Below are 115,343 nucleotides of genomic sequence, written 5' to 3'. Positions count from 1 at the left end.
CTTCGTGCTCTTCCAGGCGGGCGCGAAGAAGAAGGGGTACTCCGACGCGGCGATCCAGGCGCTGTGGGACGTGCTGGTCCCCTTCGCCGGATACGCGTTCAACAAGGCGCACTCCTCGGCGTACGGACTGGTCACCTACTGGACGGCGTACCTCAAGGCGAACTACCCCGCCGAGTACATGGCGGCGCTGCTGACCTCGGTCAAGGACGACAAGGACAAGTCGGCCGTCTACCTGAACGAGTGCCGGCGCATGGGCATCAAGGTGCTCCCGCCGAACGTGAACGAGTCCGAGTCGAACTTCGCCGCGCAGGGCGACGACGTGATCCTCTTCGGCCTGACCGCCATTCGCAACGTCGGCCAGAACGTCGTGGACTCGATCATCCGGTGCCGCAAGGCGAAGGGGAAGTACAGCTCCTTCCCCGACTTCCTGGACAAGGTCGAGGCGGTCGTCTGCAACAAGCGAACCGTCGAATCCCTCATCAAGGCCGGCGCCTTCGACGAGATGGGCCACACCCGCAAGGGCCTCGTCGCGCACCACGAGCCGATGATCGACAACGTGGTGCAGGTCAAGCGCAAGGAGGCCGAGGGGCAGTTCGACCTCTTCGGCGGCATGGGGGAGGCGGAGAGCGACGAGCCGGGCTTCGGACTCGACGTCGAGTTCTCCGACGTCGAGTGGGAGAAGTCGTACCTGCTCGCGCAGGAGCGCGAGATGCTCGGCCTGTACGTCTCCGACCACCCGCTCTTCGGTCTTGAGCACGTCCTGTCGGACAAGGCCGACGCCTCGATCTCGCAGCTCACCGGCGGCGAGCACTCCGACGGCGCGATCGTCACCGTCGGCGGCATCATCTCGGGCCTCCAGCGCAAGATGACCAAGCAGGGCAACGCGTGGGCGATCGCGACCGTCGAGGATCTGGCCGGCTCCATCGAGTGCATGTTCTTCCCGGCGACGTACCAGCTCGTGTCGACCCAGCTCGTCGAGGACACGGTGGTCTTCGTCAAGGGGCGGCTCGACAAGCGCGAGGACGTGCCGCGGCTCGTCGCGATGGAGCTGATGGTCCCGGACGTGTCGTCCGCCGGCACGAACGCGCCCGTGGTTCTGACGATCCCCACGGTGAAGGTGACGCCGCCGATGGTGACCAAGCTCGGCGAGATCCTCAAGCACCACCGGGGCAACACGGAGGTGCGGATCAGGCTCCAGGGGGCGCGCAAGACCACGGTGCTGCGGCTCGACCGGCACCGCGTGCAGCCGGACCCCGCGCTCTTCGGGGACCTGAAGGTGCTGCTCGGCCCGTCCTGCCTGGCGGGCTGAGCACCGGCGCGCGTGCGAGAAGGGGCGTACCCGTCGTCATGGGTGCGCCCCTTCTCGCTTGCTCAGCCATTTACTCAGTGTGATCAGTTGTGGCCGAAGCGCCGCTGGTGCTTGCGGGCCACGTCGGCGGGGCTGCCCTGGGCGTGCGTCTGCGGCTGGGCGTGGGACTCGAAGGCGCTGTCCTTGGCCTGCTCGGTTCCACGGGCTGCCGAGGACGCGCGGTCCTGAGTGGCGCCCTGCTTGCGATTCTTGTTCTTGGCCATGGTGCTGCCTCCTGTGCGGGTCTGGGGGCCAGGGCCGGGACCAGATTCACACAGGAGGGCATAGCTCGCATTTTGGATCATTACCGTGCGTAATTGGGGTCGTCGCGCGGCAACTTCGGCGTCCGCCACGCCGATGATCGAGTTCCGGCCGTTAACCCTCACGCAGTCGGGCAGACTCCAAGGAAGCCCGAAGCACTCCCGAATCCCCGAAGCACCTTTCGATCCCGAGGTTCCCGAAAGAGGGTGGAACGCGTGGACCGCTGCGTCGTCCTGGTGGACGCCGGCTACTTGCTGGGCGCCGCCGCGAGCCTGCTCGCCGGAGAACCGGCCCGCTCCCGCATCACCGTGGATCACGCGGCTCTCATCCAGGGCCTGCGCGAACGGGCCGAGGCGGACACGGAACAACCACTGCTCCGTATCTACTGGTTCGACGGCGCACCCGACCGCGTCCCGCAGCCCGAGCACCGGCGGCTGCGCGTCATGCCGCGCGTGACGGTCCGGCTCGGCGCCCTGACCCGCAGCGACGGGCGGTGGGCCCAGAAGGGCGTCGACGCGGCGATGCACGCCGAGCTGACCGAGCTGGCCAGAAATCGCGCCTGCTCGGACATCGTGCTGGTGACCGGGGACGGGGATCTGCTACCGGGGCTCATGTCCGCCAAGGAGCACGGAGTGGCGGTGCACCTGTGGGCGGTCCAGGCCGCCGACGGGGACTACAACCAGTCCGAGGACCTGGTCGCCGAGGCCGACGAGCGGCGCGTCCTCGACCGCGCGTGGATCACCCAGGCCGTACGGGCCAAGGACCTCACCGGGATCTGCGCGCCACCGCCGGTCCCGCGGCCGGAAATCGCCGCGATCCTGTCGGCCCCCCTGCCGGAGTCGGCGCTCGCCGCTTCGGCGGAGCGGGCCGAACGCGCGGAGCGGGCGGCCCGGGAGCAGGCGGGCGCCCCGGGCGCGACCGCGCCGAACGGCACCCCCGGGACAGCGGACACCGGGGCCCCCGCACCGGCTCCCGCCCCCACCGCCAACGGCTCCCAGGAGCCGCACCCGGCGCACGGCACGCGCGGCGTGCCGACCCCCAAGGACCTCGCCGGCCTGCGCGGCCCCGGCGCGCAGGCGGCGCAGCATCCGCACCCGAACGGGAACGCGCAGCCGGCGCCGGGAATCGCCGCCGGAGTGACGCTGCGCTGGTCGTCCGACAAGGGCTGGGCCGAACGCCCGGGCGGCGGACACCTCGGTGAGCCGCCCGAGACCGCCTCGCTGCCGACGCTGGCGCAACTGACCAGCGCCGAGCAGCGCTGGGCGGACCGCGAGGAGGACATCACCACGGTCGGCGGCGACCCCTTCGAGGTCGGCCAGGTCTTTGCCCGGCGGTGGATGGAACGGCTCCCCGACCCGGGCCACACGCAGAAACTGTCGACGATGTACCCGAGGATTCCGCACCGCATCGACGGTGAACTGCTCCGTTACGCCGCGAGATTCGGCCTGCTGGCACACAAGGACGACCAGATCGACGAGCACGACCGGTACGCGATCCGAGCGGGCTTCTGGCGCGAGATCGACGTGCGGGCGGCGGCCGAACACGCGACGGCGGGGGAGTAGGGGCTGGAGCGGCAGCGCCCCGGGGGTGTCAGGGGATGCCCCCGGTTTCGTGATCCGGCACCGCCCCGGGGAAGGCGACCGGCCCGGAACCCCGTAGGCTCGTCCCTCGTGAGTACGGGCACAGCGCAGGCGCGACGCGGCACGGGAGTCGTGTGTGCCGTGCGGGACCTGGTCAAGACATATCCCGCCGCACGCGGCCGCCGCGGGGTCCCCGCGACGCCGGCCGTGCGGGCCACCGACGGGATCTCCCTCGACGTCCACCGGGGCGAGATCTTCGGGCTGCTCGGCCCCAACGGCGCGGGAAAGTCGACGCTCGTACGGCAGCTCACCGGGCTCATGCGCCCGGACTCCGGCGGCGTCGCACTGCTCGGGCACGACCTCGTCCGGCATCCCGAGCGCGCCTCGCGGCTGGTGGCGTACCTCGGACAGGAATCGACCGCGCTGGACGAGCTGACCGTGTCGCTCGCCGCCGAGACGACCGGACGCCTGCGCGGGCTCACCGCGAAGGCCGCGCGGGCCGAGCGGGACGACGTACTGGAAGAGCTCGGCCTCGGCGACATCGCCGGGCGGCCGCTCAAGAGGCTGTCCGGCGGTCAGCGCCGGCTCGCCTGCTTCGCCGCCGTACTGGTGGGCGAGCGGCCCGTCCTGGTCCTGGACGAACCGACCACCGGCATGGACCCCGTCGCGCGCCGCGCGGTGTGGGCGGCCGTCGACCGCCGACGGGCGGAGAACGGCGCCACCGTGCTGCTCGTCACGCACAATGTCATCGAGGCCGAGACGGTCCTGGACCGCGTCGCGGTGCTGGAGAGCGGCCGGGTCATCGCGTGCGACAGCCCGGCCGGGCTCAAGTCGCGCGTCGCCGGCGAGGTGCGGCTCGACCTCGTCTGGCGGGAGCGCGCGCCGCTGGACGTGCCCGAGGTCGCCGCGCTGCGCGCCTCCGCGCAGGAGTCCGGGCGTCGCTGGGTGCTGCGGCTGTCCCCCGACGAGGCGCGCGCGGCCGTGGCCGCAGTCACCGGGGGCAAGGCGTTCGCGGCGCTCGACGACTTCACCCTCGCGACCCCGAGCCTGGAAGACGTCTACCTGGCACTCGGCGGAAGCACGAGCGGTACGAAGGGGCTGGTCAAAGCGTGAGTGTCGTGCCTGCGGAGGCCGAGACCGGCTCCATGCGGATCCGGGTGACGAAGGGCCGGGACGACGACGCCGGTGCGGCCGGCGACCTGCCCGCGCCGCTCGCCCCCCGCGCGCGCCTGCTGCCCTCGCTCACCGCCGTCTACCGGGCGCAGCTGTCCCGGGCGCGGGTGGCTCGTATCCCGTTGCTCTTCGTCGCCACGTTCCAGTCCGTCGGGATCATGGTCCTGATGCGCGGGGTCGTCGACGGGGGCGGCGAGGCGCGGGCCGTCGTCGCCGGGTCGAGCGTGCTGGTCGTCGCGTTCGTCGCGCTCAACCTGCTCGCCCAGTACTTCGGACAGCTGCGCGCCAGCGGCGGACTCGACCACTACGCCACGCTGCCGGTGCCGCCCGCCGCGGTGGTACTCGGCGCGGCAGCCGCCTACGCCTCCTTCACCGTGCCGGGCACCTTCGTCACGGCCGTCGTCGGGTGCGTCCTCTTCCAGCTGCCGCTCACCCACCTGTGGGTGCTGGCGGCCGTCGTGCCGCTGGCCGGGGCGGCGCTCGCCGGGCTCGGCGCGGCGCTCGGCCTGCTCGCGCCGCGCCAGGAACTGGCGACCCTGCTCGGACAGCTCGGCATGTCGGCGGCGCTGCTGCTCGGGGTGCTGCCCGCCGAGCGGCTGCCCGTGCCCCTCACGTACGCCCGGGACCTGCTGCCGTCGACGTACGGCGTCGAGGCCTTCGCCCGGACCTTCGACCCGCATCCGGACTGGCCCTCGGTGGTCCTGGACCTGGGGGTGTGCGCCGTCGTGGGCGTCGTCTCACTGGCGGTCGCCACCTGGGCGTACCGCAGGGCGGCGGTCCGCTAGCCGGTCCGCGCCGTCCGGCCGGCGGGCCCGCGCCGGTCCGGTGAGGCACCGGCCCCCGGGGCCTGGCACGATGGCAGGGTGACCGCTCCTCTGACGCCGCCTCACCACCAGCCGTCGAACGACCCCTGGCAGAAGTCCGAAGCCGGGGCCGCTCCCCAGCCCCCGAACGCGCCCCACGCCGAGCCCGCCGACGCGGCCGGCGCGAGTCCCGCGGCGGCCGGGGAGCAGGACGACGGCGCCGGTCTCTCCTCGGAGGTGGTCCGGGCCGCCGTGGTGGTCCTGGCCCTGACTGTCCTCGGCGTCGCGCTCGGTCTCCTGTGGCTGTGGCTGGCGCCCCGCGTGCCGCTGATCTCCACCGACAAGGCCGTCTTCCTCAAGGACTCGGAGGGCGAGGAGGCGATCGGCGCGGACGGCACGTTCGTGCTGCTGGCGCTCGCCTTCGGCGCGGTCGCCGCGGCCCTGGTCTTCTGGTTCGACCGCCGGGGCGGCATCCCGCTGGTGGTCGCCCTGGCGCTGGGCGGGCTGCTCGGCTCGCTGGTGGCCTGGGGCACCGGGGTGTGGCTCGGACCGACGGACGACGTGGTCGAGCGGGCGCGCGAGGTCGGGCAGGGCGTGCCGTTCGACGCGCCGCTCAAGCTCGGCGCCAAGGGGGCGCTGCTGGCGTGGCCGATGGCCGCGCTGCTGGTCCATCTGGGGCTGACGGCCCTGTTCGGGCCCCGCGATCCGGAGCCGGAGTGGCCGGCGCCGTACGGGGAGCCGTACCCGGAGCCGGGCGCGGGCGAGCGGGACGGCACGCGGGGCTGAACGCCGGGGACGCGCCCCGCCGGGGCGCCGGCCCGCGTACGGCGGGGTGCTACGTCCGCCCGATCGGGGCGATCACCGCGTCCGTCAGCGCCGCCAGGTCGGCGGGCGAGAGTTCGACCTCCAGGCCGCGCCGCCCCGCCGAGACGCACACCGTCTCGTGCGACGAGGCCGAGGCGTCCAGGACCGTCGGGAGCCTCTTGCGCTGGCCCAGGGGCGAGATCCCGCCCCGGACGTAGCCCGTGGTGCGTTCCGCCGCCACCGGGTCGGCCATCGCCGCCCGCTTCCCGCCGACCGCCGCCGCCAGCGCCTTGAGGTCGAGCGAACCCGCCACCGGCACGACCGCCACCGTCAGCGCGCCGTCGATGTCGGCGACCAGGGTCTTGAAGACGCGGTCCGGCGTCACCCCCAGCGCCTGCGCCGCCTCCTCGCCGGAGGAGGGGGACGCCGGGTCGTGCTCGTACGCGTGCAGGACGTACGCCGTTCCCGCCTCGGTCAGGGCGACCGTCGCGGGGGTCCCTCCGGCCGGGCGCTTCTTCTTGGCCACTGCGGCTCTGCCTCCGGGTCAGTTGGGGCTGGTGGGCGCCCGCGTCAGCTCGACGGCGGGCAGCGAGGGGAGATGGCGGATCACCGCGGTCTCGGAGCGCAGCAGCTTCAGTTCCTCGCGCAGCCGGGTCGCCGTGTCGGGCGCCTGGAGCAGGCGCTGCTTGGCCGGGATGTCGAGCACCGTCGCCGCCGCCACCAGGTACGACACCACGGACGGCTCGTCCGGCAGCTCCGCCCCGGTCGTCAGCGAGCGCTCCCGCGCTCCCGCCAGCCGCTTCTGGTAGCTGCGGAACGCCCGCAGCACCCCCTCGGCCAGTGCGCCCGCGTCGTCGCCCGGCTCCTCGGGCAGCTCCTCCACCTCGGCGGTGAGGTACGGGCCGCTCGCGTCGACGGAGAGGATCCTGACCCGGGTCGTCCCGGTGGCCAGTACCTCGAAACCCCCGTCCTCGCGCTCACGGATCGTCGCCGCGTCCGCGACGCAGCCGACCCGGTGGAAGGCCTGGACCGGGTCGGGCCCGAAGCCCGCCGCGGGCCCGCGCTCGGTCAGGGTGGTGGAGTCGGGCATGCCGGGCGCGGTCGGGGCGACCTCCCGCCCGTCGCGGATGGCGACGACCACGAAACGGCGCGGCTCGTCCTCGTCGGAGGAGGCGGCGGAGGGGTCGGCGGGCGGTGCGGAGTCGCCGGAGTCCGCGCCCTTCGACAGGTCGCGCATCATGGCGCGATAACGCTCCTCGAAGATGTTCAGCGGCAGCACCAGGCCGGGGAACAGCACCGAGTTCAGCGGAAAGAGGGGAAGGCGAGCGGTGGTCACAGCGCTCAAGCGTAATGGCCGCCGGAACCGGCCCGGCGGGCCGTCCCGCGCAAAGGCCGCAAAGGCATCGCCGTGGCCACCTGGATCTTCGCGGTGTCCCGGACTTCGAGGAACCGGCCCAGTACGTCGTCGCTCACCGACGCCCAGGGGAACGAGGTCGCGTACGGGCCGATCAGCCGGAACTGCTCCAGGGCCTCGGCCCACCGCCCCCGGCTGACCAGGACGTACGCCAGCAGGTTGCGCACTTCGGCCGGCCACGGGTCGCCCGCCGCGTACTCGGCGGACAGCGCGATCGCCAGGTCGGCCGCCGCGTCGAGGCGCTCGGGCCGGACGCCCGCGGTCGGACCGGGACCGGCACCGGACGCGCCGCCGTGGCGGCTCAGCAGGTGGGCGAAGGCCGCCCGTACGGGCAGGGCCTGCACCAGCGATCCGGGCAGGGCGTCCTCGGCCGCCTGTTCGGCGAAGTCGAAGCACTCGCGGTGCGAGCCGTACCACTGGGCGGAGAGGTAGAGGAGCGCCGAGACGTGGCAGCCGTAGTGGTGCGAGGAACGGCCCACCGCCTGGGCCCACAGCTCCTCGAACGCCGAGTGCGTCGCACGCGTGCCGCGCGCGTGGTCGAGGGCGATGCGCCACGGCACCGGATCGCGCGGGGCGGCGTCCGCCGCCGCCTCGACCAGCGGGCCGACGTCGCGCAGCCGCTCCGCGCGCGCCGGCGACTCCCACGCCCTGCGCACGGCCAGCTCGGCCTTCACGAGCAGGGCGTCCGGGTCGCGCGGGGAGGCGGCTAGCCAGTCGCAGAGCCAGTCCTCGCGGCTGTGGGCGAACGTCGCCAGGCGGGTGGCGTAGCGGTCACGGTTCTCCCACTCGGCGCCCTCGCGCGTGGTGGCGAGGAGCTTGGCCGCGGGCCCGTGGTCGCCGAGGGCCGCCGCGACGAGGGTCGGTCCCAGTCGCTCGTCGGGTACGTCGAGCAGCACCTCGTCGTCGTCGAGCAGTCCGGCTCCCAGGTTCGGGGTGTGGCGGATCATGCGCGCGGTGCTGATCAGAGCGCGAAGGAATGGCATCGTGCGTTCCATTGAAAACCGCAGGTCGGGGAGGCGCCAGGGAATGGCGGTGAAGCTTTCGTATCGGCTGGAAAGGTTGTGCCGCCGTCGGTCAAGGGACGGTAAAGGTAGCGGCGGCGACGGGGTCACCGTGCCGCAACGGTGACCCCGCGAGCCGTGACGCCCGCGCGCAGACCCCGAAAGGCTGTGACGCCCCCGCCGTCCGCCCGCACGCGATGCGACGCTCACCCGCGCCGCAGCAGCCGTGACGCCCCCGCCGCGACCGTCGTCGCCAGGATCCAGCCGAGCAGGATCAGCCCCGCCGCCGCCCATTGCCACGGCCGTTCGAGCCGCCAGTACCCGTCCTGCCCGAGATTGATCACCGGTAGCAGCAGGTCCAGGGCGAACAGCGAGGCGTTCCACTCCGGATGCTGGTCCGGGTTGATCGCGGGCGGATCGAGCAGCCCGAACCCCACCGCCCCCGCCGCCCACAGCACCGCCATCCACACCGCGGCCCGGCCCGGCCGGTAGCCGTACGCCACTGTCAGGTCCTGGAGGTAGCCCCACAGCTTTCCCGCGAGCGGCAGCGTCTCGCGCCGTCTTCGCTGCTTGGCCAGGAGCACCTCCCGGGCGTCCGCGTCCTCCCCGCTGCCGCGCAGGACGGCCGCCAGCCGCTCGTACGGCTCGGGCGCGTACTCCGGGGTCGCGGCCGTCACCCAGTCCAGCCGCCGCGCCAGCGGGAACAGCCCGCGCGGCACGAGGCAGTCGTACGTGAAGCCGTTCATCGTCAGCCCGCCGGGCAGGGGCCAGCTGTCCGCCTTGTCGACCAGGTTGCCGACCTTCGCGCCGGACAGCACGACCTTGCCCTCGTCGGGCCGCTCGCACAGGAACCGCAGCTCGGGCGTCTGGACCCGGCGCAGCGACAGCTCCTGCCCGAGCGTCATGACGAACCGCGCCCCGTCGAAGTCCACCGCGTCGCCGAACCGCCCGTCGTCGAGCCGCAGTCCGCCCTCGCACTCGAACCGCTGCACCCGCGTGCCGCGTACCGGCGTGTTCCCGATGCCGTACGGGGGAGTGGTCCCCGGCGCGGCGCCCCGGGGCCCGATGCCGGCCGGGGTCAGGTAGAGCGTGCGCTCCACGGTCAGCTGGGGCGCGTTCAGCGCACGCCGTCCCTCCACGCCGTACGGCCGCCGCAGCCGGCTGCCGCGCAGGCTCAGCGAGACCCCGACCTTCGCGCCGCGCAGGCTGAACTCGCCGTGCGACTCGATCATCTCGGCCTGGAGGTCCTGGGCGACGGACAGGCCGTCGGCGGCGATCGAACGGCCGTTGCGGTCCTGGCGCACGACGATCTGGTTGATCAGCAGGTCCGTGCCGATCTGCGCGTCGGTGAGCCGGATGCCGCCGGGGACGCTGCACCGCGGCAGATGCAGGTCGCCCTCGGTGTGCAGCCGGGCCGCCTCCAGCCGGGGGATGGAGCAGCCCACCATGCGCAGCGTGGTGAAGTGGCACTCGGGCAGCAGCACCTCCTTCTCGAAGCGGCAGCTGTTCAGCTCCACGTACGGCTCGACACGGCCGCCCGCGAGCTTGAGGGTGCCGGTGATCTGTACGCCGCTGAGTTTGAGGGCCGCGACCCGCCCGGGCAGCGCGGGCGGACCACTGAGCAGCAGCAGCGCCACGACACGCGCGCGGACGCTGCGTTCCGGAGGCCACGGCCGGGTCGACAGCGGGTCGTCCAGGACGGGATTGCGGGTGCGGAGGTCGTACGTACTGCCGTTGCGGAACGCCTGCCACATGCCGAGTTCCGAGGCACTGAGCCAGTCGGGCGCTTCGACGTCCTGCTGCGGCTCGGTCAAGGCCGCCCCCTTCGCCGATTCGTACAGCCGTTCTTCCCTCTGAGTGACGGACTGAACGCTATTGGTCAGGAATGACGCGTGGGGCGTGTATCAGCCAGTGATACGTGGGCTCGGTCGCCGGACGGGGTCTGAGAGAATTGGCAGCGTGATCTCTCGAATCGATCTGCGTGGCGATGCCCTCCCCGAGGGCGCCGACCTGCGCGACCTGCTGCCCCGTGCCGACTTCGACGTACAGGCCGCCCTCGAAAAGGTGCGGCCCATCTGCGAGGACGTGCACCATCGGGGCACGGCGGCGCTGATCGAGTACGCGCGGAAGTTCGACGGCGTGGAGCTGGAGCGCGTACGCGTCCCGGCGCAGGCGCTGAGCGACGCCCTGGAACAGCTCGACCCCAAGGTCAGAGCCGCGCTGGAGGAGTCGATCCGGCGGGCCCGCATCGTCCACCGCGAGCAGCGCCGGAACGAGCACACCACCCAGGTCGTGCCCGGCGGCACCGTGACCGAGAAGTGGGTGCCGGTCGAGCGCGTCGGCCTGTACGCGCCGGGCGGACGGTCCGTCTACCCGTCCTCCGTGATCATGAACGCCGTCCCGGCGCAGGAGGCGGGCGTCGAGTCGATCGCGCTCGCTTCCCCGCCGCAGACCGACTTCGGCGGTCTGCCGCACCCGACGATCCTGGCCGCGTGCGCGCTCCTCGGTGTCGACGAGGTGTACGCCGTGGGCGGCGCGCAGGCCGTGGCGATGTTCGCGTACGGCACCGACGAGTGCGCCCCCGCCAACATGGTCACCGGCCCCGGCAACATCTGGGTCGCCGCCGCCAAGCGCTACTTCACCGGCCGGATCGGCATCGACACCGAGGCCGGACCGACCGAGATCGCCGTCCTCGCGGACGACACCGCCGACCCGGTGCACGTCGCCGCCGACCTGATCAGCCAGGCCGAGCACGACCCGCTCGCCGCCGCCGTGCTGGTCACCGACTCCGAGGAGCTGGCGGCCGCCGTGGAGAAGGAGCTGGAGCCCCAGGTCGCCGCGACCAAGCACATCGAGGACCGGATCCTGCCCGCGCTGGCCGGCCGGCAGTCCGCGATCGTGCTCGTCTCCAGCCTGGAGGACGGCCTCAAGGTGGTCGACGCGTACGGCGCCGAGCACCTGGAGATCCAGACCGCCGACGCGTCCGCCGTGGCCGCGCGGGTGCGCAACGCCGGCGCGATCTTCGTCGGCCCGTACGCGCCCGTCTCCCTCGGCGACTACTGCGCCGGCTCCAACCACGTCCTGCCGACCGGCGGCTGCGCCTGCCACTCGTCGGGCCTGTCGGTCCAGTCGTTCCTGCGCGGCATCCACATCGTCGACTACACGCGCGAGGCGCTCGCCGAGGTCACCCACCACGTGGTGACGCTGGCCGAGGCGGAGGACCTGCCGGCGCACGGCGCGGCCCTCAAGGCGCGGTTCGGATGGAAGGTGCCGACGGAATGACCCGCAGCATCCGCATCGACGATCTGCCCGTCCGCGACGAGCTGCGCGGCAAGTCCCCGTACGGCGCCCCGCAGCTCGACGTGCCCGTGCGCCTCAACACCAACGAGAACCCGTACCCGCTGCCCGAGGCGCTCGTCGAGCGCATCGCGGAGCGGGTGCGCGACGCGGCCCGCGAGCTCAACCGCTACCCGGACCGGGACGCGGTCGAGCTGCGCACCGAGCTGGCCCGCTACCTCACCCGCACCGCCGGGTACGAGGTGACCATGGAGGGCGTCTGGGCGGCCAACGGCTCCAACGAGGTCATCCAGCAGCTGCTCCAGACCTTCGGCGGCCCGGGCCGCACCGCGATCGGCTTCGAGCCGTCGTACTCGATGCACGGCCTCATCTCGCGCGGCACCGGCACCGGCTGGATCTCCGGGCCGCGCCACGAGGACTTCACCATCGACGTCGACGCGGCCGTGCGGGCCGTAGCCGAGCACCGCCCCGACGTCGTCTTCATCACCTCGCCCAACAACCCCACCGGCACCGCCGTCGGAGCCGACACCGTCCTCGCGCTGTACGAAGCGGCCCAGGCGGCCAAGCCGTCCCTGGTGGTCGTCGACGAGGCGTACGGCGAGTTCAGCCACCACCCGTCCCTGCTGCCGCTCATCGAGGGCCGGCCCCACATGGTGCTCTCCCGCACCATGTCCAAGGCCTTCGGCGCCGCCGGACTGCGCCTGGGCTACCTCGCGGCCGACCCCGCCGTGGTCGACGCCGTACAGCTGGTGCGCCTGCCGTACCACCTGTCGTCCGTCACCCAGGCCACCGCGCTCGCCGCGCTCGAACACACCGATACGCTGCTGGGGTATGTCGAGCAGCTCAAGACCGAGCGGGACCGCCTGGTCACCGAGCTGCGTGCCATCGGCTTCGAGGTGACGGACTCGGACGCGAACTTCGTCCAGTTCGGCCGGTTCGACGGTGCGGCAGGCTCGCACGAGGCGTGGCAGCGGATCCTCGACCAGGGCGTCCTGGTCCGTGACAACGGCGTACCGGGCTGGCTGCGGGTCACCGCCGGCACCCCCGAAGAGAACGACGCGTTCCTCGATGCGGTACGCGCACTACTGAGTCATGTGGGGGACACCCCCACACCCCCGAAGGAGCACAGCTCATGAGCCGCGTAGGACGCGTCGAGCGCACCACCAAGGAGACCTCGGTCCTCGTCGAGATAGACCTCGACGGCACCGGCAAGGTCGATGTGTCGACAGGCGTCGGCTTCTACGACCACATGCTCGACCAGCTCGGCCGCCACGGCCTCTTCGACCTCACCGTGAAGACCGACGGCGACCTGCACATCGACTCGCACCACACGATCGAGGACACCGCCCTCGCGCTCGGCGCCGCCTTCAAGCAGGCCCTCGGCGACAAGGTCGGCATCTACCGCTTCGGCAACTGCACGGTGCCGCTGGACGAGTCGCTCGCCCAGGTCACCGTCGACCTCTCCGGCCGCCCGTACCTCGTGCACACCGAGCCCGAGAAGATGGCGCCGATGATCGGCGAGTACGACACGACGATGACCCGGCACATCCTGGAGTCCTTCGTCGCGCAGGCCCAGATCGCCCTGCACGTGCACGTCCCGTACGGGCGCAACGCGCACCACATCGTGGAGTGCCAGTTCAAGGCCCTGGCCCGTGCCCTGCGGTACGCGTCCGAGCACGACCCGCGCGCGGCCGGCATCCTCCCCTCGACCAAGGGCGCACTGTGACGGGCCTGTCCACCATCCTCATCGTCGTCGGGCTCTTCCTCCTCGGTGGTGTGTACTCCTTCTGGAAGCAGCAGCTGCCCAAGGGCGTCATCGTGCTGCTCGGCATCGGCGCCGTGATGTGCCTGGTCGCCGGTGTCATGCGAATTCAAGGACTCTGGGAATGAGTGACAAGAAGAAGGTCGTCGTCTTCGACTACGGCTTCGGCAACGTCCGGTCCGCCGAGCGGGCCCTGGCCCACGTCGGCGCGGACGTCGAGATCACCCGTGACTTCGACCGGGCCATGAACGCCGACGGACTGCTCGTCCCCGGCGTCGGCGCCTTCTCCGCCTGCATGCAGGGCCTGCGCGAGGCGCGCGGCGACTGGGTCGTCGGCCGCAGGCTCTCCGGCGGCCGCCCGGTCATGGGCATCTGCGTCGGCATGCAGATCCTCTTCGAGCGCGGCATCGAGCACGGCGTGGAGACCGAAGGTCTCGACGAGTGGCCCGGCACGGTCGGACCGCTCCAGGCGCCGGTCGTCCCGCACATGGGCTGGAACACCGTCCAGGCACCGCAGGACAGCGAGCTGTTCGCCGGTCTCGACGCCGACACCCGCTACTACTTCGTGCACTCGTACGCCGTGCACGACTGGAGCCTGGAAGTCACCAACGCCAAGATCCGCGCGCCGAAGGTCACGTGGAGCACGCACGGCGAGCCCTTCGTGGCGGCCGTCGAGAACGGCGCGCTGTGGGCCACCCAGTTCCACCCCGAGAAGTCCGGCGACGCCGGCGCCCAGCTGCTGACCAACTGGATCGGAACCCTCTGATGTCCTCCGCGAACACCGCGAAGCTCGAACTCCTCCCCGCCGTCGACGTCCGCGACGGCCAGGCCGTGCGCCTCGTCCATGGCGAGTCCGGCTCGGAGACGTCGTACGGCGACCCGCTCCAGGCCGCACTGGCCTGGCAGCAGGCGGGCGCCGAGTGGCTGCACCTCGTCGACCTCGACGCGGCGTTCGGCACCGGTGACAACCGGGAGCGCATCGCCGAGGTCGCCCGCTCCATGGACATCAAGGTCGAGCTGTCCGGCGGCATCCGCGACGACGCCTCGCTCGCGGCGGCGCTCGCCACCGGCTGCAGGCGCGTCAACCTCGGCACCGCCGCGCTGGAGACCCCCGAGTGGGTCGCCAAGGTCATCGCGGAGTACGGCGACAAGATCGCCGTCGGCCTGGACGTGCGCGGCACGACGCTGCGCGGCCGGGGCTGGACCCGCGACGGCGGCGACCTCTACGAGACGCTGGCGCGCCTCGACTCCGAGGGCTGCGCGCGGTACGTCGTCACCGACATCGCCAAGGACGGCACGCTCCAGGGCCCGAACCTGGAGCTCCTGAAGAACGTCTGCGCCGCCACCGACAAGCCCGTCGTCGCCTCCGGCGGCGTCTCCTCCCTGGACGACCTGCGGGCGATCGCCTCGCTCGTACCCCAGGGCGTCGAGGGCGCGATCGTCGGCAAGGCGCTGTACGCCAAGGCGTTCACCCTGGAAGAGGCGCTGGCGGCGGTGTCCGCATGACGGTGTCCTCCTCCGGTTCCGTACGCAAGGTCTCGACCGGCGCCCCCTGGGAGGAGCAGTTCGGCTACTCCCGCGCGGTGGAGCTGCCGAACGGGCTGGTCCTCGTGTCGGGGTGTACGTCGGTCGTCGACGGCGTCATCAGCGGCGGTGCGCCGTACGACCAGACCGTCACCGCCTTCAACGTCGCCTTCGGCGCGCTGGAGGAGCTCGGCCTCGGCCGGGAGGACGTCGTACGCACCCGCATGTACATCACGCACGCCCGGGACGTCGACGATGTCGGCCGCGCCCACAAGGAGCTGTTCGACGACGTCCGCCCGGCGGCGTCGATGATCATCGTCTCCGGATTCGTCGACCCGAGCCTGGTCGTCGAGATCGAGATCGAGGCCTACCGAGCAGACCGAGGAGGTCAGGCATCATGACCCTCGCGGTCCGAGTGATCCCCTGCCTGGACGTCGACAACGGCAGGGTCGTCAAGGGCGTCAACTTCCAGAACCTGCGCGACGCCGGCGACCCCGTCGAGATGGCGAAGCTGTACGACGCGGAGGGCGCCGACGAGCTGACGTTCCTCGACATCACCGCGTCGTCCGGCAACCGGGAGACGACGTACGACGTGGTGCGCCGTACCGCCGAGCAGGTCTTCATCCCGCTGACGGTCGGCGGCGGCGTACGCACCGCCGACGACGTCGACAAGCTGCTGCGGGCCGGCGCGGACAAGGTCGGCGTCAACACCGCCGCCATCGCCCGCCCCGACCTGATCCGCGAGATCGCGGAGCGCTTCGGCCGGCAGGTGCTGGTGCTGTCGGTCGACGCCCGCCGTACGGAGTCCGGCTCCTTCGAGGTCACCACGCACGGCGGCCGCAAGTCCGCCGGCATCGACGCGGTCGAGTGGGCGCACCGGGCGGCCGAGCTGGGGGCGGGCGAGATCCTGCTCAACTCCATGGACGCCGACGGCACCAAGGACGGCTACGACACGGAGATGATCGCGGCGGTGCGCAAGCACGTCACGGTGCCGGTCATCGCCTCCGGTGGCGCGGGCGGCCTCGCCCACTTCCCGCCGGCCGTCGCGGCGGGCGCGGACGCGGTGCTGGCCGCGTCGGTCTTCCACTTCGGCGACCTGCGCATCTCCCAGGTCAAGGACGCCCTGCGCGAGGCGGGCCACCCGGTCCGCTAGCGGCCGCCGGCCCGGCCGGGCACCCGCTCCTCCCCATGCCGCAGGGCCTGGACACCGCCCCTCGGGGTCGCGTCCGGGCCCTGCGGCGTGAGTGAGCTGCTTCGCTACATCGCGATGCCGAGCTTCGCGTCGCGCAGGCGCTCGATGGCGTCCTTGTCGCCCTCCATCTCGACCTGCGCCGCCTCCTGCCGGCCGAAGGCGAACAGCACCAGCTCGCCCGGCTCGCCCGTGACCGTCACCACCGGCGTCCCGCGATGGGCCACCGCCGTCTGACCGTCCGGCCGACGCAGCACCACCCCCACCGGCGCCTTGCGGCCGAGCACCCGCGCCGCCTTCTCGATCCGCGACCACAGGGCGTTCGCGAAGACCGCGTCGAGCTCGCGCGGCGTCCAGTCGGGCTGCGCCCGCCGGACGTCCTCGGCATGGACGTAGAACTCGACGGTGTTCGCCGCCTCGTCGAGCTGCTTGAGGGAGTACGGGGACATGCGCGGCGGGCCCGTACGGATGAGCTGGATCAACTCCTCGTACGGCTTCGCGGCGAACTCCGCCTGAACCCGCTCCAGCCGGCTCTTCAGGGCCGCCAGCACTATTCCGCCCGCCGCGTCCGCGCGGCGCTCGCGCACCACCAGATGTGCGGCGAGTTCCCGGGTGGTCCAGCCGTCGCACAGCGTCGGGGCGCCCGGTCCGGCCGCCTCCAGCAGGTCGGCGAGGAGGAGTCGTTCGCGCTTGGCATGGGTCGACATGACGGCCAGGGTACGGCCGTTGCTCCGTCAGGGCCACGGCGCCGCGCGTCCAATGACCGGACGGCGTGGATGTCACGGCCCGCGGGCGCGGCACAATGGCGGACATGACCAGTTCGCCCCGACCCAGCAGCCTCGATCCCGCCGTCGCCGCCCGCCTCAAGCGCAGCGCCGACGGCCTGGTCCCGGCCATCGCCCAGCAGTACGACACCGGCGAGGTGCTCATGCTCGGCTGGATGGACGACGAGGCGCTCCACCGGACCCTCACCACGGGCCGCTGCACGTACTGGTCGCGCAGCCGTCAGGAGTACTGGGTCAAGGGCGACACGTCCGGGCACTTCCAGCACGTCATGTCCGTCGCGCTGGACTGCGACGCCGACACCGTGCTCGTCAAGGTGGACCAGGTCGGCGCCGCCTGCCACACCGGCGACCGCACCTGCTTCGACTCCGACGTCCTCCTCCCGCTCGCGCAGTAAGGTCACCGGCCATGGACATCGAGACCTTCCGCAAGCTGGCCGTCGACCGGCGTGTCATCCCCGTCAGCCGCAGGCTCCTCGCGGACGGCGACACCCCGGTCGGCCTCTACCGCAAGCTGGCCGCGGAACGCCGGGGCACCTTCCTCCTGGAGTCCGCCGAGAACGGCCGCTCCTGGTCCCGCTACTCCTTCGTCGGCGTACGCAGCGCCGCCACCCTCACCGCCCGCGACGGGCAGGCGCACTGGCTCGGGACGCCGCCCGTCGGCGTACCCGTGGACGGCGACCCGCTCGACGCGCTGCGCGCCACCATCGAGGCCCTGCACACCCCGCGCGACCTCGCGGGCGGCCTGCCGCCGTTCACCGGCGGGATGGTCGGCTACCTCGGGTACGACGTCGTACGCCGCCTGGAGAAGATCGGCGAGCACGGGCGCGACGATCTGCGACTGCCCGAGCTGACCATGCTGCTCACCTCGGACCTCGCCGTCCTCGACCACTGGGACGGCTCGGTCCTGCTGATCGCCAACGCGATCAACCACAACGACCTGGACACCGGCGTCGACGAGGCGTACGCCGACGCCGTCGCCCGGCTCGACGCGATGGAGGCCGACCTCAGCCGGGCCGTGCCGACCGCGCCCGCCGCCCTGCCGCCGTCCGCCCTGCCGCCGTACACCGCCCTGTGGGGCGGCGAGGCGTACCAGGCGGCCGTCGACGACATCAAGGAGCGGATCCGCGCCGGCGAGGCGTTCCAGGTCGTGCCGTCCCAGCGCTTCGAGACGCCCTGCGCGGCGAGCGCGCTGGACGTCTACCGGGTCCTGCGCGCCACCAACCCCTCGCCGTACATGTACCTCTTCCGCTTCGAAGGCTTCGACGTCGTGGGCTCCAGCCCCGAGGCGCTGGTCAAGGTCGAGGACGGGCGCGCGATGGTGCACCCGATCGCCGGCACCCGCCACCGCGGCGCCACGCCGCAGGAGGACCAGGCCCTCGCCGACGAGCTGCTCGCCGACCCGAAGGAGCGCGCCGAGCACCTGATGCTCGTCGACCTCGGCCGCAATGACCTCGGCCGGGTCTGCGAGCCCGGCAGCGTCGAGGTCGTCGACTTCATGTCCGTCGAGCGGTACTCCCACGTCATGCACATCGTGTCGACCGTGACCGGCCGCGTCGCCCCGGGCCAAAGCGCCTTCGACGTGCTGACCGCCTGCTTCCCCGCCGGAACGCTGTCCGGGGCGCCCAAGCCGCGCGCCATGCAGATCATCGAGGAGCTGGAGCCGTCGCGGCGCGGCCTGTACGGCGGCTGCGTCGGCTACCTCGACTTCGCCGGCGACTCCGACACCGCCATCGCCATCCGGACCGCCCTGCTCCGCGACGGCACGGCGTACGTGCAGGCCGGGGCCGGCGTGGTGGCCGACTCCGACCCCGTCGCCGAGGACACGGAGTGCCGCAACAAGGCCGCCGCCGTGCTGCGCGCGGTGCACACGGCGAACCGCCTCTGAGCGGGAACAGGACGTAAGGGATAGTGGAGTACGTGACTGCCGCATCCCCCGCACCTGTACCGCTTCCGCGCAGCGAGAGCGCGCCGGCCGCCTCCACGGGCGGCCGCCGCAGTCTCGCCGCCGCGCTGCTGCTCGGCGCCCTGGGCGCCGCCGTCGTGCTCCTCGCCTCGGGCCGGACCTGGGCCGAGGGCGCGGCCGCGGTGCCCGGCGGCGCGTTCCCGCTGGCCGTCGAGGGGCAGGACGTCACCGGCGCGCCCGCGGCCCTGGCCGTCGTGGGCCTCGCCGCGCTCGTCGCCGTCTTCGCCGTCCGCCGGGCGGGCCGCCTGCTGGTCGCCGGGCTGCTCGCGCTGAGCGGCGCGGGCGCCGCCGTCACGGCCCTCCTCGGCGCGTCCGGCGGCACGGCGCTCGACGAGAAGGCCGCGAAGATGACCGGCGACGCCGCCGCGACGGCCGGCTCCCTCACGCACACCGCCTGGCCGTACGCGACCGCCGTCGGCGGACTGCTGATCCTGGTGGCGGGCCTGCTCGCGCTCTGGTGCGGCCGGAGGTGGCCCTCCATGTCGGGCCGTTACGAGCGCGACGGCAGCCCCCGGACGCGCAAGGCGCCCGCCGCGCCCGACCCGGACCGGCCCGAGGACCTCTGGAAGGCACTGGACCGGGGCGAGGACCCGACGCGCGACGTGTGACCCCCGAGATCACGCCGCCGGTCGTCGTGCGGGACAATGAGCGACGAGCACACGACTCACGGACTCATCACCTCACCACAGAGCAACAGCAACGAGGAGCAACTCATGGCGGGCAGCAGCCACGGACACACCCCGGCCGCCTGGACCGGTGTCACCATCGCCTTCATCGGTTTCTGCATTTCGGGTGCCTTCACGGTGCTCGCCAGCCCGCTCGGCTTCTGGGCGGGAATCGTCGTGATCCTGATCGGTGGCGTCGTCGGCATGGTCATGAAGGCCGCCGGCCTCGGCATGGCCAAGGAGTCGGACGAGATGCGCCGCGCCCGCGAAGAGGCCGGCCGCGCCCAGCCGCACAGCCAGGTCCAGGTCCGCTGACCGTTCTGCGGCTTCCGGCCCGGCTCCGGCCGGGTGCCGAGGTGGTCGCGACGCCGTGCGACGCGCCCGTGATGCGAGGCGCAGCCCCCGACGGGCTGCGCCTTTCCTCATGAGCGGCGACAATCGGCGGGTGGATACCGTGCCCTCGCCCGCCCCTGCCCCTTCGCCGCGCCCCTCACCGGACCCCGCGCCCGCGTCCCTGGCCCGGCGGCTCGCCGCGCCGGCCGCCACCATGGCAGGCGTCCTGGCGGCCTTCACGTACGTCGGCACGGTCGACCCCAACGAACCCGGCCACTACCCGGCCTGCCCGCTCCTCCAGCTCACCGGCATCTACTGCCCCGGCTGCGGCGGCCTGCGCAGCGCCCACGCGGTCGCCACCGGCGACCTCGCCGCCGCTCTCGGCGCGAACGCGATGGCGGTCGTCGGGTACGGCGTCTTCGCGGTGCTGTGGGCCGTCTGGGTGGTTCGCGCCACCCGCGCCGCCCCGATGCGGATCGCCCTCAGGCCTGCCTGGTGGTGGGGCATCGGCGCTGCGGCGGCGGTGTTCAGCGTCGTCCGGAACCTGCCGTTCGGCTCGGCGCTCGCTCCGTGAAGTCCCAGGTAGTGGGACTGATCGCCGCTCGATGCGAGTCCTGAGGCCCTCTGCGGATAGCATTGGTATGGCTGATCCTGGTCCACTATCACCCTCCCGGAAGGGGGCCGCTCGCGTGAGTGTGCTCGACGAGATCATCGAAGGCGTGCTCGCCGACCTCGCGGAGCGGCAGGCAAGCGTCAGTCTCGACGAGCTCAAGGACCGCGCGGCCAAGGCAGCCCCGGCCAAGGACGGAGTCGCCGCTCTGCGCGGCGAGGGCGTCCAGGTCATCTGCGAGGTCAAGCGCTCCAGCCCGTCGAAGGGCGCGCTCGCCGCGATCGCCGACCCCGCCGGACTCGCCGCCGACTACGAGGCGGGCGGCGCGGCCGTCATCTCCGTGCTCACCGAGCAGCGCCGCTTCGGCGGCTCGCTGGCCGACCTGGAGGCCGTACGCGCCAAGGTCGACATCCCGGTGCTGCGCAAGGACTTCATCGTCACCGCCTACCAGCTGTGGGAGGCGCGGGCGTACGGCGCCGACCTGGCCCTGCTGATCGTCGCCGCCCTGGAGCAGGAGGCCCTGGTCTCCCTGATCGAGCGGGCCGAGTCCATCGGGCTCACGCCGCTGGTCGAGGCGCACGACGAGGAAGAGGTCGAGCGCGCGGTCGAGGCCGGCGCGAAGATCATCGGCATCAACGCGCGCAACCTCAAGACCCTCAAGGTCGACCGCGGCACTTTCGAGCGCGTCGCCCCCGAGGTCCCGGCCGGCATCATCACGGTCGCCGAGTCCGGCGTCCGCGGCCCGCACGACCTCATCGCCTACGCCAACGCGGGTGCCGACGCGGTGCTCGTGGGCGAGTCGCTGGTCACCGGCCGCGACCCGAAGGGCGCCGTCGCCGACCTGGTCGCCGCGGGCGCCCACCCGGCCCTGCGCCACGGCCGGAGCTGAACCGACGCCGATGACCGCACTCCGCCGTACCGCCGCACGTACCCGGCCGGGCCCTCGCCCGCTCGCCGGGACGCGGGCGCGCGACCCGCACGCGCCGCTGGCGCGCGGGTGCCGACCGCGCGGGTGCCGGGCCCCGGCACGGCGGGTGCGCGGACGCCGGGTGCGCTACCACATCGGGTCCGAGCCCGGTCAGATCAACGGCATGCGATGGCGCCCCGAAGGCGCGCTGTAGCGATCCGCCCCGCCCGTACGCCCGGATGCCTCCGAGGCGTACGCGGGTGATCCCGCGCGCGGCGCATACGGTCACTTCCACCCGTTGATCTTTCATGGGGCGCCAGCCCCTTCTGAGGAGTACGTCGGATGTCTTCTGACTTCTTCATTCCGGACCCCGAGGGCACCGTCCCCAGCACCGAGGGCTACTTCGGCGCGTACGGCGGCAAGTTCATCCCCGAGGCGCTCGTCGCCGCGGTCGACGAGGTCGCCGTCGAGTACGACAAGGCCAAGTCCGACCCGGCCTTCGCGGCCGAGCTGAACGAGCTGATGGTCCACTACACGGGCCGGCCCAGCTCGCTCACCGAGGTGCCGCGCTTCGCCGAACAGGCGGGCGGGGCAAGGATCTTCCTCAAGCGCGAGGACCTGAACCACACCGGCTCGCACAAGATCAACAACGTGCTGGGCCAGGCGCTGCTCACCAAGCGCATGGGCAAGACGCGCGTGATCGCGGAGACCGGCGCCGGCCAGCACGGTGTCGCCACTGCCACCGCGTGCGCCCTCTTCGGCCTCGAATGCACCATCTACATGGGCGAGATCGACACCCAGCGCCAGGCGCTCAACGTCGCCCGCATGCGGATGCTCGGCGCCGAGGTCGTCGCGGTGAAGTCCGGCAGCCGCACCCTGAAGGACGCCATCAACGAGGCGTTCCGCGACTGGGTCGCCAACGTCGACCGTACGCACTACCTCTTCGGCACCGTCGCCGGACCGCACCCCTTCCCGGCCATGGTCCGCGACTTCCACCGGGTCATCGGCGTCGAGGCACGCCGCCAGATCCTGGAGCGCGCGGGACGGCTGCCCGACGCGGCCGTCGCCTGTGTCGGCGGCGGCTCCAACGCCATCGGTCTCTTCCACGCCTTCATCCCGGACGCGGACGTACGCCTCGTCGGCTGCGAGCCCGCCGGGCACGGCATCGAGACCGGCGAGCACGCGGCCACCCTGTCGGCGGGCGAGCCCGGCATCCTGCACGGCTCGCGGTCGTACGTCCTGCAGGACGAGGAGGGCCAGATCACCGAGCCCTACTCGATCTCGGCGGGCCTCGACTACCCGGGCATCGGCCCCGAGCACGCCTACCTCAAGGACAGCGGCCGGGGCGAGTACCGGGCCGTGACGGACGACGCGGCGATGCAGGCCCTGCTCCTGCTGTCGCGCACCGAGGGCATCATCCCGGCCATCGAGAGCGCCCACGCGCTCGCGGGCGCGCTGGAGCTCGGCAAGGAGCTGGGCAAGGACGGGCTGATCCTGGTCAACCTGTCCGGGCGCGGCGACAAGGACATGGACACGGCCGCCCGCTACTTCGGCCTGTACGACACCGACGCGGCGGTCGAGGCCGACGCCTCCTCCGACAACGGCGCCGCCGAGATCCAGAGGGACACCAAGTGAGCGGGAACATCCAACTGCTGAGCGACACCCTGGAGCGGGCCCGGTCGGAGAACCGGGCGGCCCTCATCGCGTACCTCCCGGCCGGCTTCCCGACCGTCGACGGCGGCATCGACGCGGTCAAGGCGGTCGTCGCGGGCGGCGCGGACGTCGTCGAGGTCGGGCTGCCGCACAGCGACCCGGTGCTCGACGGGCCGGTCATCCAGACCGCCGACGACATCGCGCTGCGGGGCGGGGTGAAGATCGCCGACGTGATGCGCACCGTCCGTGAGGCGCACGAGGCGACCGGGGCCCCGGTCCTCGTCATGACGTACTGGAACCCGATCGACCGGTACGGCGTCGAGCGCTTCACCGCCGAGCTGGCGGAGGCCGGCGGCGCCGGCTGCATCCTGCCTGACCTGCCGGTCCAGGAGTCGGCGCTGTGGCGCGAGCACGCCGAGAAGCACGGCCTGGCCACGGTCTTCGTCGTCGCGCCGAGCAGCAAGGACGAGCGACTCGCCACGATCACCGCGGCCGGGTCCGGGTTCGTCTACGCGGCCTCGCTGATGGGCGTCACCGGCACGCGCGAGTCGGTGGGCGCGCAGGCGCAGGACCTGGTGCGCAGGACGCGGGCCACGACCGCACTGCCGGTGTGCGTCGGGCTCGGTGTCTCCAACGCCGTACAGGCGAAGGAGGTCGCGGCCTTCGCGGACGGCGTGATCGTCGGTTCCGCTTTCGTCCAGCGGATGCTCGACGCGCCGGACGCCGCGGCGGGCCTGGAGGCCGTACGGGCGCTCGCGGGCGAGCTGGCGCGGGGCGTGCGCAGGGGCGGCGACGGGGCCGGCGCGGCCTGAGGCGGCACGACCTGAACAACTGAGCGGTGTAACCCGTACGGGTGGACCTGGACCGGGGAGGCGCGCCCGCGCCTCCCCGGTTCGTTGCTGCGGGTGTGAGTGACAAGAACCGTGACGGAAAACGAACCGCCCGCGAGCGCCTGATCCAGGAGCGCGAGGCGCAGAAGGCGCGCGACCGGCGCCGGCGGACACTGATCGTGGCCGGCGCCGTGGTCGGCGTGCTGGGCCTGGCCGCCGTGGTGGGCATCCTCGCCGCGAACTCGGGCTCGGACGGGAGCGGCGACGACAGCGCGAGCGCCGTGGTGGCCCCCCGGGGCGCGGGCGACAGGAACGGACCGATGATCCCGGTGGGGACGACGGACGCGCCGTCGACCCTCACGGTCTGGGAGGACTTCCGCTGCCCGGCGTGCGCCCAGTTCGAGAACGCGTTCCGGGACACGATCCATGAGCTGGAGGCGGCGGGCCAGATCAAGGTCGAGTACCACCTGGCCACCCTCATCGACGGCAACATGGGCGGCTCCGGGTCGCTGAAGTCGGCCAACGCGGCCGCCTGCGCGCAGGACGCGGGCAAGTTCGTGCCGTACCACGACGTGCTGTACCAGAACCAGCCGCCCGAGCCCGACGACGCCTTCAGCCGGGACAGCCGTCTGATCGAACTCGCGGGGAAGGTCGACGGACTCGTCACAGAACCGTTCAAGCAGTGTGTGGCCGACGGGACGCACGAGGGCTGGGTGCGCAAGTCCAACGACGCGTTCCAGAAGGGCAACTTCAGCGGGACGCCGACCGTGCAGCTCAACGGGGAGTCGGTCTTCCCGAAGAAGGGCGAGGAGCAGATCTCCCCGGAGAACCTCAAGAAGTGGGTCGCCGAGGCGAACAAGGGCAAGAAGGCCGGTACGGCCACCGCGACGCCGTCGGCGTCCGCCGCGTCGTCCGCGCCCGCCACCTCGTCACCGCCCGCCGCGCCCCAGGCGCCCGCGCCGCCGGCGTCCGTGCCTCCGGCGTCCATGCCCCAGGCGTCGGTGCCGCCCGCCACCGTGCCGCAGGGGTCGGTGCCCCAGGGGTACGTGCCGCCGGGCACGCCGTAGCGGCGGGGCGCCGGGCGGAGGCGCGTCGCTCGTTACCCAGACGTTGCCGGGTGGGTTGCCGTACCTCCCACCCGGCAGGGTAGCGTCGACCCTGCCATGGACCTTGCCTATATTCCCAGCCCGTCGACCGGTGTGATCGAGCTCGGACCGATCCCGCTCCGCGGCTACGCGTTCTGCATCATCGCCGGTGTCTTCCTGGCCGTCTGGTACGGCAACAAGCGCTGGGTCGCCCGGGGAGGCAAAGCCGGCACGGTGGCCGACATCGCCGTGTGGGCGGTGCCGTTCGGCCTCGTCGGCGGGCGGCTCTACCACGTCGTCACCGACTACCAGCTGTACTTCAGCGAGGGCCAGGACTGGGTCGACGCCTTCAAGATCTGGGAAGGCGGCCTCGGCATCTGGGGCGCCGTCGCCCTCGGCGCGGTCGGCGCCTGGATCGGCTGCCGCCGCCGCGGGATCCCGCTCCCCGCCTGGGCCGACGCGATGGCTCCGGGCCTCGCCTTCGCCCAGGCGATCGGCCGCTGGGGCAACTGGTTCAACCAGGAGCTGTACGGCCGCGCGACGGACCTGCCCTGGGGCCTCAAGATCTCCGAGGGCGTGAACCGCGAGGCCGGGATCTACCACCCGACCTTCCTGTACGAGTCGCTGTGGTGTGTCGGCGCCGCACTCGTCGTCATCTGGGCCGACCGCCGGTTCAAGCTCGGACACGGCCGGGTCTTCGCGCTGTACGTCGCGCTGTACTGCGCCGGTCGCGGCTGGATCGAGTACATGCGGGTCGACGAGGCCCACCACGTGCTGGGCCTGCGGCTGAACGTCTGGACCTCCATCGTCGTCTTCGCCTGCGCGGTGGCGTACTTCGTGATCTCGGCCAAGCTGCGGCCGGGGCGCGAGGAGACCGTCGAGCCGGTCTCCCCGGAGAAGCGCGACGCGAGCGGCGACGACGCCGACGACGCCGACCACGCCGACGACGCCGACCACGCCGACGACGCCGGCCGCGCGGATGGCACGGACGACGCGGGTGCTGACGCCGGGACCGGCCGCAAGGCCGACGCCGAGGCGACGGACTAGGCGTCCGGCGGCCCTCCCGAGGGCTCTGCACGACTACGGGCTGGAGTGCTCCTCGACGGGGGCGCTCCAGCCCGTACGTCGTTCCGGGGCCGCTGAGCCGGGGCGTACCCGGCTCAGGCGGGGGACCGGGACGCCAGAGCCAGGGTGCGCTGGGCCGCCGCCACCACCGCGGCGTCCACGAAGCGGCCGTCCGGGAGGGCCAGTGCGCCTCCCCGCGCGGCGGCCGCCTTGACGACCTCCTCCGCCTCCTCCACCTCCCGCGGGGTCGGCAGGAAGGCGCGCTCGATCACCGGCAGCTGGCGCGGGTGCAGCGCCGTACGGCCCAGGAAGCCCAGGGCCCGGCCCCGCGCGCACGACCGCGCGAGGCCCTCCAGGTCCCGGACGTCGGGATGCACCGACTGGACCGGCGGATCCAGGCCCGCCGCCCGTGCGGCGACCACCACCCGGCTGCGCGGCCAGGCGAGGCCGGTGTCGTCCCGTACGCCCAGATCGGCGCGCAGGTCCGCCTCGCCCAGGGCGACGCCGCGCAGCGCCGGGTGAGCCCCGGCGATCGCGTACGCGTGCTCGACGGCGAGGGCCGATTCGAGCAGGGCGTACAGCGGCACGTCCGGCATCCGGTGCGCGACCTGCCGCACCTCGGCCGGGCCGGTGACCTTCGGCAGGCGCAGGGCGGCCAGGCCGGGCAGGCCGGCCAGGGCGCGCAGGTCGTCGTCGGCGAAGGGGCCGGCGAGGGCGTTCACCCGTACGTGCACCGGGGTCGGCGGGGGCTCGGCGAGCAGCTCCGCGGTCGCCGAGCGGGCGTACTCCTTGCGGTCGGGCGCGACCGCGTCCTCCAGGTCGACGATCACGACGTCGGCGCCGGACCGCAGCGCCTTGGCGACCGTCTCGGGGCGGTCGCCCGGCACGTAGAGCCAGGTCAGGGAGGTGAGGGCAGTGGTCATCGGGTGCCGCCGGTCGCCCGGAGCGCGGCGATCTCGGACGGGGACAGGCCCGCCTCGGTGAGCACGTCCTCCGTATCGGCGTTGTGCGGGCGCCCTGCCCAGCGGATCGCTCCCGGGGTCTCGGAGAGGCGGAACAGGACGTTCTGCATGCGCAGGGGGCCCAGCTCGGGGTCCGGGACCTCGGTGATGGTGTCGAGGGCGCGGTACTGCGGGTCGGTCATGACGTCCCGCACGTCGTAGACGGGGGCGATCGCCGCCTCGGCCTTCTCGAACGCGGCGAGCGCCTCGTCGCGGGTGCGACGGCCGATCCAGTGGCCGACCGCCTCGTCGAGTTCGTCGGCGTGCTCGGCGCGGCCGCTGCCGGCGGCGAACCACGGCTCGTCGATGAGGTCGGGGCGGCCGACCAGGCGCATCACGCGCTCGGCCACGGACTGGGCCGACGTGGAGACGGCCACCCAGGCGCCGTCGGCGGTGCGGTAGGTGTTGCGGGGGGCGTTGTTGCGGCTGCGGTTGCCGGTGCGGGGCTGGACGTAGCCGAGCTGGTCGTACCAGAGCGGCTGGGGGCCGAGGACGGTCAGGATGGGCTCGATGATGGCCATGTCGACGACCTGGCCGCGCCCGGTCGTGGTGCGGGCCGCGAGGGCGGTCATCACCGCGTAGGCGGTGGCGAGCGCGGCGATCGAATCGGCCAGGCCGAACGGCGGGAGCGTGGGCGGGCCTTCGGGTTCACCGGTGATCGCCGCGAAGCCGCTCATCGCCTCGGCGAGCGTGCCGAAGCCCGGGCGGTGGGAGTACGGGCCCGACTGGCCGAAGCCGGTGACGCGGGCCAGCACCAGGCGGGGGTTGACCGCGCCCAGCTCCGCCGGGCCGAGGCCCCACTTCTCCAGGGTGCCGGGGCGGAAGTTCTCGATGATCACGTCGGTGGTGGCGGCGAGGCGCAGGAGGGCGTCGCGGCCGGTGGGGGCGGAGAGGTCGAGGGTGATGGTGCGCTTGTTGCGGCCGAGGAGCTTCCACCAGAGGCCGATGCCGTCCTTGGACGGGCCGTGGCCCCGGGACGGGTCGGGCCGGGTGGGGTGCTCGACCTTGATCACGTCCGCGCCGAAGTCTCCGAGCATGGTGGCGGCCAGGGGGCCGGCGAACAGGGTGGCCAGGTCGAGGACCCGCAGGTCGGTCAGGGGGCGGGTGGGCGCGGCGGTGGGTGTGGGTGCGGTGGTCATCGCCGGAGTGCCTCCGTGTGGGTGAGGTGGGCCAGGGTGTCGAAGCCGATGCCGTCCAGGCCGGCGACGGACGTGGCCAGGCGGTTGCGGAGGGGGTCGGTCCACCGCGTCGGCAGGGCTTCGGGGGAGCCCGCGAGGAGGCCGGCCACGCTGCCGGCCGTGGCGCCGTTGGAGTCCGTGTCCCAGCCGCCGGACACGGCGCGGCAGATGGAACCGGTGAAGTCGCCGTCGGCGTGGGTGAGGGCGGCCGCGATCAGGGCGGCGTTCGGCAGGACGTGTACCCAGTGGTGGTGCCCGTAGGCGGCGTGGAGGTCGTCGACGACGGTGTCGAACGAGGCTCCGGACGCCTTCGTGGCCGTGTTGATGCCGTAGCGGACCGCCTGGGACAGGCGGGACTTCGGGGGGACGACGGTCAGGCCGGTGCGCAGGCACTGGTGTACGTCGGTGGTGCCCGCGGCGGCCTCGGCGATGGTCGCGGCGATGAACATGGCGCCGTACACCCCGTTGGCGGTGTGGGTGAGGGTCGCGTCCCGGTGGGCCTGTTCGGCGGCTGCCGCCGGGTTCCCGGGGTGCGTCCAGCCGTGGATGTCGGCGCGGATCAGGGCGCCGATCCACTCGCGGAAAGGGTTGCGGTGGAGGGCGGTGTGAGGGGGCGTCAGGCCGAGGAGGAGGTTGCGGTAGGCGACGCGCTCGGCGGTGAAGGCGCGGCCCGCCGGGAGTTCGTCCAGCCAGAGGCCGGCCAGGTGGGTGGTGGTGAACGCCTTGGTGTGGCGCTGGAGGAGGAGCAGGCCGAGGAGGGGGTAGTTGAGGTCGTCGTCCTCCGGCATGCCGTCGATGTTCTCGGCCAGGGAGGTGGTGGCGGAGCGGCGGTTCCAGGGGTGGCGGGCGAGGAGGTGGCCGGGGACGCCCCGGGCGGTGAACCAGGTGCTCAGGGGCCAGTTGCCGGTGGCGGCGGCCAGTCTCCGGATCGCGGGGAGGGGGAGCTTCTCCACCGGCTTCCCGAGGAGGCAGCCGGCGGCCCGGCCGAGCCAGGCGGCGTGCAGGCGGTCGAGGAGGGGGGTGGCCGCGGTGGATTCCGTCAGGGTGCTGTGCGGTTTCCCGGGGGTGTCGGGGCCGGTGCCGCGCCCGGGGGTCTCCTCGGGCGCCGAACGTTCGAGCAGCACTGCGCCCGGTTCGGGGTGGTGGCGTTCGACGTCCTGCGGGGAGCGCCCCGGCACGGTGGGGTGCGGGGTGGTGGGGGGCGCCTGTCGTGTCGGCGCGGTGGGGGCGGCGGGCCAGTGGGGGCAGGCCGATCTGATCTGCCGGAGGTTCGTCGGCTCTGACTGCGCTGTGGGGGGCAGGAGTCGTGACAGGTCGTCCAGGAGCTCTTCCGCCAGGGTGCGCAGGTGAGGGGGTGCGGGGATGGGGGACGCGCCCGTGGGGGGTGGAGCCGGTGGGCCGCCCGCCTTCTGCCAGCGGGTACGGATCGCCGCGGCGTCGCGGCCGTCCTCCGCCGCCTGGCGCAGTTCATGGGTGAGCAGGTCCTCCGGCTGCACCCAGGTCAGTCGGACGCTCACGGTGCGCCCGTCAGCGCGGCGAACGTCGCCTCGTGGGCTCTGCGGCGGCGCGTGTCGCGGGCGTAGACCTCACGGGTCACGGCCGCCAGGGTGCGGGGCGGGGCGTGCAGGTCGGTGCGGCTGGCCTCCGCCACGGTCTTCGCCCAGTCGGAGGGGATCGCCGATTCGCCGTACAGCGCCCCGGAGATCGCACCGCCCATGGTGGCGATCGAGTCGCAGTCCCGGCCGTAGTTGACGGAGCCCAGGACGGTGTGGCGGTAGTCACCGCCGGCGACCAGGAGCATGCCGAGGGCGATGGGCAGTTCCTCGATGGAGTGCAGGCGGGAGGGGCGGCGGGCGGCGAGGGTGGGCTTGCGGTAGTCCGGGCCCACCGTGTCGAAGGGCGCCACGGCGGCGCGCAGAGGGGTGAGCGCCGACTCGAAGTCGTGGTGGCGTACGGCGGTCTCGGCCACGGCCTCGATCGCCGCCCGCGTCCCGTCCTTGGCGACGGAGAGGCAGGTGTCCACCACGGTGGCGGGTGTCGCGTCGGGGGCGCAGGCGGCCGCCACGGCGGCGGCGAAGACACCGGCCGCCTCGCGCCCGTAGGACGACTGGTGCGCGCCGGCCACGTCGATCGCCTCCGCGTACGCCGCGGCGGGGTTGCCCGCGTTCACCAGGCCGACCGGCGCCATGTACATCGCGGCGCCGCAGTTGACGATGTTGCCGGTGCCGGCCTCGCGCGGGTCCACGTGACCGTAGTGGAGGCGGGCGACGATCCACTTCTCGGCCAGGAAGACTCGCTGGAGGGGCAGGGCCTCCGCTTCCAACTCCGGGATCCAGGTGGGGGATTCCATCAGTTCGGGGACGAGGCGCTCGGCGACGGAGTAGGCGTCGAGGTGGTCGCGTACGGCGTCGTACACGCGCACCAGGGCGTGGGTCATGAGGGTGTCGTCCGTGATGTGGCCGTCACCCTTGTGGTACGGGGCGATCGGGCGCGCCGTACGCCAGTTCTCGTGGAACGGGCCGACGATGCCGTGGACGCGGCCGCCGTGGCGTTCGGCGATCTGCTCGGGCGACCAGCCCTCGACCGGGCCGCCCAGCGCGTCGCCCACGGCCGCGCCGACCAGGCTGCCGGTGGTCCGGTCTTCCAGGGTGAGTGGGGGGAATGTCGGCATGGAGTCATCCCTTCAGAAGGTGCGTGGTGAGGTGTGCGGCCAGCTCGACCAGGTCCGTGCCGGCCAGGCGGGGGAGGGCGCAGCCGACCAGGGTGCGGCAGGTGTCGCGCCAGCCCGCCGGGAGCGCGTCGCCGCAGAGCGCTCCGGTCAGGGCGCCGGCGAGGGCGGGGGCGGAGTCGGCGACGCGGGACAGGCAGGCCGCCGCGGGTACGGCCTCGGTGACGCGGCCACGGGCGGCGGTGGCCAGGGCGAGGGCCACGGGGACGGTCTCGGCGGCGGCGATGCCGTAGCTGTAGACGTGGTCGACGATCTGGTGCTCGAGGGTGGGGACCAGGGCGAAGGCGCCGACGGGCGGGTGCGGAGGGGCCTGCCGGGCCAGGCGGACGGCGTGGGCGGCGTTGCGGCCGATCTCGGTTCCGGCGGGGAGCTGCGCCAGGGCGGCGTCCACGGCCTCGTCGACTCCGGCGCCGCCGAGGGCCGCCGCGACCGCCGCGGCCATGGCGCGGGCGCCGTGGACGCCGTCACCGTCCTGGGTGTAGCGGGCGTCGAACTCGGCCAGTTCGGCGGCGGCGGCCGGGTCGCCGGGGTGGACGGTGGCGAGGACGGCGGCCCGGATGCAGGCGGCGTCGTCGAAGTAGTGCGGGTTGTCGTGGCCCGTCGCGGGCGGGCGCAGGCCGGTGGCGAGGTTGCCGAGGCCGGCGCGTACGGAGATCCGGGCGCGCAGCGGCAGTACGGCGGACTCGACCTCGGGGGCACGGTCGGCGGCGGCGGCGACTTCGGCGGCCAGCGCCGTCCAGGCGCGGTCGACCGCCGCGTGGATCTTGCCGGGGGCGGCGGCGAGGATCGTACCGGCGGTGAAGGCCGCCCACTCCGCGTCGTCCGAGGGGCCCAGGCGCAGGGGCTCGGGGGGCTGGTTGAGGGCGATGGGGACGGGCAGCGTGGTGGTGGCGTTCTGCTCGGCGAAGGTGTCCAGCTCGCGGGTGAGGCGGCGGGTCCAGTCGGGCATGCGGGCGGCGCGGTGGCGCGCGGCGGGCCACCCGGCGGCGTCCCCGGCGGCGAGACCGAGGAGCAGGCCCTCGATCCGGCGTGGACCGGCGGGTTCGTCCCGGTGGGCCGGGGGCGTCGCGACCGCCACCGCTGCCAGGGTGTCGACGTCGCCGGGCGCGGGTGCGGGACTCTGGGCGGCCGGGCCGGGGGCCGCGTCGGGGGTCATGGGGCGGTCCGGAGGGCGTCGGGAGAGGGGTACGCCGGGGGCCCGCTGTCCGGGGGTTCGTCGTCCGGAGGTGCGCCGTCCGGGGGTTCGCCGTCCGGGGGTTCGTCGTCCGGGGTCAGGAGGTCCGCCACGTCCAGGACGTGGTGGCCGCGCATGGACGGGAGGCAGCTGCCCCGCGCCGGGGCGATCACCGACGCCCAGGCCGGCGGGATCGCCCCCGCCCCGCACATCGCCCCGGCCAGGGCTCCCGCCACCGCCGCCGTGGTGTCGGCGTCGCGGCCCATGTTCACCGCGGTGAGGACCGAGCCCCTGAAGTCGCCCAGCGCCGCCGCGAACGCCCCGAACGCCAGCCCCACCGCCTCCGGGGCCAGATCCGTCCACGGGTAGCCGCCGATCACCACCGCCGAGCGCACCGCCCGTTCGCCGTCCGGGGCCGCGGCCACCGCACGGCGCAGCGAGCGGGCGGTCCAGGAGTCGGACGGGACGACGGACAGGGCGGCGGCGGTGACAGCGCCCGTGGCGGCGCCCGTCATGGCCGCCGCCACGCCCGCCGCCACCGCCTGGCCGCCGTAGATGCCCTCGCCCTCGTGGCTCACGCTGCCGTCGATCGCCACCAGCCGCGCCGCCTCCGCCGGGCGGCCCGCCGCGAACACGCCGAACGGCGCTGCCCGCATCGCCAGGCCGTCGCTCCAGGCGTGGCGGTGCTGGGCGGAGATCGGGGCGGCCAGGCCGCGACGGAGGTTCTCCAGCGTGCCGCGCTCGCTGAAGCCCGCGCCCCGGAACGGTCCTTCGTCCAGGTCGGCGATCCACAGGTGCCACGCGTTCTCGACGTGGGCCACGGTGAGGGCCGAGCCGTGGCGGGCCAGCAGCAGGCCGGAGAAGATGGCGTACTCCGTGTCGTCCGTACCGGCGGGGTCGGGGGACACGAAGCCTTCGATACGGCCCCAACGGCGGCGGATCTCGGAGGGTTTCATGTTCTCGGCCGGGGCCCCGAGCGCGTCGCCCACCGCCAGACCGAGCAGGGCGCCCCGCCCCCTGTCGCGGAGTGCGCGAACGGCGTGAAGCTCGCGCAGGGCCAGTAGCGCGCGGCCGTGATCGGTGCGGGATTGCATGCAATCAACTCCCTGGGCTCGTTCCTGGATCTGTGCCACGCGAGGGCCCGGCGAAGGCTCCGAAACGTCAGCGTCACCCGGTCGGCGTGGGGTCTGAGCTGCGGGTAAGTACGGCCTTCCTTGCTGGCGGGGCGCTCGAATCGTGCGTACTTTCGATGGTGTTGAGGGGGTGAGCGGGCCGCATTCGGCCCCGCCTCCGCGCGAGAGGGGAACGGGCGAAATGGCCATCATCGAGACCGAGGCGACGCTGCACGAGGCGCACCGCGACAACCACACGCACCGTGACGTGAATGGCGGTTGGCTGCGCCCGGCCGTTTTCGGCGCCATGGACGGTCTCGTCTCGAACCTGGCGCTGATGACCGGTGTGGCCGGCGGGTCCGTGGGTCAGCAGACGATCGTCATCACCGGTCTCGCGGGGCTGGCGGCCGGCGCCTTCTCCATGGCGGCGGGCGAGTACACCTCCGTCGCCTCGCAGCGCGAGCTCGTCGAGGCGGAACTCGACGTCGAGCGACGTGAGTTGCGCAAGCACCCGAAGGACGAGCTGGAGGAGCTCGCCGCGCTCTACGCGTCGCGGGGCGTCGACCCGGACCTGGCGCGCGAGGTCGCCACGCAGCTGTCCAGGGACCCCGAGCAGGCGCTGGAGATCCACGCCCGCGAGGAGCTGGGCATCGACCCGGGCGACCTTCCCTCCCCGCTGGTGGCCGCCGTATCGTCGTTCGGGGCGTTCGCGCTGGGCGCCCTGCTGCCCGTACTGCCGTACCTGCTGGGGGCCTCGACGCTGTGGCCCGCGGTGCTGCTCGCGCTCGTCGGGCTCTTCGCGTGCGGAGCGCTCGTGGCGAGGGTGACGGCTCGGACCTGGTGGTTCAGCGGGCTGAGGCAGTTGGCGCTGGGTGCCGCCGCCGCGGGTGTGACGTACGCCCTCGGCGCTCTGTTCGGAACCGCACTAGGGTGAGACACTATGCGGGGCTCCACATAAGTACTCTGTTACCCGGTGGTTTCGTCTTCGACACCACCGGGCAAGAGCCCACGACGCCGCAGGCAACGAAGCCTGCTCCGTGACGACCGGACGCATGTCGGTCTGTCCGCCGGTGACCTACCCGCACCGCTATGCGCGGTGTCCGCATGTTGGAATGCGCTATCCACTTCGCGAGAAGCCAGCCATCATGTAACCTGCACGAAATTTCGCGGAGGGCCAACGTCGTCCCTCGGTAGTTGCATATGCCACGACGACGACGGGAGTGCCGATGCGTTCCGACGCCTGGTCGCCCATGGACGGTCGCCCCGCCCAGCAGGGGATGTACGACCCCCGTAACGAGCACGACGCCTGCGGCGTCGGCTTTGTGGCCACCCTTACCGGTGTGGCCAGCCATGAGCTGGTCGAGCAGGCGCTGACCGTACTGCGCAATCTCGAACACCGCGGTGCCACCGGATCCGAGCCCGACTCCGGCGACGGCGCCGGCATCCTGCTCCAGGTCCCCGACGCCTTCCTGCGCGAGGTCACCGGCTTCGACCTCCCCGAGGCCGGGGCGTACGCCGTCGGCATCGCCTTCCTCCCCGCCGACGGCCCCGCACAGGCCGTCGAGCGGATCGAGGCGATCGCCGCCGAGGAAGGGCTCGACGTACTGGGCTGGCGTGAGGTTCCCGTCACTCCCGACCTGCTCGGCAACGGGGCCCGCGCCACGATGCCCTCGTTCTCCCAGATCTTCGTCGCGGACGGTACGTCGACGGGTCTTGAGCTGGACCGCAAGGCGTTCGTCCTGCGCAAGCGCGCCGAGCGCGAGGCCGGTGTCTACTTCCCGTCGCTCTCCGCGCGCACCATCGTCTACAAGGGCATGCTCACCACCGGGCAGCTCGAGCCGTTCTTCCCCGACCTGTCCGACCGGCGTTTCGCGACCACCGTCGCCCTGGTCCACTCGCGGTTCTCGACGAACACCTTCCCCAGCTGGCCGCTCGCCCACCCGTACCGCTTCGTCGCGCACAACGGCGAGATCAACACGGTCAAGGGCAACCGCAACTGGATGAAGGCCCGCGAGTCCCAGCTCGCCTCCGACCTCTTCGGAGCCGAGAAGCTGGAGCGGATCTTCCCCGTCTGTACGCCCGACGCCTCGGACTCCGCGTCCTTCGACGAGGTGCTGGAGCTGCTGCACCTCGGCGGGCGCTCGCTGCCGCACGCGGTGCTGATGATGGTCCCCGAGGCGTGGGAGAACCACGACTCCATGGACCCGGCCCGCCGCGCGTTCTACCAGTACCACGCCACGATGATGGAGCCCTGGGACGGCCCGGCGTGCGTCACCTTCACCGACGGCACCCAGGTCGGCGCCGTGCTCGACCGCAACGGTCTGCGCCCCGGCCGCTACTGGGTGACCGACGACGGGCTCGTCGTGCTGTCGTCCGAGGTGGGCGTGCTGGACATCGACCCGGCGAAGGTGGTCCGCAAGGGCCGCTTGCAGCCCGGCAAGATGTTCCTCGTCGACACCGCCGAGCACCGGATCATCGAGGACGACGAGATCAAGGCCGGCCTCGCCGCCGAGGCCCCGTACCAGGAGTGGCTGGAAGCCGGCGAGATCGAGCTGGAGGACCTGCCCGAGCGTGAGCACATCGTGCACACGCACGCCTCGGTCACCCGCCGCCAGCAGACCTTCGGCTACACCGAGGAAGAGCTGCGCGTCATCCTCGCCCCGATGGCCCGCACCGGCGGCGAGCCGCTCGGCTCCATGGGCACGGACTCGCCCATCGCGGCGCTGTCCGAGCGGCCCCGGCTGCTCTTCGACTACTTCACGCAGCTCTTCGCGCAGGTCACCAACCCGCCGCTGGACGCCATCCGCGAGGAGCTCGTCACCTCGCTGCGCTCCTCGCTCGGCCCGCAGGGCAACATCCTGGAGCCGACGGCCGCGACCTGCCGCAACGTGACGCTGCCGTTCCCGGTGATCGACAACGACGAGCTGGCCAAGCTCATACACATCAACGCCGACGGCGACATGCCGGGTCTGACGGCCGCCACGCTGTCCGGTCTCTACCGCGTCAGCGGCGGCGGCGACGCGCTGGCCGCCCGCATCGAGGAGATCTGCGCCGAGGCCGACGCGGCCATCGAGGCCGGCGCCCGCCTGATCGTGCTCTCCGACCGGCACTCGGACGCCGAGCACGCGCCGATCCCGTCGCTGCTGCTCACCTCAGCCGTGCACCACCACCTCATCCGTACGAAGCAGCGCACCCAGGTGGGGCTGCTCGTCGAGGCCGGTGACGTCCGCGAGGTGCACCACGTCGCGCTGCTCATCGGCTTCGGCGCCGCCGCCGTCAACCCGTACCTGGCCATGGAGTCCGTCGAGGACCTGGTCCGCGCGGGCACCTTCATCGAGGGCGCCGAGCCCGAGCAGGCCATCCGCAACCTGATCTACGCCCTCGGCAAGGGCGTCCTGAAGGTCATGTCCAAGATGGGCATCTCGACCGTCGCCTCCTACCGGGGCGCGCAGGTCTTCGAGGCCGTCGGTCTGGACGAGGCGTTCGTCGAGAAGTACTTCAACGGCACGGCGACCAAGATCGGCGGCGCCGGTCTCGACGTCGTCGCCAAGGAGGTCGCCGCCCGGCACGCCAAGGCGTACCCCACCTCCGGCATCTCCGCGTCGCACCGCGCGCTGGAGATCGGCGGCGAGTACCAGTGGCGGCGCGAGGGCGAGCCGCACCTGTTCGACCCGGAGACGGTCTTCCGCCTCCAGCACGCGACGCGCAACCGCCGGTACGACATCTTCAAGCAGTACACGGACCGCGTGAACGAGCAGTCCGAGCGGCTGATGACGCTGCGGGGGCTCTTCGGCTTCACGTCGGGCCGTGAGGCCATCCCGCTCGACGAGGTCGAGCCGGCCTCCGAGATCGTCAAGCGCTTCTCCACCGGCGCCATGTCGTACGGCTCCATCTCCCAGGAGGCGCACGAGACCCTCGCCATCGCCATGAACCAGCTGGGCGGCAAGTCCAACACCGGTGAGGGCGGCGAGGACGCCGAGCGGCTGTACGACCCGGCACGGCGCTCCAGCATCAAGCAGGTCGCCTCCGGCCGCTTCGGCGTGACGAGCGAGTACCTGGTCAACGCCGACGACATCCAGATCAAGATGGCGCAGGGCGCCAAGCCCGGCGAGGGCGGCCAGCTGCCCGGCCACAAGGTCTACCCGTGGGTCGCCAAGACCCGGCACTCGACGCCGGGCGTGGGTCTCATCTCGCCGCCGCCGCACCACGACATCTACTCCATCGAGGACCTGGCTCAGCTGATCCACGACCTCAAGAACGCCAACCCGGCCGCGCGCATCCACGTGAAGCTGGTGTCGGAGGTCGGCGTCGGCACGGTCGCCGCGGGTGTGTCCAAGGCGCACGCCGACGTGGTGCTGATCTCCGGCCACGACGGTGGTACGGGCGCCTCGCCGCTCACCTCGCTCAAGCACGCGGGCGGCCCCTGGGAGCTCGGCCTCGCCGAGACCCAGCAGACGCTGCTGCTCAACGGGCTGCGCGACCGCATCGTCGTCCAGACCGACGGCCAGCTGAAGACCGGCCGCGACGTCGTCATCGCCGCGCTGCTCGGCGCCGAGGAGTTCGGTTTCGCGACCGCGCCGCTCGTCGTCTCCGGCTGCGTCATGATGCGCGTCTGCCACCTGGACACCTGCCCGGTCGGCATCGCCACGCAGAACCCGGTCCTGCGCGACCGGTTCTCCGGCAAGGCCGAGTACATCGTCAACTTCTTCCAGTTCATCGCGGAGGAAGTGCGCGAGCTGCTGGCCGAGCTCGGCTTCCGTACGCTCGAAGAGGCCGTCGGCCACGCCGAACTCCTCAACACCGACGCCGCTGTGGAGCACTGGAAGGCGCAGGGTCTCGACCTGGAGCCGCTCTTCCACGTGCCCGCGCTGCCGGAGGGCGCGGTCCGCCACCAGATCACGACGCAGGACCACGCGCTGGAGAAGGCGCTCGACAACGAGCTGATCAAGCTCGCCGCCGACGCCCTGGCCGTGGACAGCGCCGAGGCCGCTCGACCGGTCCGCGCGCAGGTCGCGATCCGCAACATCAACCGGACCGTCGGCACGATGCTCGGTCACGAGGTGACGAAGAGGTTCGGCGGGGCGGGTCTGCCCGACGACACCATCGACATCACCTTCACCGGCTCGGCCGGTCAGTCCTTCGGCGCCTTCGTGCCGCGCGGTGTGACGCTGCGCCTGGAGGGCGACGCCAACGACTACGTGGGCAAGGGCCTTTCGGGCGGCCGGATCGTCGTCCGCCCCGACCGGGGCGCCGACCACCTCGCCGAGTACTCGACGATCGCGGGCAACACCATCGCGTACGGCGCCACGAGCGGCGAGCTCTTCCTGCGCGGCCGGACGGGCGAGCGCTTCTGCGTCCGCAACTCCGGCGCCACGGTGGTCTCGGAGGGCGTGGGCGACCACGGCTGCGAGTACATGACCGGCGGTCGCGCGGTGGTGCTGGGCGAGACCGGGCGCAACTTCGCGGCCGGCATGTCCGGCGGCGTCGCGTACGTCATCGACCTCGACCCGGACAACGTCAACTCCGGCAACGCCGGGGCGGTCGAGGCTCTCGACGACACCGACAAGCAGTGGCTGCACGATGTGGTGCGCCGCCATGAGGAGGAGACCGGGTCCACGGTCGCCTCGAAGCTGCTGGCCGAGTGGGACACCGCCGTGACCCGCTTCAGCAAGATCATCCCGTCCACGTACAAGGCAGTGCTCGCCGCCAAGGACGCCGCTGAGCTCGCCGGTCTCTCCGAGCAGGAGACCACCGAGAAGATGATGGAGGCGGCGACCCATGGCTGACCCCAAGGGCTTCCTGACCACCGGACGCGAGGTCGCCCAGACCCGTCCCGCCGGTGAGCGCGTCAAGGACTGGAACGAGGTCTACGTTCCCGGCTCCCTGCTGCCGATCATCAGCAAGCAGGCCGGACGCTGCATGGACTGCGGCATCCCCTTCTGCCACAACGGCTGTCCGCTCGGAAACCTCATCCCCGAGTGGAACGACTACGCCTACCGCGAGGACTGGGCGGCCGCTTCCGAGCGGCTGCACGCCACGAACAACTTCCCGGAGTTCACCGGGCGGCTGTGCCCGGCCCCGTGCGAGTCGGCGTGCGTGCTCGGCATCAACCAGCCGGCCGTCACCATCAAGAACGTCGAGGTCTCGATCATCGACAAGGCGTGGGGCAACGGCGACGTCACGCCGCAGCCGCCGGAGCGCCTGTCGGGCAAGACCGTCGCCGTCATCGGCTCGGGCCCGGCGGGACTCGCCGCCGCCCAGCAGCTGACCCGGGCCGGCCACACGGTCGCGGTGTACGAGCGCGCCGACCGCATCGGCGGCCTGCTGCGCTACGGCATCCCCGAGTTCAAGATGGAGAAGGTGCACATCAACCGCCGCATCGAGCAGATGCGCGCGGAGGGCACCAAGTTCCGCACCGAGGTCGAGATCGGCCGCGACATCGACGCCGCGAAGCTGCGGCGCCGGTACGACGCGGTGGTCATCGCCGCCGGCGCGACGGTCTCCCGCGACCTGCCCGTCCCGGGCCGCGAGCTGAACGGCGTCCACTTCGCGATGGAGTACCTGCCGCTCGCCAACAAGGTGCAGGAGGGCGACCTGACGGTCTCCCCGATCACCGCCGAGGGCAAGCACGTCGTGGTCATCGGCGGCGGCGACACCGGCGCGGACTGCGTGGGCACCGCCCACCGCCAGGGCGCGGCGTCCGTCACGCAGCTGGAGATCATGCCCAAGCCGGGCGAGGACCGTAACGCCAACCAGCCGTGGCCGACCTTCCCGATGCTCTACAAGGTCACCTCCGCGCACGAGGAGGGCGGCGAGCGGGTCTACTCCGTCTCGACGACCCACTTCGAGGGCGACGAGGACGGCAACGTCCAGTTCCTGCACCTCGTCGAGGTGGAGTTCAAGGACGGCAAGCTGGAGCAGAAGCCCGGCACGGAGCGGAAGATCCCCGCCCAGCTGGTCACCCTGGCGATGGGCTTCACCGGCACCGACCAGCAGAACGGTCTGGTGCAGCAGTTCGGCCTGGAGCTCGACGCCCGTGGCAACATCGCGCGCGACGGGCAGTACGCTACGAACGTGGACGGCGTCTTCGTCGCCGGTGACGCCGGCCGCGGTCAGTCGCTCATCGTCTGGGCGATCGCCGAGGGCCGCTCGGCGGCGCGTGGCGTGGACCGGTTCCTGACCGGGACGAGCGAGCTGCCCGCCCCGGTGAAGCCGACGGACCGTGCGCTGACCGTCTGACGTACGTCCCCCGAATCGTCCCGTACAACGGCGTGCGGAACTATGCGGCGCCTGCCCCGTCCCCGACCGGACACCGGGCAGGCGCCGCGCCATGTTCCGGGGCGGATACGCGCTGTCCGGTGGACCCGGATCGCGCCGGCGTGCCGGTCAGCCCGGGTAGGACGTCAGCGACGACGTCTTCATCAGTACGAGCACGATCAGCAGCACCAGCACACCGGCGGCCGCGATCACCTGGATCGCCGTGCGGTTCTTCCGTGGCGCGTACGCCAGGGCCAGGCTGACCAGTCCGCCGGTGAGCAGCCCGCCCAGGTGGGCCTGCCAGGAGGTGAACAGGGCCGACACGACCATCCAGATCAGGAGCCCGGCGAGGAAGCGGTTGACGGCCCGCATGTCGTGGCCCAGGCGGCGGCAGATCACGTAGTACGAGGCCGAGATGCCGAAGATCGCACCCGACGCGCCCACGACGATGCCGTGCGGCGCGATCAGGTACACCAGCACCGAACCGCCGAGCGCGGACAGCAGATAGAGCCCCGCGTAGCGCGCCCGGCCGAGCTGCTCCTCGACCGTCCTGCCGATGTTCCACAGGCAGAACATGTTCATCATGATGTGCATGATCCCGAAGGTGCCGCCGGTCGGGCTCAGGTGGAGGAAGGCCCCGGTGAACAGCCGGTACCACTCGCCCTCCGCGACCCCGGCGACGCTCGGCCCCGGGTGGACCCCGCTCTCCGGGCCCAGTACCCCCCAGCCGAGCATGCCGAACCGCGGGACGATGTCGGGGCGCGCCAGTTCGCCCAGGTAGGCGAGGACGTTCAACGCGATCAGCGTGTACGTCACCACGGGCGCGGCCGCGCCGGCCACCGAACCGCCGAAGACCGTGCGGGCCTGGCGGACCGACCTGTGGCCGTCCTTCACGCACTCGGGGCACTGGTGCCCGACGGCCGCCTCGCGCATGCAGTCGGGGCAGATGTACCGATCGCAGCGCGTGCAGCTCACGTACGTCTCGTACTTGGGGTGGCGGTAACACGTCGTGACAGCGGCTTCCACGGCCGGCTCCTTGGACTTCTGGGCTGATGGGGGGAGAGCCGGTGGGGTCGGCGCCGCTCAAGATAACGCACGGCCCGTGGCGGCCGACGGGCCGTCAGCCGGTCGTCGAGCCGCCGTCCACGGTCAGCTCGGCCCCGGTGATGTACGACGAGGCGCCCGACACCAGGAAGCGCACCACCTCGCCCACCTCCTCGGCCCGCCCCATCCGCCCGAGCGGCAGGTGCGACCAGTCCCGGTCCGCGACCGACGCCACCAGCGGGGTGTCTATGGCGCCCGGATGCACCGAGTTCACGCGGATCCGTACGGCGCGAGATCCAGCGCGGCGGAACGGGGCGGGCCGGCAGGCCGAACTTCGTCGCTCCGTACGCCGCGTAAAGCGGACACCGCGCATAGCGGTGCGGGTAGGTCCAGGCATGGAGGGGTGGGGAAGGCTCCCGGCGGCACCCCGCCGCTGTCCCCGTCTCCGTACCCCGTCCGCCCCTGCCCTCCGCCCGTAGACTGCGGTCCGTGACGCTGAAGAGGCAGGGGAAGGAAGGGGAGCGGCCCGCGCTGCCGGCGACGAGCTGGGCGGTGCTCGGACTGCTGTCCTTCGGCCGGGAGTTGTCCGGCTACGACCTCAAGAAGTGGGCGGACGCGTCGCTGCGCTTCTTCTACTGGAGCCCGTCGTTCAGTCAGATCTACAGCGAGCTGAAGCGGCTGGAGAAGACCGGCTTCGCGACCTCGCGCCTGATCGTCCAGGACACCGGCACCCGCGACAAGCGCGTGTACCGGATCACCGACGCGGGCACGGACGCCGTCCGTACCTGGGCCCGGGAGGCACCCGTCGACCCGCCGGTGCTCAAGCACGGGCCGATGCTGCGGCTCTGGCTCGGCCACCTCCTCGAACCCGAGCAGACACGCGAAGTGCTGCGGCAGCACCGGGAGTTCGCGGAGGCGATGCGCGGGCGGGCGCTGACGGACATCGAGAGCGCGAAGGACGAGGCGGCGTGGGCGTACCCCGCGCTCACCCTCAAGTGGGCCGAGCGGCACTACGCCGCCGAGCGGGATCTCGCCGATGCCATGCTGGCGGACATCGAGGAGCTGGAAGCCGCCGAGCGCGAGCGCGGTACGCGGCCGTAGAGGCGGCAGAACCAGAGCCCCGGACGGCCGCCGACACCGGCCCCGTAATCTCGGACACGCCCCCCCACACCTTCATGCCCCGAACCCTCACGACCCCTGTTCCTGTCAGCTTCCTGCCGGCCCCGTACGAAACGGAGAGACCCGACGTGGCGATAAGCCTCCACAAGGTCGAGGAGACCGCTCCCGCACTCGTCAGCCTCTACAAGAGCGCGGGCGTCTCGCTGCGCAAGCACGGGCTGGACGGGCAGCGTGCCGCCGTCTATCTGGTCCTCGACTACTCGGGTTCCATGAAGCCGTACTACCGGGACGGCAGCGTGCAGGCGCTCGCCGACCGGGTCCTCGGGCTCTCGGCCAACCTGGACGACGACGGAAGCGTGCCCCTCGTCTTCTTCTCCACGGACGTCGACGCGATCACGGACATCGCCCTCGACAACCACCACGGCCGGATCGACAAGATCGTCGCCGGGCTCGGGCACATGGGCAAGACCAGCTACCACCTGGCCATGGACGCGGTGATCGACCACTACCTCGACAGCGGGTCCACCGCGCCGGCGCTGGTCGTCTTCCAGACCGACGGCGGGCCGATCAACAAGCTCGCGGCCGAGCGCTATGTCTGCAAGGCCGCGAAGCTGCCGCTGTTCTGGCAGTTCGTGGGCTTCGGCAACACGCGCAGCACCCAGTTCGACTTCCTGCGCAGACTTGACGAGCTGGCCGTCCCGGCCAAGCGCCCGGTCGACAACGCGGGGTACTTCCACGCCGGAGCGGACCCGCGCCAGGTCTCGGACACCGAGCTGTACGACCAGTTGGTGCGGGAGTTCCCGGCCTGGCTGGCGGCGGCGCGGGCGCGGGGCATCGTGCGATGACGGTCCAGGTGCTGAGGGCGGCCGACCGCGAGGCCGTGCCGTGGAAGAACGGCGGCGGGGTCACGCGGGAGATCGCGGCCGCCCCCGGAGGCGCGGGAACGGCCCACTTCGACTGGCGGATCAGTCTGGCGGAGGTCGAGGGGGACGGCTCCTTCTCGGTGTTTCCGGAGGTGGACAGGATCCTGACGGTGGTTGAGGGCACGGGGATGGACCTCACGGTGAGTGGGGAGCGGCGGCTCGTCGACGAGCGGTACGTTCCTCAGCACTTCCCGGGGGACGCCGCCACCGACTGCCGGCTGCTCGGCGGCCGGGTCGTGAACTTCAACGTCATGCACCGCAGGGGCCGGACGGCCGCACGGGTCGCGGTGGTGCGCGGCGGTCTCGACGTGGCGGTCCCGCCCGGCGGGACGGTGGTGGTCGTCGCTCTGGACGGAACGGCGACGTTCGACGACGTCACCCTCACCCGGTACGACGCCGTCGTGACCGGCACGCCCGGCGCCCTGTCCACCCGGGGCCACGCGGCGATCGTCACCCTGACGCCGGGCGACTGAACCGCGTCGCGGCCGCCGGGGCGATGTGCCGAGGCCGTGTGCCCGAGGCCATGAGCCGACCGCGTGCCGAGCCTGGAGCAGACGCGCAAGGGCGCGGGCGCACGGGCGCGCTGACCCGGCCGTCGGCCGTGCGGTCGGCCACGGTCACCGGCCGGTGCGGTCAGGTGTGCGGTATCGAGGTGCGCGGCGCGGACGTCCAGGAGACCCGCATCCCGCCGGGGGCGATCCTGGCCGTCACGGAGCCGGCAGCCGTAATCTCCGACGCCCAGGCCGCGTACCCGTCGGGGCGGACGAGCAGCGTCGTACGGCGGTCACTCGCCCAGTGCGCCACGGTGAGCCGCTCGTCGTGCTCGGTCCGCGCGCCGCGCGGCGTGATCAGTACGAAGCGCCCGGCGCGCAGCAGCGCGTACAGCCGGCCCTCCGTGAGGTCGACGTCCGGCACCCGGCGGCCGGTGAGCGGGTGGGCGCCGCGCGGAGCGCCGTACGCGTAACCGATGCCGGTGATCCGGCCGACCGCCCCGCGGGTCACGGGCCGCACGTGACCGGCGGCCAGGGTCAGCACGGCGCGCAGTCCGCGCCGCAGCGGGGTGTGGGCCATGGCGAGGCGGACCAGCGCGCCGCTGCTGCGCAGCACGGCCCTGCCGACGGGGTGCCGTTCGTCGTGGTACGAGTCCAGCAGGCCGTCCGGGGCCTGCCCGTTCACCACGGCGGCGAGCTTCCAGCCGAGGTTGGCCGCGTCCTGGAGGCCGGTGTTCATGCCCTGGCCCCCGGCCGGGGAGTGGGTGTGCGCCGCGTCGCCGGCGAGGAGGACCCGGCCCACCCGGTAGTGCGGGACCTGGCGTTCGTCGCTGTGGAACCGGGACATCCAACGGGCTTCGTGCATACCGAAGTCGCTGCCGAAGGCGCGTCGGACGATCTCGCGCAGCTCGTCCAGCCCGACGGGCGCGGTGTCGGGGATCTCGCCGCGCGTGCGGTCCCAGCCGCCCACGCGCCAGTACCCGTCACCGAAGGGGACGATGAAGCCGAAGGCCGAGCCCCTGCCGTCGAGCGCGACCGTACGGTCGGGCTCCCGCGCCAGCAGCACGTCGGCCAGCACGATCGACTTGATGACCGCGTGACCGGGGAAGGGCACCCCGAGGGCCTCGCGCACCGCGCTGCGCACCCCGTCGGCGCCGACCGCGTAGACGGCGCGCAGTGTCCCGGCCGTTCCGTCCCCCCGGCGCACATCGAGCGTCACACCCGCCTCGTCCTGCGCGAGTCCGGTGACCTCCGTTCCGTACACGAACGTGGCGCCGTTCTGCTCGGCCCGGCGCAGCAGAAGCCTTTCCACTTCGTACTGCGGAGTCACCAGCATGCAGGGGTAACGCGAAGGGAGGCCGGAGAGGTCGACCGACAGGGAGCCGAAGAGCCGCAGCCGGGTGATGATCCGGCCGGTGGTGAGGAGTTCGTCGGCGAGACCGCGCGCGTCGAGCTGTTCCAGCGTGCGGGCGTGCACCCCGAACGCCCGGGTGAGATTGCTGATGCCCGGCGGGCGCCGCTCCACCACCGTGACGGCGATGCCCGCGGCGGCCAGGTCACCGGCGAGCAGCAGCCCGGTGGGGCCCGCGCCGACCACGACGACGTGGCGCTGAGAAGTGGTTCCGGTCGTGCCCTTCATGGCGACCTCCTGGTGCCAACGGTTGTTGGTCAACGCTCGTTGTCAATGTAAAGCAGGCCGCGCTCCGGTGTCAACGGCTGTTGGCCCACAAGCGTTGGGAGCAGAAATGCCGACAAGAGGTGTCGGGTATCCGGGGTTCACTGAAGGCATGGTCACCAACTGGACAGACTTCCAACGGGCGCAGCCGCAGTTCGCGCAGGCCGTGCAGCGACGGTTCCAGCAGTACAAGCACCACGTCCTGGCGACGATCCGCAAAGACGGATCGCCGCGTGTGACCGGGCTCGAAGTGACCTTCCTGCACGGCGAGTTGTGGCTCGGCATGATGCCGTACTCACGCAAGGCGCAGGATCTCCGGCGCGATCCGCGCTTCGCCGTACAGGCGAACCCCGGAGCGGGCGACGACCTGCGGGACGGCGACGTGCGGGTCAGCGGCCGGGCGGTGGAGGTCACCGACCCGGAGGTGATCGCCCGGTTCTCCGGCGAGGTCGCGCCGCCTGAGCCGTTCCATCTGTTCCGGGTCGAGCCGACCGAGGTGGTCGCCACCTCCATCGAGGGCGGGGAACTCGTCGTGCGCACCTGGCGGCCGGGCCGTCCGGTGCGGACGATCCGCCGGGGCAACGGTGACGAACCGGCCCGCGAAGTGTCATGAATCGCCGGCCGTCATGAATCACCAGGTGGCACGCCGGATGTCATGAACCGCCGGATGTCATGAATCAGATGTCATGAACCAGCCAGCACCTTCCGCCGGCAGTCCGACGGCGTCCCCCACGCGTCCCGCAGCGGACGTGCCTTGCGCAGCCACAGGGACAGATCGAGTTCCTCCGTGTAGCCGACCGCTCCGTGTACCTGCAGGGCCGTCCGCGCGGCGGCGTACGCGGCCTCGCCCGTCGTGAGCTTCGCGGCCGCGATGTCGGCGGTCGTCATGGACAGTGCCGCGCCGAAGAGCAGCGGCCGGGCGAACTCCAGACCCACCAGGGTGTCCGCCAACCGGTGCTTGACCGCCTGGAACCCGCCGATCGCCGTCCCGAACTGCGTGCGCTGCTTGGCGTACGCCACCGTCCGCTCCAGCAGCGCGAGCCCTGTTCCCAGCGACTGCGCCGCCGTGGCGAACGCCGCCCAGTCGGCGGCGTACCCGGCGGCCGCCCGCACGGCGGGCCCCGAGGCCAGCAACTCGCCCCCGGGTGAGGGCCGGTACAGCCGCCGCGCCGGGTCCGAGGACGCGCGCAGCGCCCCGTGCCCGGGAGCGAGCCGCAGTTCGTCGCCGTGCACGGCGAGGACGTACGTCGCCGCATCCGCGTCCAGCGCGTACGGACCCCCGCCGGGCAGCGTGAGCGTGGCGCTCGCCCCGCCGGAGGCCAGCGCCGGCAGCAGCCGCTTCGCGGGGCCCGCCTCGCCGTGCTCGGCCAGGCGCGCCAGCAGCGCGGCGGCCGCGACGGTCTCCACCACCGGGCCGGGCACGGCGTACCGCCCGAGTTCCACGTACGCCACGGCCAGTTCGACCGGCAGTCGGCCCACGCCCTCGTACTCCTCGGGAACGGCCAGCGCGAAGACCCCGGCGGATCCCAGGCGCGCCCACAGCGCGTTCCCGGGAACGGCGTTTCCGGCAGCCCACGCCCGTACGGCCGACGGGCTGTCCGCCGCCGAAAGCATCGCTTCCAGGGAACGCCCGAAAGCGGCCTGTTCGTCGGTCAGCAGGAACCTCATCAGCGGCGGCCCTTCGGCAGGCCGAGCAGCCGCTCGGCGATGATGTCGCGCTGGATCTCGTTCGTTCCCGCGTAGATCGGTCCGGCGAGCGAGAACACGTGCCCCTCGGCCCACGCGCTGTCGGCCAGTTCCCCGTCCGCACCCAGCAGATCGAGCGCCGTCTCGTGCAGAGCGATGTCGTAGTCCGACCAGAACACCTTGTTGAGGCTGGACTCGGCCCCGATGGACGCGCCCGCCGCGCAGCGCGAAGCGTTGGCGTACGTGAACAGCTGATAAGCGCGCGCGCCCACGACGGCGTCCGCCACCCGGTCGCGCAGCGCGGTGTCCGACGGATCCGCCGACGCGCGCCAGTGCCGTACGAGCCGTTCCGACGCGGCGACGAATCGGCCGGGGGAGCGCAGCGTCAGCCCGCGCTCGTTCCCGGTCATCGACATCGCGATCCGCCAGCCCTGCCCCGGTTCCCCGATGACGTCCTCGTCCGGCACGAACACGTCGTCCAGGAACAGCTCCGCGAAGGCGGGCTTGCCGTCGAGCCGGCCGATGGGGCGGACGGTGACCCCCCGCGCTCTCAGGTCGAACATCAGGTACGTCAGACCGTGATGCGGTGTCGCCGCGCCCGGGTCCGTACGGAAGATCCCGAACGCCCGGTCCGCGAAGGCGGCCCGCGAGGACCACGTCTTGTGCCCGGACAGCAGCCACCCCCCGTCCGTGCGTACGGCGCGGGACCTCAGGGACGCGAGATCCGACCCCGCCTCCGGCTCGGACCACGCCTGCGCCCAGATCGCCTCGCCGCTCGCCATGGACGGCAGCACCCGGGCGCGCTGTTCGTCGGTGGCGTGGTCGAAGAGCGTGGGGGCGAGGAGGTTGATGCCGTTCTGCGAGACCCGCCCGGGGGCGCCCGCCGCGAAGTACTCCTCCTCGAAGACCAGCCATGTGAAGAGGTCGACGCCCCGGCCGCCGTACTCGCGCGGCCACGCGACCACCGACCAGCGGTCCGCGTGCAGCCGCGCCTCCCACGCGCGGTGCGCGGCGAAGCCCTCCTCCGTCTCCAGGGAGGGCAGCGGCCGCTCGGGGACGTTCGCCGCCAGCCACGCCCGTGCCTCTTCGCGGAAGGCGTCCTCCTCCGGGGTGTGCCGCAAATCCATCAGGAGCTCGCCCTCTTCATCGCGGAGACGTCCATCCCGGCGAGCGGGTCCGCGGCGGTCTCGGCGTTGTGGGCGTGGGCGAGGTGGTGCAGTCCGAAGACCGAGTCCATGCCGGTGTGCATGCCCTGGAGGTCCTCCGCCTGATTCACCGCCCGCTTGGTGAGCGCCAGTCCCAGGCGTGGCATCCGGGCGATCCGAAGCGCCAGTTCCGCTGTCCGCTCCGCCAGTTCGGCGCGTTCCACGACGCGGTTGACCATGCCCACCTCGTACGCCCTGCGCGCGGACATCCGGTCGCCCGTGTAGAGGAACTCCTTGGCGATCCTCGGCGGCATCACCCACGGGTGGGCGAAGTACTCGACACCGGGAATGCCCATCCGCACCACCGGATCGGCGAAGAACGCGTCCTCGGAAGCGACGATCAGATCGCATATCCACGCGAGCATCAGCCCGCCCGCGACACACGCGCCGTGGACCGACGCGACGACCGGCTTCGGTAGTTCGCGCCAGCGGCGGCACATGCCCAGGTAGACCTCCGACTCGCGGGCGAAGCGCGACTCGGCTCCCTGTTTGTCGGAGTGGTCCCACCAGAGGCCCGCCCGGCGCTCGAAGGGCAGATGGGCGTCGCGCTCCGGGGTGCCGATGTCGTGACCGGCGCTGAAGTGGTCGCCGGCCCCCGCCAGCACGATCACCTTCACCTCGGAGTCCTCGGCCGCGCGGTAGAAGGCGGCGTCCAGGGCGTAGGTCATCGCCGAGTTCTGGGCGTTGCGGTAGCGCGGCCGGTTGAGCGTGACGTACGCGAGGGTCCCGCGCCGCTCGTAGAGCACGGGTGGTTCGTCCGGGACGGGCGGTTCCCGCAGCACAGGTGGCTCGTGCGGCACGGACGGCTGGTGCCGCACGGAAGGTTCGTGGGCGGGTGGCTCGTGGGCGGCGGGCGTGGGCATCAGGCTCATCCTTCCCTAACAAGTGTTTGGTAGGTTAACGTACGGCCATGAGCAGCGTCGAGGAGTCCCGCGCCCCACGCCCCGCCTACGTTCCCGGGCACGGTCTGCTCAAGGGCCGTACGGCCGTCGTCACCGCCGCCGCCGGCGCCGGCATCGGCGGCGCCACGGCACGGCGGTTCCTGGAGGAGGGGGCGCGCGTCCTCCTGGGCGACGCGCACGCACGCCGCCTGAAGGAGACCGAAGAGGCGCTCGCCGGGGAGTTCGGCGCCGGGAACGTCGCCTCCCTGCCGTGCGACGTCACCGAAGAGGCCCAGGTGCGGGCCCTCTTCGACCTCGCCGTACGGGAACACGGCGGCCTGGACATCGTCTTCAACAACGCCGGTCTCGGCGGCACGGCCGAGCTCGTCGACATGAGCGACGAACAGTGGTCCCAAGTCATCGACGTAACACTGAACGGCACGTTCCGCTGCACCCGTGCGGCCCTGCGTGTCATGAAGGCGGCCGGCCGGGGCGGCGTCGTCGTCAACAACGCCTCCGTCGTCGGCTGGCGCGCCCAGAGCGGCCAGGCCCACTACGCCGCCGCCAAGGCGGGCGTCATGGCGCTCACCCGGTGCGCGGCGGTCGAGGCGGCGGCGTACGGCGTGCGCGTGAACGCCGTCGCGCCCAGCCTCGCCATGCACCCGCACCTGGTGAAGGTGACCTCCGCCGAGCTGCTCGCGGAACTCACCGGGCGTGAGGCGTTCGGGCGGTACGCCGAGCCCTGGGAGGTCGCGAACGTCGTCGTCTTCCTGGCGAGCGGCTACTCCTCGTACATGACCGGCGAGACGGTCTCGGTCAGCAGCCGCCGTGCCTAGCAAGGCCGTCCCCGGGCGGACAATGGCAGCGTGCCCAACAAGAAGAAGAACCAGGTGACCGCCTCGCCCGAGCGGCGGCGCGAACTCCTCGGCACGGCAGCCGAGGTCTTCGCCGCCCAGGGCTACAACGCCACGACCGTCCGGAAGATCGCGGACGCGGCGGGCATGCTCGCCGGCAGCCTCTACTACCACTTCGATTCCAAGGAATCGATGCTCGACGAGATCCTGTCCACGTTCCTCGACGAGCTGTGGGAGGGGTACGACGCCGTGCTCGCCGCCGGACTCGGGCCGCGGGAGACCATCGAGGCGCTCGTCACCGAGTCGTTCAGGGAGATCGACCGGCACCGCGCCGCCGTCGCGATCTACCAGAAGGAGTCGAGGCACCTGTCCGCACAGCCGCGCTTCCACTACCTCGCCGACTCGCAGCAGAAGTTCGAGAAGGCGTGGCTGGGAACCCTGGAGCGCGGGGTGCAGGCGCGCGTCTTCCGGGCCGACCTCGACATCCGGCTCACCTACCGCTTCGTCCGCGACACCGTCTGGGTCGCCGCGTCCTGGTACCGGCCCGGCGGCCTGCACAGCCCCGAGGAGATCGCCCGCCAGTACCTGTCCATGGTCCTGGACGGCATCGCTCTGCGTACGTGAACCGCTTGTCCGACGTTCGTCATACGAAGGAGCAGCAGTCATGGCCGAGGCCTACATCGTCGAAGCGGTACGGACCCCCGTCGGCCGGCGCGGTGGAGGCCTCGCGGCCGTTCACCCCGCCGACCTGGGGGCGCACGTCCTGAAGGCCCTCGTCTCGCGCTCCGGCATCGACCCGTCGGCGGTCGAGGACGTCGTGTTCGGCTGCCTGGACGCGGTGGGGCCGCAGGCCGGAGACATCGCCCGTACGGCGTGGCTCGCGGCGGGACTGCCCGAGGAGGTGCCCGGGGTCACCGTCGACCGCCAGTGCGGGTCGTCACAGCAGGCCGTGCACTTCGCGGCGCAGGGCGTGCTGTCCGGCACACAGGACCTGGTGGTCGCCGGCGGCGTCCAGAACATGACGCGGATCCCGATCGCCTTCGCGTCCCGGCAGGCGGCGGAGCCCCTGGGGCTCACGGAAGGCCCGTTCGCGGGTTCGGAGGGCTGGCGGGCGCGGTACGGCGCACTGCCGGTGAACCAGTTCCACGGGGCGCAGCTGATCGCCGAGAAGTGGGGCATCTCGCGGCCCGACATGGAGGAGTACGCGCTCCGCTCGCACCGGAGGGCCCTGCACGCGATCGACGAGGGGCGCTTCGGGCCCGAGACGGTGGCGTACGGGGACGTGACGGCCGACGAGGGGCCGCGCCGCGACACCACCCTGGCGAAGATGGCGGCACTCAAACCGGTGGTGGAGGGCGGCACGATCACGGCGGCGTGCTCGTCGCAGGTCTCGGACGGGGCCGCGGCGCTGCTGATCGCCTCCGAACGGGCGGTCGCGGAACACGGGCTGACGCCGCGGGCCCGCGTCCACCACCTGTCCGTGCGCGGCGAGGACCCGATCCGGATGCTGTCCGCGCCGATACCCGCCACGGCGTACGCGCTGAAGAAGGCCGGCCTGGCGATCGACGACATCGACCTGGTCGAGATCAACGAGGCGTTCGCACCCGTCGTGCTGGCGTGGCTGAAGGAGACGGGGGCCGACCCCGCCCGGGTGAACGTCAACGGCGGCGCGATCGCCCTGGGCCACCCCCTCGGGGCGACCGGCGTCAAGCTGATGACGACGCTGCTGCACGAACTGGAGCGGACAGGAGGCCGGTTCGGGCTCCAGACGATGTGCGAGGGCGGCGGCCAGGCGAACGTCACGATCATCGAACGCGTGTGACGGCGCGGACGGGGTCCGTGACCGTTCGACGATCTTCTCGGCGTCGAGGGGTGGTGCTCCGGCGGCATCGTGTTAGAGTGGACGAGTTGCAGTTTTGGTACCCATAAACATTATGTGCGCCTGACGGGAATGCTTCCTCAGGCGCATTTTGTTTTCCGGTTCTCCGGATGGGGCTCATTGCGGCGACGTGGAATCCGTGAAGTGCGGATTTCCGGATCTGCCCCAGTTTTTTAGGAGAATGACATGGCTACTGGAACCGTGAAGTGGTTCAACTCGGAAAAGGGCTTCGGCTTCATCGAGCAGGACGGCGGCGGCGCTGACGTCTTCGCCCACTACTCCAACATCGCCACCCAGGGCTTCCGTGAGCTCCAGGAGGGCCAGAAGGTCTCCTTCGACGTCACGCAGGGCCAGAAGGGCCCGCAGGCGGAGAACATCGTCCCGGCCTAATTCGCCGACGCGATACCTCGCCAGCCGGGGCCCGCACCGTGAAGGTGCGGGCCCCGGCTTGTGCTTGTTCCCAGGAAGGCAAAACCTGAATGACCCGCTCCGACCGCCCCGCCGCCACCACCCGCTCCGCGCGCCCCGCCCGCAATCGCTCCGCGCAGGCCCCGCGCGGCAAGGCCCCCGCAAAGGGACCCGCCCGCCGGGCCACCCCCGTGCAGGGTGAATTCGCGATGCCGGAGACCATCACCCCGGCGCTGCCGGCCGTCGAGGCCTTCGCCGCTCTCGACATGCCCGTGGCACTGCTCAAGACCCTGGCGGCCCAGGGCGTGACCGAGCCCTTCCCCATTCAGGGCGCGACCCTGCCGAACTCCCTCGCGGGCCGTGACATCCTCGGCCGCGGCCGTACCGGCTCCGGCAAGACCCTCGCCTTCGGCCTCGCGCTGCTGGCCCGCACCGCGGGCCGCCGCTCCGAGCCCCGCGCACCGCTCGCCCTGGTCCTGGTCCCCACCCGCGAGCTCGCACAGCAGGTCACCGACGCGCTCACGCCGTACGCCACGGCCGTGAACCTGCGCATGGCCACGGTCGTCGGCGGCATGTCGATCACCAAGCAGGCGAACACGCTGCGCCGCGGCGCCGAGGTGCTCGTCGCCACCCCCGGCCGGCTCAAGGACCTCATCGAGCGCGGCGACGCGGACCTCGGCCAGGTGTCCATCACGGTCCTGGACGAGGCCGACCAGATGGCCGACATGGGCTTCCTCCCGCAGGTCACGGCGCTGCTGAAGCAGGTCGAGCCGGACGGGCAGCGGATGCTGTTCTCGGCGACGCTCGACCGCAACGTCGACCGGCTCGTACGGATGTTCCTCACCGATCCGGTCGTCCACTCCGTCGACCCGTCGGCGGGCGCGGTGACGACGATGGAGCACCACGTGCTGTACGTCGCCGACGAGACCGACAAGAAGGCCGTCGCCACGCGCATCGCCGCCCGCGACGGCCGCGTGATCCTCTTCGTGGACACCAAGCGCGCGGCGGACCGCTTCGCCAAGCGGCTGCTGGCCAGCGGTGTGCACGCGGCGGCGCTGCACGGCGGCCGTTCGCAGCCGCAGCGCAACCGCACACTCGACCAGTTCAAGACCGGTCAGGTCACCGCGCTGGTGGCGACCAACGTGGCGGCGCGCGGCATCCACGTCGACGACCTCGACCTGGTCGTCAACGTCGACCCGCCGACCGACCACAAGGACTACCTGCACCGCGGCGGCCGTACCGCCCGCGCGGGCGAGTCCGGCAGCGTCGTCACGCTGGTGCTCCCCGACGAGAAGCGCGAGATGACGCAGCTCATGTCGGCCGCCGGCATCGTCCCGCAGACCGCGCGGGTCAAGTCCAGCGACGACGAGCTCACCCGGATCACCGGTGCGCGCGAGCCCTCGGGCGTCGCCATCGTGATCGAGGTCCCCCAGCAGCAGCAGGCTTCCGCGAAGCCGAAGCGGCGCCCGCAGGGCGCCGGCGGCCGTGGCGGCGGCGCGGGGCGCGGCGGCGCCGGGACCGGTGCGAGTGCGGGCAACGGCGCCCGTGCGGGCGGCAGTGGCCGTACGCAGGGCGGCGGCCGCGCCCAGGGCGAGCGTGCCCAGGGCGGCGCGGGCGCCGGTGCCGGCGGTGGCCGCGGTGGCCGCGGCCAGGGCGCCGGTGGTGCGCGGACGCAGGGCGGCGCTCGCGCCGGTGCGCCGGGTGAGCGGGCGCAGGGCGGGCGTGGACGTGGACGCCGTGGCGCCGGAGGCAGCCGCAGCGCGGCCGCCTAGGCACGAGACACCCCCGGCCCGCCCCCTTCCCGTGTCAGGGTCGGGGGCGGGCCGGGTGCGTGCGGGGCCTCAGGGGCGCAGCAGTGCCGCCCGGAGTGCGGCGAGTGTGCGGTGGTCGAGGCCCAGGCCCCGCGTGAGATAGCCGTAGAGGCCGCCGTACTCCGCCTCCACCCGCTCCAGGGCCGCGTCCAGGTAGTCCAGCCGGACCTCCTGGAGCGGAATCAGCAGATCCGGGTTCTGCATCAGTCCGGACTGCTTCAGCCCCGCGCGCACCCGGGCGTCGTGCGCCGCGCGATAGGTGTTCGACGCCAGGTAGTCCTGCTCCGCCGTGCGCGACGGTACGCCGAGCGCCCGCAGCAGTAGGTAACTCGTCCAGCCCGTACGGTCCTTGCCCGAGGTGCAGTGGTACAGCGCGGGTGAGCGGCGGTCGCTGTGCGCGAGGTCGCGCAGCGTCTCGGCGAACCGCGCCCGGTTCTCGGGGCTCGTGACGAACGTGCGGTAGACGTCCCGCATGAACGCCGCGGCCCTGCCGCCCCCGAGCATCTCCTCCTGCCGCACCGGGTCCGCCGACCCGATGGCGGTCAGCAGCCGCGCGAACAGTCCGTTGTCGGTGACCGGCCGGGACGTGGCGGCGAGGCCGGGCGGCAGACGGTCCGGACCGTCGTACTGGACCTCCGGCGCGACCCGGAAGTCGACCACCTTCGCCAGGCCGAGCCGGCCGAGGGCGGCGACGTCGGCGTCCGTGAGCTTGCTGAGCGCGTCGGCGCGGTAGACCTGCCCGTAGCGCGTCTCCTTCCCGTCGTACGTGCGATACCCGCCCATGTCACGGACGTTGACCGCGCCCTGGAGCGGGATCTGGCGTATCGCATCGCCCTGGGGAACGGCAGCGGCGGCGACGGCCGTGGGGGTGACTTCCAAAGGTACGGCCGAGGCCGGCGGGCAGCCGAGCGCGAGAGCGGTGACGACCGCTCCGGTCGCCAGGCCGAGGCGGGATCGGGCACGGGGCATCTGACAACTCCTGTGGGGAGAGGGGTCACCCTGGTGTCGGCAGGGTGGGGAGCGACGACGTGCGGGGCGCCTGGAACCGTTCGAGTACTTCGTCCGCCTCGGCCATGACACGTGCCACCAGCTCCGCGCAGGAGGGCAGATCGTCGATCAGGCCCGCCACCTGCCCGGACGCCATCACGCCGAGATCGGTGCGGCCCTCGACCATGGAGGCCCTGAGCAGCATCGGGGTGTTGGCCGCGAGCAGGAGCTGGCTCCAGGTCAGGTCCTTGCCGTGTCTCATGGCCAGACCTTCGCGGACCATCGCCGCCCAGCTCAGCCCGGAGATCTTCCGGAACCCCGCCGCCCGGCGCACGGCCCGCGCCAGGGTCCTCGTGCGGCCCGCCCGCTCCAGGGAGTCGACGAGTTCCGTACGGAGCATGCGGTGCGGGAGGCCGTCGACGGCCGTCGTGACCGTCACGTCCCGCACGCCCGCCGCCAGGTACAGCGCCTTGACCCGGTCGGGGACCGTCGAGTCGGAGGTGAGCAGGAAGCGCGTGCCCATCCCGATGCCGGCCGCGCCGTACGCCAGCGCGGCGACCAGACCGCGGCCGTCGCAGAAGCCGCCCGCGGCGATCACCGGGATGTCCACCGCGTCGACGACCTGCGGGAGGAGGACGGTGGTCGCCACCTCTCCCGTGTGGCCGCCGCCCTCGCCGCCCTGCACCATGACCGCGTCCGCACCCCAGGCCGCGACCTTCTCGGCGTGCCGGCGCGCGCCGACGGACGGCACGACGACGACCCCCGCGTCCTTCAGCTCGGCGATCAGGTCCCGGGAGGGCGCGAGCGCGAAGGAGGCGACCCTCACGCCCTCCTCGACGACGATCCGTACACGGGCCCGCGCGTCCGCCGCGTCGGCGCGCAGATTGACGCCGAAGGGCGCGTCCGTACGGGACTTGACCTCCCGCACGGCGTGGCGCAGCTGCTCGGTGGTCATCGTCGCGGAGGCCAGGACGCCCAGCGCGCCCGCCTCGGCGGCCGCCGAGACGAGGCGGGGGCCCGCGACCCATCCCATGCCGGTCTGCACGATCGGGTGCCTGACTCCGGTGAGTGCGGTGAGCGCCGTCTCCATCAGGGCCCGACCTCCCGCTCGCGCAGGCCGTCCGGGTCGATGACCTCGCGGATCAGGCGGAGTTCCCCGGGGGAGGGATCGCGGGTGTACGGCACGTCGGCCGGCACGGTGAGGGCGAAGCCCGTCGCCTGCCGGACCTGGTCGGCGGTGACGCCGGGGTGGAGCGCGGCGAGGCGCATCGAGTGGTCGGGCGTGTCGAAGTCGAGGACGCAGAGGTTCGTGACGACGCGGGGGATCCGGTGGTGGCGGGTGGCGCTCGGCCCGGCGGCTGCCGCGTTGTCGTAGCCGACGCCGGACACCATGTCGACCTTCTCGACGAAGACGCGCGGGGAGTGCTTCGGGACCCAGTAACTCGTCGGATTGTTCAGCGTGTTGACGGGAGCTCCGCGTACGCCGAGGAGCTGGCGGGCGGGCCGCCGCCAGTCGCCGATGCAGGAGATGTTCTGGTTGCCGAAGCGGTCGAGCTGGCTGGCGCCCATCATGACGTGGCGCCTGCCGCCCGTGACCATTTCGAGGTGCCGGCGGTACGGAAGCCAGCCCTCCGGGGTGCCGTCCGGGCGGACCAGCAGGGCCTCGCCGTCGGTGAGGAGCAGGTCGGGCGAGAAGGTGCGTCCGGCCAGGCGGGCGCCGATGCCGGGGACGGTGCCCATGGGGCTGGCCAGCACCTCTCCGTTGCCGCGCCAGGTCTCGGCGCAGGCGACGACGCAGTACTCGGCGCGGGTGGGGGGTGCGGCGGCGCTCACTTCTGCTCCTCGTGCCAGGCCTGTACGGCGCGCTGGTAGGTCTTCTCGTCGCCGGACAGGAAGCGGGCGGCGAAGTCCGGCCAGGGCGTGGCCGCGTACAGCCGCTGGAAGGCCTCGTCGCGGCCGTAGTCGGGGGCGCAGGAGGTGAAGTGCGCGCCGTTGGGCGTCTCGATCACGCCGGTGACGTAGTGGCGCTGTACGAGGAGGCTCTGCACCGGCGCCTCCTTCGTCAGCTCCGCCGTCGCCACCACCTGCTCGCAGGAGACGTACGCCGCGTCGGCCGCCTCGCAGAACAGGTCGTCGAAGTACGGGTCGGGGCCGAGGTACTGGCCGTTGCCGAACCGGTCGGCGCGGTTCAGGTGGACCAGCGCGGCGTCCAGGCGCAGGGCCGGTACGGCGACGAACTCCTCCCCGTCCTCGTAGGGCGAGGTGACCGTGCGGAGCGAGGGGTTGACGCGCATCACGTCGGAGCCGATGCCGGCCCGGACGGGCAGGAAGGGCAGCCGGTTGGCGGCGGCGCGCAGGCCCCACATGAACATCGCCTCGTCGAGCTCGGTGAGCGCGAAGGCGCCTTTCTCGCGGGCCGCGCGGTAGTGCGGCTCCAGGGGGATCGAGTCGAGCGTGACGAAGGCCGTGACGAGTTCGCGGATCCTGCCGGCGGCGGCGAGGAGGCCGACGTCCGGGCCGCCGTACGAGACGACGGTGAGGTCGGTGATTCCGGTACGGAGCAGGGCGCGGACCAGGGCCATCGGCTTGCGGCGCGACCCCCAGCCGCCGATGCCTACGGTCATGCCGCTGCGGAGACCCGCGACGGCCTCTTCGGGAGTCATCGTCTTGTCGGTCACGGCCGGCCGCCCTCCTGGTCCCGGGTGTCGTCGCCGAAGCCGGCGCGGACGCGGTCCGCCACGCCGCTGAGGTTGGCCTCGAAGGTGAAGCCCTGCTCGAAGCGGTAGCTGCGGCGTACGTCCACGGGGTCGATGCCGTTGATCGCGGCCTTGGCGAGCCGCAGGAGGGTGCCGTCCTTGCGGGCGATCTCGCGTGCCAGGCAGAGGGCTTCGGCGAGGAGCCGGGCGCGCGGGACGACCTTCCACACCGAGCCGTGGGCGTGCAGTTCGGCGGCGGTGGCGGTGCGCGAGGTGTAGTACAGCGCGCGCATCAGGTGCTGGGGGACGAGACGGGCGAGATGGGTGGCGGCGCCGAGCGCGCCCCGGTCCAGCTCGGGCAGGCCGAAGGTGGCGTCGTCGGAGGCGACGATCGCGTCGGCGTTGCCGGCGAGGCCGATGCCGCCGCCCAGGCAGTGGCCGCCGACGGCCGCGACGACGGGCACCTCGCACTCGTAGACGGCGGCGAACGCCTCGGCGCAGCCCCGGTTGGCGCCGATGAGCGAGGCGTGGCCGGGGTCGCGCAGCAGCTCCTTGATGTCGACGCCGGCGTTGAAGCCGCGGCCCTCGGCGGCGAGGACGACGCAGCGCACGTCCGGGTCCCGGCCGGCGGCGCGGACCGCGTCGGCGAGGGCGTACCAGCCCCGCACGGGAAGCGCGTTGACGGGCGGGAAGTCGACCGTGACCACGGCGACGGCCTTGTCCGGCCCTTCCGGCCCTTCCGGTCCTGCGGGGCTTGCGGTGGAGACACCCATGAGCGGATCAGCTACCTTTCCACCAAACATTTGTTAGGTGGGAAGGTAGCAGCGAATGGAACTGAAAGGGAGGGTCGCCGTCGTCACCGGCGGCACGCGCGGCGTCGGCGCCGGCATCGCGCGGGCGTTCCTGGCGGCGGGCGCGCGGGTGGTGGTCTGCGCGCGCCGGCCGCCGCACGCGGTGGTCGAAGAGGGCGGGCGGCAGGCGGAGTTCCGGCCCCTGGACCTGCGGGACGGCCCGGCCGTCCAGGAGTTCTTCGCGGGCGTCGTGGCGGCGTACGGACGTCTCGACGTACTGGTCAACAACGCGGGCGGGACGCCGTACCGGCTGCTGGGCGAAGGGGAGACGGCGCGCCACGCACGGGTCGTCGAACTGAACCTGACCGCCCCGCTGCGGGCCTCCCTGGCGGCGTACGAGCACCTTCGTGCTTCCGGCGGCTCGGTCGTGATGATCGGCAGTGTCAGCGGGACGAGGCCCTCGCCGGGCACGGCCGCGTACGGAGCGGCCAAGGCGGGGCTGGAGAACCTGGCCCGCTCGATGGCGGTGGAGTGGGCGCCCCGCGTACGGGTGAACACGCTCGTCCCCGGCATGGTCCGCACCGAGCTGTCCCACCTGCACTACGGCGACGACGCCGGTCTCGCGGCCGTCGCCCGTACGGTCCCGGCGGGCCGCCTCGCCGAGCCGCGCGAGATCGGCGACGCGGCGGTCTTCCTCGCCTCCGCACGCGCGGCGTACGTGAACGGCGCGTCCCTCCTCGTCCACGGCGGCGGGGAACGCCCCGCCTTCCTCGACGCCGCGACAGCCAACAGGGAGAAGTGACATGACGACGGACAGCGGAATCTGCGACGGACGGGTCGTCGTCGTGACGGGCGCGGGGAGGGGGCTCGGCAGGGCCCACGCCCTGGCCTTCGCGGCGGAGGGCGCGAAGGTCGTCGTCAACGACCTCGGGGGCGGCCCGGACGGCGCGGGAACGTCGGCGGGGCCCGCGCAGCGCGTCGTCGAGGAGATCGCGGCGGCGGGGGGAGAGGCGGTGGCCCACTTCGGCGACATCGCGTCGGCGCGGGGAGCGGCGTCGCTGGTCGCCACGGCCGTCGAGACGTTCGGGCGGCTCGACACCCTCGTCAACAACGCCGGCTTCCTGCGCGACCGGATGCTCGTCAACCTCGACGAGGACGACTGGGACGCGGTCGTGCGCGTCCACCTGAAGGGGCACTTCCTGCCGCTGCGGCACGCCGCCCGGTACTGGCGGGCCGAGGCGAAGGCGGGGCGGGAGACGGCGGCCCGCGTCGTCAACACCAGCTCGGGGGCGGGGCTGCTGGGGAGCGTGGGACAGGCCAACTACGCGGCCGCGAAGGCGGGGATCGTCGGGCTCACCCTGGTCGCGGCCGAGGAGCTGCGCGGGTACGGCGTCCAGGTCAACGCGGTCGCACCGGTGGCCCGTACCCGCATGACGGAGCGGACCTTCGCCGAGACGATGGCGCCGCCGGGAGCGGCCGGCGCGTTCGACGCGATGGCGCCGGACAACGTCTCGCCGCTGGTGGTGTGGCTGGGCTCGGCGGCGTCGGCGGGGGTGACGGGACGGGTCTTCGAGGCGGAGGCGGGGCGCATCACCGTCATGGAGGGCTGGCGCCCCGGCCCCACGGCGGACAAGGGCGCCCGCTGGACCCCGTCGGAGGCGGGGGAGACGGCGTCGAGGCTGCTGGCGAAGTCCGAGCCTCCCGGCGGGGTGTACGGGGCACGGTAGGGCTCCCGGGCCGGCGCGGCGGGGCGGCCCGCACCGGGTCGCGTACGGGCGCGAGACCGGCCCCGAGCGGGGGAGGAGGCGCCCTCACGGGCAGCGCGGCGGTGTGCGTTCCAGCAGACGCCTGGTCGGAGCGTCCTTCACGTGCTCCAGCGCTTCGCGCGCCGTCGCGTACGCGTAACCCTCCGGGTCCTCCTCCCGCAGCAGCCGGGCCAGCGCCTCGACCGCCCGGGCGTCCCCACGCGCCGCGAGACCGCCGGCCGCCTCCGCCGCCGTGTCGGGGTCGTGGTCCTCCAGGCGGTCCGTGAGCGCCTCGCGGATCTCGGGCGTGTCGGCGTCGGAACCGGCCAGTGCCAGCGTCGCCCAGTCGCGCACCTCGTCGTCCGGGTCCCGGCTGAGCGCGATCAGCGCCGCCGCGCCCTCCCGGTGGTCGGCGGGGACGAGCCCGATGAGCGAGAGGGCCACCCGGTGACGTACATCGGCGTCCGGGTGGCCCGCGTGGCGCAGGATCTCGGGCAGGGCCGCGGGGTCGCCGTGGTGCCCCAACGCCAGCACGGCCGCCTGGGCCAGCTCGGACTCGGAGTCCCCCGCCTCGCGCGCCAGCTCCCGCAGCAGCGGCAGGGCGCGCGCCGCGAACGGCTTGCCCCCCTGCTCGAAGCCGAGCTGCGCCAGCACATCGGCCGCGAACGCCTGCCGCAGCGGGTCGCCGCTCGCACACCACGCGGCCGCCGCCTGGAACGTCTCCTCGTCACCGCGCCGCCACAGCGCCGCCACGGCCTCCATCCACTCGTCCCGGCCGGGGTCACCGCCGCTCAGAGCCCGGCCGGCGAGCTCCTCGAAGGGCGTGCGGATGCCCAGCCTCTCCTCCAGGAGCGTGGCGATCGCCGCGTGCCCGGTCTGCTGCTCGACGCCCGCCGTGGAACGGCCGTCCCGCAGCAGTTCGACGACGACGGTCTCCCCGCCGTCTTCCACGATGCGGCTCGTGACGGTCTCGGGCGGCGCCGCGCCCGGCTCCCCGGAGCCGTCCGCGAACGTCGCCAACAGCTCCGCCCGCAGCGCCTCCTCCACGTCGACCCCGAGCCGGCGCCGCGCCTCGTCCAATGCCTCCCGTACGGCCGAGGCGCCGTGCCGCAGCAGGGCCCGCACGGTCTCCGTGGACCCGCGCCGCGCGGCGAGCACCAGGGGCGGCTCCGTCCCCGGAGCGGGGAGGTCCGGATCGGCGCCGTACTCCAAAAGCGCCTCGGCGGTGTCGGCGTGGCCCTGCCGTACGGCCCACGCCAGCGCCGTGAAGTCCAGTTCCTCACGGAGGTCGGGTGTCGCCCCCGCCGCCAGCAGGGCCTCCACCACCTCCGTGTGCCCGCCGACCGCCGCGCCGCACAGGGGCAGGTCCGTCCCCCCGGGGCCGCTCGCCCGGTCGGGGTCGGCGCCCGCCGCGAGCAGCAGTCGCACCATGCCGGGGCGGTTCTGCAGGGCCGCCCGGTAGAGCGCGGTCGCGCCCTCGTCGTCGGTGGACTCGGCGGGCACGCCGGAGCGCAGCAGCCGTACGACGGTGTCGTCGCTGTCGTCGTACAGCGCTTCGAACAGGGTCTGCGGGGCCGCCGCAGCGTCGTTCGTCATGGTGCGACCCTACGCGTGCGCGTTCACGTGTCGCATTCGAGAACCGTGCGGCACAGCGCGCAGCGCGCCCGTACGCGACCGCTCACGGGAACGCGTATCCGCTGTTCGCAGGTGGGGCACGGGAACGACACGCGCAGGGTGTCGCGGCCGCCTCCCTCGAAGGCGTACGACGACGAACCGCGGTCCGCACGGCTGCCGTTCTCCTGTGCGTTCCGCCGTTCCTTCGCGTACCGCCGGCGCCCCGCCCAGCCCGCCGAGGTCAGCGGCGGCTGCCGTTCGTCGTGCAGGGCCCGCGCGCGTCCCTTCGTGTACGCCGTGTAGGCCTGCGGGCTGGTGAACCAGGGCGCGGGGTCCTCGCCGAAGGCGGTCGCCCGCTTCGCCAGGACGTACCCGAACTCCTCCGGGGTGAGATAGCCGAGCTTCTGGCTGGACGTGCCGTCCTCGCGGTACGCGTCGAGCAGCAGCCAGCCCGCTCCCAGGTACGTCGTCACGGTGTCGGTGAGGATCTCGTTGTCACGGGTGCCCTCGAACGCGAGACCGAGCCGGTGCAGCAGCACATGGGTGATCTCGTGCGCGAGAGCGGCCCCGATGTCGTTGCGGTGGGTCCTGAAGCGCGCGTTGAGCTCGATGAAGTACTCCGGCCCCGCCGCCAGCTCCACGCTCGCCGCGTGCTCCATCGCGCGGAAGCTCACGATCATCCGGGCGTCCGGCAGGTGCAGGTGGTGGACGAGGGCGCGGGCCACGCGCTGGGTGCCGAGGTGCAGGTCGTCCTGGTCCGAGAAGGCCACGTCGGCGGGGAGGACGCTCGGGGCGTAGGAGTGCACGCCGTCGTACGAGAGTCGTCTGTGCAGCGCGGCGAGGGCGGACCGCACGGTCGCCAGGTGCGGATAGCCGTGCACGACCTCGCTCCCGATGGTCACGTCCGTACTCACCCCCACACGTCTCGGCACGACGGTGAACAGGTCTCCACTGTAGGCGGATTCGCCGGGCTCGACGCGGCGGATGCGGAGCGGGTGCGGGGCGGTGCGGCGGGTGCGCGGGGTGTGGCCTGAATGGCTCCCTTGTCCGCCGGGCGTACCGCTCCTCATAATCCAGCAACGCCTTGACGGGCTCATGCCATCTTTTCGGTGGTGTGGGCGCTGTCCCGTCGTGCGCGTGCACAGCCACCCCCCACGGTTTCCCACGAGAGGCGATTCGTTGAAGAACCTTCTGCGTGCCTTCAAGAGATGTGCCGCCGCAGGCGCAGTGATCCTCGCCGCGGTCAGCATCCAGCCCGCCGGTGCGTCCGCGGCCTCCGCGGCGACGCCCCCCGTCGTCGGCGGAACCCGCGCCGTCCAGGGCGAGTTCCCGTTCATGGTCCGGCTCTCGATGGGCTGCGGCGGCTCGCTCTACGCCAAGGACATCGTGCTGACCGCCGCCCACTGCGTGAACGGCTCCGGCAACAACACCAGCATCACCGCCACCGCCGGCGTCGTCGACCTGCAGAGCTCCAGCGCCATCAAGGTCAGGTCCACGAAGGTCCTCCAGGCCCCCGGCTACAACGGCACGGGCAAGGACTGGGCGCTGATCAAGCTCGCCAGGCCGATCGACCTGCCCACCCTGAAGATCGCCGACACGACGGCGTACAACAGCGGCACCTTCACCGTCGCCGGCTGGGGCGCGGCCACCGAGGGCGGCGGCCAGCAGCGCTACCTCCGCAAGGCCCAGGTCCCCTTCGTCTCCGACGCGAGCTGCAAGCGTTCGTACCCGGAGCTGGTTGCGGGCGAGGAGATCTGCGCCGGCTTCACCGAGGGCGGTGTCGACACCTGCCAGGGCGACTCGGGCGGCCCGATGTTCCGCCGGGACAACGCCAACGCCTGGATACAGGTCGGCATAGTCAGCTGGGGCAACGGCTGCGCGCGCCCCAACTACCCCGGTGTGTACACCGAGGTGTCGACCTTCGCCGCCACCATCAAGTCGGCTGCCGCGGGTCTCTGACCGTGCCGGGGAACCACCCCTGAACGAACACGGAGCCGGCTCCGAGCGACCCCTGGACGGACTCTGAAAGACCTCTGAGCCGGCGTGGACCGGGCGGGTGCTGGACGCGTTAGTCCAACACCCGCCCCATCTTTGTCCATAGGCGCACTCGCCCCTCCCGGCACATCTTGGCGTGCACACCATGCCGACGAGCGACAGGAGAGCGAGCGTGCACGCACAACACCCCGGACCGAGCCGCAGGACCGTGGTGGCCGCCACCGCGGTCACCGCCGCCACCGCGCTGACGGGCGCCGGCCCGGCCTTCGCGGGTCCAGCCTCCGTCGCCCCGGCCGCCGGGCGGCAGACGGTGCTGCGCTCCGCCGAACTGGAGGTGCGCGTCGACGCACGCTTCCCGAGGATCGTGTCGTACACCGACCGTGCGACGGGCGCCGTGCTGCACGGGCAGGAAGACCCCGTCACCTCCGTGCTGATCGACGGAACCGCCCGCACCCCCGAAGTGAGCGCCCGCGCGGGCCGGGACCTGGCGGCGTACGTGCTGTCCTTCGACGGCGGAACCGAGATCCACGTGGAGATCCGGGTCACCGGCCGGAAGGTCCACTGGCGCGTCACGCGGATCGCCGACACCGAGGCCCTGCGCGTCGGCACCCTGCAGATCCCCTCACTCGCCTTCCTGTCCGTCCGCAGCGACCAGCCCGGCGCCACGCTGCTCGCCGCCCGCGTCCAGCTCGACCAGGCCAAGAGCGGCGACACCCTCGTCGCACTCGCACCGGACACCGTCCCCGACGCCGCCCCGCTCGGCTGCGCGTACGCCGTCGTCGCCCACGACCGGCTCGGCGGCGCCGTGGAGACCAACACGTCGTACGACAAACCCGACAGCGCGGCCGGCACCACCTGGGAGAACGGGCGTCTGTGGCGGCAGACCGTCAGGAAGGAGGGGTACGTCAAGGCGCAGCTCTCCTGCGGACAGTGGACGCACCGCGCCGCGACCGCTCCCGTGAACGCCACCGAACCGCTCCCGTACGCCACCGTCGTCATCACCGGGGACCGCAACGCGGACGGCGTCGTCGACTGGCAGGACGCGGCGATCGCCTTCCGCGACATCATGGTCGACCCGCTCGGCGCGGACGAGCAGCACCTGCGTGTCGTCCCGCACATCCCCTTCAACTTCGCCAGCCAGGCCACCAACCCGTTCCTCACGACGCTCGACAACGTCAAACGCGTCTGTCTCGCGACGGACGGCCTGCGCCAGTACACGCTCCTCAAGGGCTACCAGTCGGAGGGCCACGACTCCGCCCACCCCGACTACGCGGGCAACCACAACAAGCGCGCCGGCGGCCTCGGCGACCTCAACACACTCGTGCGCGAAGGACGCCGGTGGGGAAGCGACTTCGGCGTTCACGTGAACGCCACGGAGTCGTACCCCGTCGCGAACGCGTTCTCCGAGACGCTCGTCGACAAGACGAACGAACAGTGGGACTGGCTCGACCGGAGCTACCGCATCGACCAGCGGCGCGATCTCGTGTCCGGCGACATCATCAAGCGCTTCCAGGACCTGCGGGACGAGACCGACCCCGCCCTGAACATGCTCTACATCGACGTCTTCCGCGAGTCCGGCTGGACCTCGGACCGGTTGCAGCGCGCCTTGCGCCAGCAGGGCTGGCAGGTCACCACCGAATGGGGCCACGGCCTGGAACGCTCGGCCCTGTGGTCGCACTGGGCCACCGAGACCGACTACGGCGGTGACACCTCGCGCGGCATCAACTCCCGGCTGATCCGCTTCATCCGCAACCACCAGAAGGACGTCTTCGCCGACAAGTGGCCGACGCTCCTCGGCATCCCGCGCACCGGGAACTTCGAGGGCTGGGTCAACAAGACCGACTGGAACACCTTCTACCAGCAGATCTGGACCGACAGCCTGCCCGCCAAGTACCTCCAGGCCTACCCGATCAAGGCCTGGGGCGCGCACGAGATCACCTTCTTCGGCCCCACCAGGACGTCCGTGAGCGACGCCGACGGCACACGCCGCATCACCACGGACGGACGGACCGTGTACGACGCGGGGCGCTACCTGCTGCCCTGGGAGCCGCGCGAGGCCACCGACCCCCACCGGCTCTACCACTACAACCCGGCGGGCGGCAGCAGCACCTGGCAGCTCCCGCGCGGCTGGGCGGGCGTGTCGAAGGTCTTCCTCCACCGGCTCACCGACCAGGGCCGCGAGTACGTCCGCGGGGTGCCCGTGCGCTCCGGCAGGGTCGTCATCGACGCCGAGGCGAAGCAGCCGTACGTCGTCCACCGCACCCGCGTCGCCGCGACCGCCGACCCGCGGTGGGGGCAGGGCACACCGCTGCACGACCCGGGGTTCAACTCGGGCTCCCTGGCGGGGTGGACGGTCAGCGGGCCGGCCTCCGTCGAGCTGAGCGCGATCGGCGACTACGAACTGGTCATCGGTGCGGGCGGCGCCGCCTCCGTCGCACAGCGCCTCGCGCGCCTCGCCCCCGGAACGTACGCCGCGTCCGTGCAGGTCGAGGTCGGGGAGACGGCGGGGGAGCGGCGGCGGGCGGCGCTCACCGTACGGACCGCCGACGGGACCACGGCGGAGAACTGGACCGACTCCTCCACGGCCGTCAACCTCGTCGCCGCCGACCGCAAGCACGACTCCCGCTTCCAGCGCGTGTTCACGTACTTCACCGTGCCGGACGGCGGGGGCGGCGTGGACCTCGCCCTGCGGACCGGTCCGGGCGACGCACGGGTGCGCTTCGACAACGTACGCGTCGTTCCCGCGCAGCACGTCACGAAGCCGGGAACGGTCGCCTTCGAGGACTTCGAGAACGTGCCGCAGGGGTGGGGCGTTTTCGTCAAGGGCGACGCGGGCGGCTCCACCGACCCGCGCACCCACATCGCGCAGCGGCGCGCCCCGTACACACAGCGCGGCTGGAACGGCAAGGTGATCGACGACGTCGTCGACGGCAGCGAATCGCTCAAGTCGCGCGGTGAGAACGAGGGCCTGGTCTACCGGACCGTGCAGCACACCGTCCGCTTCCGGGCGGGCAGGCGCTACCGGGTCTCCTTCCGCTACGAGAACGAGAAGGCCGGGCAGTACGCGTGGGTCACCGGTGTCGACGAACCGGCGGCCCGGGAACTCGACCGCAGGGCGCTGCCCGTCGCCACCGCACCGACGGCGCTGAGCTACGAGTTCACCGCGCCGGACGACGGCGAGACCTGGGTCGGGCTGCGCAAGACCGGCGGCGACGGGACGGCGGAGTTCGTCCTCGACACCTTCGAGGTGCGCGAGGTGTAAGGGGCAGGGCGCAAGGAGGGCCGGTCCTTACCCGGACCGGCCCTCCCGGACGTCCGCCCCCGGTCAGCGGAGTTCCGGAGCGCCCGCACCGGCGCGCTCCAGCTCCAGCACCCACACCTCGTTCGCGCCCTCCCGCAGAACGGTCCCGGGAACGTACAGGGACTCCTGGGGGCCGACCGCCCAGTACCGGCCGACGCAGAAGCCGTTCACCCACGCGAAGCCACGTTCCCAGCCGGGCAGCCGCAGCGAAGCGTCGCCCGCGCCCCGCACCGCGAACGTTCCCCGGAACAGCCCCGACGCGCCCGCTTCGGGGGAACGGTACGCGACCTTCCCGACCGCCTCCGCGTCGTCGAACGCGTCCAGCGACAGCCCGCGCGCCCGTACCCCGTGCAGGTACTGCCGCTCGTGCAGCACGCCCCCCGTGATGCCCTTCGCCTCGCCCACCCGGGGCCCGTAGTTGACCCGCCCCAGCGACTCCACCCACAGCTCCACCGAGGCGGGCCCGGCCACCGGCGCCCCCAGCGCCGCGTAGTCGCCCGCCCCGCCGGCGAGGACCCCCGCGCGCACCCCGTCGACGTACACCACGGCCCGGTCCCGCAGTCCCCGCACGCCCAGCGGATACGGCTGACGCGGCCCCGGCACGTCCACCCGGTAGCGGACGAGCCCCCGGTCCACCCCCAGCTCCTCGAACGTCGGCGGCGTCGCCGCCTCCGTCTCCGGTCCGCCGAGCACCTCCAGCACGTCGCCGAGCGGCGCCCACCCCGTGAGCTCCGCCCGCACCGGCCCACGCAGCCCCGCGGGCGCCGCCGGGAGGTCCGGCAGGGGAGCCCCGTCGTTCTGGTGCTGTGCCAGCACGTCCCGGAAGAGCCAGAACTTCTCCGTCGGGCGGCCGTACTCGTCGACGGGCGCGTCGTAGTCGTACGACGTCACGGTCGGCTGCAGCTCCCCGTCGTGCAGCGGCCCCGAACGGTTCGCCCCCGACCAGCCCGCGAAGTTGGTGCCCCCGTGCGCCATGTAGATGTTCACCGACGCACCGCTGCCGAGGATCTCGCCCAGCGCCGCCGCCGCGTCGGCCGGATCCCGTACGACGGGCCCGGCGCCCCAGTGGCCGAACCAGCCGCACCAGAACTCCATGCACATCAGCGGACCCGACGGCTGGTGCCGCCGCAGCACCTCGAAGCCCTCGCGCGCCCCCGACCCGAAGTTCGCCGTCGCCAGCACACCCGGCACCGAGCCGCCCGTCAGCATGTGGTCCTCAGGGCCGTCGGACGTGAACAGCGGCACGGTCACCCCGCACGCGCGCAGGAACTCCGCCAGGTGCCGCAGGTACACCTGGTCCGAGCCGTAACTGCCGTACTCGTTCTCGACCTGCACCATGACCACCGGCCCGCCCCGGTCGATCTGCCGGGCCACCACCTGTGGCAGCAACTGTCCGAACCAGCGCTCCACCTGCCCCAGGTACGCGGCATCGCGCGTGCGCACGCGCGTGCCGAGCGCCCCCGTCAGCCAGTGCGGAAGCCCCCCGTTCTCCCACTCGGCACAGATGTACGGCCCGGGGCGCACGATCGCCCACAGCCCCGCCTCCCGGGCGGCGTCCAGGAACCGGCCCAGCGCGCCCGCGTCACGCAGCCGCCCGGGCTCCGGCTCGTGCAGGTTCCACGGGACGTACGTCTCCACACAGTTCAGCCCCATGGCACGCAGCATCGCCAGCCGGTGCCCCCACTGCCCCTCGTGCACCCGGAAGTAGTGCATCGCCCCCGACAGCAGCCGCACCGGCCGCCCGTCCAGCTCGAAGTCCGACTCACCCACCGTGAAGTCAGCCACGGTCCCCGCCTCTCGCTCCACCATCAGCGCCCCAGCCTCACCCTCTGGCGGCGGAGCGGTCCATGGACAAAGATCAGCGCTGGTTGGACCCAACGGCACGCCACGCGCGCGCCACCGGCACCCGGACAGCGCGCCGCCGGACCTGCGACGCGGCGCCACATCCACCAGCGGGGAGGACAAAGCGGATGTACCACACCTGGATGCGCTATTTCACCCCGAGCCCCACCCACTACAAACTCGGCCTGGTCTGCCTCGGAGTCGGCCTCCAGCACGGCGCGCTGCCCACCGTCGGCCCCCGCACCCTCGACCACCACGTCGCCGTCGTCGTCAGCGCCGGCCGCGGCTGGTACCGCGGCCCCGAAGGGCGGCGCGTCACCGTCACCGCCCCCGCGCTGATCTGGCTCATACCCGGCACACCACACCATTACGGGCCCGACCCGGCCACCGGCTGGGACGAGAGCTTCGTCGACTTCACCGGCCCCGCCACCGCCACGTACACCGAACTCGGCTACATCGAACCCGACCGCCCCGTCGTCCCCCTCACCGACACCGCCGCCGCCCGCGCCGCCGTCGGCCGCATCGCCCGCGCCGCCCGCCGGGGAAACCCGCTCCTCGAAGTCGAGACCGCCGCCGCCGTCCACGAACTCCTCGTCGCCCTGCGCCGCGCCCGCGCCGACATGGGAGCCGACGGAGACCCCGTCCTGCAGGCCCTCGCCCGCGACGCCTTCCAGCCCCTGTCCGTCGCCGAACACGCCTCCCGCCACGGCATGACCCCCGCCGCGCTGCGCGCCGCCGTACGCCGGGGCGCCGGATGCAGCCCCAAGGACTACCTCCTCGGCATCCGCCTCGGCCGCGCCAAGGAACTGCTCGTCGCCACCGAACTGCCCGTCGCCGCCGTCGCCCGCCGCGTCGGCTACGACGACCCCGCCTACTTCTCCCGCCTCTTCACCCGCCGCGTCGGCCTGGCCCCGGTCCGCTTCCGGGAGCAGCAGGGCCGGGCCGTCCACGGCGGCTGGAGCCACCGGATCCCAGATCCCAAACACCCGCCGACCATCGCCACCGGGCCGACGTAAGCTCGCTGACCATGACCTCCAGCGAATCCGGCGAGATCGACGAGTCCGTCATCGCCGAACTGAGCCGGCTGCGCGACAGCATCGACAACATCGACGCCGCCGTCGTCCACATGCTCGCCGAGCGCTTCAAATGCACCCAGCAGGTCGGCTACCTCAAGGCGCGCCACCAGCTGCCCCCCGCCGACCCGGCCCGCGAGGCCCGCCAGATCATCCGGCTGCGCGAACTGGCGGAGAGCGCCAAACTCGACCCGGCCTTCGCCGAGAAGCTGCTCAACTTCATCATCGCGGAGGTCATCCGCCACCACGAGACGATCGCGAAGTCCTAGCGGGCGGGCCCCGCAGGCCCCGGCAGCCGCCCCGCCCGCCCCGGGCGGCCGCCCGGCCGTACGACGAAAGCCGGAGCCCGGCAGGGCCCCCGGCGCACGGTGACCGGCTGTGCCACCCGCACCCCATCGGGCAGCATGTCCCCATGTCCGTACTGACGCGCGACGAAGCGCAGACCCGAGCCCAGCTCCTCGAAGTCCACCGGTACACGATCGACCTCGATCTCACCCGTGGCGAAGACACCTTCGACTCCCGCACCGTCATCCACTTCACCGCCCGCACGGCCGGGAACACCTTCGTCGAGCTCAAGCCCGCCGCCCTGCGCGCCGTCACCCTCGACGGACAGCCGCTCGACCCCGAGACACTCGTCGACAACCGCCTGCCCCTCACCGGCCTCACCACGGGCGCACACGAACTGCGCCTCGAAGCCGCCATGCGCTACTCCCGCACCGGCGAAGGCATGCACCGCTTCACCGACCCCACCGACGGCGAGACGTACGTCTACACCCAGCTCTTCCTCGAAGACGACCAGCGGGTCTTCGCCGCCTTCGACCAGCCCGACCTCAAAGCGGTCTTCGACGTCACCGTCACCGCCCCCGACGGCTGGACCGTCCTCGGCAACGGCGTCGCCGAGCACCAGGGCGCCGGCCGCTGGACCCTGGCCCCCACCCCCCGCATCTCCACCTACCTCGTCGCCGTCGCCGCCGGCCCCTGGCACTCCGTACGCACCGAACACGCCGGCCTGCCCTTCGGCATCCACTGCCGCCGCTCCCTCGCGCCGTACCTGAACGCCGACGCCGACGAGATCCTCGACATCACCCGCGCCTGCTACGACCGCTACCACGAGAAGTTCGAGGAGCCCTACCCCTTCGACTCCTACGACCAGGCGTTCGTCCCCGAGTTCAACGCCGGTGCCATGGAGAACCCCGGCCTCGTCACCTTCCGCGACGAGTTCGTCTACCGCTCCGCCGTCACCGACACCGAACGCCAGACCCGCGCCATGGTCATCGCCCACGAGATGGCCCACATGTGGTTCGGCGACCTCGTCACCCTCCAGTGGTGGGACGACATCTGGCTCAACGAGTCCTTCGCCGAGTACATGGGCTACCAGACCCTCACCGAAGCCACCCGCTTCACCGAGACCTGGACCGACTTCGCCGTCACCCGCAAGGGCTGGGGATACGACGCCGACCAGCGCCCCTCCACCCACCCCGTCGCCCCCGATCCCGACGCCGTCCCCGACACCGCGTCCGCCCTGCTCAACTTCGACGGCATCTCCTACGCCAAGGGCGCGTCCGCCCTGCGCCAGCTCGTCGCCTGGCTCGGCGAGAAGGACTTCCTGGCCGGCATCAACACCCACTTCGCCCGCCACAGGTTCGCCAACGCCACCCTCGCCGACTTCATCGACAACCTCGCCTCCGCCACCGACCGCGACGTCCACGCCTGGGCCGCGCGATGGCTGCGCACCACCGGCGTCGACACCCTCACCCCCGCCGTCACCGAGGCGGCGGGCAGATGGCACGTCAACGTCGCCCGGCACGGCAGCCGCCCACACCGCCTCGCCGTCGGCGCGTACGACCGCGACCCCCTCGACGGCGCGAGCCTGGTCCTGCGCGAGCGGTTCGAGGTCGACGTGCCCCAGGGCGAGTCCGTGACCACACGCCCCGGCCGCCGCCCCGCGCTCGTCGTCCTCAACGACGGCGACCTCACCTACGCCAAGATCCGCCTCGACGAGCAGTCCGAACAGACGGCGCTGCGCAACCTCTCCGCCGTCCCCGACGCCCTCACCCGCGCGGTCCTGTGGAACACGCTGCGCGACATGGTCCGCGACGGCGAACTGGCGCCCGCCGCGTACCTGGAGACCGCCCTCGCCCACCTCCCCGAGGAGACCGACCTCGCGATCGTCCAGGGCGTCCTCGCCTTCGCCCACGGCCAGATCGCCGACCGCTACCTCCCCGCCGCCGAACGCCCCGCCGCCCTCGCCACCCTCAGGAACATCTGCCGCGACCTCATCCGCCGCACCGAGGACGGCAACGGCACCGGCCTGCGCCTGACCGCCGTACGCCACTTCATCGACGCCGCGACCCAGCCCGACGGCATCCAGGACTGGTTCCACATCGGCGGCGTCCCCGGCGGCCCCGAACTCGACCCGGAACTGCGCTGGCGCATCCTGCGCCGCCTCGCCGTACTCGGCGCCACCGACGAAACCGCCATCGCCGCCGAACTCGCCCGCGACCCCAGCGCCACCGGCCAGGAAGGCGCCGCCCGCTGCCGGGCCGCCCTCCCCACGCCCGAGGCGAAGGCCGCCGCCTGGGCCGGCATGTTCGAGGACGACAGTCTGTCCAACTACCTCTTCAGCGCCACCGCCCAGGGCTTCTGGCAGCCCGAACAGGCCGCTCTCGTACGCGACTACATCCCCCGCTACTACCGCGACGCCAAGGCCGTCGCCGACCGCCGCGGCCCCGCCATCGCCGAAGCCGCGGGCCGCTACGCCTTCCCCCAGTTCGCCGTCGACAAGGAGTCCCTGCGCCTCGGCGAGGACTTCCTGCGCGATACCGCGACGACCCCGGCCCTGCACCGCAAACTGACCGACCAGCTCGACGACCTGCGCCGAGCCCTCGCGGTACGGGGCAACTAGCCCGCACCCCACCACCGCCCCGGCCGCCGTCCACCTCCCGCGGCGACCGGGGCGCCGGCCCGGGAGCCGCACCACGGCAGGGCGGACGACGCCCCCGCACCCCTTACCAGCTGCGCCGCACACAACTCTGCCCACCCGCCCGGCAATACCACTTTCGGGTCGAGATCGTTGAGCAGTCCGGACGCACCGGCTCCTGCCTGTACACGCTGGTGTGCCAGCCGAAGCGCACCGGAGGACCCCGCATGAGCACGCCGCCCCCCGGCACCCCCCTCCCGCCCCTCGCCGGCGGCGCGGGCGGGCCCGCCGCCCTGCGGCCCCTGCTCTCCGCCGTCCTCGACGCCCTGCGCGAAGGCGCCCTCGCCCGCGGCGGACCCCTGCCCCCCGGCGGACCCGACGCCGTCACCGAACGGCTGCGCGCACTCACCCTCCCCGTGCTCCCCGACACCGGCACCGGAGCCGAAGAAGCCCTCCGTACGCTCGTACGCGCCCTCGCCCACGGCGCCGCCGACCCCGCCGACCCGCTGTGCGTCGCACACCTGCACACCCCGCCGCTCGCCGTCGCCGTAGCCGCCGACCTCGCCGCCTCCGCGCTCAACCCGTCCATGGACTCCTGGGACCAGGCCCCCGCCGCCTCCGCCCTGGAAGCCCAGGTCACCCGTACGCTCGCCGCCGAGGTCTACCCCCACGCGCCCGCACCCGACGCCCTCGTCACCACCGGCGGCACCGAGTCCAACCACCTCGCCCTCCTCCTCGCCCGCGAGCGCCACGGCCCCGTCCAGCTCCTCCACGGCGCCAACGCCCACCACTCCCTGCCCCGCGCCGCCTGGCTCCTCGGCCTCCCCGAACCGGTCACCGTCCCCGCCCCCGCGGGCGTCATCGACCTCGCCGCACTCGACGCCGCCCTCACCGACCTGCACCACCCCCTCCTCGTCGCCGCCACCGCCGGCACGACCGACACCGGCAGCATCGACCCCCTCCCCGCCATCGCCGACCTCTGCGCACGCCACCACGCGGAACTCCACATCGACGCGTCGTACGGCGGCCCGCTCCTGTTCAGCGACGCCCACCGGAGCCGCCTCGACGGCCTCGACCGCGCCCAGAGCGTCACCCTCGACCTGCACAAACTCGGCTGGCAGCCCGCCGCCGCCGGACTCCTCGCCGTCCCCGCCACCGCCTGCCTCGCCCCCCTCGGCCACCAGGCCGACTACCTCAACGCCGACGACGACACCGAAGCCGGCCTCCCCGACCTCCTCGGCCGCTCCCTGCGCACGACCCGACGCCCCGACATCCTCAAGACCGCCGCCACGCTCCGCGCCCTCGGCCGTCAGGGACTCGCCGACCTCGTCGACCGCACCTGCGCCGCCGCCCGGCACCTCGCCGACCTCGTCGAGCAGACCCCCGGCCTCGAACTCCACGACCGGCCCACCATCAGCACCGTCCTCTTCCGCCCCACCGGCGCCACCGACGACGACATCGCCGCCATCCGCCGCGCCCTCCTCACCCAGGGCCGCGCCGTACTCGGCCGCGCCCACGCCGACGGACGCCTCTGGCTCAAAGCCACCGTCCTCAACCCCCACACCACCCCGCACGACCTCCAAGCACTGCTCGCACTGCTCCCGCTCCCCGCCCCCACATCACTCCCGGAAGGCAGCTCCCGCCGATGACCGCCGCCCCCCAGCCCCACGCACCCGACCAGCCCCACGACCTGGTGGGCATCGGCATCGGCCCGTTCAACCTCTCCCTCGCCGCACTCGCCGACGGCGTGCACGGCGGCCTCGCCACCGCCTTCTACGAACAGCGCCCCGCCTTCCACTGGCACCCCGGCCTCCTCCTCGACGGCGCCACCCTCCAGGTCCCCTTCCTCGCCGACCTCGTCACCCTCGCCGACCCCGCGAGCCCCTGGTCCTTCCTCAACTACCTGCGCACCCGCGAACGGCTCTTCCCCTTCTACTTCTCCGAGCGGTTCCACATCCAGCGCGCCGAATACGACGCCTACTGCCGCTGGGTCAGCGACCACCTCCCCGGACTCCACTTCGGCCACCAGGTCGACGCCGTCCGCTGGAACGCCGAACGCCAGGCCTTCGAAGTCGACTTCACCCAGCTCGACGCCGACGGCGAAGCCGAAGCCCTCGGCCGGGCCTACACCCGCAACGTCGCCGTCGGCGTCGGCACCCAGCCCTACATCCCCGAACCCCTCAAGCCCCTCGCCGAAGCCCCCACCGTCCCCGTCATCCACTCGTCCGCCTACCTCGACCACCGCCAACGGCTCCTCGCCGCCGAACACATCACCGTCATCGGATCCGGACAGTCCGGCGCCGAGGTCTTCCTCGACCTGCTGCGCGCCCGCCCCGCCGGCCGCGAGAAGATCACCTGGCTGGCCAGGACCGAGGCCTTCGCCCCCATGGAGTACTCCAAGCTCGGCCTGGAGCACTTCACCCCCGACTACAGCCGGTACTTCCACGCCCTGCCCGAGTCCGTACGCGACGACCTCGGCCCCCGCCAGTGGCAGCTCCACAAGGGCATCGACGCCGACACCATCGCCGCCATCCACGACGAGCTCTACCAGCGCACCCTCCACGGAGGCTGGCCCGACGCCGTACTCACCCCGGGAGTCTCCGTACGCACCGCCGGCCGCGTCGGCACCACCAAGGTGGAACTCCACCTCGAACACCTCCAGCAAGGCACCCGCTCCCGCCTCACCACCGACGCCGTCGTCCTCGCCACCGGCTACCGCGAACGCCCCCTGGGGCAACTCCTCGCCGGACTCGACGCCTACATCCGCCGCGACGCCGCCGAGCGGCCCCGCATCGACGACCGGTTCCGCATCGTCCTCGACCCCACCGTGACCGGATCGGTGTACGTACAGAACGCCGAGCGGCACACCCACGGCGTCGGCGCACCCGACCTCGGCCTCGCCGCCTGGCGCAGCGCGACGATCCTCAACTCCCTCACCGGCAAGGACCCCTACCCGCTCCCCAGCCGCACGGCGTTCACCAGCTTCGGCCTCGAACGCCGCGAAGCACCCCGCGTCCCCGCCCGGCAACCGGCCCTCACCCCGCTGGTCCAGGGACGCTAGGCCCGCACCGCGCACCGGCGCGGGCCCGCCGACTCAGGGCCCGACGCGGTCCGGCGCCGGCGGGAACCGGCCGCAGCACCACCTCTTCCCTTCGGGAGCGCCCCGCCCGGAGCCGGCTCGCCCGGCGATGGGCGACAAGGCAGGCCGCCCCGCCCCCGAAGATCCACGCCGCCTAGAACACCGGCACGCCGTCGCGCGTCAGCTTCCAGCCCACCACCGCGAACTCGGCCGGGTCCAGCGTTCCCTTCGCCTTCACCCACGTGATGATCGTGTTACGGATCTCCTCCGAGTTCGCCCACAGCTGCCGCGCACCCGCGACATGCGGGAACGCCCCGCCGCCGCTCGCCCGGTAGTTGTTGACCGCCAGCACGAACTGTGCCGCCGCGTCCACCGGCCGCCCCTCGAACGCCAGATCCACGATCCGCGAACCGGCCGGCTTCGCGATGTCGACCTCGTACGTCAGACCCGACACCACGTCGTAGTTGTAGTCCGGCGTGCCGCCCGCGTTCGTCAGCTTCGACGTGTCCACCGGAGCCCCGGCCGCCGTCTGCACGTAGTACCGCGCCGAGAACTCCAGGTACTCCTTCAGCTGCGCACCGGTCAGCAGCCGCGCCTCAAGGGTGTTCTCGAACGGGTACAGACCCGCCGCGTCCTTGATCGTCACCTCGCCCGCCGGCACCTTCGCCGTCCGTGAGAAGCACGACGCCTGCGAGAGCACCGGCAGCCCCGCGTACGCCCCGCCGGACAGCGCGGCCCGTACCGTCTCCGTCTGCACGTGGTTGATCAGATCGATCAGCGGCTCGTCCTTCCACGCCGCCTCCGCCGTCGTCATCGCGGCCGTCGACGTGCCGATGACCTGATTGACGTACGCCACGACCTTCTCGTGCTCGTCGCCCAGCAGCTTCACGATCTTCGGGTCCTCGGGGACCGTGTTCGAGTTCAGGACCTTCGCGCCGACCTTCTCGACCGTCCAGCGGCCCTTCGACCACACCAGGTCGAAATCGAAGAGTGTCAGTCGCTGGCCCCACTTCAGGGGCTCGGACAGGACGACCTTCTGGCCCGTCGCCTTGTTCTCCACGAAGTACTCGGCGATCTCCGTGTGCGCGTGGCCCACCAGGATCGCGTCGATGCCGGGGACCTGCTCGGCGACCAGACCCGCCGCGTTCTCGACGTACGGAAGCTGGTCACCGTACGACGACGTGCCGCTCGAACCCGAGTGCGCCGACACGATCACGACGTCCGCACCCATGGAACGCAGCTTCGGCACCCACTTCGCCGCCTGCTCCTCCAGGCCCGGGAACGTCATCCTGCCCTGCACGTTCTGCTTGTCCCAGATCGCGATACCCGGGTTCGTCAGGCCGAGGACCGCCACGCGTACGTCCCGGCCGTGCGGTGTACGCAGCCTTTTCATGAAGTACGGAGGGAACGCCGGACGCAGCGTCTTCGCGTCCAGCGCGTTCGCACCGAGCAGCGGAAAGTCGCACTGCTCCTCGAACTTCCGCAGCACCGGTATGCCGTAGTTGAACTCGTGGTTCCCGAGAGCGGCAGCGTCGTACCCGATGGCGTTCATCGACTGCGCCATGGGATGCACCGGACCGCGCTTCGCGGTGATCGGGTCGACCTTGGCGTAGTAGTACGAAAGCTGCGTTCCCTGGATCGTGTCGCCCGCGTCGATGAGCAGCGTGTTACGGCGGCCCTTCTCCTCGCGGATCTGGTTCACCAGGGTGGAGATCTTCGCCAGACCGACATCGTTGTGGGCCTTGTCGTCGAACTCCTTGTCCGTGAAGTAGTCCCAGTTGAAGACATTGCCGTGCAGGTCCGTCGTGCCCATGACGGTGAAGGAGTAGCGCTTCGGCCCATGCCCATGCCCGTGGCCGTGTGCTGCGGCGGGCGCCGCCACGACGCCGCCGGCGACGGCGACACCGGCCCCCGCGGCAGCCGAGCGGCCCAGAAACGTCCTACGGTTCAGCGGCATTCTTCTTGTCTCCTCGTTCCGTGCTTCCGTCGCACAACGTGACGCGCGTAGATTCTGGCCCAACGAGCCACATCGACAACACCCCTTCGGGGTTTCGATCTGATGACCACCCGCCGTCACACCCGGGTGCGACAGTGGAGAGCGTGACCCACGAACCCGAGCACCCCGAAGCCCGCCGCCCCGACCCGTACCCCACGCCCGCCCCGTACGGCACCCCCGCCGCCCCCCGCCTGGCCGTCCAGGGCGAAGCCCACCTCGAATTCGACCCCGAGACCGCCCACATCGGCATCACCGTCAGCGCCCGCGGTACGGACCGCCGCACCGCACTCGAAGACCTCACCCGGCGCAACGGCCTCGCCCTCGACCTCGTCAAGAGCTACGGCGACGCCGTCGAGAAACTGGAGACCGGCGCCTTCTCCATCAGCCCCGAACTCACCCGGCACGGCCGCGGCGACCGCGTCCGCGCCTACCACGGACGCGTCCACCTCACCGCCGTACTCACCGACTTCACCGCACTGGGCGAACTCACCACCCGCCTCGCCGACCTCGAACTCACCCGCGTCGACGGCCCCTGGTGGTCCATGCGGCCCGACTCACCCGCCCACGGCGAAGTGCGCCGGCAAGCCGTACGCGAAGCCGTCAAGCGCGCCCGCGAATACGCCCAGGCCCTCGGCGCCGACCTCACCGCCCTCGTCGAACTGTCCGACCCCGGCGCGGAAGAGGCCCACCCCGTACCCGTCGCCTACGCCGGCGGCTTCGCACGCAGGGGAATGAGCTCCGAAATGGCCGAGGACGCCCCCGCCCTCGACCTCGAACCCCAACGTCAGACCCTCCACGCCCTCGTGAACGCCCGCTTCGTCATGACCCCGCCCTTGCTCTGAATGCTCATCAGAGCGACCCCCCGCACAATTCAACACTTGTCAATAACCTTTCATGCAAAGGTTGTTGGACAGTCACGCGCAGCCAATTGTCTACTGGCTGGTAAGCCCTAGGCTCGACCTATGCGCCGAGCAAAAATCGTTTGTACCCTGGGCCCCGCCACCGACACATACGACCAGATCAAGGCACTGGTCGAAGCCGGAATGGACATCGCCCGCTTCAACCTCAGCCACGGCACCTACGCCGAACACGAGGAGCGCTACCAGCGCGTACGCAAAGCCTCCGACGAAACCGGCCGCAGCGTCGGCGTACTCGCCGACCTTCAAGGTCCGAAGATCCGCCTCGGACGCTTCCGCGAAGGACCCGTACTCCTTGAACGGGGCGACGAGTTCACCATCACCGTCGAACCCGTCGAAGGCGACCGCCACACCTGCGGCACCACCTACCAGGGCCTCGCCACCGACGTCACCACCGGCGAACGCATCCTCGTCGACGACGGCAAGGTCACCCTCGAAGTCACCGGCGTCGACGGACCACACGTCCGGACCCTCGTCATCGAAGGAGGCATGGTCTCCGACCACAAGGGACTCAACCTCCCCGGCGTCGCCGTCTCCGTACCCGCACTCTCCGAAAAGGACATCGACGACCTCCGGTGGGCCCTGCGCACCGGAGCCGACATCATCGCCCTCTCCTTCGTACGCAGCGGACGCGACATCGACGACGTCCACCGCCTCATGCGGGAAGAAGGCCGCCACCTCCCCGTCATCGCGAAGATCGAAAAGCCGCAGGCCGTCGACAACATCGACGAGATCGTCGCCGCCTTCGACGGCATCATGGTCGCCCGCGGCGACCTCGGCGTCGAAATGCCACTCGAACAAGTGCCGATTGTTCAGAAGCGAGCCATCAAACTCGCCAAGCGCAACGCCAAACCGGTCATCGTCGCCACCCAAATGCTCGACTCGATGATCGAGAACTCCCGGCCCACCCGCGCCGAAGCCTCCGACGTCGCCAACGCCGTCATCGACGGCACCGACGCCGTCATGCTCTCCGGCGAAACCAGCGTCGGCAAATACCCCATCGAGACGGTCAAAACCATGGGCCGCATCGTCGAAGCCGCAGAGGAAGACATCCTCGCCAAGGGCCTCCCGCCCCTCACCGAACGCAACAAACCCCGCACCCAGGCCGGAGCCGTCGCCCGCGCCGCAGCCGAAATCGGCGACTTCCTCGGCGCCAAATTCCTCGTCGCCTTCACCCAGTCCGGCGACACCGTCAAGCGCCTGTCCCGCTACCGCTCACCCATCCCGCTGCTCGCCTTCACACCCGACTCGGCGACCCGCTCCCAGCTCAACCTCACCTGGGGCGTCGAGACCTTCCTCGGCCCCCACGTCGACTCCACCGACGCCATGGTCGCCCAGGTCGACGAACACCTCCTGCGCATCGGCCGCTGCCAGAAGGGCGACGTCGTGATCATCACCGCCGGCTCGCCGCCCGGCATCGCGGGCTCCACCAACCTCGTCCGCGTCCACCGCATCGGCGAGGACGACACCGCCGCCGCGCAGTAACCCCCGCACCGCAGGCCGCCGACCGCGGCACGGGCAAAGGGCCCCCACACCCCCGGGGGCCCGACCGGCGGGCCCTCAGTACTTCGGCCCCACGTGCGCGTCCATCAGCGCGACGGAAGCGCGCTTGGCGACGGAGACGTTGTACGGCCTCCCGTGGCGCGTGCAGTCCCTCCACTCGACGCCGAGGCGGTCAAGGGTGTCGGTGTAGAGCCGCCGGATGTCGTCCGAGACATTGGTGAACCAGTAGCGCGGATACTCGTACCGCTTCCGTTCGCCGCGCACGAGACGCGTGGTCCAGTTGATGTTCCTGCATCCGTCGGAGTGGATCAGGCCGCGGACGAGCTCCCACGGGTGCTCGTCGACCACGTGGTGCTGCCAGGGCTCCAGCGCGATCCGGCGCGTGTGCTTCTTGCCGGGCCCGTGCTGCGGGAAGAGGCACGGCCAATGGCGGCTGTAACTGGTGACCGCTACGCAGCCCTGGCGCTGGAGGACATAGACGGAATCCTCCGGGCGGACGGCTGTGATGGCGTTGCGGCACAGGCCGATCAGCCCGGGCCAGGCATCCGCACACGCAATACGTAGGTAGTAGCCGCCGCCGCGACGGTGTGGGCTGATGCAGCCGTCGCCGAGGTAGAGACCCAGTAGGTAGGCGTACGCGGCGGAGTCTGCTGGAAGTCCGGGTACGGGCAGGCACCTTGGGCATGGTGCGGCTTGTCCGAGCATGCGCGGCAGCGGTTCGATCCGGCCTTGCCACTCGCGGATGGCGGAGCGGGATATGCCGGTCTGCTTGCTTACGGAGTTGAGGCTGCCGCCTTGGGCGACGAGGGTCAGCGCGTGCTCACGCGTCCTGAGGTCGTACATGATTGCGAGACTGGCGGGATCTTCGCGATCTCGCACTGATTCACGACCGCATTCACCAGGGCGAGTGAAGATCGCCAACCTGTAGATGAACCTTGGAATCGAAGGAGAAGTGCCCCGGGTCGGACTCGAACCGACACTGTATGGGTTTTGAATCCATTGCCTGCTGCCAATTGGGCTACCGGGGCTCGCGGTATCCAAGGTTTCCCCTGGCCCACTGCGCGTCCACCATACCGCAGCTAGGTAGGCTCTTGGGGAGCTGTACCTGCCGTGGAACGAGGAGCCCCGTGACCACCCCCGAGTCGCCCCAGCCCGTCGCCGACGACGACAACAAGTCGCACGTCCCGCCGCTGACGACCCGTGTCGTCATCGCCGAGGACGAAGCCCTCATCCGCCTCGACCTCAAAGAGATGCTCGAAGAAGAGGGCTACGCGGTCGTCGGCGAGGCCGGTGACGGGCAGCAGGCCATCGAGCTCGCTCGCGAGCACCGGCCCGACCTCGTGATCCTCGACGTGAAGATGCCCGTGCTCGACGGGATCTCCGCCGCCGAGAAGATCACCGAGGAATCCATCGCCCCCGTCCTGATGCTGACCGCGTTCTCGCAGCGCGACCTGGTCGAGCGGGCCCGGGACGCCGGTGCGATGGCGTACCTCGTGAAGCCGTTCAGCAAGAGCGACGTCGTACCGGCCATCGAGATGGCCGTCTCGCGGTTCACGGAGCTGAAGGCGCTGGAGAACGAGGTCGCGGACCTCACCCAGCGGCTGGAGACGCGCAAACTGGTGGACCGGGCGAAGTCGGTGCTGCAGACGCAGTACGGGCTGACGGAGCCGGCCGCGTTCCGCTGGATCCAGAAGACGTCGATGGACCGCCGCCTGTCCATGCAGCAGGTCGCGGAGGCGGTCATCGAGGACGCCGAGGAGAAGAAGGCCGCGAAGGGCGAGTAGCAATTCGCCGAAGCAGCTTGGCAGGAAGGAAGAGGCCGCCCCCCACGCAGCGTGGGGGCGGCCTCTTCCGTCGTACGTACGGTCCGGTCAGTCCTCGCCGAGGTACGTCTTGCGGACCGACTCGTCGTGGAGCAGTTCGCTGCCGGGGCCGGACAGCTTGATGGTGCCGACCTCCATGACGTGCGCCTGGTCCGCCAGTGAGAGGGCGGCTTGGGCGTTCTGCTCGACGAGCAGGATCGTGGTGCCCTGGGCCTTGAGTTCGACGATGGTCTCCATGATCTTCTGCATCATGATCGGGGAGAGGCCCATCGACGGCTCGTCGAGCATCAGGAGCTTGGGCTGCGACATGAGCGCGCGTCCCATGGCCAGCATCTGCTGCTCACCGCCCGAGAGGGTTCCCGCGGCCTGCTTCCGTCGTTCACCCAGGATGGGGAAGAGGTCGTAGGCGCGCTGGATGTCCTTCTCGATGCCCGCTTTGTCCGTCCGCAGGAACGCTCCGAGCTGGAGGTTCTCGGTGATGGTGAGGCGGGGGAAGATGTGCCGGCCCTCGGGGGAGTGGGCGAGTCCGAGGGACACGATCTTGTGGGCGGGGACGCCGCTCAGCGGCTTCCCGTCGAAGGTGATGCGCCCGCCGGAGGGCTTGAGCAGTCCGGACAGGGTGCGCAGGGTGGTGGTCTTGCCCGCACCGTTGGTGCCGATGAGGGTGACGACCTGGCCGGCTTCGACGCTGAAGGAGATGCCCTTGACGGCTTCGATCTTGCCGTAGGCGACCCTGAGGTCCTCGACCTCGAGGAGAGCGGTCACGGGGTTTCCCCTTCCGGGCTGGTGGTGCTGGTCTTGCTGGTCTTGCTGTCGGTGCCCGCGGGGCCGCCGGTGCTGTCAGCGCTGTCGGCACCTTCAGCGCCCTCAGCGTCTCCAGCGCTCTCCGTGACCTCGGTGCTGTCCGAGGCGTCGGAGGAGCTGTCGGAGCCATCGTTGCTGTCCGAGCTGTCGGCGCCGGGGCTGCGCTGCGCTTCCTCGGCCGCCGCGACCTCGGCGGCCTCCTCCGCCCCCGGAGCGCCTTCGAAGGGCGTACCGAGGTAGGCGGCGACGACACGCTCGTCGCCCTGGACGACGGCGGGTGTGCCTTCGACGAGCTTCTCGCCCTGGACGAGGCAGGCGACGCGGTCGCAGAGGTTGAAGATGAAGCGCATGTCGTGCTCGATGACGAGTACGGCGATGCCCTGGTCCCGGATGGCGAAGATGAGCTCTTCGGTGACCCGGGTCTCCTGCGGGTTCATGCCGGCGGTGGGCTCGTCGAGGAGCAGCAGGCCCGGGTCGCTGGCGAGGGCGCGGGCGATTTCGAGCTTGCGCTGTTCGCCGTAGGGGAGGTTGCGGGCGAGGTGGTCGGCCTTGTGCTCCAGGCCGATGAACTCGAGCAGTTCCATGGCCCTCTTGTGGGAGGCGGCTTCGGCCTTCTTGAAGCCGGGGCCGCGCAGGAGGGCGGACCAGAGGCCTTCCTTGGTCCTGGTGTGGCGTCCGACGAGGACGTTCTCCAGGACGGTCATGTTGGCGAAGAGCCGGATGTTCTGGAAGGTACGGGCGATGCCTGCCTGGGTGACGAGGTGGGGCTTGGGCGGCAGGACGGTGCCCTTGTAGGAGACCTTGCCTTCGGTGGGCACGTAGAGCCCGGTGAGGCAGTTGAAGAAGGTGGTCTTGCCGGCGCCGTTGGGGCCGATGAGGCCGACGATCTCGCCGGCGTTGACCTTGAGGTCGACCGAGCGTACGGCGGTGAGGCCGCCGAAGCGCATGGTGACGCCGCTGGCGTCGAGGACCGCGGTGGTCTCCGGGGCCTGGGTGGTGTTCTCGGTGGTGGTCGTCATGTCGTTCACGCCCCCGCCTTCGTGATGCCGACGCCGGAGTCGGTCAGGCCCTTGTCCGGTACGTCGAGTTGGTCGGTCTCGTGGTACTCGAGCTGGGCGCGCCGGTTGGCGATGAGGCCTTCGGGGCGGAACCGCATGAGCAGGATCAGCGCGATGCCGAAGCCGAGGAGCTGGTAGTCCTGGAGGAACTGCAGCTTGGCCGGGATCATGTACAGGAGTGTGGCGCCGATGAGGGGTCCGCTGATGGTTCCCATGCCGCCGAGGATGACGGCGGCGAGGAGGAAGGCGGAGTTCGGCGGTACGGGGCCCGCGAAGACGTACATCTCGGGGACCACGGTGCTCTGGACGTGTGCCTGGACGGTGCCGGCGAGGCCGGCGAGGGTGGCGCCGAGGGCGAAGGCGATGAGCTTGACCCGGAAGCCGTTGATGCCCATGGCGGTGGCGGCGGTCTCGTCCTCGCGGATGGCGACCCAGGCGCGGCCGATGCGGGAGCTGCCGGCGCGGCTGAAGACGAGGACCACGAGGATCATCGCGAGCAGCATCAGCAGGTAGTAGTTGGCGTACGAGCCGAGTTCGAAGCCGGCGACGGTGTGGGATTCACCGAAGTCGTATCCGAAGAAGACGAGGTCGGGGACGTTCGGTACGCCGTTGGGGCCGTTGGTGACCTGCGGTCCGGACACGCCGTCGAGGTTGCCGACGGTGATGCGGAAGATCTCGCCGAAGCCGAGGGTCACGATGGCGAGGTAGTCGCCGCGCAGCCGCAGGGTCGGGGCGCCGATGACGACGCCGAAGATCAGGGAGACGGCGCCGCCGGTGAGGACGGATGCCCAGAAGGGGAACTGGACGTCGAAGGCGGATGCGGTGGTGCCCGACACCAGTGCGGCGGTGTAGGCGCCGACGCCGAGGAAGGCGACGTATCCGAGGTCGAGGAGTCCGGCGAGGCCGACGACGATGTTCAGCCCGAGTGCGACGGTCGCGAAGATGAGGATGTTGACCGCGATGAGGGTGAACTGGTCGGTGTTCTGGGTGAAGGGGAACGCGGCCGCGGCGACGAAGGCGGCTGCCACGGCGATGGAGCGGTACTTGGCCGTGAGCCCCGAGAGCCGTGCCATGAGGCCGGCCTTGAAGAGGGCGGCGATGGCGAAGCCTGCGGTGATCATGTAGCCGGTGAAGAGTTCGGCGTACTCGGTGTCGATGCCGTAGGTGACGACGAACAGGCCGATCGCGAAGGCGGCGACGATGATCAGGATCTCGGCCCAGGAGGCGAGTTCCTTGGGGCGCTTGGCCTTGCGGGTGTCGTCGGGCAGCTGGAACGCCGCGGCGACGGGGATGGCGGAGGCCACGGCCGCGACGAAGCCGCCGGGTTCGAGGTTGACGACGCCGCCGAGTTCGACGGCGATGGCGACGACCGTGAACCAGGTGGTGCCGAACGCGCCGAGCGCGAGGAGGCGCAGGGCCTTGGTCGTGCCGGTGGGCGCGAGCCAGCGCAGGCCCTTGAAGTCCTGTGCGGCGAGGGCGTACAGGGTGGTGAGGAGGCCCGCGACGAGGGTGAGGACCTGGAGGCCGCCCGGGTATCCGTAGACCGTGAGGTCGCCGGGGAACTCGTCGGTGTAGGTCCAGGACATGAAGGTGCTGGCGACGGTGGCGAGGCCGCCCGCGGCGATGATCCAGCGGAAGAGGTCGGCGCGGGCGCCGGTGTCGGCGGTCGCCGTCTTGGCTGTCGTGGTGTCGGTTGTCATGGCTCTCACGCCCGATCCGCGACGCGCTCGCCGAGCAGGCCCTGTGGCCTGACGAGGAGCACGACGATGAGAAGTACGAATGCCCAGACGTTGGCCCAAGCGCCGCCGCCGAGCTGCTGCATCCCGGGAATCTCTTCGATGTAGGCGATCGAGAGGGATTCCGCGAGGCCGAGGACGACTCCGCCGACCATGGCTCCGTAGATGTTGCCGATGCCGCCGAGGACGGCGGCGGTGAAGGCCTTCAGCCCGAGGATGAAGCCCATCTCGAAGTTGATCTGGCCCTTGTCGACGCCGTACGCGACGGCGGCGACGGCGGCGAACGCGGCGCCGATGGCGAAGGCCATCACGATGATGCGGTCGGTGTTGATGCCCATGAGCTTCGCCGTGTCGGGGTCCTGCGCGGTGGCCTGCATGGCGCGGCCGCTGCGGCTCTTGGCGACGAAGAGGCCGAGGGCGAGCATGCACGCGGGGGCGAGGACGAGGACGAAGGCGTCGGCGCGCTGGAGGTACAGGTTGTCGAAGATCTTGAACGACTCGCCCTGGATCTCGGGGAAGCTGCGCGGCTTCTTCGCGTCGGGGTAGAGGCCCCAGACAAGCTGCTGGAGAACAATCGAGAGGCCGATTGCGGTGATGAGCGGGGCCAGCCGTGGCGCGTTGCGCAGCGGTCGGTAGGCGAAGCGTTCCGCGGCGGTGGCGACGGCGACGGATGCGATGGCTCCGCCGACGATCATGAGGGGAATGGCCACGAGAAGCGACGTTCCGCTGGGGAGCGCGATGTAGGCGGTGAGGGCGCCGAAGCCCCCGATCATGAAGATCTCGCCGTGGGCGAAGTTGATGAGCTGGACGATGCCGTACACCATGGTGTACCCGATGGCTATAAGGCCATACAGGGCGCCGAGGGCAAGGCCGTTGGCCAGCTGTTGCGGCAGTTCGTGCACCGCAGGGCCTCCGATGAGCTTGTCGGATATGACTCCGCGCGAGGGCGCTGTTGCGCCCTCGCGCGGTGTGGGTCAGGTTGTGCGGGTACTGCGGGTACTGCGGGTGGTGCTGTGGAGCGGGGACTGTGCCGTGGATCAGTCCTCGAAGGTGGCGGACTTGACGTCCTTCCAGACCTTGCCTTCGACCTTGTAGACGGTGAGCTGCTTGTTCGTCGTGTCGCCGTACTCGTCGAAGGCGACCTTGCCGGTCACACCGTCGAAGGAGACCTTGGCCATGGCCTCGACGACCTTGGCGCGCGCGTCCGCCGGCAGCTTGCCGTCGTTGGCGGCGACGACGGACTTGACGGCCTGGATGATGGCCCAGCCCGCGTCGTACGAGTAACCGCCGTAGGCCGCGTAGGGGTCCTTGTAGCCGGCGGCCTCGTAGTCGGCGATGAACTTCTTGGCCGTCGGGAGCTTCTCGACCGGGTAGCCGATGGAGGTCGCGAAGTCACCGTCGTTGGCCACGCCGGAGGCGCTGATGAAGGCCGGGTCGTAGATGCCGTCGCCGCCCATGGTGGGGATCTTGGCGCCGGTCTTCTTGATCTGGTCGGAGAGCAGGCCGCCCTCGGGGTACTGGCCGCCGAAGTAGACGGAGTCGGCCTTCGACGACTTGACCTTGTCGGCGGTGCTGGAGAAGTCGGTCTCCTTCACCGTGACGTGGTCGGTGCCGGCGATCTTGCCACCGAGCCGCTTGAATTCGGCGGAGAAGATCGCGGCGAGGCCGGCGCCGTAGGTCTGCTTGTCGTCGACGACGTAGACCTTGCGCTTCTTGGCGTCGTTGTACAGGTACTGGGCGGCGAACTTGCCCTGCACGACGTCCGTGGCGGCGGTGCGGAAGTAGGTCTTGAAGGGGCGCTTGAACTCGCCCTTGCCCCAGTTGTCGCCCTGGCTCAGCGCCGGGTTGGTGTTGGCCGGGGAGACCTGGACGACGCCGGCTTTCTCGAAGTCGCCCTGCATGGACTGGGCGACGCCGGAGTTCAGCGGGCCGACGGCTCCGATGACGTCCTTGTTGCCGACGAGCTTGGCGGCGTTGGCCTTGCCGGAGGCGGGAACCGCCTGGTCGTCGAGGGCTTCGATCTTGAACTCGATGCCGGGGACTTCGTTGTTCTTGTTCGCGGTCTTGGCCGCGAGGTCCACGGAGTTCTTGATGCCCTGGCCGAGCGCGGAGAGGGAGCCGGTCAGCGGTGCGTCGACACCGATGACGACGGTGGTCTTCTTACCGCTGTCGTCGCCGCCGCCCTTGTTGTCGTCGCGCGAACCACATGCGGTGAGAGTCAGTGCTCCGGTCGTGAGCGCTGTGGTGAGTATGAGCAAAGAACGGTGTCGCACGAAAGGTCCTTTCCCTGGCGCGGCCTCCTCTGCTGAGGTGCCGTGACGATCGCCGGGCCGTACTGGTCGAAACAGGGGCCGTGCAGCAGACGCGCCCGGCGGCGCGGTGACTGGCCGTGACTCTAGGCGGAGGTGGAGGGGTCGTGGAGGTGTGAAGTCAGGATGTGACTCTCTTGTTATGCCAAGGCCAACGCTGCGTAGGGCAGTGTGGACACATCCGTCGATAACCTCACCGGCGGAAGATCCCACATGCTGAGAACGCGCAGTTCCGCTACGGCGCTCGTTGCGATCATGGTCGCGGCGGCCGGGGGGTGGCCGGAAGGCGTCGGCCGGATCGCGGACAGGGTCGGCGTGCGATGCCGTGCACGCGCCATCGATTGGTTTCTTGTTACGCACTGTTACGACCGTGCGGGACAGGTCCCTTGCGCCCGGCATCCTCGTCGTCGCGCGCGCGGAAGGGTGGCGCGGGCGCCGCGCGGGGGAGTCGGGCGGTCAACGGCCTTTCCGCCGCTGCCTGTTGGGTGGAATCGGCGGACCGGGGGCACTGCGGCTCATCCGGGCGGGCGCCAGTTCTCCGAGTTGGCCGTGGCGCCGCCCTGGGAGGCGCATTCCCGCAGCGCGAGGCCGTCGACCAGCCTCAGGGCCGACGCCATTCCGTGGCGCTTCGCCTCGGTGCGGCCTGCGGAAACGATCTGCTCGTGCAAGGCGTACTGCGCGTTGGACAGGCCCTTCTGTTCCCAGTCGAGCCCTGCCCACTTACCGCCTTTGAGTGTCTCTTTGGCCCAGTAGGAGACGAGTTCCGCGCAGATCTCCTCCGGTGAGGTCCTCTGCGGGGAAGGGGGCGACATCGTGGGCCCGGCGGCCGGCCGGCCCTGCGAGCAGCCCGTGACGACCAGCGCGGCCAGGAGTGCGAAGGCGGTGCGCCTGGCCCGAGCGTGCGGTCCGGTCTCCATACGGAAACGCTAGGTCGTCACGATCTGTGACACAACAGGGCGGAGCGACGGTCTTGCGGCGGCTTCGCGACGGCACGGATGCGAGTCGCTCAGCGCATGCGCCGTAGGGGCAAGTGGGCCGGGGGAGAGGGTCGTTGCGGCCGTCGGCGTCCGATGGCGGGAGGCCGGACGCACCCCATGGGCCGCGCGTCGCGCGGGTCCTGGGGAGGGGCCGTAGGCGCCCGGGGCGTCGGGAGGCGCTTCGCCCGGCCGGGGAGCACGTGACGCTCCTCGGCCGGGCGACGCCGCGGGGCTGTCGGTGACCGGTGGGTCAGCCCTTCATGCCGTCGGCGTCGCGCAGCAGGCAGGTCAGGCGGGCCGTGCAGACCCGCTTGTCGTGCTCGTCCGTGATCACGATCTCGTACGTCGCGGTGGAGCGCCCCCGGTGGACCGGGGTGGCCACGCCGGTCACCAGGCCGCTGCGGGCGCCCCGGTGGTGGGTGCAGTTGAGGTCCACGCCGACGGCGATCTTGGAGGCGCCGCCGTGCAGCATGGAGCCGATCGAGCCGAGGGTCTCGGCGAGGACGGCGGACGCCCCGCCGTGCAGCAGGCCGTACGGCTGGGTGTTGCCCTCGACGGGCATCGTGCCGACGACGCGCTCCGCCGACGCCTCGACGATGCGTACGCCCATGCGGGTGCCGAGGTCGCCGGCCGAGAAGAGGGCGGGCAGGTCCACGCCCAGCTGGGCGTACTCGTCGATGACCTCTTGCGGGAACTTCACAGCTGCGCTCTGCTCGCCCATGGGGCCCGGCTCCGATCGTCGTGCGGCGTTCAACGTCCATAAGCAAACGCTTAGGCGGTGGGTGATTGTTCCAGACGTACGACGACGGACTTGCTCGCGGGGGTGTTGCTGGTGTCCGCGGTGGCGTCCAGCGGCACCAGGACGTTGGTCTCCGGGTAGTACGCGGCGGCGCAGCCGCGCGCGGTCGGGTAGTGCACCACGCGGAAGCCGGGGGCGCGTCGCTCGACGCCGTCCTTCCACTCGCTGACGAGGTCGGCGTACGCCCCGTCGGCGAGGCCCAGCGCGCGGGCGTCGTCGGGGTTGACGAGAACGACGCGGCGGCCGCCCCTGATGCCCCGGTACCGGTCGTCGAGGCCGTAGATCGTGGTGTTGTACTGGTCGTGCGAGCGCAGCGTCTGGAGCAGCAGCCGGCCTTCGGGGAGCGCGGGGTACTCGACGGGCGCGGCGGTGAAGTTGGCCTTGCCGGTGTCGGTGGTGAAGCGCCGCGCGTCGCGCGGGCCGTGCGGCAGGGTGAAGCCGCCGGGGCGGGCGACGCGTGCGTTGAAGTCCTCGAAGCCGGGGACGACACGGGAGATGCGGTCGCGGATCGTGCCGTAGTCCTTCTCGAAGTCCTCCCACGGTGTGGCGGAGGCGGGTCCGAGGACCGCGCGGGCCAGGCGGGCGACGATGGCCGGCTCGGACAGCAGGTGCGGGCTCGCGGGGGTGAGATTGCCGCGCGAGGCGTGCACCATGCCCATGGAGTCCTCGACCGTGACGAACTGCTTGCCCCCCGCCTGGACGTCCTTGTCGGAACGTCCGAGGGTCGGCAGGATCAGCGCGCGGGCGCCGGTGACAGCGTGCGAGCGGTTGAGCTTCGTCGACACGTGGACGGTCAGCCGGGCGCGGCGCATCGCGGCCTCGGTGACGTCGGTGTCGGGGGTCGCGCCGACGAAGTTGCCGCCCATGGCGAAGAAGACCTTGGCCTCGCCGTCGCGCAGGGCCTGGATGGACCGTACGACGTCGAATCCGTGGTGGCGCGGCGAGGTGATCCCGAATTCCTTGTCGAGCGCGTCGAGGAAGGCGGGGGCGGGGCGCTCGAAGATGCCCATCGTGCGGTCGCCCTGCACGTTGGAGTGGCCGCGCACCGGGCACACGCCCGCGCCGGGGCGGCCGATGTTGCCCCGCAGCAGAAGGAAGTTGACGACTTCGCGGATGGTCGGCACCGCGTGCTTGTGCTGGGTCAGACCCATGGCCCAGCACACGATCGTGCGCTTCGAAGCGAGGACCATGGCGAGGGCCTGCTCGATCCTGGCGCGCTCCAGGCCGGTGGCGGCGAGCGTCTCGTCCCAGTCGGCGTCGCGCGCCGCGGCGGCGAAGTCGTCGAAGCCGTGGGTGTGGTCCCGGACGAAGTCCTCGTCGACGGCGCCGTCCGTCTCGATGATCAGCTTGTTGAGCAGACGGAAGAGGGCCTGGTCGCCGCCGAGGCGGATCTGGAGGAACAGGTCGGTGAGGGCGGAGCCCTTGATCATGCCCTGGGGGGTCTGCGGGTTCTTGAAGCGTTCGAGACCGGCCTCGGGCAGCGGGTTCACCGAGATGATCTTCGCGCCCGCGGCCTTGGCCTTCTCCAGGGCGGTGAGCATCCGCGGGTGGTTGGTGCCCGGGTTCTGGCCGGCGACGACGATCAGGTCGGCCTGGTGCAGGTCTTCGAGCGAGACGCTGCCCTTGCCGATGCCGATGGTCTGTGTCAGGGCGGAGCCCGAGGACTCGTGGCACATGTTGGAGCAGTCGGGCAGGTTGTTGGTGCCGAACTCGCGGGCGAAGAGCTGGAGCAGGAACGCCGCCTCGTTGCTGGTGCGGCCCGAGGTGTAGAAGACGGCCTCGTCGGGGGAGCCGAGCGCCTTCAGCTCCTCCGCCATGATCTCGAAGGCCCGCTCCCAGGTCACCGCGTCGTACCGGTCGGCGCCCTCGGCCAGGTACATCGGCTGGGTGATACGGCCCTGCTGCCCCAGCCAGTACCCGCTGCGCGTGGCGAGGTCGGCCACGGGGTGGGCGGCGAAGAAGTCGGGGGTGACGCGGCGCAGGGTCGCCTCCTCGGCGACGGCCTTCGCGCCGTTCTCGCAGAACTCCGCGGTGTGCCGCTTGTCCTCTTCCGGCCAGGCGCAGCCGGGGCAGTCGAAGCCGTCCTTCTGGTTGACCTTGAGGAGGGTCCGCGCGGTGCGGCGCACGCCCATCTGCTGCTGCGCCATCTTCAGCGTGTGCCCGATGGCCGGGAGCCCTGCCGCGGCGTGCTGGGGGGCCGCGACCTGCGGCGCGTCCTGGACCGGGTCACCTGCGGGCGGCTTGGCAGCCATGGCGCTCCCCTTTGAGCGTGCGTTCTGTGTCACGTACGTCTCCGATCCTGTCACGCGGCACTGACAGTGCGACGCCGCGGGCCGGATTGTCAGTGGTGCGGCCTAGGATCGTGGGCGTGTCAGAGACAGCATCGAAGAAGACCGCAGAAAACCGTCCGCGCCTGCTCCTCATGGACGGGCACTCCCTGGCGTACCGAGCGTTCTTCGCGCTGCCCGCGGAGAACTTCACGACCGCGAGCGGTCAGCCGACGAATGCCGTCTACGGCTTCGCGTCGATGCTGGCGAACACGCTCCGCGACGAGGCGCCCACGCATTTCGCGGTGGCCTTCGACGTGTCGCGCAAGACGTGGCGCTCGGCCGACTTCCCGGAGTACAAGGCGAACCGCTCGAAGACGCCCGACGAGTTCAAGGGGCAGGTGGAGCTGATCGGCGAGCTGCTGGACACCATGAACGCCGAGCGGTTCGCCGTGGACGGGTTCGAGGCCGACGACATCATCGCCACCCTCGCCACCCAGGCGGAGGCCGCCGGCTTCGACGTGCTGATCGTCACCGGAGACCGGGACTCCTTCCAGCTGGTCTCCGACCACGTGACCGTGCTGTACCCGACCAAGGGCGTCTCCGAGCTGACCCGGTTCACCCCGGAGAAGGTCCAGGAGAAGTACGGGCTCACCCCGTCGCAGTACCCGGACTTCGCCGCCCTGCGCGGCGACCCGTCGGACAACCTCCCGGGCATCCCCGGTGTCGGTGAGAAGACCGCCACGAAGTGGATCAACCAGTTCGGTTCGTTCGCCGAGCTGGTCGAGCGCGCCGAGGAGGTCAAGGGCAAGGTCGGACAGGCCCTGCGCGACCACCTGGAGTCCGTCAAGCTCAACCGTCACCTGACCGAGCTGGTGCGTGACGTGGGGCTCCCCAAGGCCGTGGCGGACCTGGAGCGCGCGCCGTACGACAGGGCCGCGCTGAAGGGGTTCCTGGAGGTCCTGGAGATCCGCAACCCGAGCCTGCGCGAGCGGCTGCTCGCCGTCGACCCGGGCGCGGAGGAGGAAGAGGCGCCGGCCCCGGACGCCGGGGTGGAGCTGGACGGCTCCGTGCTGCGCGCCGGCGAGGTGGGGGCCTGGCTCGAGCAGCACGGCGGGCAGCCGCTCGGCGTGTCCACCGTGGCGACCTGGGCCCTGGGCGTCGGGAACGTCAGCGAGGTCGCCCTGGCGGCGGCCGACGGCAAGGCGGCCTGGTTCGACACGACCGAGCTGGACGAGGCCGACGAGCGGGCCTTCACGGCTTGGCTCGCCGATCCGGCCCGGCCGAAGGTCATGCACAACGCCAAGGACGCGCTGCGGGTCTTCCCCGAGCACGGGTGGCGCATCGAGGGCATCACGATGGACACCGCGCTGGCCGCCTATCTGGTCAAGCCCGGCCGCCGGTCCTTCGCGCTGGACGCCCTGTCCGTCGAGTACCTCCACCGCGAGCTGGCCCCGGCCGCCGCCGACGGACAGCTGGCCTTCGGCTCCGACGAGGACGACCAGGCCGAGGCCGACGCCCTCATGGCCCAGGCCCGCGCGGTCCTCGACCTGGGCGACGCGTTCGGCGTGAAGCTGCGGGAGGTGGGCGCGACCGAGCTGCTGCACGAGGTGGAACTGCCCACGTCCCTGCTGCTGGCCCGGCTGGAGCGGTACGGCATCTCGGCCGACCGCGCCCATCTGGAGGCGATGGAGCAGCAGTTCGCCGGCGCGGTGCAGCAGGCCGTGAAAGAGGCGCACGCCTCGGTGGGCCACGAGTTCAACCTCGGCTCGCCCAAGCAGCTCCAGGAGGTCTTCTTCGGAGAGCTGAACCTCCCCAAGACGAAGAAGACCAAGACCGGCTACACGACGGACGCGGACGCGCTGGCGTGGCTGGCGGCCCAGACCGAGCACGAGCTGCCGGTGATCATGCTGCGCCACCGGGAGCAGGCGCGGCTGCGGTCGACGGTCGAAGGGCTGATCAAGACGATCGCCGGTGACGGCCGTATCCACACCACCTTCAGTCAGACCGTCGCGGCGACCGGCCGCCTGTCGTCCACCGACCCGAACCTCCAGAACGTGCCGGTGCGTACGGACGAGGGCCGCGCCATCCGCCGCGGGTTCGTCGTCGGTGAGGGCTTCGAGTCCCTGATGACCGCGGACTACAGCCAGATCGAGCTGCGCGTCATGGCGCACCTGTCGGAGGACGAGGGCCTGATCGAGGCGTTCACCTCGGGCGAGGACCTGCACACCACCGTCGCCTCCCAGGTCTTCGGCGTGGAGCGGTCCGCGGTCGACGCGGAGATGCGCCGCAAGATCAAGGCCATGTCGTACGGCCTGGCCTACGGTCTGTCCGCGTTCGGCCTCTCGCAGCAGCTGAACATCGAGGCGGGCGAGGCGCGGGTCCTGATGGACACGTACTTCGAGCGGTTCGGCGGGGTGCGCGACTACCTGCGGCGCGCCGTCGACGAGGCGCGGGCCACCGGGTACACGGCGACCATGCTCGGCCGCCGCCGCTACCTCCCGGACCTCAACAGCGACAACCGTCAGCGCCGTGAGGCGGCCGAGCGGATGGCGCTGAACGCCCCGATCCAGGGCACGGCGGCCGACATCGTGAAGGTCGCCATGCTGAACGTCGACCGGGCGCTGACCGAGGCGGGCCTGAACACCCGGATGCTGCTCCAGGTGCACGACGAAATCGTCCTGGAGCTGGCGCCGGGAGAGCGGGAGCGGGTGGAGGAGATCGTCCGCCGCGAGATGGCGGGCGCCGTCAGCCTGCGCGCCCCGCTCGACGTGTCGGTCGGTGTCGGAACGGACTGGGAGTCCGCCGCGCACTGACCCGGGTGGCCGCTCCCGAAGGGAGCCCCGTCAGTGGCCGGACCGGCTGAACCGCCCTGCCCGCACGGGCAGGTGCGGTTCGTCCGGCGACCGGGAGCCGCCGCTGGGGTGGGCGTCGGAGAGGCCGTCGGTCGCGCCGCCGTCGGCCGCGCCGGCCGTGGCGCCCGGCCGCGGCGCGCGGCGCAGCCACAGCCGCACTGCCGCGGCGTACAGGACGAGCCCGACGGCCAGCCCCGCGCCGGCGCCGAAGCACGCGGTCGGGACGAAGTCGAGCGGCTTCAGCGTCACGGTCTGGGCGGCGTACCACCGTACGCACCGGTGTACGACGCCGAAGAGCACGCACAGCGCGAGCAGCCCCCCGGCAGCCCACCTCCCGCGCGCGCCCAGCTGCGGTACGGAAGCGGGGGCGGGCCCGTCCGGCCGGCGCCGGAGCGCCGAGACCATGAACCACACGATCACCGCGAGGGCCACGGCCGAGCCGCCGTACTGCGCGTACAGGTACATCGGGAAGCCCGCGACGACCTCACCGAGCAGCGGGAAGGCCCGCATGCCCCACCGGTCGAGATGGGTGAAGCTGTCCCAGAAGACGTGCGTGCAGCTGCCGATGACGGCCGAGAGGAAGAACCGCCACGCCAGTGACGCCAGTTGTGTCCCCCGCCAGTCCTGGCCGCGTACGAAGCCGTGGACACGGGCCTGTCTGCGCCGTGGCACGAGCGCCAGCAGGGGCTCACGCATCAGCAGCCACAGGCCGACGAGCACCGCCGTGATCAGCACGTCGGCCGTGACCAGGCCCGGCAGGGAGTGGGTGACGTCCCCGAAACGCATCGCCGCCGGTGCGGCGGTGGCCGCGAAGTAGGTCATGTCGGGCGCGAACGACCCGGCTACGAGGGCCGATGCGAGCAGTGGCCCGCGCGCGGTACCGTCGCGTCGTATGCCTGGCAGCACCGCCGCCGCGTGGCTCAGTGTGAACGGCAAAAGTCCCCCTTGGACCGCTTCTGTTCAGTGACGATCAGTATGCCGCCCATGGTTCCGAGTTGAATTTCGGTGAACAAGCGGCAATAAGACGACAGCGGCCGGTGTCCCACCGTCGTGAGTTGTCGTAGTGTCGCCTGAGTCCTGGCGCTGGGGAGCGCGGACAGCCGTTGACGGGAGGGGCCAGACGTATGGCAGCACAATTCGGTCGCAGGCTGCGCAAAGGGGCAACGGCCACCACGGTGGCAGCGCTCGTCGTAGCAGCACTCTCGGCCTCCGAGGCGCCGGGCAGCACGTCCTTGCCCGGCGGCGAGAGAGCCGCGGAGGCGACCGACCCGCCCGGCACCGCGGTGACGGGCAACTCGCCGTACTTCACGGACCTTCCGCCACTGAACACGCCCAACCGGCCGAACACGCCGGGCACTTCGATCGACCTCCCCGTGGTGGCCGGTCCGGCGGAGGCCGGCATACCCGCCACCGTCCTGGCCGCCTACAAGCGGGCGGAGAACACCGTCAGGGCCTCGCAGCCCGGCTGCCGTCTCCCGTGGCAGCTGCTCGCCGCCATCGGCAAGGTGGAGTCGGGCCAGGCGCGCGGCGGGCGGGTCAACGCCAACGGCACGACGCTGACGCCCATCCTCGGCCCGCAGCTCAACGGCGTCGGCTTCGCCAACATCTCCGACACCGACGACGGCGCGTACGACGGCGACGCGACGCACGACCGCGCGGTCGGCCCGATGCAGTTCATCCCGTCCACCTGGGCGACCTGGGGCCAGGACGGCAACGCCGACGGCCGCAAGGACCCGAACAACATCTACGACGCCGCGCTCGCCGCGGGGCGCTACCTCTGTGCCCACGACCGCGACCTCTCCCAGCAGGACGACCTCGACCAGGCGATCCTCGGCTACAACCGCTCGCGCGAGTACCTGCGGACGGTCATGTCGTGGTTCGACTACTACCGGCGCGGCAACCACGAGGTGCCGGACGGGACCGGAGTACTGCCCGTCACCACCGGCCCGGACAGCCACGTCGGCGGCAGCGCCGGCGACCGCCCCGGTGGTCGCGGCGCCACGACCCCGCCGTCGAGCGGGCCGTCGACCCCGGGCAAGCCCGGGTCCGGCAAGCCGGACGACGACACCACCCCCCCGGCCAAGCCGCCGACGACGCCCCCGGCCAAGCCGCCCACGACGCCTCCGCCCGCCAAGCCGCCCACCGACCCCGCCCCGGCGCCCGTCGCCGCCCTGGAGCGGCTCGGCAGCGCGAGCGTGACCGCGACCGAGGGGGAGAGGTTCTCCGACCGGCTGCGGGTACGCGCCAAGACCGCCGCGGGCAAGGCCGTGCCGGGCGCCAAGGTCCAGTTCCAGATCGTCGGCGACACGGCGGCGCGCTTCCCGGGCGCCGCGACCCGCGCCGTCGTCACCACCGGCGTCGACGGCATCGCCACCGCCCCGGTGCTCGGCGCGGGCGGCCGCCCCGGCAGCTTCGTGGTGCACGCCAAGGCGCTCGGCGCCGCCGCGCCCACCGCCGACTTCGCCGCCACCGTCAAGGCCAAGCCGGCGCCCGCGCCGCGGTCCGACGCGCTGGTCCGTACGTCGGACAAGGAGCTGACGGCCCAGGCCGGCGGCTCGTTCGCCGACGCCGTCGAGGTGAAGGCGACGTACAAGGGCAAAGCGGCGGCAGGTGTCGGCGTGACCGCGACGATGATCACGGGCGACGCCGACAAGCCCGTCCAGAACGACAAGGGCCCGTACTTCGAGGACGCCGACGGCAAGGCGGTCCGTACCCTGACCGCTCTCAAGACCGGCGCCGACGGCCTGCTGAAGCTTCCCGTGATCCACACGGACGGCAACGCGGGAACGTACAAGCTGCGGCTGACGACCGCCGACGGCGTGGTCCTCGTCGTCGAACTGACCGTCACGGCGGCCACCACCGCGCCGCCCGCCGAGCCGTCCACCACCCCCTCGGCGCCGTCCCCCGCCACGCCCACCGCGTAAGGGGCCGTATCCCAGGACCCGTCGCCGCTGCCCCGCCCGGACACCGTTCCGGCCGGGGCAGCGGCATGTGCGCCGGTGGCGGACCGGTCCGACGTGTTCTCATCTCACGGCCTCATTGCTACGGTGCCCCTCCCCACCACCTGATGCAGCATCAGATCCTGGGAGGCCGGGCATGCGTGCTCTCGTCGCCGCCGCCGTCGGGCTGGCCGCCGCCCTCGCGCTCGTCCTCGCCCTCACGGCCGTCGGCTCGCCGCCGGGGGAGACCTCGCCCAAGCCCCTGCTGACGACCGTTCCCGGGCCGAAGAAGTAGAGGGGCTCCCGCCGTGCGCCGTAAAGCCAGCCTGGTCCTGCTCGCCCTCGCCGTCTTCTTCACCGCCCTGTCGCCGCTCCTGCGCTGGTACGCCTTCCCGCGCCTCGCCAAGATCCCGGCCGGCCAGTACCAGGAGATGGTGCTGGAGGCGAAACCCGCGACGCTCCTGGAGTACGGCTCCATGAAGGCGAAGAAGGTCGACAAGGTCACCATCGTCCAGACCCTCAAGGGCAACGTCGAGGAGTCCGAGAAGATCGAGCGGAGCGCCGGCCGCGACGTGGTCGTCTGGGACTCCCTCTCGTACGTCCAGGGTCCCGACGGCAAGATGGTCTCGGCCATTCCCGAGCGCTACATCTTCGACGCCCACAGCCAGGACCCCGTGCACGCCACCGGGGAGATGGTCGACGGCGACCCCGTCAGACGCGAGGGCATCGAGTTCAAGTGGCCCTTCCTCACGGAGAAGCGCGACTACGCGTACTTCGACGCGCAGACCCGCACCTCCGCACCCATCCACTACGAGGGCGAACGGACGTTCCGCGGCATGGACGTCTACTACTTCGAGCAGACCGTCCCGTGGACCAAGGTGAAGTACCCCAGGAAGATGCCCATGCCGGGGATCGACGCGACGAAGCTGGAACAGCAGACCGGTACGACCCGCTGGTACACCACCCGTCGGATGTTCTGGGTCGACCCCGTCACGGGCGCTCCCGTGAACGGCGAGGAGATCCACCGGGAGGAACTGCGCGGCGGCAGCCTCCTGGGCGGCCGCGACAAGGTCACCGCTTTCGCCGGTCACGTGAAGATGCGCGAGGACTACATCGACTCCACCGTCGAGCTGGTGAAGACGAACCGCACCGCGGTGCTCATGCTCACCTCGTACCTCCCCTGGGGCTTCCTGATCCTCGGCGGCTCCCTGCTCGCGCTGGCCCTGTACCTGGAGGCGCGAGGACGCGGACCCGGGGACCCCGCCGAGGACGCGGCACCGCGACCGGAGCCCGTCAGCGCCTGACGGAACGGCCGCCCTCCTCAGCCCCGTTCGAGACGCGCCTTCGTGTACTTCGTCGCGGCGGCCGCCGCCGGATCCTGCGGCCACGGGTGCTTCGGGTAGCGGCCGCGCAGCTCCGCCCGCACTCCCCGGTACCCGTCACGCCAGAAGGACGCCAGATCGGCGGTGACGGCAGCCGGCCGCCCCGCCGGGGACAGCAGGTGCACCAGCACCGGCACCCCGGCCACGCGCGGCGTCTCGGCCAGCCCGAACATCTCCTGGAGCTTCACCGCCAGTACGGGCTGCTCCCCGCCGTACTCCACCCGGACCCGTGACCCGCTCGGCACCTCGATCCGCTCCGGCGCCAGCTCCGCCAGCCGCGCCGCCTCACCGGTCGCCCACGGGAGCAGCCGGTTCAGCGCCTGGCCCGCCTCGATCCGGCCGAGGTCGGCCCGCCTGCGGGCCCGGGAGAGTTCCGGCTCGAGCCACGCGTCGGTACGGTCCGTCAGCGCCGCGTCGGACACGTCGGGCCAGGGCGAGCCCAGTACCCGGTGCAGGAAGGCGAGGCGCTCCCGCAGGGCCCGCGCGTCACGCGTCCAGCGGAGCAGCCCGAGGCCCTCGCGCCGCAGACCGTCGAGCAGCGCTTCCCGTACACGTCGTGGATCCGGCTTCGTGAGCGTCCGTACGGTCAGCTCGACCGCGCCGAGGCGCCGCACGTGCCGCGCGACGACGTCCCCGCCCTCCCAGCGCACCTCCTCACCCGCGACGAGCAGGTGCTCTGCGGCCAGGCGCGCGGTGTCCTCGTCGATGACCGCGGCGAGGCGCACGCGCGCGGAGGCCGTGTGGACGGGGCGGTCGGCGACCGCGACCGCCAGCCACGGCGCACTGCGCAGCCGCGACCCGTCGGCGAGTTCCGCCCCGGTGCCGGACGCCATGAGGAAGGTGCCCTCCGCGCGGCGCCTCGCGACCCGCTCGGGGAACGCGAAGGCGGCCACCAGCCCCGCGACGGCGTCGTCGCCGCCCCCGGCGCCCTCGCTGCCCGACGCGCCCGCGGCCGACGCCAGGCGCCGCGCCTCCTGGCGCCAGCGCGCTCCGTACGCGTCGTTCCCGCGACGGGCCGCGCGCCAGGCCGCGGCCAGGTCGTCGCCGTACTCCCTCGGAGGTTCCTCGCTCAGCAGGGCGACCACCTCCGCCGCGCGGCGGGTGCCGACCTCGCGCGCGCCGTCCAGGAGCGCCCGCGCGAGCCGCGGGTGCAGGCCGAGGCGCGCCATCCGTGCGCCCCGCTCCGTCGGCCGGCCGGACGCGTGGACGGCCCCGATCGCCGTCAGGACCGTACGGGCCGCCGCCATCGCACCGGCCGGCGGCGGATCCAGCAGAGCGAGACCGCTCGCGTCGGGGTCGCCCCAGCACGCCGCCTGGAGGGCGAACGCCGTCAGGTCCGCGACCCTGATCTCGGGGGAGGGGAAGCGCGGCAGCCGTACGTCCTCGGCCGGATCCCAGCACCGGTAGACCGCGCCGGGCGCCTCCCGGCCGGCCCGCCCAGCCCGCTGCCGGGAGGCCGCCTGCGAGGCTCGTACGGTCGTCAGCGCGCTCAGCCCCCGGGCATGGTCGGTACGGGGCTCACGCGCGAGCCCGCAGTCCACCACGACCCGTACCCCCGGCACGGTCAGGCTCGACTCCGCGACCGACGTCGCCAGGACCACCCTGCGCCCACCGGCCGAGCCCGCCAGCACCGCGTCCTGCACCGCCGCCGGCGCCCGCCCGTGCACCTGGAGCACCTCGGCGCCCACTGCGGACAACTGCCCCGCCACGCGGGCGATCTCGCCCACGCCCGGCAGGAAGCACAGCACATCGCCCTCCCGCTCGGCGAGCGCCCTGCGCACCACGGACGCCACATGCGTCAGCAGGGCCGGATCGACGCGCATGCCGTGCGGCGGCCGCACCGGGCCGGCGGGCGGCGCCCAGACCGTCTCCACGGGGTGCGAGACGCCCTCGGCCTCGATCACCGGCGCGTCGCCCAGCAGCCGCGCCCACCCCTCGGCGTCCGTCGTGGCCGAGGCGGCGAGGAGCCGCAGCTCCGGCCGGAGGGCGGACCGTACGTCGAGGAGGAACGCGGCGACGGTGTCCGCGTCCAGGTGCCGCTCGTGGCACTCGTCGAGGACGACCACGTCGACGCCGGCGAGCTCCTGGTCCCGCTGCAGACGCTGGAGCAGCACGCCGGTGGTCACCACCTCCACCACCGTGTCGCGCCCCACCACGCGCTCCCCGCGCACGGTGAAGCCCACGCGCTCCCCGACGCGCTCGCCCAGCAGCCACGCCATGCGCCGGGCCGCGGCCCGCGCGGCGATGCGCCGCGGCTCCGCGACGACCACTCTGCGCACGGGCCGCCCCTCGTCGAGCAGCCCGGCCAGCACGAGGGGCACCAGCGTCGTCTTGCCCGTCCCCGGCGGCGCGCACAGCACGGCGCTCCCGTGCGCGTCCAGAGCCCGCTCCAGGGCGGGCACGGCGGTACGTACGGGAAGCTGCCCGAGGGCGTCGGCGCGGATCACGCCCCTAGTCCCGTACGCAGACGAAAATCGCCGTTCCCGGGATCAGATTGCCGCGCAACGGGGACCAGCCGCCCCACTCCTGCGTGTTCCAGGAGGGCCACTCCGGCTCGACGAGGTCGACCAGGCGAAAGCCCCCGGCCACCACGTCCCGTACGCGGTCGCCGATCGTCCTGTGGTGCTCCACGTAGACCGCGTTCCCCCGCTCGTCCTGTTCGACGTAGGGGGTGCGGTCGAAATAGGAGGCGGCGACGGACAGTCCCTCGGGGCCGGGCTCGTCGGGGAAGGCCCAGCGGACGGGATGCGTGACGGAGAAGACCCAGCGCCCGCCGGGCCGAAGGACACGCCGTACCTCGCGGAAGACCTCCGCCGGATCGGCGACGAACGGCACCGCTCCGTACGCCGAGCACGCGAGGTCGAAGGACGCGTCCTTGAAGGGGAGCGTTCCCGCGTCGGCCTGGACCAGGGGGACGTCACCCCCGATGCGCAGCGCGTGCTGGAGCTGCCGGTGCGAGAGGTCCAGGGCGACCGGACGCGCGCCCTGCGCGGCGAGCCAGCGCGAGCACTGCGCGGCGCCCGCGCCGATCTCCAGAACGTCGAGCCCCTTCAGGGACTGCGCCGTGCCCAGCAGGCCGGCCTCCGCCTCGTCCAGTCCCTCCGGGCCCCACACGAAACGGTCGTCACCGAGGAACGCTCCGTGCTCGCTCTGGTACTCGTCCGCGTTCCGGTCCCACCACCCGCGGCTCGCCCTGCTGCTCTCCGCCTCGCCGGCTTCGCGGCGGGTCGCCTCGCCATCGTCCCCGCCGGACCCGTCGTCCGGGACCCAGCTGTCGAGGGCCTCGAACGCTTCCTCAGGGCCGCTGGTGTCTTTGCTCTGGCTCATTGCGCCCGTCTGTCTCGTCTGCGTAGGCTCCGCTCGAACCTGTGGTCGCAGCGTGCGGCGCGGCCGTTGTGGCCTCGCCGAACTTTGATTGTGCCGGGTATGCGAGGTTCCGCCCCGGGTGTGCGCCTTCGCGCATTGACCCTGCCCGGCTGCCCCCGTATGCTACAAGTTGCGCTGCGAGCCTGCGCACCTCAGACAGAGCAGGCTGCGCTTGCACCGGTTGTATGTCCCCTCGGTTGTCGAGGCGCTTCCGTTCCCCGGAATCGCGCCTCCTAGGCTGCTCGGCTTCAGCAGGTGCCGATACGGGCTCCCGGCGTAGCTGTACCTACGACTTACTGTCCGTACCGGAGCCCTTACCCACATGACGAGCAGCACCGAGACCACCGCCACCACCACCCCGCAGGTAGCGGTCAACGACATCGGTGACGAGGAAGCATTCCTCGCCGCGATCGACGAGACGATCAAGTACTTCAACGACGGCGACATCGTTGACGGCGTCATCGTGAAGGTCGACCGGGACGAGGTTCTTCTCGACATCGGTTACAAGACCGAAGGCGTCATCCCTTCCCGCGAGCTCTCGATCAAGCACGACGTCGACCCCAATGAGGTCGTCAAGGTCGGCGACGAGATCGAAGCCCTTGTTCTCCAGAAGGAGGACAAGGAAGGTCGCCTCATCCTGTCCAAGAAGCGCGCACAGTACGAGCGCGCCTGGGGCACGATCGAGAAGATCAAGGAAGAGGACGGCATCGTCACCGGCACCGTCATCGAGGTGGTCAAGGGTGGTCTCATCCTCGACATCGGCCTCCGTGGCTTCCTGCCGGCTTCCCTCGTCGAGATGCGCCGTGTCCGCGACCTCCAGCCCTACGTGGGCAAGGAGCTCGAGGCCAAGATCATCGAGCTGGACAAGAACCGCAACAACGTGGTCCTGTCCCGCCGTGCCTGGCTCGAGCAGACCCAGAGCGAGGTCCGTCAGACCTTCCTCACGACCCTGCAGAAGGGCCAGGTCCGCTCCGGCGTCGTTTCCTCGATCGTCAACTTCGGTGCGTTCGTGGACCTCGGCGGCGTCGACGGTCTCGTGCACGTCTCCGAGCTCTCCTGGAAGCACATCGACCACCCCTCCGAGGTTGTCGAGGTCGGCCAGGAAGTCACCGTCGAGGTCCTCGACGTCGACATGGACCGCGAGCGCGTCTCGCTGTCGCTCAAGGCGACGCAGGAAGACCCGTGGCAGCAGTTCGCCCGTACGCACCAGATCGGGCAGGTTGTTCCCGGTAAGGTCACGAAGCTCGTTCCGTTCGGTGCGTTCGTCCGCGTCGACGAGGGCATCGAGGGTCTGGTCCACATCTCCGAGCTGGCCGAGCGCCACGTGGAGATCCCGGAGCAGGTCGTCCAGGTCAACGACGAGATCTTCGTCAAGGTCATCGACATCGACCTCGAGCGTCGTCGCATCAGCCTCTCGCTGAAGCAGGCCAACGAGTCCTTCGGTTCCGACCCGGCCTCGGTCGAGTTCGACCCGACGCTGTACGGCATGGCCGCGTCGTACGACGACCAGGGCAACTACATCTACCCCGAGGGCTTCGACCCCGAGACCAACGACTGGCTCGAGGGCTTCGAGACCCAGCGCGAGGCGTGGGAGGGCCAGTACGCCGAGGCGCAGCAGCGCTTCGAGCAGCACCAGGCCCAGGTCATCAAGTCCCGCGAGGCCGACGAGGCCGCTGCTGCCGAGGGCGCTGCCGCCCCGGCCGCCGGCGCCCCGGCTGCCTCCGGCGGCAGCGGTGGCGGCTCCTACTCCTCGGAGTCGGCGGACAACTCCGGCGCCCTGGCGTCGGACGAGGCCCTGGCCGCGCTGCGCGAGAAGCTGGCGGGCGGCCAGAGCTGACGCTCTGACCACCAGCTGGTAACCGGCTGAAAGTAAGGCCCGCTCCCCCTGGGGGGCGGGCCTTACTCATGCCCGCGGCACGGCGCATGATCACGGAAGGCGCGCGGACCGGGAATGCCCTCGCCCCACGGCACGTTCTCCCCTGTGAACACGAGGAGGAGCGGTAATCGTGCTTGATCCGCAGGATTTGTATGAGTGGGAGCCGAAGGGCCTCGCCGTCGTCGACATGGCGCTCGCGCAGGAATCGGCCGGACTGGTCATGCTCTACCACTTCGACGGCTACATCGACGCGGGTGAGACCGGCGAGCAGATCGTCGGAAAGCTGCTGGACACGCTGCCGCACCAGGTAGTGGCACGGTTCGACCACGACAGGCTGGTGGACTACCGCGCCCGCCGCCCGCTTCTGACGTTCCGGCGCGACAGGTGGTCCGAGTACGAGGCGCCCGAGATCGACGTCCGGCTCGTCCAGGACGCGACCGGAGCGCCGTTCCTGCTGCTCTCGGGACCCGAGCCGGATGTCGAATGGGAACGGTTCGCCCTCGCCGTACAGCAGATCGTCGAGCGGCTCGGTGTGCGCCTCTCGGTGAACTTCCACGGCATCCCCATGGGCGTCCCGCACACCCGCCCCGTCGGCATCACGCCGCACGGCAACAGGACCGACCTCATGCCGGGCCACCGCAGCCCCTTCGACGAGGCCCAGGTGCCCGGCAGCGCCGAGTCGCTCATCGAGTTCCGGCTGGAGGAGTCGGGGCACGACGTGCTCGGCGTCGCCGCTCACGTACCGCACTACGTGGCGCGGTCGTCGTACCCCGACGCGGCGTTGACCGCCCTGGAGGCGATCACGGCGGCTACCGGACTGGTACTGCCGGGCGTCGCGCATTCGCTCCGTACGGAAGCCAGGCGCACGCAGGACGAGATCGACCGGCAGGTCGGTGAGGGCGACGAGGAGCTCGTCTCGCTGGTGCAGGGCCTTGAGCACCAGTACGACGCGGTGGCCGGCGCGGCGACGCGGGGCAATCTGGTGGCCGAGCCGGTCGATCTGCCGTCGGCCGACGAGATCGGTCTCGAATTCGAACGCTTTCTCGCGGAGCGGGAGGGCGACGTCTAGGCCGCTCCCAGCCCCTCGTCTAGGCTTCCGCGCATGCTGAAAGTGGGCCTGACCGGCGGAATCGGTGCCGGCAAGAGCGAAGTGTCGCGGCTGCTCGTCTCGTACGGGGCCGTCCTGATCGACGCCGACAAGATCGCGAGGGAGGTCGTCGAGCCCGCAACGCCGGGGCTCGCGGCCGTGGTCGAGGCGTTCGGACAGGACGTGCTCGCGGCCGACGGGACCCTGGACCGGCCGAAACTCGGCTCGATCGTCTTCGCGGACGCCTCCCGTCTGGCGACGCTGAACGCGATCGTCCACCCCCTGGTGGGCGCGCGATCCGCGGAGCTGGAGGGCGCGGCGGGCGGCGACGCCGTCGTGATCCACGACGTACCGCTGCTCACCGAGAACGCCCTCGCGCCGCTGTACGACCTGGTGGTCGTGGTGGACGCGTCGCCGGCGACGCAGCTGGACCGGCTCGTACGGCTGCGCGGGATGACCGAGGACGAGGCGCGGGCCAGGATGGCGGCTCAGGCGAGCCGGGAGGAGCGGCTGGCGATCGCCGATCTGGTGATCGACAACGACGGGCCGCTGGAGGCGCTGGAACCGCAGGTGCGCAAGGTGTGGGAGGGACTGGCCGAGCGCGCGAATTCCTGACCGGCCGGCCTGCGGGTCCGGCTGAAGTGGGTGGTACGGCGGTGGCGGTGGGGGCAGGCGGTGCGGCGGTAGAGCGGTGCGGGGGCGCGGCGGCTCGGCCCGGCTTCCTGGCGGAATAGCGCATGCGGCCGGGGCGGTTGGAAAGAAATGAGCCGAGCGGAAGGATGCCAGCGTGCCCGAAAGCAGCCCGGAGACCCACATCATCGACTACCGCGCGGCGGAGCACCTGTTGGCCGCGCGTGATCCGCGCGGAGCCGTGAAGCTCCTGGATTCGGTCATCGCCGCCCACCCGGAGAATACGGCGGCCCGGCTGCTGCGGGCGCGCGCCTTCTTCGCGTCCGCGCAATTGCGTTCGGCGGAGCTCGAATTCCAGCTGGTGCTGGAGCGGGAGCCCGACAACGCCTTCGCTCATTTCGCCCTGGCGCGCACCTACGAGCGCGCCTTGCGGTCGGATCGGGCGAAGCGGCATTTCAGACTGGCGGCGGCGCTCGACCCGAAGCCGGAGTATCTGGAGGCGGCGCGATTCGACGCGCCAAAGTGAGCGGCTGCGGCGGCGCGGGCTGAACGGGCGGGTCCAGGGGCGCGCCGGGGCGGGCGGGTGGCTAGGGGTGCGGCGGATCGTACGGAGGGACATCGCGGCCGGGCTGGTAGTGCGGGCCCTGGCGCAGGTGGCGTACGACGACGACCAGGTCGGCGGCGACGACGACGGCGAGGCAGCCGCAGGCGACGGCCCAGCCGGTGCGCCCGGTCGCGGCGAAGGCGAGCGCCCCGCCCACGGTCCACAGCAAGCCCCACAAGCTCAGCCAGAGCCTGAGCCGCAGGGCACTGCGCGCGGTCTTGGGTTCGCTCCCCGTACGCATGATCATGGCGAATCGCCCTCGCATGGACTGCGGAATGCCCGCTTTCGGTTTACTTGTACCCCGCGAAGGTGGGCGTAGCCAGCCACGCGAGAGGAGCGAGCCACGCGAGAAGCGGGACGGAAGCGCACCGATGAAGGCCGTGCCCCATGGACCGCACTGCTGATTCCGATCCCCGTCCTCTCCATGGTCGGGCCTTGGCTCTCGGCGCGCTGATGATCGGAGCGTCGTGACCCGACTCGTGGTGCCCGAGGGGGGAGAACTTCGCGCCGCCGCTCGTCCTGCCGGCCCTGCTCGTGGTCGTCGCGTGAGCGCAGGGCGGCGGACGGGACTCGACGGGCCGGGCGGCGGCCGGCCCGCCACCGTTCGCGCTGTGGCGGTGGGCCGTCGCGGCGCGAACCGGGGGCAGTGTCAGACCCCGCCCGTAGACTCGCACGTGGACGGGGACACTGGCGCCACGAGCGCCCGAGACCACACGCGACCAGCGCGGACGGGGGTGCAGGCATGACGGACACGGGACGCCGCGCCGCGGTCTTCCTCCCCGCCGAGCTGCCGCGCGACGGCAGGATCGCGCTCTGGGATCCCGAGGGCGGGACGCCGCCCGGCGCCGCCTCGGAGATCACCGTCGTACGCCGCCAGGGTGCGGGCGGCACCGCCGTACGCCGCCGCACCGTGCCCGCCGTCCTGCTGTCCCTCGCCGACGCCCTGCCCCTGCTGGCCCGCGCCCGCCACGACCCCGCCGCCCACCCCGCCACCCGCTGCTGGGGCGCGGCGGCGCTGCACGCGCTGCACCTCGCCGCGCGGGGCCGGCTGCTGCCCGGGCTCACCCCCGCGGACCACGACGCCTGGCGGGCCGGACCGCTCGACGCCGACGACATCGCGCAAGTGCGCGCCATCGCCGCCGCCATGCCCCCCGAGGCGCACGCCGTCCCGCTGCCCGCACGTTCGCCCCTCCAGCTCCCCGAGCCCGAAGCCCTGGTGAAGGCCTTCCTCGACGCGGTCGTCGACACGCTGCCCCGGACGCCCTCGGCGGCGTACGCGATGGGCGCGCCCTTCGCCGCACGCGCCGCGCAGCACCTGCCGGGCCTGCGGGAGTGGGCGGCGGAGGTCGCGGCCGGCATGGACGCGGGGGTGCGCGTGTCGCTGCGCCTCGACCTGTCCTCGTTCGAGCTCTTCGACAGCGCGGCGCACGAGACGCCGGACGAAGGAACGCACGAAGGCCGGGGCGACGGCGAGCCGGGCCGCGACGGCGGCGCGAAGCGCCGGGCCGCCACCGCGCTGGTCCAGGTGCACAGCCTGGCCGACCCCACGCACGTCATCGACGCCGCCGCCCTCTGGTCCGGCGGCGGCAGCGAAGGCTTCGGCCCGCGCGCCCGCATCGACGCGGTGCTGGCGCTGCGCCGCGCGGCCCGCGTCTGGGAGCCGCTGGGCCGCCTCCTCGACCGCCCGGTCCCCGACGTACTGCCTCTTTCCGAAGACGAGTTGTACGAGCTGTTGGGCCCGGCGGCGGCCCGGCTCGCCGCGGCGGGCGTCGAGGTCCACTGGCCCCGGGAGCTGGCCCGTACGCTCACGGCGACCGCGGTCGTACGCTCCGCGCCCGGGTCGGCGACCGACGGCACCCCCTTCTTCGACGCGCAGGAGCTCTTCGCCTTCAGCTGGCAGCTCGCGGTGGGCGGCGAGCCGCTCAGCGAGGCGGACATGGACGCGCTCGCGGAGGCGCACCGCCCGATCGTGCGGCTCCGTGACCAGTGGGTGGTGGTCGATCCGGCGCTCGTACGCAAGGCGCGCAAGCGGGAACTGGGCCTGCTGCAGCCCGTCGACGCGCTGGCCGCGGCCCTCACCGGCAGCGCCGAGGTCGACGGCGAGCAGGTCGAAGCCGTCCCCGTGGGCGCCCTGGCCACCCTCCGGGACCGCCTCACCGCCGGCACGGGAACCCTCGTCGCCCAGCCACCGGGGCTCGACGCCACCCTGCGCGACTACCAGCTGCACGGCCTGGCGTGGCTGGACCGGATGACCTCACTGGGCCTCGGCGGCTGCCTCGCCGACGACATGGGCCTCGGCAAGACGATCACCGTCATCGCCCTGCACCTGCGCCGCGCCCGCAGCGCTCCCACGCTCGTCGTCTGCCCCGCGTCCCTCCTCGGCAACTGGCAGCGTGAGATCACCCGCTTCGCGCCCGGCGTCCCCGTCCGCCGCTTCCACGGCGCGGCCCGCGCGCTGGACGACACGACCGAGGGCGACGCCGGCTTCATCCTCACCACGTACGGCACCATGCGCACCAGCGCGCCCGAACTGGCCGCCCACACCTGGGGGATGGTCGTCGCCGACGAGGCGCAGCACGCCAAGAACCCGTACTCCTCCACCGCCAAGGCGCTGCGCACCATCCCGGCCCCCGCGCGCATCGCCCTGACCGGGACGCCCGTCGAGAACAACCTCTCCGAGCTGTGGGCGCTCCTCGACTGGACCACCCCGGGGCTGCTCGGCCCGCTCAAGTCCTTCCGCGCCCGCCACGCGCGCCTGGTCGAGAGCGGCGAGGACGACGAGGCCGCCGAGCGGCTCGCCCGTCTCGTACGCCCCTTCCTCCTGCGCCGCAAGAAGTCCGACCCGGGCATCGTGCCGGAGCTGCCGCCCAAGACGGAGACCGACCACCCCGTCTCGCTCACCCGCGAACAGGCCTCCCTCTACGAGGCGTCCGTACGCGAGTCGATGGCGGCGATCGAGGAGTCGGAGGGCATCGCGCGCCGAGGTCTCGTCATGAAGCTCCTCTCCTCCCTCAAGCAGATCTGCAACCACCCCGCGCAGTACCTGAAGGAGGACACGCGGCGCCTCACCGGACGTTCCGGCAAGCTGGAACTGCTCGACGAACTTCTCGACACGATCCTGTCGGAGGGCGGGTCCGTCCTCATCTTCACGCAGTACGTGACCATGGCCCGGCTGCTCGCCGACCACCTGAAGGCCCGCGCGGTCCCGTCCCAGCTGCTGCACGGCGGAACGCCCATCGCCCTGCGCGAGGAGATGGTGGACCGCTTCCAGTCCGCCGAAATCCCCGTCTTCCTGCTCTCCCTCAAGGCGGCGGGCACCGGTCTGAACCTCACGCGGGCCGCCCACGTCATCCACTACGACCGATGGTGGAACCCGGCGGTAGAGGACCAGGCGACGGACCGCGCGTACCGCATCGGCCAGACCCATCCGGTGCAGGTGCACCGGCTGATCGCGGAGGGGACGGTGGAGGACCGCATCGCCGAACTGATCGCGTCCAAGCGGGCGTTGGCGGACGTGATCCTGGGCAGCGGGGAGGCGGCCCTCACGGAGCTCACCGACCGGGAACTGGCCGACCTGGTCGCACTGCGGAGGCCGGCATGAGCGACAGGGACAGTGCCGGCGGCAGCAGTTGGTGGGGCAACGCGTGGGTCCAGGCCCTGGAAGCCCTCTCGCTCGACGCGGCCCGCCTGGCCCGTGGCCATGCCTATGCCAGTGGGGGCAACGTCGGCGCGATCAGTGTGGCGCCGGGTCGGATCATCACGTACGTACGCGGTAGCCGCCCGCGCCCGTACCGCACGGAGATCCGCCTGCGCACGCTCTCCGACGACGACTGGGACCGTTTCCTCGCCATGGCGGCGGCCGATCCTGCCCACATGGCGGCCCTGCTCGACAAGGACATGCCCCACTCCCTGGTGGATTCCGCGGCCGAGGTGGGCGTGGACCTGCTGCCGGCCCCCGGAGACCTGGTCCCCTCCTGCTCGTGCCCGGACCGGGGCCACCCCTGCAAGCACGCGGCAGCCCTCTGCTACGAGACGGCCCGCCTCCTCGACGCCGACCCCTTCGTGCTGCTGCTCGTGCGGGGCCGGACCGAGCGCGAGCTCCTCGACGACCTGGCCCGCCGCAACGCCGCCCACTCCGCCCGGGAGAAGCCCGCGCCGCCGCCCTTCCCCGGCGTGCCGGCCACCACCGCCCTGACCCCGCGCACGCTCCCGCCGCTGCCGGGCCCGCTGCCCGTACCGCCGCAGCCCGGCCACGCCTCGGGCGCGTACCCGGGCACCCGGGGAGCCCCGGACCCGCTGTCCCTCGACCTCCTCGTCACCGACGCGGCGGCCCGCGCGCACACGCTCCTCACCACCGGGGCCGACCCCATCGCCACGCTCACCCCCTGGCAGGACGCGGTCCGCCTGGCTGCCGGGCAGCCGGGTTCGGGCCTGACCGCCGCGACCCGCAAGCTGTACGCCACCCTGGCCTCGGCACATGACCGCGGCCCCACCGACCTCGCCCGCGCGGTGGCCGCCTGGCAACAGGGCGGCCTCACCGGCCTGTCCGTCCTCGAAACCCCCTGGGACCCCCCGGCGGGTCCCTTCGACCGGGCCCGCCCCGCGCTCGCCGCCGCCGACCTCCCCCGCCTGCGCCCCCACCGCAACCGTCTGAGCGACGCGGAACGCGGCATCCAGCTCCGCCTGGGCCACGACGACCGCTGGTACCCCTACGAATCGGACCCCGGCACCGACGACTGGTGGCCGACGGGCACCCCGGACGCGGACCCGGTGGGCGCCCTGACGGCCCTGCTCGATATCTGAACTCCCGCCGGACACCGGGATCCGTGATCCGAGAGGCGATGCGCATGCGCATGCGCACCAAGCGATACGGCCGCTTCACGGTCGTACACCTTCCCCCGCGCCTGCGCCGCCCTCCCCCGGTTCACCCCCCGAGGCCGCCACCGACTCCGCGCCTCCCGCCAACACCGCCGAGGACGTCGACCACCCCCGGAGCCCGCCACCGCACGCCTGCATGTGGTGGGGGAGGCGCGCCCGGCTGCCGCACGAGGGAGGCAACCAGCGCTCCCGCGAAGGCCGTTGGAGTGCTCCCGCCGACCCCAGAGGCGTGGCGGCGGCCGTCACGGGCGTGCCTAGGGTGGTGCCATGACAACCACGGCATCCGACAGCACAGACCTCGACGATCCGACGAGCGAGATCATGGCCGATCCGTACGGGGTCTACGCGCGCCTGCGCGAAGCCGGGCCGGTGCACCGGATCGCCGGGCCCGACGGACGGCCCGCCTGGATCGTCACGCGGTACGAGGACGTGCGACGGGCACTCGCCGATCCGCGCCTCTCACTGGACAAGCGCCGCGCGCTGCCCGGCGGATACCAGGGGTTCGCGTTGCCGCCCGCGCTCGACGCCAACCTGCTCAACATGGACCCGCCCGACCACACCCGCATCCGGCGCCTCGTGACGCGGGCGTTCACCGCCGGGCGTATCGAAAGGCTTCGGGGGCCCGTGCGGCGTACCGCCGTCGCGCTGCTCGACGAGATCGCCCCGCACGGGCGGGCCGATCTCGTCGCCGCCTACGCTGCGCCGCTGCCCATCGCCGTCATCTGTGAACTGCTGGGCGTACCCGCCCGGGACCGGCCGGACTTCCGGGACTGGACGGACGCACTGGTCGCACCCGATCCCGCACGGCCGGGGCGGGCGAAGGAGGCCGTCGGAAGCATGCTCCGGTTCTTCGGCAGGCTGCTCACCCACAAGCGCGCCGAGCCCGGCGACGACCTGCTGTCCGCGCTGATCGCCGTACGGGACGAGGGTGACGACCGGCTCAGCGAGGACGAGCTGATGTCGCTGGCCTTCCTGATCCTCTTCGCCGGGTACGAGAACACCGTTCAGCTCATCGGCAACGCGGCCCTCGCCCTGCTCAGCCACCCCGAGCAACTCGCGACGCTCCGCGCCGAGCCCTCCCGGATCCCGGCGGCGGTCGAGGAGCTCGCCCGGTACGACGGGCCCGCGCTGCTGGCCATCCGCCGGTTCCCCGTCGAGGACGTCCTCATCGGCGGCGCGACCGTTCCCGCCGGGGAGACCGTGCTGCTGTCCCTGGCGGCCGCCGACCGCGATCCGCACCGTTTCCCCGAGCCCGACCGGCTCGACCTCGACCGGGACACAGCAGGTCACCTCGCACTCGGCCACGGCATCCACTACTGCCTGGGCGCGCCACTGGCCCGGCTGGAGACGGAGATCGCCCTCGCCGTGCTGCTGGAGCGCTTCCCGTCGCTGGCGCTCGACGTACCGCTCAGCGACCTGCGGCGCAGGCCCTCGACACGCGCCCGGGGCCTTCTCGCGCTGCCCGTGCGCTACTGAGCGGCCGGCCCGCTGCCGGGCGGCTCGTCGCTCACGGCTGGCTGCTGCCAGGTGTCGAGCAACGCCGTCACAACCGGACGTACTTGGGCACGGGCCCGATGGCGCGGCACTCCCGCCATCAGCAGCGCGTCGTACGGAGTGTCCTCGTGGCGTACCGCGGCTCCCACCGCCGCCGTCACCGCGCCCGCGTCCAGGGCGCGGCCCGCGGCGGTGCGGCCCACGCGGCCGCTGCCGCGCAGGGAGGTGTGGGTGGCGATGGCCGAGGCGCGGGACGGTGGGCAGGCGGGGAAGAGCCGGAGGATCTCGGAGCTCAGGGCGGCGGTGAAGCGTACGTCCTCGGCCTCGCGGCGGGCCGCGTCGCGTGCCCGGCGGCGGGCCCGGGCGTCCGCGTCGGCCAGGCAGGCGGCCTCGGCGCGGGCCAGGGCCGGTGCCTCGACGAGGAGGCCCTGGCGTTCGTAACGCCGGCGCCGTCGGTTGCGGCGGACGACGACCGCCCACAGCGAACTCGCCTCACGCGCCCTGCGTGTCAGGGCCGCGTTGCCCCGGGGGAGGTGGACCAGGTGCGCCAGATCCGCGCAGTTCAGGCAGATGGCGGCGTTGAACTCGAGGGTGTGGAAACGGAGAGGGCCTTGACGGCACTCGGCGCAGTGCCTGCGCCGGCGAGGTTCTGGTTCGATCACCACCAGGTCCATACGGGGAGCGTACCCAGCGGCAGTACCAGAGCAGTCACCGTACGCTCGCCGCCGTCGCCTCGGCCCTGCGGTGCCGACGGCAGTTCTGCGACGGGCCTCGCGAATAATCGTTCGAGTTCGGACGGTTGATGTTGCTAGCGTCACGGACGTGGCGAAACTCAATCAGATCATCGCAGTCGAGAAGGGCGTCAAGTCCAAGGCGCAGCAGGACGTGACGGCAGCCCAGCACAGCCTCCAGAAGCCGGCCCTGCTCGCGGGCATCTCGCGTACGTATCAGGCGAAGGACGAGGAGGGCGAGCAGCTGCCGCCCGAGTCCACGCGGGTGCAGGTCAGGGCCGGGGACGTGCTGCGCGAGACCGCGAAGTCGCTGACGCGGCTGTTCGACGTGACCGCCACCAAGGACTGGGCCAACTGCACCGCGCGCGCCGACGTGACCGTCGACGGACGGGTGCTGGTGAGCGAGGCGCCGGTGTCCTATCTGCTGTTCCTGGAGAAGCAGTTGGCCGACATCAACGCCTTCGTGCGCAAGCTGCCGGTGCTGGACGCCTCCGAGGCGTGGACCCTGGACCCGTCGACCGACGACTGGAAGACCGACGCGGTACGGACGCTTCGTACGAAGAAGGTGCCGCGCAACCACGTGAAGGCGGAGGCGACCGACAAGCACCCGGCGCAGGTCGAGGTGTACTACGAGGACATCCCGGTCGGGTACTGGACGACCGTGAAGTTCTCCGGCGCGCTGACGGCCCGCCGCGTGAACGAACTGCTCGAACGGGTGGAGAAGCTCCAGCAGGCCGTGAAGTTCGCGCGGGAAGAGGCGAACGGCGCCGAGGTCACGGACCAGCGCGTGG

The 115,343-nt window shown here is 72.1% G+C and carries 101 protein-coding genes and 1 tRNA gene (2 of these 102 running past the window's edge); 60 read left to right on the top strand and 42 right to left on the bottom strand.

Features of this window, described 5'->3' with window-relative positions; genetic code table 11:
• On the top strand, positions 1–1,309 hold the 3' end of the coding sequence (gene dnaE, locus IE185_RS01635; protein WP_138896670.1) for a DNA polymerase III subunit alpha. 2,231 nt of this gene lie to the left of the window's left edge; the window shows 1,309 of its 3,540 coding nt (coding positions 2,232–3,540); its start codon lies off the left edge, out of view; its stop codon occupies positions 1,307–1,309.
• Between the two features lie 83 nt (positions 1,310–1,392).
• On the opposite strand, the gene IE185_RS01630 is transcribed toward dnaE, so the two are convergent.
• A complete protein-coding gene (locus IE185_RS01630; protein ID WP_138896669.1) occupies positions 1,393–1,572 on the bottom strand; it encodes a hypothetical protein in 180 nt (59 codons plus the stop codon).
• A gap of 243 nt (positions 1,573–1,815) precedes the next feature.
• On the opposite strand from IE185_RS01630, the gene IE185_RS01625 reads away from it, so the two are divergent.
• The 4 genes from IE185_RS01625 (at position 1,816) to IE185_RS01610 (ending at position 5,951) form a co-directional block, all read left to right on the top strand.
• On the top strand, positions 1,816–3,171 hold the full coding sequence (locus tag IE185_RS01625; protein ID WP_189714463.1) for an NYN domain-containing protein: 1,356 nt from the start codon (positions 1,816–1,818) through the stop codon (positions 3,169–3,171).
• Between the two features lie 150 nt (positions 3,172–3,321).
• A complete protein-coding gene (locus IE185_RS01620) occupies positions 3,322–4,302 on the top strand; it encodes an ABC transporter ATP-binding protein (RefSeq protein ID WP_138898559.1) in 981 nt (326 codons plus the stop codon).
• 32 nt (positions 4,303–4,334) lie between these two features.
• Positions 4,335–5,147 carry an ABC transporter permease gene (locus IE185_RS01615; protein WP_229843342.1) on the top strand — a complete coding sequence of 271 codons (813 nt, stop codon included), beginning with the start codon at positions 4,335–4,337 and terminating at the stop codon, positions 5,145–5,147.
• 78 nt (positions 5,148–5,225) lie between these two features.
• Positions 5,226–5,951, top strand: a complete 726-nt coding sequence (locus IE185_RS01610) for a hypothetical protein (protein WP_138898557.1) — start codon at positions 5,226–5,228, stop codon at positions 5,949–5,951.
• Positions 5,952–6,000: 49 nt separating this feature from the next.
• On the opposite strand, the gene ybaK is transcribed toward IE185_RS01610, so the two are convergent.
• From ybaK to IE185_RS01590, 4 genes are all read right to left on the bottom strand, one after another.
• A complete protein-coding gene (gene ybaK, locus IE185_RS01605) occupies positions 6,001–6,495 on the bottom strand; it encodes a Cys-tRNA(Pro) deacylase (protein WP_138898556.1) in 495 nt (164 codons plus the stop codon).
• 18 nt (positions 6,496–6,513) lie between these two features.
• Positions 6,514–7,305 carry an LON peptidase substrate-binding domain-containing protein gene (locus IE185_RS01600; protein WP_138907846.1) on the bottom strand — a complete coding sequence of 264 codons (792 nt, stop codon included), beginning with the start codon at positions 7,303–7,305 and terminating at the stop codon, positions 6,514–6,516.
• Positions 7,306–7,310: 5 nt separating this feature from the next.
• Entirely contained in the window at positions 7,311–8,378 is a 1,068-nt protein-coding gene (locus IE185_RS01595) for a hypothetical protein (RefSeq protein ID WP_138899534.1), read from the bottom strand.
• 212 nt (positions 8,379–8,590) lie between these two features.
• Positions 8,591–10,198 (bottom strand): oxidoreductase, encoded by a 1,608-nt coding sequence (locus IE185_RS01590; RefSeq protein ID WP_189714461.1) that lies wholly within the window; start codon positions 10,196–10,198, stop codon positions 8,591–8,593.
• Positions 10,199–10,343: 145 nt separating this feature from the next.
• Between IE185_RS01590 and hisD the strand changes: the two genes are divergently transcribed.
• Genes hisD through hisF form a run of 8 tightly spaced genes read left to right on the top strand, consistent with a single transcriptional unit; the run spans position 10,344 to position 16,120 of the window.
• A complete protein-coding gene (gene hisD, locus IE185_RS01585) occupies positions 10,344–11,666 on the top strand; it encodes a histidinol dehydrogenase (protein WP_138896356.1) in 1,323 nt (440 codons plus the stop codon).
• Positions 11,663–12,817 (top strand): histidinol-phosphate transaminase, encoded by a 1,155-nt coding sequence (locus IE185_RS01580; protein WP_138896357.1) that lies wholly within the window; start codon positions 11,663–11,665, stop codon positions 12,815–12,817. The genes hisD and IE185_RS01580 overlap by 4 nt, the downstream gene beginning before the upstream one ends.
• Entirely contained in the window at positions 12,814–13,407 is a 594-nt protein-coding gene (gene hisB, locus IE185_RS01575; protein ID WP_069929187.1) for an imidazoleglycerol-phosphate dehydratase HisB, read from the top strand. Before IE185_RS01580 ends, hisB begins: the two co-directional genes overlap by 4 nt.
• On the top strand, positions 13,404–13,571 hold the full coding sequence (locus IE185_RS01570) for a CG2302 family histidine operon protein (RefSeq protein WP_167518286.1): 168 nt from the start codon (positions 13,404–13,406) through the stop codon (positions 13,569–13,571). Before hisB ends, IE185_RS01570 begins: the two co-directional genes overlap by 4 nt.
• Positions 13,568–14,209: an imidazole glycerol phosphate synthase subunit HisH gene (gene hisH, locus IE185_RS01565; protein ID WP_138896358.1), complete on the top strand. Its 642-nt coding sequence runs from the start codon at positions 13,568–13,570 to the stop codon at positions 14,207–14,209. The genes IE185_RS01570 and hisH overlap by 4 nt, the downstream gene beginning before the upstream one ends.
• Entirely contained in the window at positions 14,209–14,949 is a 741-nt protein-coding gene (gene priA / locus IE185_RS01560) for a bifunctional 1-(5-phosphoribosyl)-5-((5-phosphoribosylamino)methylideneamino)imidazole-4-carboxamide isomerase/phosphoribosylanthranilate isomerase PriA (RefSeq protein ID WP_138896359.1), read from the top strand. The genes hisH and priA overlap by 1 nt, the downstream gene beginning before the upstream one ends.
• A complete protein-coding gene (locus IE185_RS01555) occupies positions 14,946–15,368 on the top strand; it encodes a RidA family protein (protein WP_138896360.1) in 423 nt (140 codons plus the stop codon). Before priA ends, IE185_RS01555 begins: the two co-directional genes overlap by 4 nt.
• A complete protein-coding gene (gene hisF, locus IE185_RS01550; protein ID WP_138896361.1) occupies positions 15,365–16,120 on the top strand; it encodes an imidazole glycerol phosphate synthase subunit HisF in 756 nt (251 codons plus the stop codon). Before IE185_RS01555 ends, hisF begins: the two co-directional genes overlap by 4 nt.
• Before the next feature lie 104 nt (positions 16,121–16,224).
• Here hisF and IE185_RS01545 read toward each other — a convergent pair whose 3' ends face one another.
• Positions 16,225–16,863 carry a TIGR03085 family metal-binding protein gene (locus tag IE185_RS01545; protein WP_138896362.1) on the bottom strand — a complete coding sequence of 213 codons (639 nt, stop codon included), beginning with the start codon at positions 16,861–16,863 and terminating at the stop codon, positions 16,225–16,227.
• 104 nt (positions 16,864–16,967) lie between these two features.
• Here IE185_RS01545 and hisI point away from each other — a divergent pair, with 104 nt between their 5' ends.
• The 11 genes from hisI to lgt all read left to right on the top strand — a co-directional run bounded on the left by hisI (position 16,968) and on the right by lgt (position 26,034).
• A complete protein-coding gene (gene hisI, locus IE185_RS01540; RefSeq protein ID WP_138896363.1) occupies positions 16,968–17,336 on the top strand; it encodes a phosphoribosyl-AMP cyclohydrolase in 369 nt (122 codons plus the stop codon).
• An 11-nt stretch (positions 17,337–17,347) separates the two neighbouring features.
• A complete protein-coding gene (locus tag IE185_RS01535; protein ID WP_138896364.1) occupies positions 17,348–18,826 on the top strand; it encodes an anthranilate synthase component I in 1,479 nt (492 codons plus the stop codon).
• A gap of 23 nt (positions 18,827–18,849) precedes the next feature.
• Positions 18,850–19,512, top strand: a complete 663-nt coding sequence (locus IE185_RS01530) for a TIGR02234 family membrane protein (protein WP_138896365.1) — start codon at positions 18,850–18,852, stop codon at positions 19,510–19,512.
• 105 nt (positions 19,513–19,617) lie between these two features.
• Positions 19,618–19,884: an HGxxPAAW family protein gene (locus IE185_RS01525; protein WP_138896366.1), complete on the top strand. Its 267-nt coding sequence runs from the start codon at positions 19,618–19,620 to the stop codon at positions 19,882–19,884.
• Between the two features lie 109 nt (positions 19,885–19,993).
• On the top strand, positions 19,994–20,476 hold the full coding sequence (locus IE185_RS01520) for a DUF2752 domain-containing protein (protein WP_189714459.1): 483 nt from the start codon (positions 19,994–19,996) through the stop codon (positions 20,474–20,476).
• Between the two features lie 115 nt (positions 20,477–20,591).
• Positions 20,592–21,401, top strand: a complete 810-nt coding sequence (gene trpC / locus IE185_RS01515) for an indole-3-glycerol phosphate synthase TrpC (RefSeq protein WP_138897309.1) — start codon at positions 20,592–20,594, stop codon at positions 21,399–21,401.
• Positions 21,402–21,411: 10 nt separating this feature from the next.
• Positions 21,412–21,633 (top strand): tryptophan biosynthesis modulator TrpM, encoded by a 222-nt coding sequence (gene trpM / locus IE185_RS32930; protein ID WP_138897308.1) that lies wholly within the window; start codon positions 21,412–21,414, stop codon positions 21,631–21,633.
• Between the two features lie 128 nt (positions 21,634–21,761).
• On the top strand, positions 21,762–23,054 hold the full coding sequence (gene trpB, locus IE185_RS01510; RefSeq protein ID WP_138897307.1) for a tryptophan synthase subunit beta: 1,293 nt from the start codon (positions 21,762–21,764) through the stop codon (positions 23,052–23,054).
• Entirely contained in the window at positions 23,051–23,884 is an 834-nt protein-coding gene (gene trpA / locus IE185_RS01505; RefSeq protein ID WP_138897306.1) for a tryptophan synthase subunit alpha, read from the top strand. Before trpB ends, trpA begins: the two co-directional genes overlap by 4 nt.
• Before the next feature lie 95 nt (positions 23,885–23,979).
• Positions 23,980–24,969 carry a DsbA family protein gene (locus tag IE185_RS01500; protein WP_138897305.1) on the top strand — a complete coding sequence of 330 codons (990 nt, stop codon included), beginning with the start codon at positions 23,980–23,982 and terminating at the stop codon, positions 24,967–24,969.
• A 96-nt stretch (positions 24,970–25,065) separates the two neighbouring features.
• A complete protein-coding gene (gene lgt / locus IE185_RS01495; RefSeq protein WP_138897304.1) occupies positions 25,066–26,034 on the top strand; it encodes a prolipoprotein diacylglyceryl transferase in 969 nt (322 codons plus the stop codon).
• Positions 26,035–26,147: 113 nt separating this feature from the next.
• Here the strand turns inward: lgt and IE185_RS01490 are convergent, their stop codons facing one another.
• The 6 genes from IE185_RS01490 to IE185_RS01465 are packed head-to-tail and all read right to left on the bottom strand — an operon-like array spanning position 26,148 to position 33,227.
• A complete protein-coding gene (locus IE185_RS01490) occupies positions 26,148–26,975 on the bottom strand; it encodes an HpcH/HpaI aldolase/citrate lyase family protein (protein WP_138897303.1) in 828 nt (275 codons plus the stop codon).
• A complete protein-coding gene (locus IE185_RS01485) occupies positions 26,972–28,192 on the bottom strand; it encodes a CaiB/BaiF CoA transferase family protein (protein WP_189714457.1) in 1,221 nt (406 codons plus the stop codon). Before IE185_RS01485 ends, IE185_RS01490 begins: the two co-directional genes overlap by 4 nt.
• Positions 28,189–29,748 carry an ADP-ribosylglycohydrolase family protein gene (locus IE185_RS01480; protein ID WP_189714455.1) on the bottom strand — a complete coding sequence of 520 codons (1,560 nt, stop codon included), beginning with the start codon at positions 29,746–29,748 and terminating at the stop codon, positions 28,189–28,191. The genes IE185_RS01485 and IE185_RS01480 overlap by 4 nt, the downstream gene beginning before the upstream one ends.
• Positions 29,745–30,902, bottom strand: coding sequence for an ADP-ribosylglycohydrolase family protein (locus tag IE185_RS01475; protein WP_189714453.1), 1,158 nt, complete (start codon positions 30,900–30,902; stop codon positions 29,745–29,747). Before IE185_RS01475 ends, IE185_RS01480 begins: the two co-directional genes overlap by 4 nt.
• A gap of 4 nt (positions 30,903–30,906) precedes the next feature.
• Complete coding sequence (locus IE185_RS01470) at positions 30,907–32,115, bottom strand: ADP-ribosylglycohydrolase family protein (protein WP_189714452.1); 1,209 nt, start codon at positions 32,113–32,115, stop codon at positions 30,907–30,909.
• Positions 32,112–33,227: an ADP-ribosylglycohydrolase family protein gene (locus IE185_RS01465; protein ID WP_189714451.1), complete on the bottom strand. Its 1,116-nt coding sequence runs from the start codon at positions 33,225–33,227 to the stop codon at positions 32,112–32,114. The genes IE185_RS01470 and IE185_RS01465 overlap by 4 nt, the downstream gene beginning before the upstream one ends.
• A gap of 220 nt (positions 33,228–33,447) precedes the next feature.
• Here IE185_RS01465 and IE185_RS01460 point away from each other — a divergent pair, with 220 nt between their 5' ends.
• From IE185_RS01460 to IE185_RS01450, 3 genes are all read left to right on the top strand, one after another.
• The gene (locus IE185_RS01460; protein ID WP_138896532.1) at positions 33,448–34,179 is read left to right on the top strand and encodes a VIT1/CCC1 transporter family protein; all 732 of its coding nucleotides are present in this window, start codon (positions 33,448–33,450) and stop codon (positions 34,177–34,179) included.
• A 292-nt stretch (positions 34,180–34,471) separates the two neighbouring features.
• Positions 34,472–39,031: a glutamate synthase large subunit gene (gene gltB / locus IE185_RS01455; protein ID WP_138896531.1), complete on the top strand. Its 4,560-nt coding sequence runs from the start codon at positions 34,472–34,474 to the stop codon at positions 39,029–39,031.
• Positions 39,024–40,484 carry a glutamate synthase subunit beta gene (locus IE185_RS01450; protein WP_138896530.1) on the top strand — a complete coding sequence of 487 codons (1,461 nt, stop codon included), beginning with the start codon at positions 39,024–39,026 and terminating at the stop codon, positions 40,482–40,484. Before gltB ends, IE185_RS01450 begins: the two co-directional genes overlap by 8 nt.
• A 147-nt stretch (positions 40,485–40,631) precedes the next feature.
• Here IE185_RS01450 and IE185_RS01445 read toward each other — a convergent pair whose 3' ends face one another.
• Positions 40,632–41,528, bottom strand: a complete 897-nt coding sequence (locus tag IE185_RS01445; protein WP_138896529.1) for a rhomboid family intramembrane serine protease — start codon at positions 41,526–41,528, stop codon at positions 40,632–40,634.
• 94 nt (positions 41,529–41,622) lie between these two features.
• The gene (locus IE185_RS01440) at positions 41,623–41,820 is read right to left on the bottom strand and encodes an SDR family oxidoreductase (protein WP_229843307.1); all 198 of its coding nucleotides are present in this window, start codon (positions 41,818–41,820) and stop codon (positions 41,623–41,625) included.
• A 215-nt stretch (positions 41,821–42,035) separates the two neighbouring features.
• On the opposite strand from IE185_RS01440, the gene IE185_RS01435 reads away from it, so the two are divergent.
• The 3 genes from IE185_RS01435 to IE185_RS01425 all read left to right on the top strand — a co-directional run bounded on the left by IE185_RS01435 (position 42,036) and on the right by IE185_RS01425 (position 44,061).
• Positions 42,036–42,647 carry a PadR family transcriptional regulator gene (locus IE185_RS01435; protein ID WP_229843306.1) on the top strand — a complete coding sequence of 204 codons (612 nt, stop codon included), beginning with the start codon at positions 42,036–42,038 and terminating at the stop codon, positions 42,645–42,647.
• Between the two features lie 146 nt (positions 42,648–42,793).
• Positions 42,794–43,510, top strand: a complete 717-nt coding sequence (locus IE185_RS01430) for a VWA domain-containing protein (protein ID WP_229843305.1) — start codon at positions 42,794–42,796, stop codon at positions 43,508–43,510.
• Complete coding sequence (locus IE185_RS01425; RefSeq protein WP_138896619.1) at positions 43,507–44,061, top strand: HutD/Ves family protein; 555 nt, start codon at positions 43,507–43,509, stop codon at positions 44,059–44,061. Before IE185_RS01430 ends, IE185_RS01425 begins: the two co-directional genes overlap by 4 nt.
• Before the next feature lie 160 nt (positions 44,062–44,221).
• On the opposite strand, the gene IE185_RS01420 is transcribed toward IE185_RS01425, so the two are convergent.
• On the bottom strand, positions 44,222–45,718 hold the full coding sequence (locus tag IE185_RS01420) for an FAD-dependent monooxygenase (RefSeq protein WP_138896620.1): 1,497 nt from the start codon (positions 45,716–45,718) through the stop codon (positions 44,222–44,224).
• Between the two features lie 148 nt (positions 45,719–45,866).
• Between IE185_RS01420 and IE185_RS01415 the strand changes: the two genes are divergently transcribed.
• The gene (locus tag IE185_RS01415) at positions 45,867–46,367 is read left to right on the top strand and encodes a pyridoxamine 5'-phosphate oxidase family protein (protein WP_138896621.1); all 501 of its coding nucleotides are present in this window, start codon (positions 45,867–45,869) and stop codon (positions 46,365–46,367) included.
• A 71-nt stretch (positions 46,368–46,438) separates the two neighbouring features.
• On the opposite strand, the gene IE185_RS01410 is transcribed toward IE185_RS01415, so the two are convergent.
• From IE185_RS01410 to IE185_RS01400, 3 genes are read right to left on the bottom strand one after another with little or no spacing between them, the layout of a single operon-like run.
• Entirely contained in the window at positions 46,439–47,422 is a 984-nt protein-coding gene (locus tag IE185_RS01410) for an acyl-CoA dehydrogenase family protein (protein ID WP_138896622.1), read from the bottom strand.
• On the bottom strand, positions 47,422–48,567 hold the full coding sequence (locus IE185_RS01405) for an acyl-CoA dehydrogenase family protein (RefSeq protein WP_138896623.1): 1,146 nt from the start codon (positions 48,565–48,567) through the stop codon (positions 47,422–47,424). The genes IE185_RS01410 and IE185_RS01405 overlap by 1 nt, the downstream gene beginning before the upstream one ends.
• Positions 48,567–49,508, bottom strand: a complete 942-nt coding sequence (locus tag IE185_RS01400) for an enoyl-CoA hydratase (RefSeq protein WP_138896624.1) — start codon at positions 49,506–49,508, stop codon at positions 48,567–48,569. Before IE185_RS01400 ends, IE185_RS01405 begins: the two co-directional genes overlap by 1 nt.
• Before the next feature lie 47 nt (positions 49,509–49,555).
• Between IE185_RS01400 and IE185_RS01395 the strand changes: the two genes are divergently transcribed.
• From IE185_RS01395 to IE185_RS01375, 5 genes are all read left to right on the top strand, one after another.
• Positions 49,556–50,362 carry an SDR family oxidoreductase gene (locus IE185_RS01395; protein WP_138896625.1) on the top strand — a complete coding sequence of 269 codons (807 nt, stop codon included), beginning with the start codon at positions 49,556–49,558 and terminating at the stop codon, positions 50,360–50,362.
• Positions 50,363–50,392: 30 nt separating this feature from the next.
• The gene (locus IE185_RS01390) at positions 50,393–51,004 is read left to right on the top strand and encodes a TetR/AcrR family transcriptional regulator (RefSeq protein WP_138896626.1); all 612 of its coding nucleotides are present in this window, start codon (positions 50,393–50,395) and stop codon (positions 51,002–51,004) included.
• Between the two features lie 40 nt (positions 51,005–51,044).
• A complete protein-coding gene (locus tag IE185_RS01385; RefSeq protein WP_138896627.1) occupies positions 51,045–52,202 on the top strand; it encodes an acetyl-CoA C-acetyltransferase in 1,158 nt (385 codons plus the stop codon).
• Positions 52,203–52,445: 243 nt separating this feature from the next.
• Positions 52,446–52,649 (top strand): cold-shock protein, encoded by a 204-nt coding sequence (locus tag IE185_RS01380; protein WP_015607926.1) that lies wholly within the window; start codon positions 52,446–52,448, stop codon positions 52,647–52,649.
• Between the two features lie 89 nt (positions 52,650–52,738).
• Positions 52,739–54,439 carry a DEAD/DEAH box helicase gene (locus tag IE185_RS01375; RefSeq protein WP_189714449.1) on the top strand — a complete coding sequence of 567 codons (1,701 nt, stop codon included), beginning with the start codon at positions 52,739–52,741 and terminating at the stop codon, positions 54,437–54,439.
• A gap of 69 nt (positions 54,440–54,508) precedes the next feature.
• Here the strand turns inward: IE185_RS01375 and IE185_RS01370 are convergent, their stop codons facing one another.
• Genes IE185_RS01370 through IE185_RS01350 form a run of 5 tightly spaced genes read right to left on the bottom strand, consistent with a single transcriptional unit; the run spans position 54,509 to position 58,934 of the window.
• Entirely contained in the window at positions 54,509–55,447 is a 939-nt protein-coding gene (locus IE185_RS01370) for a tyrosine-protein phosphatase (protein WP_138898195.1), read from the bottom strand.
• A 25-nt stretch (positions 55,448–55,472) separates the two neighbouring features.
• Positions 55,473–56,555 carry an NAD(P)H-dependent flavin oxidoreductase gene (locus IE185_RS01365; RefSeq protein ID WP_138898194.1) on the bottom strand — a complete coding sequence of 361 codons (1,083 nt, stop codon included), beginning with the start codon at positions 56,553–56,555 and terminating at the stop codon, positions 55,473–55,475.
• Complete coding sequence (locus IE185_RS01360) at positions 56,555–57,298, bottom strand: CoA-transferase subunit beta (RefSeq protein WP_138898193.1); 744 nt, start codon at positions 57,296–57,298, stop codon at positions 56,555–56,557. The genes IE185_RS01365 and IE185_RS01360 overlap by 1 nt, the downstream gene beginning before the upstream one ends.
• A complete protein-coding gene (locus tag IE185_RS01355; RefSeq protein ID WP_138898192.1) occupies positions 57,295–58,143 on the bottom strand; it encodes a CoA transferase subunit A in 849 nt (282 codons plus the stop codon). The genes IE185_RS01360 and IE185_RS01355 overlap by 4 nt, the downstream gene beginning before the upstream one ends.
• Positions 58,140–58,934, bottom strand: a complete 795-nt coding sequence (locus IE185_RS01350) for an enoyl-CoA hydratase family protein (RefSeq protein WP_229843304.1) — start codon at positions 58,932–58,934, stop codon at positions 58,140–58,142. Before IE185_RS01350 ends, IE185_RS01355 begins: the two co-directional genes overlap by 4 nt.
• A gap of 55 nt (positions 58,935–58,989) precedes the next feature.
• Between IE185_RS01350 and IE185_RS01345 the strand changes: the two genes are divergently transcribed.
• Positions 58,990–59,754: an SDR family oxidoreductase gene (locus tag IE185_RS01345; protein WP_138909222.1), complete on the top strand. Its 765-nt coding sequence runs from the start codon at positions 58,990–58,992 to the stop codon at positions 59,752–59,754.
• Between the two features lies 1 nt (position 59,755).
• Positions 59,756–60,679, top strand: a complete 924-nt coding sequence (locus tag IE185_RS01340; protein WP_189714448.1) for an SDR family oxidoreductase — start codon at positions 59,756–59,758, stop codon at positions 60,677–60,679.
• An 84-nt stretch (positions 60,680–60,763) separates the two neighbouring features.
• On the opposite strand, the gene IE185_RS01335 is transcribed toward IE185_RS01340, so the two are convergent.
• Together IE185_RS01335 and IE185_RS01330 are read right to left on the bottom strand one after the other, a co-directional pair.
• Entirely contained in the window at positions 60,764–62,293 is a 1,530-nt protein-coding gene (locus IE185_RS01335; protein ID WP_138897454.1) for an ankyrin repeat domain-containing protein, read from the bottom strand.
• 23 nt (positions 62,294–62,316) lie between these two features.
• Positions 62,317–63,213 (bottom strand): hypothetical protein, encoded by an 897-nt coding sequence (locus IE185_RS01330; protein ID WP_138897453.1) that lies wholly within the window; start codon positions 63,211–63,213, stop codon positions 62,317–62,319.
• 277 nt (positions 63,214–63,490) lie between these two features.
• On the opposite strand from IE185_RS01330, the gene IE185_RS01325 reads away from it, so the two are divergent.
• Together IE185_RS01325 and IE185_RS01320 are read left to right on the top strand one after the other, a co-directional pair.
• Positions 63,491–64,270: a S1 family peptidase gene (locus IE185_RS01325; RefSeq protein ID WP_138897452.1), complete on the top strand. Its 780-nt coding sequence runs from the start codon at positions 63,491–63,493 to the stop codon at positions 64,268–64,270.
• Between the two features lie 181 nt (positions 64,271–64,451).
• Entirely contained in the window at positions 64,452–67,568 is a 3,117-nt protein-coding gene (locus IE185_RS01320; protein ID WP_138897451.1) for an endo-alpha-N-acetylgalactosaminidase family protein, read from the top strand.
• A 63-nt stretch (positions 67,569–67,631) separates the two neighbouring features.
• Here the strand turns inward: IE185_RS01320 and IE185_RS01315 are convergent, their stop codons facing one another.
• A complete protein-coding gene (locus IE185_RS01315; RefSeq protein WP_189714445.1) occupies positions 67,632–69,392 on the bottom strand; it encodes a glycoside hydrolase family 35 protein in 1,761 nt (586 codons plus the stop codon).
• Between the two features lie 185 nt (positions 69,393–69,577).
• Here IE185_RS01315 and IE185_RS01310 point away from each other — a divergent pair, with 185 nt between their 5' ends.
• From IE185_RS01310 to IE185_RS01290, 5 genes are all read left to right on the top strand, one after another.
• Positions 69,578–70,465, top strand: a complete 888-nt coding sequence (locus IE185_RS01310; protein ID WP_189714443.1) for a helix-turn-helix domain-containing protein — start codon at positions 69,578–69,580, stop codon at positions 70,463–70,465.
• Positions 70,466–70,476: 11 nt separating this feature from the next.
• Positions 70,477–70,791, top strand: a complete 315-nt coding sequence (locus IE185_RS01305; protein ID WP_189714441.1) for a chorismate mutase — start codon at positions 70,477–70,479, stop codon at positions 70,789–70,791.
• A gap of 143 nt (positions 70,792–70,934) precedes the next feature.
• Positions 70,935–73,427 (top strand): aminopeptidase N, encoded by a 2,493-nt coding sequence (gene pepN / locus IE185_RS01300; protein WP_189714439.1) that lies wholly within the window; start codon positions 70,935–70,937, stop codon positions 73,425–73,427.
• 242 nt (positions 73,428–73,669) lie between these two features.
• Positions 73,670–75,091, top strand: coding sequence for a pyridoxal phosphate-dependent decarboxylase family protein (locus IE185_RS01295; protein ID WP_189714437.1), 1,422 nt, complete (start codon positions 73,670–73,672; stop codon positions 75,089–75,091).
• Entirely contained in the window at positions 75,088–76,503 is a 1,416-nt protein-coding gene (locus tag IE185_RS01290; protein WP_189714436.1) for a lysine N(6)-hydroxylase/L-ornithine N(5)-oxygenase family protein, read from the top strand. Before IE185_RS01295 ends, IE185_RS01290 begins: the two co-directional genes overlap by 4 nt.
• 172 nt (positions 76,504–76,675) lie before the next feature.
• Here the strand turns inward: IE185_RS01290 and IE185_RS01285 are convergent, their stop codons facing one another.
• Positions 76,676–78,478 carry a bifunctional metallophosphatase/5'-nucleotidase gene (locus IE185_RS01285; protein WP_189714434.1) on the bottom strand — a complete coding sequence of 601 codons (1,803 nt, stop codon included), beginning with the start codon at positions 78,476–78,478 and terminating at the stop codon, positions 76,676–76,678.
• A 143-nt stretch (positions 78,479–78,621) separates the two neighbouring features.
• On the opposite strand from IE185_RS01285, the gene IE185_RS01280 reads away from it, so the two are divergent.
• Complete coding sequence (locus tag IE185_RS01280; protein WP_189714432.1) at positions 78,622–79,359, top strand: SIMPL domain-containing protein; 738 nt, start codon at positions 78,622–78,624, stop codon at positions 79,357–79,359.
• A 120-nt stretch (positions 79,360–79,479) separates the two neighbouring features.
• The gene (gene pyk, locus IE185_RS01275) at positions 79,480–80,919 is read left to right on the top strand and encodes a pyruvate kinase (protein WP_138895094.1); all 1,440 of its coding nucleotides are present in this window, start codon (positions 79,480–79,482) and stop codon (positions 80,917–80,919) included.
• A gap of 75 nt (positions 80,920–80,994) precedes the next feature.
• Here the strand turns inward: pyk and IE185_RS01270 are convergent, their stop codons facing one another.
• A complete protein-coding gene (locus tag IE185_RS01270; RefSeq protein ID WP_138895095.1) occupies positions 80,995–81,780 on the bottom strand; it encodes a helix-turn-helix domain containing protein in 786 nt (261 codons plus the stop codon).
• Positions 81,781–81,890: 110 nt separating this feature from the next.
• Positions 81,891–81,965, bottom strand: a tRNA-Leu gene (locus IE185_RS01265).
• Positions 81,966–82,064: 99 nt separating this feature from the next.
• Here IE185_RS01265 and IE185_RS01260 point away from each other — a divergent pair.
• Complete coding sequence (locus IE185_RS01260; RefSeq protein ID WP_138895096.1) at positions 82,065–82,721, top strand: ANTAR domain-containing response regulator; 657 nt, start codon at positions 82,065–82,067, stop codon at positions 82,719–82,721.
• An 87-nt stretch (positions 82,722–82,808) separates the two neighbouring features.
• Here IE185_RS01260 and IE185_RS01255 read toward each other — a convergent pair whose 3' ends face one another.
• The 8 genes from IE185_RS01255 to IE185_RS01220 all read right to left on the bottom strand — a co-directional run bounded on the left by IE185_RS01255 (position 82,809) and on the right by IE185_RS01220 (position 92,695).
• Positions 82,809–83,525, bottom strand: coding sequence for an ABC transporter ATP-binding protein (locus IE185_RS01255; RefSeq protein WP_138895097.1), 717 nt, complete (start codon positions 83,523–83,525; stop codon positions 82,809–82,811).
• Positions 83,522–84,583: an ABC transporter ATP-binding protein gene (locus IE185_RS01250; protein ID WP_138895106.1), complete on the bottom strand. Its 1,062-nt coding sequence runs from the start codon at positions 84,581–84,583 to the stop codon at positions 83,522–83,524. Before IE185_RS01250 ends, IE185_RS01255 begins: the two co-directional genes overlap by 4 nt.
• Positions 84,584–84,588: 5 nt before the next feature.
• A complete protein-coding gene (locus IE185_RS01245) occupies positions 84,589–86,322 on the bottom strand; it encodes a branched-chain amino acid ABC transporter permease (protein ID WP_138895098.1) in 1,734 nt (577 codons plus the stop codon).
• Between the two features lie 5 nt (positions 86,323–86,327).
• Complete coding sequence (locus IE185_RS01240; RefSeq protein ID WP_138895099.1) at positions 86,328–87,260, bottom strand: branched-chain amino acid ABC transporter permease; 933 nt, start codon at positions 87,258–87,260, stop codon at positions 86,328–86,330.
• A gap of 135 nt (positions 87,261–87,395) precedes the next feature.
• Entirely contained in the window at positions 87,396–88,631 is a 1,236-nt protein-coding gene (locus IE185_RS01235; protein WP_138895100.1) for a branched-chain amino acid ABC transporter substrate-binding protein, read from the bottom strand.
• A 551-nt stretch (positions 88,632–89,182) separates the two neighbouring features.
• Positions 89,183–89,584: a hypothetical protein gene (locus tag IE185_RS01230; protein ID WP_138895101.1), complete on the bottom strand. Its 402-nt coding sequence runs from the start codon at positions 89,582–89,584 to the stop codon at positions 89,183–89,185.
• Positions 89,585–89,894: 310 nt separating this feature from the next.
• Entirely contained in the window at positions 89,895–90,365 is a 471-nt protein-coding gene (locus IE185_RS01225) for a PaaI family thioesterase (protein WP_138895102.1), read from the bottom strand.
• 50 nt (positions 90,366–90,415) lie between these two features.
• On the bottom strand, positions 90,416–92,695 hold the full coding sequence (locus tag IE185_RS01220; protein WP_138895103.1) for an FdhF/YdeP family oxidoreductase: 2,280 nt from the start codon (positions 92,693–92,695) through the stop codon (positions 90,416–90,418).
• Between the two features lie 170 nt (positions 92,696–92,865).
• Here IE185_RS01220 and polA point away from each other — a divergent pair, with 170 nt between their 5' ends.
• Entirely contained in the window at positions 92,866–95,526 is a 2,661-nt protein-coding gene (polA, locus tag IE185_RS01215) for a DNA polymerase I (protein WP_138895107.1), read from the top strand.
• Positions 95,527–95,556: 30 nt separating this feature from the next.
• Here polA and IE185_RS01210 read toward each other — a convergent pair whose 3' ends face one another.
• On the bottom strand, positions 95,557–96,501 hold the full coding sequence (locus IE185_RS01210; RefSeq protein ID WP_138895104.1) for a DUF4184 family protein: 945 nt from the start codon (positions 96,499–96,501) through the stop codon (positions 95,557–95,559).
• A 188-nt stretch (positions 96,502–96,689) separates the two neighbouring features.
• Here IE185_RS01210 and IE185_RS01205 point away from each other — a divergent pair, with 188 nt between their 5' ends.
• The 3 genes from IE185_RS01205 (at position 96,690) to pgfA (ending at position 99,808) form a co-directional block, all read left to right on the top strand.
• Positions 96,690–98,489 carry a lytic transglycosylase domain-containing protein gene (locus IE185_RS01205; protein ID WP_189714428.1) on the top strand — a complete coding sequence of 600 codons (1,800 nt, stop codon included), beginning with the start codon at positions 96,690–96,692 and terminating at the stop codon, positions 98,487–98,489.
• A 172-nt stretch (positions 98,490–98,661) separates the two neighbouring features.
• Positions 98,662–98,799, top strand: a complete 138-nt coding sequence (locus IE185_RS01200) for an SPW_0924 family protein (RefSeq protein ID WP_138897155.1) — start codon at positions 98,662–98,664, stop codon at positions 98,797–98,799.
• 13 nt (positions 98,800–98,812) lie between these two features.
• Positions 98,813–99,808, top strand: a complete 996-nt coding sequence (gene pgfA, locus IE185_RS01195) for a cell envelope lipid trafficking protein PgfA (protein ID WP_138897154.1) — start codon at positions 98,813–98,815, stop codon at positions 99,806–99,808.
• 17 nt (positions 99,809–99,825) lie between these two features.
• Here pgfA and hrpB read toward each other — a convergent pair whose 3' ends face one another.
• Positions 99,826–102,333, bottom strand: coding sequence for an ATP-dependent helicase HrpB (hrpB, locus tag IE185_RS01190; protein WP_138897153.1), 2,508 nt, complete (start codon positions 102,331–102,333; stop codon positions 99,826–99,828).
• A 4-nt stretch (positions 102,334–102,337) separates the two neighbouring features.
• Complete coding sequence (locus tag IE185_RS01185) at positions 102,338–103,213, bottom strand: class I SAM-dependent methyltransferase (protein ID WP_229843303.1); 876 nt, start codon at positions 103,211–103,213, stop codon at positions 102,338–102,340.
• 361 nt (positions 103,214–103,574) lie between these two features.
• On the opposite strand from IE185_RS01185, the gene rpsA reads away from it, so the two are divergent.
• The 4 genes from rpsA (at position 103,575) to IE185_RS01165 (ending at position 107,371) form a co-directional block, all read left to right on the top strand.
• Entirely contained in the window at positions 103,575–105,089 is a 1,515-nt protein-coding gene (gene rpsA, locus IE185_RS01180; RefSeq protein ID WP_138897152.1) for a 30S ribosomal protein S1, read from the top strand.
• A gap of 226 nt (positions 105,090–105,315) precedes the next feature.
• Positions 105,316–106,197: a PAC2 family protein gene (locus IE185_RS01175; protein WP_373303684.1), complete on the top strand. Its 882-nt coding sequence runs from the start codon at positions 105,316–105,318 to the stop codon at positions 106,195–106,197.
• Between the two features lie 33 nt (positions 106,198–106,230).
• Positions 106,231–106,830, top strand: a complete 600-nt coding sequence (gene coaE / locus IE185_RS01170) for a dephospho-CoA kinase (protein ID WP_138897150.1) — start codon at positions 106,231–106,233, stop codon at positions 106,828–106,830.
• Between the two features lie 172 nt (positions 106,831–107,002).
• On the top strand, positions 107,003–107,371 hold the full coding sequence (locus IE185_RS01165) for a tetratricopeptide repeat protein (RefSeq protein WP_138899769.1): 369 nt from the start codon (positions 107,003–107,005) through the stop codon (positions 107,369–107,371).
• 61 nt (positions 107,372–107,432) lie between these two features.
• Here the strand turns inward: IE185_RS01165 and IE185_RS01160 are convergent, their stop codons facing one another.
• The gene (locus IE185_RS01160; RefSeq protein ID WP_229843302.1) at positions 107,433–107,714 is read right to left on the bottom strand and encodes a DUF6343 family protein; all 282 of its coding nucleotides are present in this window, start codon (positions 107,712–107,714) and stop codon (positions 107,433–107,435) included.
• A 477-nt stretch (positions 107,715–108,191) separates the two neighbouring features.
• Here IE185_RS01160 and IE185_RS01155 point away from each other — a divergent pair, with 477 nt between their 5' ends.
• The 3 genes from IE185_RS01155 to IE185_RS01145 all read left to right on the top strand — a co-directional run bounded on the left by IE185_RS01155 (position 108,192) and on the right by IE185_RS01145 (position 113,803).
• A complete protein-coding gene (locus IE185_RS01155) occupies positions 108,192–111,050 on the top strand; it encodes an SCO1167/SCO6262 family helicase (RefSeq protein WP_189714426.1) in 2,859 nt (952 codons plus the stop codon).
• On the top strand, positions 111,047–112,252 hold the full coding sequence (locus IE185_RS01150) for an SWIM zinc finger family protein (RefSeq protein WP_189714424.1): 1,206 nt from the start codon (positions 111,047–111,049) through the stop codon (positions 112,250–112,252). The genes IE185_RS01155 and IE185_RS01150 overlap by 4 nt, the downstream gene beginning before the upstream one ends.
• Before the next feature lie 396 nt (positions 112,253–112,648).
• Positions 112,649–113,803 (top strand): cytochrome P450 family protein, encoded by a 1,155-nt coding sequence (locus IE185_RS01145; protein ID WP_373303683.1) that lies wholly within the window; start codon positions 112,649–112,651, stop codon positions 113,801–113,803.
• Here IE185_RS01145 and IE185_RS01140 read toward each other — a convergent pair.
• Positions 113,797–114,495: a DUF2293 domain-containing protein gene (locus IE185_RS01140; RefSeq protein WP_138897972.1), complete on the bottom strand. Its 699-nt coding sequence runs from the start codon at positions 114,493–114,495 to the stop codon at positions 113,797–113,799. The genes IE185_RS01145 and IE185_RS01140 overlap by 7 nt on opposite strands.
• Positions 114,496–114,643: 148 nt before the next feature.
• Here IE185_RS01140 and IE185_RS01135 point away from each other — a divergent pair, with 148 nt between their 5' ends.
• Positions 114,644–115,343 carry the 5' portion of a DUF7873 family protein gene (locus IE185_RS01135; protein ID WP_138897971.1) on the top strand. 32 nt of this gene lie beyond the right edge of the window, so only the first 700 of its 732 coding nucleotides appear in the window; it begins with the start codon at positions 114,644–114,646; its stop codon lies beyond the right edge, outside the window.

This window comes from Streptomyces chryseus, from assembly GCF_014650755.1.
GTDB classification, from domain to species: domain Bacteria; phylum Actinomycetota; class Actinomycetes; order Streptomycetales; family Streptomycetaceae; genus Streptomyces; species Streptomyces chryseus.
This window is presented reverse-complemented; position numbering and strand designations above follow the sequence as displayed.

Bases quoted from the DNA above. Each gene is read 5' to 3' on its own strand.
- IE185_RS01545 (WP_138896362.1), bottom strand. From the start codon at position 16,863: ATGTCGACCCATGCCAAGCGCGAACGACTCCTCCTCGCCGACCTGCTG.
- IE185_RS01425 (WP_138896619.1), top strand. From the start codon at position 43,507: ATGACGGTCCAGGTGCTGAGGGCGGCCGACCGCGAGGCCGTGCCGTGG.
- IE185_RS01290 (WP_189714436.1), top strand. From the start codon at position 75,088: ATGACCGCCGCCCCCCAGCCCCACGCACCCGACCAGCCCCACGACCTG.
- IE185_RS01145 (WP_373303683.1), top strand. From the start codon at position 112,649: ATGGCCGATCCGTACGGGGTCTACGCGCGCCTGCGCGAAGCCGGGCCG.
- IE185_RS01250 (WP_138895106.1), bottom strand. From the start codon at position 84,583: ATGACGACCACCACCGAGAACACCACCCAGGCCCCGGAGACCACCGCG.
- IE185_RS01295 (WP_189714437.1), top strand. From the start codon at position 73,670: ATGAGCACGCCGCCCCCCGGCACCCCCCTCCCGCCCCTCGCCGGCGGC.
- pepN (WP_189714439.1), top strand. From the start codon at position 70,935: ATGTCCGTACTGACGCGCGACGAAGCGCAGACCCGAGCCCAGCTCCTC.
- IE185_RS01185 (WP_229843303.1), bottom strand. From the start codon at position 103,213: ATGAGCCAGAGCAAAGACACCAGCGGCCCTGAGGAAGCGTTCGAGGCC.
- IE185_RS01350 (WP_229843304.1), bottom strand. From the start codon at position 58,934: ATGGGTGTCTCCACCGCAAGCCCCGCAGGACCGGAAGGGCCGGAAGGG.
- IE185_RS01230 (WP_138895101.1), bottom strand. From the start codon at position 89,584: ATGGAGACCGGACCGCACGCTCGGGCCAGGCGCACCGCCTTCGCACTC.
- IE185_RS01140 (WP_138897972.1), bottom strand. From the start codon at position 114,495: ATGGACCTGGTGGTGATCGAACCAGAACCTCGCCGGCGCAGGCACTGC.
- IE185_RS01415 (WP_138896621.1), top strand. From the start codon at position 45,867: ATGGTCACCAACTGGACAGACTTCCAACGGGCGCAGCCGCAGTTCGCG.
- hisF (WP_138896361.1), top strand. From the start codon at position 15,365: ATGACCCTCGCGGTCCGAGTGATCCCCTGCCTGGACGTCGACAACGGC.
- IE185_RS01220 (WP_138895103.1), bottom strand. From the start codon at position 92,695: ATGGCTGCCAAGCCGCCCGCAGGTGACCCGGTCCAGGACGCGCCGCAG.
- IE185_RS01155 (WP_189714426.1), top strand. From the start codon at position 108,192: ATGACGGACACGGGACGCCGCGCCGCGGTCTTCCTCCCCGCCGAGCTG.
- IE185_RS01385 (WP_138896627.1), top strand. From the start codon at position 51,045: ATGGCCGAGGCCTACATCGTCGAAGCGGTACGGACCCCCGTCGGCCGG.
- IE185_RS01395 (WP_138896625.1), top strand. From the start codon at position 49,556: ATGAGCAGCGTCGAGGAGTCCCGCGCCCCACGCCCCGCCTACGTTCCC.
- pyk (WP_138895094.1), top strand. From the start codon at position 79,480: ATGCGCCGAGCAAAAATCGTTTGTACCCTGGGCCCCGCCACCGACACA.
- IE185_RS01375 (WP_189714449.1), top strand. From the start codon at position 52,739: ATGACCCGCTCCGACCGCCCCGCCGCCACCACCCGCTCCGCGCGCCCC.
- hisB (WP_069929187.1), top strand. From the start codon at position 12,814: ATGAGCCGCGTAGGACGCGTCGAGCGCACCACCAAGGAGACCTCGGTC.
- lgt (WP_138897304.1), top strand. From the start codon at position 25,066: ATGGACCTTGCCTATATTCCCAGCCCGTCGACCGGTGTGATCGAGCTC.
- IE185_RS01345 (WP_138909222.1), top strand. From the start codon at position 58,990: ATGGAACTGAAAGGGAGGGTCGCCGTCGTCACCGGCGGCACGCGCGGC.
- IE185_RS01305 (WP_189714441.1), top strand. From the start codon at position 70,477: ATGACCTCCAGCGAATCCGGCGAGATCGACGAGTCCGTCATCGCCGAA.
- IE185_RS01285 (WP_189714434.1), bottom strand. From the start codon at position 78,478: ATGCCGCTGAACCGTAGGACGTTTCTGGGCCGCTCGGCTGCCGCGGGG.
- IE185_RS01270 (WP_138895095.1), bottom strand. From the start codon at position 81,780: ATGTACGACCTCAGGACGCGTGAGCACGCGCTGACCCTCGTCGCCCAA.
- IE185_RS01150 (WP_189714424.1), top strand. From the start codon at position 111,047: ATGAGCGACAGGGACAGTGCCGGCGGCAGCAGTTGGTGGGGCAACGCG.
- hisH (WP_138896358.1), top strand. From the start codon at position 13,568: ATGAGTGACAAGAAGAAGGTCGTCGTCTTCGACTACGGCTTCGGCAAC.
- IE185_RS01340 (WP_189714448.1), top strand. From the start codon at position 59,756: ATGACGACGGACAGCGGAATCTGCGACGGACGGGTCGTCGTCGTGACG.
- IE185_RS01490 (WP_138897303.1), bottom strand. From the start codon at position 26,975: ATGACCACTGCCCTCACCTCCCTGACCTGGCTCTACGTGCCGGGCGAC.
- IE185_RS01475 (WP_189714453.1), bottom strand. From the start codon at position 30,902: ATGCCGACATTCCCCCCACTCACCCTGGAAGACCGGACCACCGGCAGC.
- IE185_RS01525 (WP_138896366.1), top strand. From the start codon at position 19,618: ATGGCGGGCAGCAGCCACGGACACACCCCGGCCGCCTGGACCGGTGTC.
- IE185_RS01365 (WP_138898194.1), bottom strand. From the start codon at position 56,555: ATGGAGACGGCGCTCACCGCACTCACCGGAGTCAGGCACCCGATCGTG.
- IE185_RS01520 (WP_189714459.1), top strand. From the start codon at position 19,994: ATGAGCGGCGACAATCGGCGGGTGGATACCGTGCCCTCGCCCGCCCCT.
- IE185_RS01615 (WP_229843342.1), top strand. From the start codon at position 4,335: ATGCGGATCCGGGTGACGAAGGGCCGGGACGACGACGCCGGTGCGGCC.
- IE185_RS01485 (WP_189714457.1), bottom strand. From the start codon at position 28,192: ATGACCACCGCACCCACACCCACCGCCGCGCCCACCCGCCCCCTGACC.
- trpM (WP_138897308.1), top strand. From the start codon at position 21,412: ATGACCGCACTCCGCCGTACCGCCGCACGTACCCGGCCGGGCCCTCGC.
- IE185_RS01245 (WP_138895098.1), bottom strand. From the start codon at position 86,322: ATGACAACCGACACCACGACAGCCAAGACGGCGACCGCCGACACCGGC.
- IE185_RS01405 (WP_138896623.1), bottom strand. From the start codon at position 48,567: ATGGATTTGCGGCACACCCCGGAGGAGGACGCCTTCCGCGAAGAGGCA.
- IE185_RS01380 (WP_015607926.1), top strand. From the start codon at position 52,446: ATGGCTACTGGAACCGTGAAGTGGTTCAACTCGGAAAAGGGCTTCGGC.
- IE185_RS01630 (WP_138896669.1), bottom strand. From the start codon at position 1,572: ATGGCCAAGAACAAGAATCGCAAGCAGGGCGCCACTCAGGACCGCGCG.
- IE185_RS01465 (WP_189714451.1), bottom strand. From the start codon at position 33,227: ATGCAATCCCGCACCGATCACGGCCGCGCGCTACTGGCCCTGCGCGAG.
- IE185_RS01225 (WP_138895102.1), bottom strand. From the start codon at position 90,365: ATGGGCGAGCAGAGCGCAGCTGTGAAGTTCCCGCAAGAGGTCATCGAC.
- IE185_RS01595 (WP_138899534.1), bottom strand. From the start codon at position 8,378: ATGGAACGCACGATGCCATTCCTTCGCGCTCTGATCAGCACCGCGCGC.
- coaE (WP_138897150.1), top strand. From the start codon at position 106,231: ATGCTGAAAGTGGGCCTGACCGGCGGAATCGGTGCCGGCAAGAGCGAA.
- gltB (WP_138896531.1), top strand. From the start codon at position 34,472: ATGCGTTCCGACGCCTGGTCGCCCATGGACGGTCGCCCCGCCCAGCAG.
- IE185_RS01400 (WP_138896624.1), bottom strand. From the start codon at position 49,508: ATGCCCACGCCCGCCGCCCACGAGCCACCCGCCCACGAACCTTCCGTG.
- IE185_RS01460 (WP_138896532.1), top strand. From the start codon at position 33,448: ATGGCCATCATCGAGACCGAGGCGACGCTGCACGAGGCGCACCGCGAC.
- IE185_RS01320 (WP_138897451.1), top strand. From the start codon at position 64,452: ATGCCGACGAGCGACAGGAGAGCGAGCGTGCACGCACAACACCCCGGA.
- IE185_RS01555 (WP_138896360.1), top strand. From the start codon at position 14,946: ATGACGGTGTCCTCCTCCGGTTCCGTACGCAAGGTCTCGACCGGCGCC.
- rpsA (WP_138897152.1), top strand. From the start codon at position 103,575: ATGACGAGCAGCACCGAGACCACCGCCACCACCACCCCGCAGGTAGCG.
- IE185_RS01580 (WP_138896357.1), top strand. From the start codon at position 11,663: ATGACCCGCAGCATCCGCATCGACGATCTGCCCGTCCGCGACGAGCTG.
- IE185_RS01420 (WP_138896620.1), bottom strand. From the start codon at position 45,718: ATGAAGGGCACGACCGGAACCACTTCTCAGCGCCACGTCGTCGTGGTC.
- IE185_RS01370 (WP_138898195.1), bottom strand. From the start codon at position 55,447: ATGCCCCGTGCCCGATCCCGCCTCGGCCTGGCGACCGGAGCGGTCGTC.
- polA (WP_138895107.1), top strand. From the start codon at position 92,866: ATGGACGGGCACTCCCTGGCGTACCGAGCGTTCTTCGCGCTGCCCGCG.
- IE185_RS01205 (WP_189714428.1), top strand. From the start codon at position 96,690: ATGGCAGCACAATTCGGTCGCAGGCTGCGCAAAGGGGCAACGGCCACC.
- IE185_RS01310 (WP_189714443.1), top strand. From the start codon at position 69,578: ATGTACCACACCTGGATGCGCTATTTCACCCCGAGCCCCACCCACTAC.
- IE185_RS01200 (WP_138897155.1), top strand. From the start codon at position 98,662: ATGCGTGCTCTCGTCGCCGCCGCCGTCGGGCTGGCCGCCGCCCTCGCG.
- trpB (WP_138897307.1), top strand. From the start codon at position 21,762: ATGTCTTCTGACTTCTTCATTCCGGACCCCGAGGGCACCGTCCCCAGC.
- IE185_RS01470 (WP_189714452.1), bottom strand. From the start codon at position 32,115: ATGACCCCCGACGCGGCCCCCGGCCCGGCCGCCCAGAGTCCCGCACCC.
- priA (WP_138896359.1), top strand. From the start codon at position 14,209: ATGTCCTCCGCGAACACCGCGAAGCTCGAACTCCTCCCCGCCGTCGAC.
- hisI (WP_138896363.1), top strand. From the start codon at position 16,968: ATGACCAGTTCGCCCCGACCCAGCAGCCTCGATCCCGCCGTCGCCGCC.
- IE185_RS01535 (WP_138896364.1), top strand. From the start codon at position 17,348: ATGGACATCGAGACCTTCCGCAAGCTGGCCGTCGACCGGCGTGTCATC.
- IE185_RS01450 (WP_138896530.1), top strand. From the start codon at position 39,024: ATGGCTGACCCCAAGGGCTTCCTGACCACCGGACGCGAGGTCGCCCAG.
- IE185_RS01160 (WP_229843302.1), bottom strand. From the start codon at position 107,714: ATGCGAGGGCGATTCGCCATGATCATGCGTACGGGGAGCGAACCCAAG.
- IE185_RS01410 (WP_138896622.1), bottom strand. From the start codon at position 47,422: ATGAGGTTCCTGCTGACCGACGAACAGGCCGCTTTCGGGCGTTCCCTG.
- IE185_RS01335 (WP_138897454.1), bottom strand. From the start codon at position 62,293: ATGACGAACGACGCTGCGGCGGCCCCGCAGACCCTGTTCGAAGCGCTG.
- IE185_RS01175 (WP_373303684.1), top strand. From the start codon at position 105,316: ATGGCGCTCGCGCAGGAATCGGCCGGACTGGTCATGCTCTACCACTTC.